The organism is Marinobacterium sp. xm-g-59 (assembly GCF_013283315.1).
In the GTDB taxonomy this organism is placed as follows: domain Bacteria; phylum Pseudomonadota; class Gammaproteobacteria; order Pseudomonadales; family Balneatricaceae; genus Marinobacterium_E.
The window spans coordinates 1-113,612 of sequence record NZ_WBYR01000004.1; the positions used below are offsets into that span (position 1 = coordinate 1).

The 113,612-nt window shown below is 48.6% G+C and carries 117 protein-coding genes, 4 tRNA genes and 1 other RNA gene (1 of these 122 running past the window's edge); 84 read left to right on the plus strand and 38 right to left on the minus strand.

Annotated features, from left to right (window positions below; translation table 11 throughout):
• Positions 1–192: 192 nt before the first annotated feature.
• The 4 genes from XMG59_RS05855 to XMG59_RS05870 all read right to left on the minus strand — a co-directional run bounded on the left by XMG59_RS05855 (position 193) and on the right by XMG59_RS05870 (position 2,262).
• Complete coding sequence (locus XMG59_RS05855; RefSeq protein ID WP_173498378.1) at positions 193–615, minus strand: DsrE family protein; 423 nt, start codon at positions 613–615, stop codon at positions 193–195.
• Positions 616–682: 67 nt separating this feature from the next.
• Positions 683–1,294, minus strand: coding sequence for an OmpA family protein (locus XMG59_RS05860; RefSeq protein ID WP_173498379.1), 612 nt, complete (start codon positions 1,292–1,294; stop codon positions 683–685).
• 108 nt (positions 1,295–1,402) lie between these two features.
• Entirely contained in the window at positions 1,403–1,702 is a 300-nt protein-coding gene (locus tag XMG59_RS05865; protein ID WP_173481402.1) for a YciI family protein, read from the minus strand.
• 8 nt (positions 1,703–1,710) lie between these two features.
• The gene (locus XMG59_RS05870) at positions 1,711–2,262 is read right to left on the minus strand and encodes a septation protein A (RefSeq protein WP_173481401.1); all 552 of its coding nucleotides are present in this window, start codon (positions 2,260–2,262) and stop codon (positions 1,711–1,713) included.
• A gap of 54 nt (positions 2,263–2,316) precedes the next feature.
• Here XMG59_RS05870 and XMG59_RS05875 point away from each other — a divergent pair, with 54 nt between their 5' ends.
• Positions 2,317–3,165, plus strand: a complete 849-nt coding sequence (locus XMG59_RS05875; protein ID WP_173498380.1) for a PHP domain-containing protein — start codon at positions 2,317–2,319, stop codon at positions 3,163–3,165.
• A 15-nt stretch (positions 3,166–3,180) separates the two neighbouring features.
• Positions 3,181–3,798 (plus strand): L-threonylcarbamoyladenylate synthase, encoded by a 618-nt coding sequence (locus tag XMG59_RS05880; RefSeq protein WP_173494822.1) that lies wholly within the window; start codon positions 3,181–3,183, stop codon positions 3,796–3,798.
• On the opposite strand, the gene XMG59_RS05885 is transcribed toward XMG59_RS05880, so the two are convergent.
• On the minus strand, positions 3,795–4,823 hold the full coding sequence (locus XMG59_RS05885; RefSeq protein ID WP_173494823.1) for a Gfo/Idh/MocA family oxidoreductase: 1,029 nt from the start codon (positions 4,821–4,823) through the stop codon (positions 3,795–3,797). The genes XMG59_RS05880 and XMG59_RS05885 overlap by 4 nt on opposite strands.
• Positions 4,824–4,927: 104 nt before the next feature.
• Here XMG59_RS05885 and rmuC point away from each other — a divergent pair, with 104 nt between their 5' ends.
• Positions 4,928–6,367, plus strand: coding sequence for a DNA recombination protein RmuC (gene rmuC, locus XMG59_RS05890; protein ID WP_254447071.1), 1,440 nt, complete (start codon positions 4,928–4,930; stop codon positions 6,365–6,367).
• Here the strand turns inward: rmuC and XMG59_RS05895 are convergent.
• Positions 6,349–7,227, minus strand: coding sequence for a LysR family transcriptional regulator (locus tag XMG59_RS05895; RefSeq protein ID WP_173484606.1), 879 nt, complete (start codon positions 7,225–7,227; stop codon positions 6,349–6,351). The two genes, rmuC and XMG59_RS05895, sit on opposite strands and share 19 nt — an antisense overlap.
• A 114-nt stretch (positions 7,228–7,341) precedes the next feature.
• Here XMG59_RS05895 and XMG59_RS05900 point away from each other — a divergent pair, with 114 nt between their 5' ends.
• The 6 genes from XMG59_RS05900 to XMG59_RS05925 all read left to right on the plus strand — a co-directional run bounded on the left by XMG59_RS05900 (position 7,342) and on the right by XMG59_RS05925 (position 9,284).
• Entirely contained in the window at positions 7,342–7,929 is a 588-nt protein-coding gene (locus XMG59_RS05900) for an FMN-dependent NADH-azoreductase (protein WP_173481395.1), read from the plus strand.
• Positions 7,930–7,962: 33 nt separating this feature from the next.
• The gene (locus tag XMG59_RS05905; RefSeq protein ID WP_173481394.1) at positions 7,963–8,805 is read left to right on the plus strand and encodes a pirin family protein; all 843 of its coding nucleotides are present in this window, start codon (positions 7,963–7,965) and stop codon (positions 8,803–8,805) included.
• A gap of 151 nt (positions 8,806–8,956) precedes the next feature.
• A tRNA-Glu gene (locus XMG59_RS05910) sits at positions 8,957–9,032 on the plus strand.
• Positions 9,033–9,035: 3 nt separating this feature from the next.
• Positions 9,036–9,111 (plus strand) — tRNA-Gly (locus XMG59_RS05915).
• A 16-nt stretch (positions 9,112–9,127) separates the two neighbouring features.
• A tRNA-Glu gene (locus tag XMG59_RS05920) sits at positions 9,128–9,203 on the plus strand.
• A 5-nt stretch (positions 9,204–9,208) separates the two neighbouring features.
• A tRNA-Gly gene (locus XMG59_RS05925) sits at positions 9,209–9,284 on the plus strand.
• 11 nt (positions 9,285–9,295) lie between these two features.
• Here the strand turns inward: XMG59_RS05925 and XMG59_RS05930 are convergent.
• On the minus strand, positions 9,296–9,709 hold the full coding sequence (locus XMG59_RS05930) for a PA2817 family protein (protein ID WP_173481393.1): 414 nt from the start codon (positions 9,707–9,709) through the stop codon (positions 9,296–9,298).
• Between the two features lie 82 nt (positions 9,710–9,791).
• Here XMG59_RS05930 and XMG59_RS05935 point away from each other — a divergent pair, with 82 nt between their 5' ends.
• From XMG59_RS05935 to XMG59_RS05960, 6 genes are read left to right on the plus strand one after another with little or no spacing between them, the layout of a single operon-like run.
• Positions 9,792–10,715: an ABC transporter ATP-binding protein gene (locus XMG59_RS05935; protein ID WP_173481392.1), complete on the plus strand. Its 924-nt coding sequence runs from the start codon at positions 9,792–9,794 to the stop codon at positions 10,713–10,715.
• Entirely contained in the window at positions 10,715–11,488 is a 774-nt protein-coding gene (locus tag XMG59_RS05940; protein ID WP_173483389.1) for an ABC transporter permease, read from the plus strand. The genes XMG59_RS05935 and XMG59_RS05940 overlap by 1 nt, the downstream gene beginning before the upstream one ends.
• Positions 11,488–12,312 (plus strand): NADPH-dependent 7-cyano-7-deazaguanine reductase QueF, encoded by an 825-nt coding sequence (queF, locus tag XMG59_RS05945; RefSeq protein ID WP_173498381.1) that lies wholly within the window; start codon positions 11,488–11,490, stop codon positions 12,310–12,312. Before XMG59_RS05940 ends, queF begins: the two co-directional genes overlap by 1 nt.
• Positions 12,313–12,323: 11 nt before the next feature.
• Positions 12,324–12,884, plus strand: a complete 561-nt coding sequence (locus XMG59_RS05950; RefSeq protein ID WP_173481389.1) for a nitroreductase family protein — start codon at positions 12,324–12,326, stop codon at positions 12,882–12,884.
• Positions 12,877–13,317: a YiiD C-terminal domain-containing protein gene (locus XMG59_RS05955; RefSeq protein WP_173481388.1), complete on the plus strand. Its 441-nt coding sequence runs from the start codon at positions 12,877–12,879 to the stop codon at positions 13,315–13,317. The genes XMG59_RS05950 and XMG59_RS05955 overlap by 8 nt, the downstream gene beginning before the upstream one ends.
• A gap of 9 nt (positions 13,318–13,326) precedes the next feature.
• Positions 13,327–15,534 (plus strand): heavy metal translocating P-type ATPase, encoded by a 2,208-nt coding sequence (locus XMG59_RS05960; RefSeq protein WP_173481387.1) that lies wholly within the window; start codon positions 13,327–13,329, stop codon positions 15,532–15,534.
• Here XMG59_RS05960 and XMG59_RS05965 read toward each other — a convergent pair.
• Positions 15,531–16,085, minus strand: a complete 555-nt coding sequence (locus tag XMG59_RS05965) for a peptidylprolyl isomerase (RefSeq protein ID WP_173481386.1) — start codon at positions 16,083–16,085, stop codon at positions 15,531–15,533. The two genes, XMG59_RS05960 and XMG59_RS05965, sit on opposite strands and share 4 nt — an antisense overlap.
• A 100-nt stretch (positions 16,086–16,185) precedes the next feature.
• Here XMG59_RS05965 and XMG59_RS05970 point away from each other — a divergent pair, with 100 nt between their 5' ends.
• Genes XMG59_RS05970 through XMG59_RS05980 form a run of 3 tightly spaced genes read left to right on the plus strand, consistent with a single transcriptional unit; the run spans position 16,186 to position 18,057 of the window.
• The gene (locus tag XMG59_RS05970) at positions 16,186–16,899 is read left to right on the plus strand and encodes a DUF6134 family protein (RefSeq protein ID WP_173481385.1); all 714 of its coding nucleotides are present in this window, start codon (positions 16,186–16,188) and stop codon (positions 16,897–16,899) included.
• A 1-nt stretch (position 16,900) separates the two neighbouring features.
• Complete coding sequence (locus XMG59_RS05975) at positions 16,901–17,635, plus strand: SDR family NAD(P)-dependent oxidoreductase (protein ID WP_173481384.1); 735 nt, start codon at positions 16,901–16,903, stop codon at positions 17,633–17,635.
• Positions 17,632–18,057 (plus strand): nuclear transport factor 2 family protein, encoded by a 426-nt coding sequence (locus tag XMG59_RS05980; protein WP_173481383.1) that lies wholly within the window; start codon positions 17,632–17,634, stop codon positions 18,055–18,057. Before XMG59_RS05975 ends, XMG59_RS05980 begins: the two co-directional genes overlap by 4 nt.
• Here the strand turns inward: XMG59_RS05980 and XMG59_RS05985 are convergent.
• Genes XMG59_RS05985 through XMG59_RS06005 form a run of 5 tightly spaced genes read right to left on the minus strand, consistent with a single transcriptional unit; the run spans position 18,029 to position 23,233 of the window.
• Positions 18,029–18,553, minus strand: a complete 525-nt coding sequence (locus XMG59_RS05985) for a DUF3833 domain-containing protein (protein ID WP_371743736.1) — start codon at positions 18,551–18,553, stop codon at positions 18,029–18,031. The two genes, XMG59_RS05980 and XMG59_RS05985, sit on opposite strands and share 29 nt — an antisense overlap.
• A gap of 23 nt (positions 18,554–18,576) precedes the next feature.
• The gene (locus tag XMG59_RS05990) at positions 18,577–19,887 is read right to left on the minus strand and encodes an MFS transporter (RefSeq protein WP_173498382.1); all 1,311 of its coding nucleotides are present in this window, start codon (positions 19,885–19,887) and stop codon (positions 18,577–18,579) included.
• On the minus strand, positions 19,859–21,094 hold the full coding sequence (locus XMG59_RS05995; RefSeq protein ID WP_173481381.1) for a cyclopropane-fatty-acyl-phospholipid synthase family protein: 1,236 nt from the start codon (positions 21,092–21,094) through the stop codon (positions 19,859–19,861). The genes XMG59_RS05990 and XMG59_RS05995 overlap by 29 nt, the downstream gene beginning before the upstream one ends.
• Positions 21,081–21,875 (minus strand): DUF1365 domain-containing protein, encoded by a 795-nt coding sequence (locus tag XMG59_RS06000; RefSeq protein WP_173481380.1) that lies wholly within the window; start codon positions 21,873–21,875, stop codon positions 21,081–21,083. The genes XMG59_RS05995 and XMG59_RS06000 overlap by 14 nt, the downstream gene beginning before the upstream one ends.
• Positions 21,875–23,233, minus strand: coding sequence for an NAD(P)/FAD-dependent oxidoreductase (locus XMG59_RS06005; RefSeq protein ID WP_173488732.1), 1,359 nt, complete (start codon positions 23,231–23,233; stop codon positions 21,875–21,877). The genes XMG59_RS06000 and XMG59_RS06005 overlap by 1 nt, the downstream gene beginning before the upstream one ends.
• Positions 23,234–23,395: 162 nt before the next feature.
• On the opposite strand from XMG59_RS06005, the gene XMG59_RS06010 reads away from it, so the two are divergent.
• From XMG59_RS06010 to XMG59_RS06030, 5 genes are read left to right on the plus strand one after another with little or no spacing between them, the layout of a single operon-like run.
• Positions 23,396–24,001, plus strand: a complete 606-nt coding sequence (locus XMG59_RS06010) for a sigma-70 family RNA polymerase sigma factor (RefSeq protein ID WP_173488731.1) — start codon at positions 23,396–23,398, stop codon at positions 23,999–24,001.
• Positions 23,998–24,648, plus strand: coding sequence for a ChrR family anti-sigma-E factor (locus tag XMG59_RS06015; protein WP_173488730.1), 651 nt, complete (start codon positions 23,998–24,000; stop codon positions 24,646–24,648). Before XMG59_RS06010 ends, XMG59_RS06015 begins: the two co-directional genes overlap by 4 nt.
• A 55-nt stretch (positions 24,649–24,703) precedes the next feature.
• Positions 24,704–26,089, plus strand: coding sequence for a deoxyribodipyrimidine photo-lyase (locus tag XMG59_RS06020; protein ID WP_173488729.1), 1,386 nt, complete (start codon positions 24,704–24,706; stop codon positions 26,087–26,089).
• A 41-nt stretch (positions 26,090–26,130) separates the two neighbouring features.
• A complete protein-coding gene (locus XMG59_RS06025; protein ID WP_173488728.1) occupies positions 26,131–27,450 on the plus strand; it encodes a deoxyguanosinetriphosphate triphosphohydrolase in 1,320 nt (439 codons plus the stop codon).
• Between the two features lies 1 nt (position 27,451).
• The gene (locus XMG59_RS06030; RefSeq protein WP_173481374.1) at positions 27,452–27,826 is read left to right on the plus strand and encodes a translation initiation factor Sui1; all 375 of its coding nucleotides are present in this window, start codon (positions 27,452–27,454) and stop codon (positions 27,824–27,826) included.
• Here XMG59_RS06030 and XMG59_RS06035 read toward each other — a convergent pair.
• From XMG59_RS06035 to XMG59_RS06045, 3 genes are all read right to left on the minus strand, one after another.
• Positions 27,823–28,782 carry a hypothetical protein gene (locus XMG59_RS06035; protein ID WP_173488727.1) on the minus strand — a complete coding sequence of 320 codons (960 nt, stop codon included), beginning with the start codon at positions 28,780–28,782 and terminating at the stop codon, positions 27,823–27,825. The two genes, XMG59_RS06030 and XMG59_RS06035, sit on opposite strands and share 4 nt — an antisense overlap.
• Before the next feature lie 110 nt (positions 28,783–28,892).
• Positions 28,893–29,543, minus strand: a complete 651-nt coding sequence (locus tag XMG59_RS06040) for an O-methyltransferase (protein ID WP_173481372.1) — start codon at positions 29,541–29,543, stop codon at positions 28,893–28,895.
• Positions 29,544–29,554: 11 nt separating this feature from the next.
• The gene (locus XMG59_RS06045) at positions 29,555–29,866 is read right to left on the minus strand and encodes a hypothetical protein (protein WP_173484612.1); all 312 of its coding nucleotides are present in this window, start codon (positions 29,864–29,866) and stop codon (positions 29,555–29,557) included.
• Positions 29,867–29,916: 50 nt separating this feature from the next.
• Between XMG59_RS06045 and XMG59_RS06050 the strand changes: the two genes are divergently transcribed.
• The 4 genes from XMG59_RS06050 to ftsZ all read left to right on the plus strand — a co-directional run bounded on the left by XMG59_RS06050 (position 29,917) and on the right by ftsZ (position 33,843).
• Entirely contained in the window at positions 29,917–30,273 is a 357-nt protein-coding gene (locus XMG59_RS06050; protein WP_173481370.1) for a hypothetical protein, read from the plus strand.
• A gap of 512 nt (positions 30,274–30,785) precedes the next feature.
• Complete coding sequence (locus XMG59_RS12290; RefSeq protein ID WP_173481369.1) at positions 30,786–31,247, plus strand: Lrp/AsnC family transcriptional regulator; 462 nt, start codon at positions 30,786–30,788, stop codon at positions 31,245–31,247.
• A gap of 47 nt (positions 31,248–31,294) precedes the next feature.
• Positions 31,295–32,572, plus strand: coding sequence for a cell division protein FtsA (gene ftsA, locus XMG59_RS06060; RefSeq protein ID WP_173481368.1), 1,278 nt, complete (start codon positions 31,295–31,297; stop codon positions 32,570–32,572).
• Positions 32,573–32,637: 65 nt separating this feature from the next.
• Positions 32,638–33,843 (plus strand): cell division protein FtsZ, encoded by a 1,206-nt coding sequence (gene ftsZ, locus XMG59_RS06065; protein WP_173481367.1) that lies wholly within the window; start codon positions 32,638–32,640, stop codon positions 33,841–33,843.
• Between the two features lie 35 nt (positions 33,844–33,878).
• On the opposite strand, the gene XMG59_RS06070 is transcribed toward ftsZ, so the two are convergent.
• Complete coding sequence (locus XMG59_RS06070) at positions 33,879–34,643, minus strand: TlyA family RNA methyltransferase (protein ID WP_173484613.1); 765 nt, start codon at positions 34,641–34,643, stop codon at positions 33,879–33,881.
• 109 nt (positions 34,644–34,752) lie between these two features.
• On the opposite strand from XMG59_RS06070, the gene XMG59_RS06075 reads away from it, so the two are divergent.
• Together XMG59_RS06075 and alr are read left to right on the plus strand one after the other, a co-directional pair.
• Complete coding sequence (locus XMG59_RS06075; protein ID WP_173481365.1) at positions 34,753–35,142, plus strand: RidA family protein; 390 nt, start codon at positions 34,753–34,755, stop codon at positions 35,140–35,142.
• A 2-nt stretch (positions 35,143–35,144) separates the two neighbouring features.
• A complete protein-coding gene (gene alr, locus XMG59_RS06080; protein WP_173498383.1) occupies positions 35,145–36,212 on the plus strand; it encodes an alanine racemase in 1,068 nt (355 codons plus the stop codon).
• Positions 36,213–36,335: 123 nt separating this feature from the next.
• Here the strand turns inward: alr and XMG59_RS06085 are convergent, their stop codons facing one another.
• Positions 36,336–36,878 carry a DUF2058 domain-containing protein gene (locus XMG59_RS06085; RefSeq protein ID WP_173481363.1) on the minus strand — a complete coding sequence of 181 codons (543 nt, stop codon included), beginning with the start codon at positions 36,876–36,878 and terminating at the stop codon, positions 36,336–36,338.
• 64 nt (positions 36,879–36,942) lie between these two features.
• Here XMG59_RS06085 and XMG59_RS06090 point away from each other — a divergent pair, with 64 nt between their 5' ends.
• The 10 genes from XMG59_RS06090 (at position 36,943) to XMG59_RS06135 (ending at position 44,877) form a co-directional block, all read left to right on the plus strand.
• Complete coding sequence (locus tag XMG59_RS06090; protein ID WP_173481362.1) at positions 36,943–37,557, plus strand: LysE family translocator; 615 nt, start codon at positions 36,943–36,945, stop codon at positions 37,555–37,557.
• Between the two features lie 71 nt (positions 37,558–37,628).
• An RNA gene (gene ffs, locus XMG59_RS06095) (signal recognition particle sRNA small type) lies at positions 37,629–37,725 on the plus strand.
• Positions 37,726–37,823: 98 nt separating this feature from the next.
• The gene (dnaX, locus tag XMG59_RS06100; RefSeq protein WP_173481361.1) at positions 37,824–39,836 is read left to right on the plus strand and encodes a DNA polymerase III subunit gamma/tau; all 2,013 of its coding nucleotides are present in this window, start codon (positions 37,824–37,826) and stop codon (positions 39,834–39,836) included.
• 10 nt (positions 39,837–39,846) lie between these two features.
• The gene (locus XMG59_RS06105; protein ID WP_173481360.1) at positions 39,847–40,173 is read left to right on the plus strand and encodes a YbaB/EbfC family nucleoid-associated protein; all 327 of its coding nucleotides are present in this window, start codon (positions 39,847–39,849) and stop codon (positions 40,171–40,173) included.
• A 2-nt stretch (positions 40,174–40,175) separates the two neighbouring features.
• Positions 40,176–40,778: a recombination mediator RecR gene (recR, locus tag XMG59_RS06110; RefSeq protein WP_173481359.1), complete on the plus strand. Its 603-nt coding sequence runs from the start codon at positions 40,176–40,178 to the stop codon at positions 40,776–40,778.
• On the plus strand, positions 40,726–41,961 hold the full coding sequence (rnd, locus tag XMG59_RS06115; protein ID WP_254442830.1) for a ribonuclease D: 1,236 nt from the start codon (positions 40,726–40,728) through the stop codon (positions 41,959–41,961). The genes recR and rnd overlap by 53 nt, the downstream gene beginning before the upstream one ends.
• Entirely contained in the window at positions 41,961–42,248 is a 288-nt protein-coding gene (locus XMG59_RS06120) for a YcgL domain-containing protein (RefSeq protein WP_173484617.1), read from the plus strand. Before rnd ends, XMG59_RS06120 begins: the two co-directional genes overlap by 1 nt.
• Positions 42,248–42,688, plus strand: a complete 441-nt coding sequence (locus tag XMG59_RS06125; protein WP_173498384.1) for a YcgN family cysteine cluster protein — start codon at positions 42,248–42,250, stop codon at positions 42,686–42,688. Before XMG59_RS06120 ends, XMG59_RS06125 begins: the two co-directional genes overlap by 1 nt.
• A 93-nt stretch (positions 42,689–42,781) precedes the next feature.
• The gene (locus tag XMG59_RS06130; protein WP_217362075.1) at positions 42,782–43,039 is read left to right on the plus strand and encodes a FeoA family protein; all 258 of its coding nucleotides are present in this window, start codon (positions 42,782–42,784) and stop codon (positions 43,037–43,039) included.
• Positions 43,039–44,877, plus strand: a complete 1,839-nt coding sequence (locus XMG59_RS06135; protein ID WP_173481356.1) for a ferrous iron transporter B — start codon at positions 43,039–43,041, stop codon at positions 44,875–44,877. Before XMG59_RS06130 ends, XMG59_RS06135 begins: the two co-directional genes overlap by 1 nt.
• Here the strand turns inward: XMG59_RS06135 and XMG59_RS06140 are convergent.
• Both XMG59_RS06140 and glpD read right to left on the minus strand, forming a co-directional pair.
• Entirely contained in the window at positions 44,855–45,652 is a 798-nt protein-coding gene (locus XMG59_RS06140; RefSeq protein WP_173481355.1) for a DeoR/GlpR family DNA-binding transcription regulator, read from the minus strand. The genes XMG59_RS06135 and XMG59_RS06140 overlap by 23 nt on opposite strands.
• Positions 45,653–45,719: 67 nt before the next feature.
• Positions 45,720–47,234 carry a glycerol-3-phosphate dehydrogenase gene (gene glpD, locus XMG59_RS06145; protein ID WP_173498385.1) on the minus strand — a complete coding sequence of 505 codons (1,515 nt, stop codon included), beginning with the start codon at positions 47,232–47,234 and terminating at the stop codon, positions 45,720–45,722.
• Positions 47,235–47,410: 176 nt separating this feature from the next.
• Between glpD and XMG59_RS06150 the strand changes: the two genes are divergently transcribed.
• Genes XMG59_RS06150 through glpK form a run of 7 tightly spaced genes read left to right on the plus strand, consistent with a single transcriptional unit; the run spans position 47,411 to position 54,820 of the window.
• Positions 47,411–49,144: an ABC transporter substrate-binding protein gene (locus XMG59_RS06150; RefSeq protein WP_173481353.1), complete on the plus strand. Its 1,734-nt coding sequence runs from the start codon at positions 47,411–47,413 to the stop codon at positions 49,142–49,144.
• 55 nt (positions 49,145–49,199) lie between these two features.
• Positions 49,200–50,264, plus strand: coding sequence for an ABC transporter ATP-binding protein (locus XMG59_RS06155; RefSeq protein WP_173481352.1), 1,065 nt, complete (start codon positions 49,200–49,202; stop codon positions 50,262–50,264).
• A 5-nt stretch (positions 50,265–50,269) separates the two neighbouring features.
• Positions 50,270–51,358 (plus strand): ABC transporter ATP-binding protein, encoded by a 1,089-nt coding sequence (locus XMG59_RS06160; RefSeq protein WP_173481351.1) that lies wholly within the window; start codon positions 50,270–50,272, stop codon positions 51,356–51,358.
• 2 nt (positions 51,359–51,360) lie between these two features.
• Entirely contained in the window at positions 51,361–52,221 is an 861-nt protein-coding gene (locus tag XMG59_RS06165; protein ID WP_173484623.1) for a carbohydrate ABC transporter permease, read from the plus strand.
• A 9-nt stretch (positions 52,222–52,230) separates the two neighbouring features.
• Complete coding sequence (locus XMG59_RS06170; protein WP_173484624.1) at positions 52,231–53,028, plus strand: carbohydrate ABC transporter permease; 798 nt, start codon at positions 52,231–52,233, stop codon at positions 53,026–53,028.
• Positions 53,028–53,306 carry a DUF2160 domain-containing protein gene (locus tag XMG59_RS06175; RefSeq protein ID WP_173481348.1) on the plus strand — a complete coding sequence of 93 codons (279 nt, stop codon included), beginning with the start codon at positions 53,028–53,030 and terminating at the stop codon, positions 53,304–53,306. The genes XMG59_RS06170 and XMG59_RS06175 overlap by 1 nt, the downstream gene beginning before the upstream one ends.
• Positions 53,306–54,820 carry a glycerol kinase GlpK gene (gene glpK, locus XMG59_RS06180; RefSeq protein WP_173481347.1) on the plus strand — a complete coding sequence of 505 codons (1,515 nt, stop codon included), beginning with the start codon at positions 53,306–53,308 and terminating at the stop codon, positions 54,818–54,820. Before XMG59_RS06175 ends, glpK begins: the two co-directional genes overlap by 1 nt.
• A gap of 68 nt (positions 54,821–54,888) precedes the next feature.
• Here the strand turns inward: glpK and XMG59_RS06185 are convergent, their stop codons facing one another.
• The 3 genes from XMG59_RS06185 to XMG59_RS06195 all read right to left on the minus strand — a co-directional run bounded on the left by XMG59_RS06185 (position 54,889) and on the right by XMG59_RS06195 (position 60,037).
• The gene (locus tag XMG59_RS06185; RefSeq protein WP_173498386.1) at positions 54,889–55,785 is read right to left on the minus strand and encodes an aldo/keto reductase family oxidoreductase; all 897 of its coding nucleotides are present in this window, start codon (positions 55,783–55,785) and stop codon (positions 54,889–54,891) included.
• Between the two features lie 128 nt (positions 55,786–55,913).
• Positions 55,914–57,587, minus strand: coding sequence for a 30S ribosomal protein S1 (gene rpsA / locus XMG59_RS06190; RefSeq protein ID WP_173481345.1), 1,674 nt, complete (start codon positions 57,585–57,587; stop codon positions 55,914–55,916).
• Positions 57,588–57,985: 398 nt separating this feature from the next.
• Positions 57,986–60,037: a carboxy terminal-processing peptidase gene (locus XMG59_RS06195; protein ID WP_173498387.1), complete on the minus strand. Its 2,052-nt coding sequence runs from the start codon at positions 60,035–60,037 to the stop codon at positions 57,986–57,988.
• Between the two features lie 109 nt (positions 60,038–60,146).
• On the opposite strand from XMG59_RS06195, the gene XMG59_RS06200 reads away from it, so the two are divergent.
• From XMG59_RS06200 to XMG59_RS06215, 4 genes are read left to right on the plus strand one after another with little or no spacing between them, the layout of a single operon-like run.
• Positions 60,147–60,683, plus strand: coding sequence for an FKBP-type peptidyl-prolyl cis-trans isomerase (locus tag XMG59_RS06200; RefSeq protein WP_371731459.1), 537 nt, complete (start codon positions 60,147–60,149; stop codon positions 60,681–60,683).
• Positions 60,683–61,963: a M18 family aminopeptidase gene (locus tag XMG59_RS06205; RefSeq protein WP_173498388.1), complete on the plus strand. Its 1,281-nt coding sequence runs from the start codon at positions 60,683–60,685 to the stop codon at positions 61,961–61,963. The genes XMG59_RS06200 and XMG59_RS06205 overlap by 1 nt, the downstream gene beginning before the upstream one ends.
• 12 nt (positions 61,964–61,975) lie before the next feature.
• Positions 61,976–62,386: a PaaI family thioesterase gene (locus XMG59_RS06210; RefSeq protein WP_173481342.1), complete on the plus strand. Its 411-nt coding sequence runs from the start codon at positions 61,976–61,978 to the stop codon at positions 62,384–62,386.
• A gap of 39 nt (positions 62,387–62,425) precedes the next feature.
• Entirely contained in the window at positions 62,426–64,597 is a 2,172-nt protein-coding gene (locus tag XMG59_RS06215; RefSeq protein ID WP_173498389.1) for an OsmC domain/YcaO domain-containing protein, read from the plus strand.
• Between the two features lie 8 nt (positions 64,598–64,605).
• Here the strand turns inward: XMG59_RS06215 and XMG59_RS06220 are convergent, their stop codons facing one another.
• The 4 genes from XMG59_RS06220 to XMG59_RS06235 all read right to left on the minus strand — a co-directional run bounded on the left by XMG59_RS06220 (position 64,606) and on the right by XMG59_RS06235 (position 68,447).
• Complete coding sequence (locus XMG59_RS06220; RefSeq protein ID WP_173498390.1) at positions 64,606–65,478, minus strand: MBL fold metallo-hydrolase; 873 nt, start codon at positions 65,476–65,478, stop codon at positions 64,606–64,608.
• 2 nt (positions 65,479–65,480) lie between these two features.
• On the minus strand, positions 65,481–66,467 hold the full coding sequence (locus tag XMG59_RS06225; RefSeq protein WP_173481339.1) for an aldo/keto reductase: 987 nt from the start codon (positions 66,465–66,467) through the stop codon (positions 65,481–65,483).
• A 140-nt stretch (positions 66,468–66,607) separates the two neighbouring features.
• Positions 66,608–67,108: a thiol peroxidase gene (tpx, locus tag XMG59_RS06230; RefSeq protein ID WP_173481338.1), complete on the minus strand. Its 501-nt coding sequence runs from the start codon at positions 67,106–67,108 to the stop codon at positions 66,608–66,610.
• Positions 67,109–67,265: 157 nt separating this feature from the next.
• Positions 67,266–68,447 carry an acetyl-CoA C-acyltransferase family protein gene (locus tag XMG59_RS06235; RefSeq protein WP_173481336.1) on the minus strand — a complete coding sequence of 394 codons (1,182 nt, stop codon included), beginning with the start codon at positions 68,445–68,447 and terminating at the stop codon, positions 67,266–67,268.
• 121 nt (positions 68,448–68,568) lie between these two features.
• On the opposite strand from XMG59_RS06235, the gene XMG59_RS06240 reads away from it, so the two are divergent.
• Positions 68,569–69,219 (plus strand): HAD family phosphatase, encoded by a 651-nt coding sequence (locus XMG59_RS06240; protein WP_173481335.1) that lies wholly within the window; start codon positions 68,569–68,571, stop codon positions 69,217–69,219.
• A gap of 42 nt (positions 69,220–69,261) precedes the next feature.
• Here the strand turns inward: XMG59_RS06240 and XMG59_RS06245 are convergent, their stop codons facing one another.
• Both XMG59_RS06245 and XMG59_RS06250 read right to left on the minus strand, forming a co-directional pair.
• Positions 69,262–70,719: an MFS transporter gene (locus tag XMG59_RS06245; RefSeq protein ID WP_173481334.1), complete on the minus strand. Its 1,458-nt coding sequence runs from the start codon at positions 70,717–70,719 to the stop codon at positions 69,262–69,264.
• A gap of 8 nt (positions 70,720–70,727) precedes the next feature.
• Positions 70,728–71,471, minus strand: a complete 744-nt coding sequence (locus XMG59_RS06250; protein WP_173498391.1) for a FadR/GntR family transcriptional regulator — start codon at positions 71,469–71,471, stop codon at positions 70,728–70,730.
• Between the two features lie 222 nt (positions 71,472–71,693).
• Here XMG59_RS06250 and XMG59_RS06255 point away from each other — a divergent pair, with 222 nt between their 5' ends.
• The 4 genes from XMG59_RS06255 to glcF are packed head-to-tail and all read left to right on the plus strand — an operon-like array spanning position 71,694 to position 75,941.
• A complete protein-coding gene (locus tag XMG59_RS06255) occupies positions 71,694–72,122 on the plus strand; it encodes a heme-binding protein (RefSeq protein WP_173481332.1) in 429 nt (142 codons plus the stop codon).
• Positions 72,123–72,152: 30 nt separating this feature from the next.
• Complete coding sequence (locus XMG59_RS06260; protein ID WP_173498392.1) at positions 72,153–73,664, plus strand: FAD-linked oxidase C-terminal domain-containing protein; 1,512 nt, start codon at positions 72,153–72,155, stop codon at positions 73,662–73,664.
• Positions 73,657–74,721, plus strand: a complete 1,065-nt coding sequence (gene glcE, locus XMG59_RS06265) for a glycolate oxidase subunit GlcE (protein WP_173481330.1) — start codon at positions 73,657–73,659, stop codon at positions 74,719–74,721. The genes XMG59_RS06260 and glcE overlap by 8 nt, the downstream gene beginning before the upstream one ends.
• An 11-nt stretch (positions 74,722–74,732) precedes the next feature.
• Positions 74,733–75,941, plus strand: a complete 1,209-nt coding sequence (gene glcF, locus XMG59_RS06270; RefSeq protein ID WP_173484634.1) for a glycolate oxidase subunit GlcF — start codon at positions 74,733–74,735, stop codon at positions 75,939–75,941.
• Positions 75,942–75,997: 56 nt separating this feature from the next.
• Here glcF and XMG59_RS06275 read toward each other — a convergent pair whose 3' ends face one another.
• Together XMG59_RS06275 and XMG59_RS06280 are read right to left on the minus strand one after the other, a co-directional pair.
• Positions 75,998–77,227 (minus strand): MFS transporter, encoded by a 1,230-nt coding sequence (locus XMG59_RS06275; RefSeq protein ID WP_173483086.1) that lies wholly within the window; start codon positions 77,225–77,227, stop codon positions 75,998–76,000.
• The gene (locus XMG59_RS06280; RefSeq protein WP_371739685.1) at positions 77,224–78,003 is read right to left on the minus strand and encodes a trimeric intracellular cation channel family protein; all 780 of its coding nucleotides are present in this window, start codon (positions 78,001–78,003) and stop codon (positions 77,224–77,226) included. The genes XMG59_RS06275 and XMG59_RS06280 overlap by 4 nt, the downstream gene beginning before the upstream one ends.
• A 34-nt stretch (positions 78,004–78,037) precedes the next feature.
• On the opposite strand from XMG59_RS06280, the gene XMG59_RS06285 reads away from it, so the two are divergent.
• The 3 genes from XMG59_RS06285 to XMG59_RS06295 are packed head-to-tail and all read left to right on the plus strand — an operon-like array spanning position 78,038 to position 81,173.
• Positions 78,038–79,450, plus strand: a complete 1,413-nt coding sequence (locus XMG59_RS06285; RefSeq protein WP_173484317.1) for a phosphomannomutase — start codon at positions 78,038–78,040, stop codon at positions 79,448–79,450.
• Positions 79,451–80,236: a 2-oxo-tetronate isomerase gene (gene otnI / locus XMG59_RS06290; protein ID WP_173498393.1), complete on the plus strand. Its 786-nt coding sequence runs from the start codon at positions 79,451–79,453 to the stop codon at positions 80,234–80,236.
• On the plus strand, positions 80,229–81,173 hold the full coding sequence (locus XMG59_RS06295) for a 2-hydroxyacid dehydrogenase (protein ID WP_173498394.1): 945 nt from the start codon (positions 80,229–80,231) through the stop codon (positions 81,171–81,173). The genes otnI and XMG59_RS06295 overlap by 8 nt, the downstream gene beginning before the upstream one ends.
• Here the strand turns inward: XMG59_RS06295 and XMG59_RS06300 are convergent.
• Positions 81,170–81,943, minus strand: a complete 774-nt coding sequence (locus XMG59_RS06300; protein ID WP_217362073.1) for a sulfite exporter TauE/SafE family protein — start codon at positions 81,941–81,943, stop codon at positions 81,170–81,172. The genes XMG59_RS06295 and XMG59_RS06300 overlap by 4 nt on opposite strands.
• Before the next feature lie 2 nt (positions 81,944–81,945).
• Positions 81,946–82,443: a disulfide bond formation protein B gene (locus XMG59_RS06305; protein ID WP_173488712.1), complete on the minus strand. Its 498-nt coding sequence runs from the start codon at positions 82,441–82,443 to the stop codon at positions 81,946–81,948.
• Between the two features lie 259 nt (positions 82,444–82,702).
• Here XMG59_RS06305 and XMG59_RS06310 point away from each other — a divergent pair, with 259 nt between their 5' ends.
• Positions 82,703–83,104: an H-NS family nucleoid-associated regulatory protein gene (locus tag XMG59_RS06310; protein ID WP_173483084.1), complete on the plus strand. Its 402-nt coding sequence runs from the start codon at positions 82,703–82,705 to the stop codon at positions 83,102–83,104.
• A gap of 75 nt (positions 83,105–83,179) precedes the next feature.
• Positions 83,180–84,073, plus strand: coding sequence for a 23S rRNA pseudouridine(2605) synthase RluB (rluB, locus tag XMG59_RS06315; protein WP_173481322.1), 894 nt, complete (start codon positions 83,180–83,182; stop codon positions 84,071–84,073).
• Positions 84,074–84,288: 215 nt separating this feature from the next.
• On the opposite strand, the gene XMG59_RS06320 is transcribed toward rluB, so the two are convergent.
• Genes XMG59_RS06320 through ubiG form a run of 3 tightly spaced genes read right to left on the minus strand, consistent with a single transcriptional unit; the run spans position 84,289 to position 86,437 of the window.
• The gene (locus tag XMG59_RS06320; RefSeq protein WP_173498395.1) at positions 84,289–85,056 is read right to left on the minus strand and encodes a YciK family oxidoreductase; all 768 of its coding nucleotides are present in this window, start codon (positions 85,054–85,056) and stop codon (positions 84,289–84,291) included.
• A gap of 11 nt (positions 85,057–85,067) precedes the next feature.
• Complete coding sequence (locus XMG59_RS06325; protein ID WP_173483083.1) at positions 85,068–85,724, minus strand: HAD family hydrolase; 657 nt, start codon at positions 85,722–85,724, stop codon at positions 85,068–85,070.
• Positions 85,721–86,437 carry a bifunctional 2-polyprenyl-6-hydroxyphenol methylase/3-demethylubiquinol 3-O-methyltransferase UbiG gene (gene ubiG / locus XMG59_RS06330; RefSeq protein ID WP_173481319.1) on the minus strand — a complete coding sequence of 239 codons (717 nt, stop codon included), beginning with the start codon at positions 86,435–86,437 and terminating at the stop codon, positions 85,721–85,723. The genes XMG59_RS06325 and ubiG overlap by 4 nt, the downstream gene beginning before the upstream one ends.
• 165 nt (positions 86,438–86,602) lie before the next feature.
• On the opposite strand from ubiG, the gene gyrA reads away from it, so the two are divergent.
• The 12 genes from gyrA (at position 86,603) to XMG59_RS06390 (ending at position 99,936) form a co-directional block, all read left to right on the plus strand.
• On the plus strand, positions 86,603–89,251 hold the full coding sequence (gyrA, locus tag XMG59_RS06335; RefSeq protein ID WP_173481318.1) for a DNA gyrase subunit A: 2,649 nt from the start codon (positions 86,603–86,605) through the stop codon (positions 89,249–89,251).
• Positions 89,252–89,274: 23 nt separating this feature from the next.
• Positions 89,275–90,354 carry a 3-phosphoserine/phosphohydroxythreonine transaminase gene (gene serC, locus XMG59_RS06340; RefSeq protein ID WP_173481317.1) on the plus strand — a complete coding sequence of 360 codons (1,080 nt, stop codon included), beginning with the start codon at positions 89,275–89,277 and terminating at the stop codon, positions 90,352–90,354.
• 2 nt (positions 90,355–90,356) lie between these two features.
• Entirely contained in the window at positions 90,357–91,127 is a 771-nt protein-coding gene (pheA, locus tag XMG59_RS06345) for a chorismate mutase (RefSeq protein ID WP_173498396.1), read from the plus strand.
• 11 nt (positions 91,128–91,138) lie between these two features.
• Entirely contained in the window at positions 91,139–92,239 is a 1,101-nt protein-coding gene (hisC, locus tag XMG59_RS06350) for a histidinol-phosphate transaminase (protein WP_173498397.1), read from the plus strand.
• Positions 92,239–94,449 carry a prephenate dehydrogenase/arogenate dehydrogenase family protein gene (locus XMG59_RS06355; protein WP_173483081.1) on the plus strand — a complete coding sequence of 737 codons (2,211 nt, stop codon included), beginning with the start codon at positions 92,239–92,241 and terminating at the stop codon, positions 94,447–94,449. Before hisC ends, XMG59_RS06355 begins: the two co-directional genes overlap by 1 nt.
• A 3-nt stretch (positions 94,450–94,452) precedes the next feature.
• On the plus strand, positions 94,453–95,154 hold the full coding sequence (gene cmk, locus XMG59_RS06360) for a (d)CMP kinase (protein ID WP_173481313.1): 702 nt from the start codon (positions 94,453–94,455) through the stop codon (positions 95,152–95,154).
• 25 nt (positions 95,155–95,179) lie between these two features.
• A complete protein-coding gene (gene rpsA, locus XMG59_RS06365) occupies positions 95,180–96,862 on the plus strand; it encodes a 30S ribosomal protein S1 (RefSeq protein WP_173483080.1) in 1,683 nt (560 codons plus the stop codon).
• 53 nt (positions 96,863–96,915) lie between these two features.
• Entirely contained in the window at positions 96,916–97,212 is a 297-nt protein-coding gene (locus XMG59_RS06370; protein WP_173481311.1) for an integration host factor subunit beta, read from the plus strand.
• A 2-nt stretch (positions 97,213–97,214) separates the two neighbouring features.
• Positions 97,215–97,520 carry a LapA family protein gene (locus XMG59_RS06375; RefSeq protein WP_173483079.1) on the plus strand — a complete coding sequence of 102 codons (306 nt, stop codon included), beginning with the start codon at positions 97,215–97,217 and terminating at the stop codon, positions 97,518–97,520.
• The gene (gene lapB, locus XMG59_RS06380) at positions 97,517–98,701 is read left to right on the plus strand and encodes a lipopolysaccharide assembly protein LapB (protein WP_173481309.1); all 1,185 of its coding nucleotides are present in this window, start codon (positions 97,517–97,519) and stop codon (positions 98,699–98,701) included. The genes XMG59_RS06375 and lapB overlap by 4 nt, the downstream gene beginning before the upstream one ends.
• Position 98,702: 1 nt before the next feature.
• On the plus strand, positions 98,703–99,431 hold the full coding sequence (gene pyrF / locus XMG59_RS06385; protein ID WP_173484328.1) for an orotidine-5'-phosphate decarboxylase: 729 nt from the start codon (positions 98,703–98,705) through the stop codon (positions 99,429–99,431).
• Between the two features lie 208 nt (positions 99,432–99,639).
• Positions 99,640–99,936, plus strand: coding sequence for a ComEA family DNA-binding protein (locus XMG59_RS06390; RefSeq protein ID WP_173481307.1), 297 nt, complete (start codon positions 99,640–99,642; stop codon positions 99,934–99,936).
• Between the two features lie 43 nt (positions 99,937–99,979).
• On the opposite strand, the gene XMG59_RS06395 is transcribed toward XMG59_RS06390, so the two are convergent.
• Positions 99,980–100,879 (minus strand): AEC family transporter, encoded by a 900-nt coding sequence (locus XMG59_RS06395; RefSeq protein ID WP_173483077.1) that lies wholly within the window; start codon positions 100,877–100,879, stop codon positions 99,980–99,982.
• Positions 100,880–101,216: 337 nt separating this feature from the next.
• Here XMG59_RS06395 and aceE point away from each other — a divergent pair, with 337 nt between their 5' ends.
• The 12 genes from aceE to XMG59_RS06455 all read left to right on the plus strand — a co-directional run bounded on the left by aceE (position 101,217) and on the right by XMG59_RS06455 (position 113,462).
• The gene (aceE, locus tag XMG59_RS06400) at positions 101,217–103,874 is read left to right on the plus strand and encodes a pyruvate dehydrogenase (acetyl-transferring), homodimeric type (protein WP_371731528.1); all 2,658 of its coding nucleotides are present in this window, start codon (positions 101,217–101,219) and stop codon (positions 103,872–103,874) included.
• Between the two features lie 39 nt (positions 103,875–103,913).
• Positions 103,914–105,866 (plus strand): dihydrolipoyllysine-residue acetyltransferase, encoded by a 1,953-nt coding sequence (gene aceF / locus XMG59_RS06405; protein ID WP_173483076.1) that lies wholly within the window; start codon positions 103,914–103,916, stop codon positions 105,864–105,866.
• A 135-nt stretch (positions 105,867–106,001) separates the two neighbouring features.
• Positions 106,002–106,352 (plus strand): CidA/LrgA family protein, encoded by a 351-nt coding sequence (locus XMG59_RS06410; RefSeq protein ID WP_173494846.1) that lies wholly within the window; start codon positions 106,002–106,004, stop codon positions 106,350–106,352.
• On the plus strand, positions 106,349–107,056 hold the full coding sequence (locus tag XMG59_RS06415) for an LrgB family protein (RefSeq protein ID WP_173494847.1): 708 nt from the start codon (positions 106,349–106,351) through the stop codon (positions 107,054–107,056). The genes XMG59_RS06410 and XMG59_RS06415 overlap by 4 nt, the downstream gene beginning before the upstream one ends.
• 70 nt (positions 107,057–107,126) lie before the next feature.
• Positions 107,127–108,236 (plus strand): cell division protein ZapE, encoded by a 1,110-nt coding sequence (zapE, locus tag XMG59_RS06420; protein WP_173481302.1) that lies wholly within the window; start codon positions 107,127–107,129, stop codon positions 108,234–108,236.
• Between the two features lie 294 nt (positions 108,237–108,530).
• Complete coding sequence (gene rplM / locus XMG59_RS06425) at positions 108,531–108,962, plus strand: 50S ribosomal protein L13 (RefSeq protein WP_173481301.1); 432 nt, start codon at positions 108,531–108,533, stop codon at positions 108,960–108,962.
• 13 nt (positions 108,963–108,975) lie between these two features.
• A complete protein-coding gene (rpsI, locus tag XMG59_RS06430) occupies positions 108,976–109,368 on the plus strand; it encodes a 30S ribosomal protein S9 (RefSeq protein WP_173481300.1) in 393 nt (130 codons plus the stop codon).
• 289 nt (positions 109,369–109,657) lie between these two features.
• Positions 109,658–110,254, plus strand: a complete 597-nt coding sequence (gene petA / locus XMG59_RS06435; protein ID WP_173481299.1) for a ubiquinol-cytochrome c reductase iron-sulfur subunit — start codon at positions 109,658–109,660, stop codon at positions 110,252–110,254.
• A complete protein-coding gene (locus tag XMG59_RS06440) occupies positions 110,254–111,510 on the plus strand; it encodes a cytochrome bc complex cytochrome b subunit (RefSeq protein ID WP_173481298.1) in 1,257 nt (418 codons plus the stop codon). The genes petA and XMG59_RS06440 overlap by 1 nt, the downstream gene beginning before the upstream one ends.
• Positions 111,510–112,283, plus strand: a complete 774-nt coding sequence (locus tag XMG59_RS06445; protein ID WP_173498398.1) for a cytochrome c1 — start codon at positions 111,510–111,512, stop codon at positions 112,281–112,283. Before XMG59_RS06440 ends, XMG59_RS06445 begins: the two co-directional genes overlap by 1 nt.
• Positions 112,284–112,376: 93 nt before the next feature.
• Complete coding sequence (gene sspA / locus XMG59_RS06450) at positions 112,377–113,009, plus strand: stringent starvation protein SspA (RefSeq protein WP_173481296.1); 633 nt, start codon at positions 112,377–112,379, stop codon at positions 113,007–113,009.
• A gap of 3 nt (positions 113,010–113,012) precedes the next feature.
• On the plus strand, positions 113,013–113,462 hold the full coding sequence (locus XMG59_RS06455) for a ClpXP protease specificity-enhancing factor (RefSeq protein ID WP_173481295.1): 450 nt from the start codon (positions 113,013–113,015) through the stop codon (positions 113,460–113,462).
• 56 nt (positions 113,463–113,518) lie between these two features.
• Here the strand turns inward: XMG59_RS06455 and XMG59_RS06460 are convergent, their stop codons facing one another.
• Positions 113,519–113,612: the 3' portion of a BON domain-containing protein gene (locus tag XMG59_RS06460; protein ID WP_173481294.1), read on the minus strand. 482 nt of this gene lie beyond the right edge of the window; 94 of the gene's 576 nt are visible here — the last part of the coding sequence; the start codon falls outside the window, past its right edge — the gene reads right to left on this strand; it ends in the stop codon at positions 113,519–113,521.

The following is a 113,612-nucleotide window of genomic DNA, read 5'->3' on the forward strand; positions in this document are numbered from 1 at the left end:
TTCAACTGCGTTAACAACCTGCAATTTAAAGCCCAATGTGTAATCGCGTTGGGTACGCTTGCGCCTTGGTGTTATTGCCTTTTCCATAATAGGTCCTCAATGTGTAAACCTATTTCAGGACGGGACACTGCTCATAAAAAAGCCGCTCATACTTGAAGCGGCTTTTTTGTATCTAAAGGCTTGTATTGGCATCTAGGGTCTAACGTAGATATAACCCTGTTGCTGCAGTCGGACGATTTCAGGGAGTCCGGCTTTGACAACGTCCTCTTCACTGACATCGTAAAGTGCGTCGTAGCCAATTTGGTATCCGGTCAGTGAGTTTCCACAAATGACAAACTCAGTGCCCATAAACTTCAGCGTATCGATGGCGCCCTGTTTAGCGGTATCGTCAACTGCCGACATAAAGTATTCGATCGCCTCTCCATGGATAACCGCTTTGATCTCGACACTGTCCTCACCCAATTCATTAATATGATTTGAGATGTTGCTGAAGGTGTGTCCAATGCGTGATTCATCCCCATAGTTGATGTGATACACCACCTTTTGCGGCTCATAGTCACTAGCCATTACTAGGGGGCTGGATAAAAGAGCAAACAGAGTGAAAGTCTTAAACATCTTCAGATACCTTAAATACAAAAAAGCCGGCTACGCGCCGGCTCTTGAAGCGTGTGTAACTCTTAGATTACATCTGCTTCTCAGTTTTTTCACCTGCTACTTCGATGTCGACACGGCGGTCTGGACGAAGACAGGCGATTAGTTGAGCGCCTTTGCCAGTACAGTTCGCTACCGGAGCTGTTTCACCTTTAGCATCCACTCGTAGTTTCCAATCTGTAACGCCAGCGCCTTTAAGCTCTGATGCAACAGCGGTAGCACGATCAAGAGAGAGCTTCTGGTTGTAAGCGTCTGAACCGATGCGGTCTGCGTAGCCTACTAGCTTAACGCTCTCAACGTATGAAAGTGATTTAATAAAATCAATTACACTACTAAGCGAGCCCACTTTGGTGCTGTTGAAGTCAAAGTAGACAGCAAATTTACGTTTAGCTTCGACTTCGACCATTTTTGGTTCTGCTGGTTTTGCCATCTCCTCTTCAACAGTCGGAGCTGCTGTGCCGCCACACTCAGCTGGCACAAAGTTAGCAGACCAGTTGGGAGTCTTAATACATTCACCAGCAGGTGTTTTAACAATGTAACCTTCGGTTTCATGAGTAACATAGCCTGGGAAGTCGCCATGAGCCATTGCTGAACCGCTAGCAATAGCTAGTAACATACTTGTAGCGAGTGCGATCTTTTTCATTATCTAATTCCTATCTTGTTCGACCTGTTGTTAAGTCTTAATGCCTATATTAACTGGGCGAGTCTTAACCCTAATTTAACTATAGACCAAGATTTGAAAAAATGTGATTTAAGGTAAAACTTTTTTGTACGGCTTTACTTTAACCTCTGCGTAGACATCAGCGGCGACGTAGGGATCCGCATCTGCCCAAGATTTTGCATCTTCCAGAGAGGCAAATTCAGCGATCACTAGGCTGCCTGTGAACCCTGCTTCACCCGGATCTTCAGAATCGATCGCAGGGTGGGGGCCTGCAACCAGAAGTCGACCTTCAGCACTTAATGCTTTAAGTCTCTCTAAGTGCTCAGGGCGAGCAGCCAATCGGCGATCCAGTGAATTAGGTTTATCTTCAGAGATAATAGCGTAGTACATAAACACCTCTATTTTTCGGTGGGTGCTTCAGGCTCTTTTGCATGTTTTGCAATATAGAGGCCCTGAAGAATGATGAAAAGGATGGTTAAACCGAGCATACCGAAGAGTTTGAAATCGACCCAGATCTCTTCACTGAAGTTGTAGGCAACGTAGAGATTGACAATGCCGACTGCAACAAAGAAAACGACCCAAGCAAGATTCAAACGTGACCATACCGCTTTGGGTAACTCCATGCTTGAGCCCATCAGACGCTCAACGACGGTCTTGTCACCAATGAACTGAGTGGCTAAAAAGCCTACCGCAAATAGCCAGTTAACGATGGTCGGCTTCCACTGGATGAACGCTTTGTCTTGAAAGGCGAGTGTTGCACCACCCAGTAGAACCACTAAGACCAGTGTCACAAGCTGCATTTTCTCGATCTTGCCTTGAACTTTCCAAGAGTAGAGCATCTGCAAAAGCGTTGCCGGTATTAGAACAGCGGTCGCCAACAAAATGTCATTGGTGAACTTATAGACCGCAAAAAAGACGATAACTGGAAGAAAATCGAGTAGTATCTTCATAAAGAACCTCTGAAAAATTTGCCACAGTATAAAAGCTCAAACGCAAAGTTAAAAATGATGATTCCAGCAATTGGTCAATTTGATCTTCATATGCACAGTAATGTTTCCGATGGCACCTTAAGTCCAACGGAGTTAGTGCAGCGCATCTCCAAAACCGATGTGAAGGTCATGGCATTGACGGATCACGATACCTTAGGTGGATTGGCTGAAGCGAAAGTGGAAGCAGATCGCCACGGCATCCAGTTTATAAACGGTGTTGAGTTGACCTGTGACTGGCGTGGTCGTGTTATTCATCTGGTGGGACTTGGCTTTGACTCTAGTTCCGACAAGTTTGAATCCTATATGGATCACTTGATTCAGCTCAGGTACCAGCGTGCAGAGAAGATTGCAGAGCGATTAGAGAAGCGTGGTGTTGCTCGAGGTCTGTTTGATCTCGCTAAAAAGTATGCAGGAGAGGGTCAAATTGGTCGCCCCCACTTTGCCCAGGCGCTATTAGAGCTGGGTAAAGTCGAGTCAATGCAAGAGGCCTTTGATAAATACTTAGGTCAAGGTTGTGCGGGCGATGTTAAAGCGGAATGGCCAGCCATCGAGCAGAGTATTGCTCTGATTAAAGAGGCCGGCGGTGTGGCGATTCTTGCTCACCCCACTAAGTACAAGATGACCTTTACTAAGCTTCGTGAACTGATGTCTGACATGCTTTCAGCGGGGGCTGATGGGTTAGAGGTGAGCTATCCTGGAGTGACACCGGGTCATCAGCATGAACTGATTAAGTTGGCTGATCGAGCAAATTGTTGGGTCTCTGCAGGCAGTGACTTCCACTCCCCCGATCAACGTTGGACGGCCTTAGGTCGTTATCCCCATTTTGATGCACAACGAGTCATCGTTGAGCAGTTATGTGCTTAACGGCACGGAGTTACTATGAGCCAGTTCTTCTCGATTCACCCCGATAACCCGCAAGCGAGACTGGTGTCGCAGGCCGTTGAGATTCTGAATAAGGGCGGAGTGATTATCTACCCGACGGATTCAGGTTATGCACTAGGCTGTCACCTTGGTGATAAGAACGCCATGGAGCGTATCCAGCGTATTCGCAGGCTCGATGATAAGCATAACTTCACGCTGGTCTGTCGTGACCTCTCAGAGATTGGAACCTACGCAAAGTTAGGTAACAGTATGTTCCGCTTTATTAAGTCACATACTCCTGGTGCTTATACCTTCATTCTCAACGCGACGACGGAAGTTCCTAGACGCTTAATGCACCCTAAGCGCCGTACCATAGGGATTCGCATACCGGATAATAAAATTGCCATGGCCATCGCAGAAACTTTGGGTGAACCTATCATGAGTACGACTCTGATCATGCCTGATGAAGAGATGCCCCTGACCGATCCTTATGACATTCGCGACTTGCTAGAGCATGCGGTTGATCTCGTTATTGATGGCGGCTACTGTGGTATGGATCCAACGACGGTGCTAAACCTGACAAATGACGAAGTTGTTATTGTGCGTGAAGGTGCAGGACCTACCGATACATTCTAAATGAGCTCGATACTCTTCTGTTCCTGTGAGGATAGAAATCCCGCTTCAATAATGGCGATTTGATCGACAACAGATTCCAAAGGTACGGGGTTGTCTGCAACACCCTCTATAAAGCCTTTAACCTGCTCAAAAAACTGGGCGTAATTGCCTAGCTCTGTTGTGACCCTCTCATCGCCTTGTTCGTTATGCAGTCTGCCAAAGTTAGCAAACTCCTCTGCGGCCCAACTTGGCGTAGAGAATGCTTTGCCGTTAATGAGTTGAGCCTCTTGGGGATCCATAGCATATTTCACAAATCGACCTTGGGTTCCCTGAACATCGAATCTTAGAGGGCGGCCAAAGCAGAAGGGTGAGCTGTGCAGTTTAACGACTGTGTTTGAGTAGTGAAGCAGTACATCAAAATAGTCATCAACAGAAGCTCCCTCCCTTAACGTCCTGATATCCGCGGTGACGGCTGAGGGTTTACCAAAGAGTTGCAAGGCTTGGTCAACAAGGTGAGGCCCAAGATCAAACCAGATGCCCGCTCCCTCACCGGGAAGTTCGCGCCAGCGAGTTTTAGGGATTGGCCTGGCACGATCAAAGTGCGACTCAAAACGTCTGATTTCACCCAATCGACCTGACCTAAGTAGCTTTTTAAGGGTGAGAAAGTCACCATCCCAGCGTCTGTTTTGAAAGATGCTGACCGAGCCCGATGATTCCTTCTCTAAACGAATTAACTCGTTCAACTGTGAACTCGATGTGCAGGCGGGCTTGTCGAGGATAACCCGCTTTCCGGCTTTAAGCAGAGCCTGAGTGATCTCAAAATGGGAATCGTTTGGAGTGGTGACAATGTAGAGTTCCGCACTGCTCGATTCGAGCATCTCTTGATAGTGGCGATAGGCGATCATCTCAGGCCAGTACTGTTTGGCCTCGGTTGCATTAGATCCGCTAGCTGCAATCAGTTCATAGCCATCAAGTGTTCTTAAAAAAGGCTCGTGAAAGGTTTTAGCTGCAAATCCATAGCCAATGATGGCGGTTTTTATCGTCATTAAATGCTCTATTTCTTAACTCGGGGCTTGGGTCCACTTATTGAAACAGGTTAATCTGTGTCCTTAATTTGAACAAGCTGTTTGATCGGTTTTAGGAGTGGGTTTTGGAGTTGTTAGTCGCGTTAGGTTTCAGTGTTGTTGTCATAGTTGTGGGTTATCTATGGCACCGCTCATCCCTTGCCCATAGACTTTCAGAGGTGGCTCAACAGCAAGTGCAGCTTGAATCTAAGTTGGCGGTGGTCGAGTCTCAACTGACCTCTAAAGAGTCCCTGATTGCAGAAAAGGAGTCCCGTCTATCTGAGTTAAAAGGCGAGTTGGAGGTTGAGAGGCAGCAGTCGGCTCAGTTACGAAACCAGCTAATGCAGTTGGGTGAAGAGAAAGCGCGTCGTGACACTGAACTTGAGCAGAAAGAGGTGCATTTCGCTCAGCAGATCAAACAGCTGGAAGAGAGTCGTACCCTTTTAAAAAGGGAGTTCGAAGCGCTGGCGCAAGAGATTCTTGAAGCGAAAGGGAAAAGCTTTCAGGAGCAGAGCCAGCAGCGTTTGGACGCTCTGTTAAAACCGATGACGTCTGAGATGAAAGGGTTCAAAGAGCGCATCGAGAAGATACACCAGTTTGATAACGAGCAGCGCTCCAAGCTGACGACGGAACTGCAGCAGCTAAAAGATCTCAATGCGAAAATTACTACGGAAGCTGAGCGACTCAGTTCCGCGCTTCAGGGTCAGAAGAAGATGCAGGGTAACTGGGGTGAGCTGATGCTCGAAAATGTCCTCGATTCCAGTGGATTGCGCCGAGGTAAAGACTACAAGCGTGAAGTGAGCATCAATACTGAAGAGGGGAGACAGCGCCCTGATGTTGTGGTCTATCTTCCACAGAACAAGCATTTGATTATTGATGCCAAAACCTCACTATCTGCTTACACACGCTACGTAAATGCGGAAGATCCCCATGAGCGGGCTCAGGCGCTCAAAGAGCATGCTGAAGCGATGCAAGCTCGCATTAAAGAGCTATCCGACAAAAGCTATTTCAAGCTCAATGGGCTCAACTCACCAGAGGTGGTTGTGATGTTTGTGCCGATTGAATCGGCCTATGTTGAAGCGCTCAAATACAATGAGACGCTATTCCAAGAGGCGATTGAAAAGCAGGTACTGGTGGCAACACCAACGACGCTATTAACGGCTTTGAATATTGTGCGTCAGCTGTGGCGCTTTGAAGATCAATCAAAACACAGTGCTCAGCTGGCCGACCGTGCAGAAAAAGTCTATAGCAAACTCAGCTCTTTCCTTATGAGTATGCAAGATGTTGGACGTAAGCTCGACAGTGCGCGCACCAGTTACGATAAAGCCTTGGGTCAGCTCTACTCAGGTAAGGGGAACCTCATCAAACAGGCGGCTGAGTTTAAAGAGTTGGGTGTCTCTGTTCAAAAAGAGCTACCGGCTGATTTGGTTGAAAAAGCTTCGCTTGAATTAGATGCTCCCTATACAGAAAGCACATCAGACGTATCTGACCCAGCAAGGATCGAGTCTCAACAAAACTCTGACTGAGCCTCGGTGATCAGCTGTGCTAACGCTTTTACTCCTGGAGTAGATGTCTCGCCATGCGTCAGTATTAGGTGGAGCTCCGCAAAGCGCTCGTTGCCTTCTGCTAAATTGAGGGGTTTTAACGCTCCGCTGGCGAGGTGGTTTGCAATCAGCGCTTCGGCGTACCAGGCGAACCCCATACCCTTAATAGCAGCCTCAATAGAGAGATCGGGCGAATCGAGCGTCCAACGCTGATTGGCCCCGAGCCACCCCGCATCAATATTACGAACGCCTGTGTCTCTCACGACGAGTTGTCGGTGCTCTTGAAGCATTTCGAGGGTAATGGGTGTCTCAATTTGATGCAGTGGGTGAGAGGGGGCAGCGGCCGCTACAAACCTAAATCGTCCTAAACTCTGACCGACAAAGCCTGGTGGCACTCGACCACCGATGACGATATCGGCATTCCTCTCAAGCAGGGCTTGCTCAGAACCGCTAAGAACTGAGCGTTGATAGTCAATCTTGGTCTGCGGTTGCAGTGTTGAAAAACGTTCTAGCGCTTCGAGAATGATACTGTTCGGGTAAATTGCCTCAATACGAAGCTTGATACGAGCCTCTGCGCCCAATGCAAACTGACTGGCGAGAGTCTCAATGCGGGTTGCTCGTGCGATCAGCTCACGGGCATGAACCACTAGCTGTTCACCCTCTGTGGTCAAGACCGCACGCCGACCTTGAGTGGTGGAAAGTTGTACGCCGGTACTCTGCTCAATCTGTTTGATGGCATAACTAAGCGTTGATTGACTTTTATTGATCGCTTCGGCCGCTTTCGCAAAGCTTTCGTTATCAGCCACGGCAATAAGAGCCTGCCACTGTTCTAAAGATATCACTCAATACCCATCTAAATTATCGATTGAATTAAACTAATTTTTGCTATTTATCATCGAAATTATAGATGAGATTATGATTTCAACAAATAAGTTATTGATTAAGAGGATATTGAAATGGCAACTCTACTTCATATTAAAACATCTCTATTTGGCGACAATGGTCAGTCAGCGCAACTGGCGAAAAGCTTTGTTGATAAATGGCTGGATGAAAACAGTGATGGCGTGGTCATCGAGCGTGATCTAGCTAGTGATCCTGTACCTCATTTGGATGCTTACCGAGTAACAGCATTGAATAGTCCGGCTGAAGAGCGTGACGCTGAACAGAGTGCTATCGTTGAGTTTGCTGACGCACTGCTTGCTGAAGTTAAATCGGCTGATACGATTGTTATCGGTTTGCCAATGTACAATTTCAATATTCCAAGTCAGCTTAAATCCTGGTTTGATCACCTGGCTCGTGCTGGGGTGACGTTCCATTACACAGAACAAGGCCCAGTAGGTCTAATCGAAGATAAACCCGTATACCTAGTTGCAACTCGTGGTGGTCTTTACGCAGAGCAGGGTCAGGATTTCCAGGTTGATTTTGTAAAACAGTTCCTAGGCTTTATTGGGCTTAAAGATACTCGTCTTGTTTTGGCTGAAGGGCTCGCGATGGATACGCATCGAGATCAGTCACTAGAACAGGCTCGAGCAGCGTTTGTGTAAACGGCTGAAACGACAATAAAAAGGAGAATCGTTATGAACCGAGTGATTAAGCGTCGAGTGCCCGGCGTCGACAGTATGGATGGTGCTGGGGTTCGGATTCGTCGCAGTGTAGGCAAAAGCCAATTCGCACGCATCGATCCATTTCTGATGTTGGATTGCTTCTCGTCAGACGATCCTGATGACTACATTGCCGGTTTTCCTGCCCATCCGCACCGTGGTTTTGAGACAGTCACCTACATGCTCGATGGCTTAATGAAACATCGTGACCATATGGGTAATGAGGGGATCCTGCGTCCAGGGAGTGTGCAGTGGATGACAGCGGGGCGCGGTGTGATTCATGAAGAGATGCCTCAGCAAGAGAACGGCTTAATGCGCGGATTCCAGTTATGGGTCAATCTACCTGCAAGCGAGAAGATGAAGCCGGCGGCTTATCAAAATATTGAACCCGAGGAGATCACCGAGATTCAACTACCTAATGCCTTCATTCGATTGGTGGCGGGTTCGTTTGAGTTTGATGGCCAGCACTACACAGGGCCAGTGTCAGGGATCAGTCGTCAGCCCATTTTTATGGAGGTTCGTTTATCACCGAATGCCGAGCTTGAACTGCCTGTCGCTGAGAACCTGTCAGGTTTTGTCTATCTATTCGAAGGGACGGGTTATCTTGCTGATGATAAGCTAGAGATCCATGAGGCAGCCGAGTTGTCCGACGGTGATGCGATTCAACTGACAGCGGGTGCAGAGGGGGCGAGACTGATGTTGATTGCGGGTGAAGCGATCGGTGAGCCAATTGCACAGTATGGTCCGTTTGTCATGAATACAACGGATGAGATAGAGCAGGCGATTGCCGATTATCGTGCCAACCGTTTGACAGGTTAGAGGTTTTAACGGGGAGGGTGCCTAGAATTTAATCAGTTGACTCAAATATTCGAGGAAAATTGTAATTTTTTCGAAATGAGGGGTTGACGGCTAATAGGGTGCTCCGTATTATTTGCGCCTCCTCACAGAGGAACGCAATACATTAAGTGTTGTCCCATTCGTCTAGTGGCCTAGGACACCGCCCTTTCACGGCGGTAACAGGGGTTCGAACCCCCTATGGGACGCCATCCGCGGGAATAGCTCAGTTGGTAGAGCGCAACCTTGCCAAGGTTGAGGTCGCGAGTTCGAGCCTCGTTTCCCGCTCCAATGTATTGTCTACGACGTCCCATTCGTCTAGTGGCCTAGGACACCGCCCTTTCACGGCGGTAACAGGGGTTCGAACCCCCTATGGGACGCCATTTTTGCGGGAATAGCTCAGTTGGTAGAGCGCAACCTTGCCAAGGTTGAGGTCGCGAGTTCGAGCCTCGTTTCCCGCTCCAATCTCCTCTTCTTAATGTCTCTTATCGTCTAACGGCGTAATCATCATATTTCGTAGCTGAAGATAGTCGATTGTTGCATCTTGTGACTCTTGCTCGAATCGTGCTTCGTCGAGTGCTTGGTACTGTGCAATCTCCTCATCGCCCAGATAGTGAATACAATCACCGCCAAATAGCCAGAGTAAATCGCGAGATAGCAGGGGTAGGTGTTGTGGGAATGCTCCCACGATTCGCGTCATTAGGGTCTGGCCCAGTTCAAACGCGTCCGCTGAGTGCTCTTCGTAGGCAGCGATTGTCTGTTCAAACAGCGCAAGCAGCTCATCGGACTCCGTTGTTAAGGTTTCGTCACTGTTGAAAGGTGGCTGCTTTATAAGGTTGTTATAGCCAAGCTTCAGTAGATTTAGATGAAATTGATGAAAATCGGTCAACGGATAGTCCCTGTTTGTCTGTATAATTTGCGTTTAACTATGAATACGTTACTGAGTTAATTTTCTCAAAGGTTAGCACTGAATGGAACTTGCTCTTCAAATTCGTGGGTTGGAAAAAACCTACGGGAATGGCTTTAAAGCGCTTAAAGGGATCGATCTGGATGTAAAGCAGGGCGATTTTTTCGCTCTGCTAGGTCCCAATGGGGCGGGTAAATCGACCACATTGGGTATCGTCACATCCTTGGTCAATAAAACGGATGGTAGTGTGTCAGTCTTTGGCCACAATATTGATTCTGACCTGACCCAAGCAAAGCTCTGCATGGGCATTGTCCCTCAGGAGTTTAACTTCAACTTCTTTGAGAAAGTTGAAGACATCGTTGTGACTCAAGCGGGTTACTACGGGATCCCCTCCTCTATTGCCAAAGAGCGTGCAGAGCACTACCTAAAAGCCTTGGGTTTATGGGATAAACGTGACAATCGAGCACGCCAACTCTCAGGTGGTATGAAACGTCGTCTGATGATTGCTCGTGCGTTGGTTCATAACCCTAAATTGCTGATTCTGGATGAGCCGACTGCAGGCGTGGATATTGAGCTACGTCGATCGATGTGGGAGTTTCTTACCAAGATCAACGAAGAGGGCACGACGATCATCCTGACGACTCACTACCTTGAAGAGGCTGAGTCACTCTGTCGCAATATCGCGATCATCGATCAGGGTGAAATTATTCAAAATAGTTCAATGAAATCGTTGTTGGCTAAACTGAATAACGAGACCTTTATTCTAGATCTTGATCGAGATCTTAAGAGTCTCCCCGATCTCGATGGCTTGGAAGCGCGTTTAGTCGATGAGCATACCCTGGAAGTCGATCTGCCTAAGGGGCATGGTCTCAACAGCGTATTCGCGCAGTTAACAGCGCAAAACATCGCCGTGCTTAGTATGCGTAATAAAGCCAACCGTCTTGAAGAGTTGTTTGTCGAACTGGTTGAACACAAGGGGGCTAAATAATGAACGGAAATCTTCTTTGGGTTGCCTTCTCAACAATCGTAGTGAAAGAGGTTCGACGCTTTACTCGAATTTGGGTTCAGACACTGATTCCGCCTGCGATCACCATGACGCTCTACTTTATTATCTTCGGGAATCTGGTTGGCTCTCGGATCGGTGAGATGGATGGATTCGACTACATGCAGTTCATCGTGCCGGGTCTGATTATGATGTCGGTGATTACCAACTCTTACGGAAACGTCGTCTCGTCATTTTTCGGTACTAAATTTCAACGTCACATTGAAGAGCTGCTCGTCGCACCGGTGCCTAACTGGGTGATTTTGGCCGGTTACGTCATCGGTGGTGTTGCTCGTGGTTTAGCCGTTGGATTCATCGTCACTCTATTGTCGCTGTTCTTCACTGATCTGACGTTAGCGCACCCCTTTGTAACGCTCAGCATTCTGTTTTTGACTGCTGTCGTCTTCTCATTGGGTGGCTTCATCAATGCGATCTACGCGAATTCGTTCGATGATATTGCGGTGGTGCCAACCTTTATTCTGACGCCTCTAACCTATTTAGGTGGCGTGTTTTACTCAATCTCACTGTTGCCTGAGTTTTGGCAGGGGGTCTCTCAGCTCAACCCCATTCTCTACATGGTGAATACATTCCGTTATGGAATCTTGGGCGTTAGTGATATTGACGTCACCTTTGCGTTTGGCATGATCATTCTGTTTATTGCAGTGTTAGGTGGCTTTGCGCTGCACCTTCTAAACACAGGTAAGGGGATTCGAAGCTAATGAACGAACCAGAAAAGGTCCTCCACTCACCCCTAGGTAAAGAGACGGTCTACGCCAATCAGTACGATCCCTCACTGCTTTACCCCATAGAGCGAGATATCAATTGGCAAGCGCGCGGCGTTGATCGCTCCACCTTGCCCTTTTTTGGGGAAGATATCTGGAACAGTTATGAGATCAGTTGGTTGAACGCTAAGGGCAAACCGATTGTTGCACTGGCTCAGTTTCATATCCCAGCAACGTCGACGCATATCGTCGAGTCTAAGTCATTTAAGCTCTACCTAAACTCCTACAATCTGAGTCGCTTTGACTCTGCTGATGAGGTGGCTGCTCAGATGGCTAAAGATCTATCAGACGCGGCGGGCGGTCAGGTTCGGGTGACGTTGACCTCTCCTCAAGATGCGGTGCAGATTGAATCCTTTGACGGTCGTTGCATTGATGATCTTGATATCACGGTGGCTCACTACGAACCAGCTCCTGAGCTACTATCAAGTCAAGGTGAAAACGTCACCGAGACACTGATTTCTCACCTGCTTAAATCCAACTGTCCAGTGACAGGTCAGCCCGATTGGGCGAGCGTTCAAATCAGTTATCGTGGACCGAAAATAGATGAGGAGGGTCTGCTAGGCTATCTGATCTCCTACCGTGAACACGGCGATTTCCATGAGCAGTGTGTAGAGACGATCTTTATGGATATTTTAGAGCGTTGTCAGCCCGAAGAGTTGACGGTTTATGCGCGTTACGTGCGCCGAGGCGGTCTGGATATCAACCCTTACCGTAGTACGCTCGATACTTTGCCAAAAAATCCACGATTAAGCCGACAATAAGGAGCCCTGTGATGGATGCGATTGAACTGTTAACCCAGCGTACCTCTTGTGGCATGTTGGAAGCGCCTGCGCCTACAGCAAAGCAGCTGGAGCTGATGTTTCAGGCCGCATCGCGAGCGCCCGATCACGGTCTGCTTCGACCTTACCGCTTCCTAACCATTCAAGGATCTGCGCTTGATCGTTTAGGCCAGCTCTACCTTGATGCATCCTTAGTTAAGAATCCTGATATTGAAGAGGCGCAACGAAATCGCCTACTGAATATGCCTCTTCGAGCACCGATGATCGTGGTCGCGATTGCGGTGATACAACAGCACCCTAAAGTGCCTGAGATTGAGCAGGTAATGACAGCCGCCTGTGCCGCGCAAGCTGTGGTTCAGGCAGCTTACGCACAAGGTGTCGGAGCTATGTGGCGTTCGGGTGATCTGATGTTTGATGCGAATGTGCAGAAGGGATTGGGTCTTAATGACAATGAAGAGATCGTCGGCTTCATCTATTTAGGTCAACCAATGCGAGATCGCCAAGCTCCAGAAATGGATCAGTCCCTATATGTTGCGGAGTGGACGGGTGAGTGATCAGGCGTTTCTTAGTTGGCTGCATCAGGCCATTCCATTAACGGCTGCTATGCAGATTGATGAGATCGATTACACTGGCAATCAACTTCAACTTAGTGCACCGCTAGAACCGAATCTGAACGATAAGGGAACGGGCTTTGCGGGTTCCATAGCCTCCATCGCGACACTGAGCGGTTGGTGTCTGCTGACCTTATGGCTCAGAGAGCGTGGCATTGATGCCGATGTTATGATTGCCAAAAGCGAACAGCGCTATTTAGCCCCTGTCACCGATCGCCTGAAAGCGGTTGCGACACTGCCAGATGACGCTGTCGTTGAGCAGTTCTGGCAGCGTTTTCAAGAGAAACAGCGTGCGCGGCTACCAATCAGCGTCGCCGTGGGTAATGAGCAGACAGTGTTTGAACTGCAGGGTGATTACGCCGCTATACAGCGATAGGAGTGTGTCATGACGATCCATCAATATGCTTTGTCAAAAGTCAGTTGTGCCGGCTGTGTTCGATCAATCGAAAAGGCCTTGAATGCTTCTGATGATATCTCTGATTTTGCGATCAACTTCGCCGATCGAACAGCTACTGTTGAGTCGAATCTTCCAACCACTGAGGTTGAACAACTGATCATCAATGCTGGCTACGGTGCCGCTCTTATAGAGAATGAAGAGGATCTTGCGGCTCGTGATCAACAGAATCAACAAGAGCTAAAACAGACCTTCACTCATGCCTGGGTTGCGATTGGCCTGGGTGCATTTTTGATGGTTCAGATGTTGGCAGGCCTCATGCCGCCGGTGGAGAGTTCAGAGGGTCTGGTGAATGGCCTAATCACGGCTACACTCTCCGCGATGGTGATGTTCCACTCAGGTGGCCATATTTTCCGAGGGGCGCTTCAGAGTTTTAAACGTCTCGATTTTAATATGGATACACTGATTGCCTTGGGCACCGGGGTAGCCTGGCTCTATTCAGCACTTCTGCTGATGTTCATTCAATGGATTCCAGAGTCGATCCCCACGCAAGCCAGACACCTCTACTTTGAAGCCTCAGTTATGATTATTGGCTTCATCCTGCTGGGTCAAGCCTTAGAGGCTAAGGGGCGAAATCAGACCGCAGAAGCCTTGCGTCACCTAATGAATTTACAACCGAAAACAGCGCTAAAAGTGATTGAAGGTGAAGCCAAAGAGGTCTCTATTCAACTCCTGCTGCCTGGTGATCTGGTCCGAGTCCTACCAGGACAGACGATACCGGTTGATGCCCTAGTGGTTGAAGGCAGTAGCTATGTTGACGAATCGATGCTGACCGGTGAGTCTGTTCCAGTTCAACGTCAGTTAGATGACCAAGTGACCGGAGGCACGCTCAATGGTGAGGGCGTTTTACTGGTTCGTGTGACCGAAGTAGGGCAGAAGACTCGCCTCGCTCAAATCCTATCGTCTGTCAGAGAGGCACAAAACAGCAAACCTGCACTGGGTAAGTTGGCGGATAAAATAGCCTCTATCTTTGTACCCGTCGTCATTCTTATTGCACTGCTTGTGTTTGCACTCTGGTGGTTTGTTGGTCCAGAACCGACTTGGTCTTATGCCACTCTAGCCAGCATGACCGTATTAATTGTGGCCTGCCCTTGTGCGTTGGGTCTGGCGACCCCAATGGCAGTGATGGTGGGTGTGGGTCGTGCTGCTAAAATGGGTGTGCTTATTCGAGAGGGCGATGCCCTGCAGCGATCACAAGACCTGACCTGTGTCGTCATGGATAAGACCGGCACATTGACTCAAGGCAAACCCTCACTGACTCATCAGCATGCTGCACCTGAGTATGCAGCAATCGCCAAAACGCTTGCTTCACACTCTGAGCATCCACTCTCTAAAGCCTTAAGTCATTCACTCGAGGGAGGCGCTTGCGAGGTTGATCAATTCAGATCGATCTCTGGTTCTGGTGTGGAAGCGGTCATTGACGATGAAACCTATCGTTTGGGTAGCGGGCAATGGATGGAAACCTTTGATATCGATTCATCCGATTTTGTCTGTGATGCAGAAGCGTGGAGTGAAGAGGGCGCCTCATTGGTCTGGTTGTTTAATAGCAGCCGAGTCTTAGCCCTGTTTGCTTTGAATGATGCCCTTCGTGATGATAGTCAATCTGCCGTCGAGCGTTTCAAAGTGATGGGTCTTCGATTAGTACTACTGTCGGGCGATCACTCAGTGGCGGCTGAAGCGATCGCCAAACAAGCAGGCATTAGTGAAGTCATTGCCGGTGTTCAGCCTGAGCAAAAACTGCAGACAATCGCCCAACTTCAGGCCGAGGGTGAGGTGGTTGCTATGGTTGGGGATGGTATTAATGACGCCCCAGCGCTGGCGCAAGCGGATGTTGGTTATGCAATGGGTGGTGGTACTGATGTGGCGTTAGCTTCTGCTGATGTAGCACTGATGCAGAACTCTTTGCATGCGGTAGCGGATGCGATTCAGTTGTCGCGATTAACGGTCAACAATATCAAACAGAATTTGTTCGGCGCATTTTTCTACAATGTCGCGGCGATTCCTGTTGCTGCGGGTATTCTATATCCCGTGTTTGGTCTTTTACTCAATCCGATGATCGCCGGCGCAGCGATGGCACTGTCGTCAGTGACGGTCGTTGCCAATGCGCGCAGGCTGAACCAAGTGAACCTATCGCGCTAATCGATACGTTCTAGGCTCAAAATTGTGATCGGCTCTCTTGGTACATTCCGGTAGTAACTGACATTGCCGGTTTGTACCGCGGAAATCTTATCGACGACCTCCATCCCTTCTATGACTTTGCCGAACACCGCATATCCAGGGCGATTGGTTCGTCCATCAAGACCTAAGTTATCAACTGTGTTGATATAGAACTGCGCTGTGGCGCTATCAGGTGCTTGGGTTCGGGCCATGGCAATGGAACCTCGAACATTGCTCAGCCCATTCATCGACTCATTCTTAATCGGGCTGCCCGTGTTTCTCTCACGCATCTCGGCATCCATACCACCGCCTTGAATCATGAAGCCTGGAATGACTCGGTGAAAAACCAAACCCTCATAATGATCTTTGTCGACATAGTTCAGAAAGTTTTCGGTAGAGATGGGGGCTTTCTCATCGTTGAGTTCAAATTTGATCTCTCCCATGCTGGTCTGCATCACTACCTTAGGACCAGCAAAAGCCAGCGGAGCGGTTAGAACAAGTGAAGCGATGAACAGATTGTTCTTGAAACGCATCGATTATCTCCAAGTCGTTTTATACTAATTCTTTAGTCTAAGACTACCCAATTTCTTGCCGGCTGAGAACCACTTTTCTCTCGGTGTCGTAATCCAGACTATGATGTTAATAATTAGACAGTCTGTTTTTGTGATGGGGCTTTTTTTAGCGCCTATCCTGAATGCCTCTCAATTGGTTGGTCAGGCCAAGCTCTACCCAGAAGTCATCACTTACGATGTCTATCGCAAAGGTGAGCCGGTCGGTCATTACACACTTCGTTTCAGTGATGTCACCCACGATCGTGTCGCCGCTGAGATCGAGATGGAGTTAACGGCGAAAGTCTTTGGCTTTTTCAACTATGAGTACCGATATCAGGCTAATGAGGTTTGGCAAAATGATCGACTCATGCAGCTCAACGTGAAAACGGTTAGCAACAAAAAAGAGTCATCGGTCACGGCCGTCCAAAAATCCGATGTTTTAGAGACAGTGGATAAAAAAGGGCGAGTGCATGCCTACCCAGCGGAGTTAATGACGACCCATCACTGGTATCGGCAGATTCTTGATCAGCGGCAGGTATTAAATAGTATCACCGGTAATATGGATGAGATTTCACCAGAGTCTGTGGGCTCTGCGCTCTTAGATGCCCGAGGTGAAACCGTACAATTGGATGGCTATCGCCTTGGCGGTGATCTGGATAGAACGGTCAGTTGGTACGATCGCGATGGGCGATGGCGAGCACTTGAGTTTAAAGCCAAGGATGGGTCTGATATTCAGGTGATATGGAACGGAGGTCAGCTGATTAAAGAGACCTCTCTGGCTCAGAATAGGGAGTAGCGTGGCTAGTCGAATTTGGATAATTGGAGGCAGTACCGGAATTGGCGCTGCGCTCGCTAAGGCTTACCTGGATGAGGGCTATCAAGTCCTAATCAGTGCTCGAAACGAAGAGCGCTTAATAACCTTTGCCGAGTCTATCGGCTGCCAATATATGCCTCTGGATGTGACAGATCGCGATTCCTGTATTAACGCTTGGGCCGAGATTTGCCAAGAGTGCATGCCCGATAAAGTCATCATCAGCTCGGGTACGCACCAAGAGATGCCAGCCACTGAATTTAATGCAGATAACTGTGAATCGCTAATGCAGGTGAACTATTTCGGGGCGGTCTACCTGCTGGAGGCGATACTTCCTACCTATCTTAAATCAGGTGGGCAAATTGGTGTCATCTCCTCTCTAGCAGGCTACCGAGGACTCCCTTATGCATCATCCTACGGTGCTTCTAAAGCTGCGCTGATCAATTTGTGCGAGTCCCTGAGAGTTGAGCTAGAGGATTCAAAGGTCGATATACGGTTGATCAATCCGGGCTTTGTTAAGACACCTCTCACAGACAAGAATCAATTTCAAATGCCCGCGTTGATATCGCCTGAGCAAGCCGCTGCGGAGATTGTGAAAGGGCTGAAAGGGCGTAGTTTTGAGATCCGCTTTCCTAAACTCTTTGCTGCTACACTTGCCTTGTTGCGGCACTTGCCCTACAAACTCTATTTCCCTCTGGTAAAACGAGTCACTAAACGATGAATCAAACATCGGTAAAACAATACGTTGAGCTTTTTGAGAACTTAACACCGGACAGTGTCACTCAGTTTGAATCACTGGTGACTCCAGATGTTCGATTCGCCGATCCGTTTAATGACGTTCGTGGCTTTTCGAAGATGTGTGAAATTCTGACCGATATGTTTGAACGCTCAGAGGATCCATCATTTACCGTCTTTGAATGGTGTGAACAGCCAGAGGCGGCTTATGTTCGGTGGGAGTTCCGTGCAAAGTTGCCTGTATTGGGGGTGTTTACAACAGAGGGGGTCAGTCGTCTCTCTATTAATGAGAGCGGATTGATTACTGAACATTTAGACTATTGGGATAGTGCACCCTTGTACATGAAACTACCCCTTCTAGGACGAATTCTGCGCTCGATCAAAGCGAAAATGGCGCTTCCTTCATAGCATCACCGCGCATAAAGCTTAGGGTGACGGTACCAATCGTGAACCCCCACTTTTTGACATAGGCTCTGTTGATCAGTACTCCGCCTTGTTGCAGCAACATCCAATCATCGAAGGTGACACGCCAGCTGCCATCGCCCACTTTTAAATCGATGTCATACTGCCAGTTCAATGCATTGCCCTGGCTGGTTCCGGTTGCTGAACCAATAACGTCATCTGCGCGGCCTTCATAACGACCTGGGTTGGATGATGTGATCTCCCAAATGCGCTGGTCGCGCTCGCCATCATCATAGAGAAACTGTTCATCTAAGGTGAGCGTTTGGCCATCCCAGTTACCATCAATCTCAACTTGAAATTGACGTCTGATGGTGCCAAAACGATCTTCGAAGATACCCCAAGCATAGACCTTGCCATTGAAGTACTCCTCAATCTTCAATGCTGGCTGCGATTGACTGATTTGATCGATCTGCATCTGTGAACACCCACTCAACATAACCATCAGTAAAACTGCTATCGCTTTTTTCAACGGATGGTCTCCAAACGCTTTTTAATTCTCTTATGTGTGTTGGCGCTCAACCTAAAGTCGCGAACCACTAACACGGCTATGACTTTAAATACGCTGGGGATAAGAGCGTAGATCAATGCGAGCGCTAAGGGTGTTTGACCCACCAGTTCAAGCAGACCAAAGGCGAGGGTGGCTGAAAGTGCCAGTGCCAGTTTTGTGATCATGTTCCACAGTGCAAAGAGCAAATTCGTTTGTGATTGTCCAAATCGCCAGTGATGATAATCGGCGACGTCAGCCTGAATCGCATGGGGTATCGCCAGATCAGCTCCCAGCATCGCACCTGTTAATAGACAGATAGGAACGAACAACCAAGCAGTGTCACTACCCAGCAGGCTGGCGGGTACAAATACGACGGCACTGATAAACATGCCGGCTCGCCATAGATCTATTCGGTCTAGGGTTCGCGTCAGCTTAATCCATACTGGGATTGAGATGATACAAGCGAGAAAGTAGATCGCAATGTAGAGTGTTCGGTCACTCTCTGGCAATAACAGAACCATTGTGATGTAGAGCGGAAACAGCGTCGCAGGAACGCCATTCGCTAAACCATTAAAAAACCAAGAGATTGCTAGTCTCTTGGCTAAGCGATTTCGTTGAATCGGCCGCCATTTGGAGGCTGGATCTGTTTGAGAATCCTCTTTTCTAGTTAAGGGTTTTAAACGAACCTTAGCCATCAATAGTGTCAGTGTGATGGCCCCCAGTAGCAGTGCAATCCAAACAACGGCTCTGAGTGCTTCGGTGCTTGAGTAACCAAGATAGACCATCAGTGCAGGTATGAGCGCGGAGAGCAGAAGGCCTATCAACCCCAAAAACTCCCTAAACGAAGCGATCGTTATGCGCTCTTGTGCATCGCTGCTTAGACGTACTAGCCAGCTTAGGTAGGGGATTTGAATCAGCGTCCAGCCAAAAAAGAGACCGATTAATCCCAGACTCAGCGAGATGGCAGTATAGGATTCAGCTGGGTAAATCAGCAGCAGTGCAGACGGGATACAAATCAACCCACCTGCGATGATGACCGATCTTTGAGTTGTGTCTGATAGTCGGTCGTTCAACCTCCCTATAAAGGGATCTACGAGGAGGTCTGACACTCTTGCAAAAAACAGAATCAGTGCAATCAGACCAAGCGATAAGCCCCAGTGTTCGTGGTACCAAGTGGGTAGGTTGATATAGAGCGCTAGAGTTGGAAGTGAGAGCGGAAGAGCCGGAAGGGCATAAAATCCTATCTGGCTCTTCGATAGCTTAGTGCTGTACTTTGTAGAGTCCGACATCAATCGAACCCTCTCTAAACCCACCCTCACAGTAAGCTAGATAGTAAACCCACATGCGTCTAAAGCGCTCATCGAACGCTTCGGTCGCCTTGATGCTTGGCCAAGCGTTTAAGAAGTTTCGGCGCCAAATCTCTAGGGTCTTGGCATAATCCAAACCAAACAACTTCTGTTCACAGAGTTTTAGATCCGCTAACAAGATTTCTCCCTCTAGCGCGGTAGGGCTTGGCAGCATGCCGCCAGGGAAAATGTAGCGCTGAATGAAGTCGGCAGAGCTGCGGTACTGTTCAAAACGATCATCGGCAATGCTAATAATCTGCAGGACCGCGCTTCCCCCTTTTTTAAGACGCTTTTTGAGTGTCTCGAAGTAGGTTGGCCAGTGCTCTTCGCCGACCGCTTCAAACATCTCTATTGAGACAATGTGATCGTATTCACCTTGGATGTCACGGTAATCGATAAGCTGTAGGTCCGCCTGATTGTTTAAACCTAAGCGACTCATTCGATCTTTGGCAAATGCGAGCTGCTCTTTTGATAGAGTGATTCCTGTTACCTTGGCGCCAAACTCTTTGGTCGCTACCTCAGCAAAACCACCCCAGCCACATCCGATCTCAAGCACATGCTCACCGGCCTTAAGATCTAACATCTGGCAAATGGTTCGGTACTTGTTGAGTTGTGCCTCTTCCAGTGTCTCATCACTCTCAAACAGAGCTGAGGAGTAGGTGAAGCTTGGGTCTAACCACTGAGCATAGAAGTCGTTGCCTAGGTCGTAGTGGTAAGCAATATTTTTGCGGCTGCCCTTTTTCGTATTCGCACGGCCTAAGTGGCTTAAACGATTGAATAAACGCAGAAGGGGGTGGCCCTTTAGGATGTCATTCACTAAGTTTTCGTTGGCTAGAGCCCAGCGAATAACGCTGACCTCATCGGGTGTTTGCCACTCGCCATCCATAAAGCTCTCTGCAAAGCCGATAGATCCACCTCGGACAAGACGACGCAAGGATTTAAAGCTATTAATCTTAATGATGGCGTGATGTTCATTATCTGTCTGCTGGCCAAAGTCATGAATCATGCCGTTGGGTAGCTCAAGAGTCAGTCGCCCTTTAATCTGTCCATCGAGTGTTTTGTGCAACAGATTCAATGCGCGACGGTTGAACCAACCGAGAGACGACAGCTGCTGGTTGGAAAGGGTCGTAGTGTATTCAGAAGGACGCATCAGAAACCCTCGTTTTATTATCGATTAAAACCACTTGATGAGTCGTACCTTTGACTCGTTTTTGAAGTGGTACGCGTTTAAGCCAGAGTTGGAGCGCTTCCCAATGAATGCCAGCAATCACTTTGAAGGTCATCAAAGGGTATTTAAACAGGACTTTTAGCAGTGTTCTGTTCGTCAGCTCAGTTCGTTTACCAGTAAAGGTGGCGTGCAGAAGGGACCCTTCTGAGTCGGACTGTCGAATGCAGACAGAGACTCGCTGATGGGGTGCCAGCATGCGAAACTGATAGGGCGCCTTCATAGGCATAAATGGAGAGACGTAAAAGCTCTTTTCACTGCTTTGACGAATCTGATCACTCTTACTGTTGGTTGGGATCAGGTAGCTGTGTCGTTCACCGAAGGTGTTGTTTACTTCGTAAAGAATGACACCAAGGTTGCCGTCACAGTCGTAACAGTAGAAGACACTGAGTGGATTAAAGACGTACCCAAACATTCTGGGGTAGCAGAGTAATTTGATACTGTGACCATACTCAGACAGCTCGTATTGCAGCAGCTGCTCTCTCACCTGTTCAGCGAGGTCTCGGTCGCTCCCTTCGCCATGATCACGGTTTTTAAAGCTAAATAGATTCCAACGCTCTTTTGAGAACAGAGTCAGATTAGCGTCGAGGCTATCTAGCTCATCAAGGTCAATCAACATTGAGGCAACTGAGTAGATGAAACGGTGACGCTTAGGCTTGAAGCGGTGATGCATCACCTTGCCTTCATAGAGCGCGGAGCTAAACATTAGGCTGCGCTCTCGGATGTTTGCGTTGTTCTAACGGGCTCTTGAACATGAATACGTCCATTGGGGTTGTCGACGGTCCAAGGTCGCAAAGCGCCTCCGAGCTGTTCCGCAACTGCGAGGCCTGATTGGATACCATCTTCGTGGAAACCATAGCCCATCCAAGCACCGCAGAACCAACTGCGTTGTTGACCTTGAATGGCCCAAATCTCCTTCTGTGCCTCAATGGAACGTTGATCAAACGCAGGGTGGTCGTATAGGAAACTGCCAAGAATCTTATCGGCTTTAGGTTCTTCGATAGGATTGAGTGTGACAAACACATCTTGTTTGGTTTGCAGAGGCTGCAGTGCGTTCATCCAATAGGTCACTGCAAGCTCACCTTCGCCTTGATCGCTTGAGGCCAGATAGTTCCAAGCTGACCAAGCACCTTTACGGACTGGCATCTGGTTAGTGTCAGTGTGTAACAGCGCACGATTGCGTTGGTAAGGAAAGGCGCTCAGAAGTCGCTGCTCTTCCGGTGTTGCGTCAGACAGCATCTCAAGGGTCTGATCAGCATGACATGCAAATACCACCTGGTCGAAGCGACGCTTCTGTCCGTGGTGATCGATCAGAGTAACTCCGTCAGCATCGCGTTCGACACGGTGTACGCGAGCATTCAAGATGACGCCATCACCCAGTTGCTCAGCGATTTTATTAACGTATTGGCGACTACCACCTATCACTGTACGCCACTGTGGGCGGTCCTTCACTTGAACGAGACCATGGTTCATGCAGAAACGCATAAAGGTCTCTGCAGGGTAGTCCAGCATCTTATCCATGGGCGTTGACCAGATTGCAGCGCTCATGGGCAGAAGGTGCTCATTAATGAAGGTTTGACTGTAACCCTCGCGCTCCAAAAGCTGTCCAAGCGTTAATTCGGCCAGACTAGGGTCGTTATGGAGTCGATCAGAATCTTTGTAAAAAGCTAAGATCTCACGAAGTAGACCCCAATGTTTAAAAGAGAGGAGGTTGCGGCGCTGTGTAAAAAAGCCGCCCAAGCCAGAGCCACTATACTCCACTTTGCCTTTCTCTAGTGAGACGCCGAAGGTCATATTGGTATCGGTAGTGTCTACTTCGAGATATTTGAAGAACTCGACCAGATTGGGATAGTTAACGGGGTTGAATACAATAAACCCTGTATCCACCGGAACGTTGCCTTCGGGAGTGTCGATCTCAACGGTATTTGAGTGGCCGCCAAGGCGATCATCTTTTTCAAAAAGTGAAACGTTATGGCGTTTACTTAAAAGCCAGGCGGCGGATAATCCGGAGATACCAGAACCGATAACTGCGATATTCAATGGTTTTAAAGGCCTTACATTCATTATTGAGTCCATGCAAAAACAAGCTTGAATTTCGTTACGAACAGTCTACCTTGATAGATCAAAAGATGTCGGTTATTTTCAAAAAAGTGGCCAACGGTCAATTTTTACTATTTACTGTTCAAAATGTGATCCATTTATAAACCCTCTAACGTAGTGAAAGCGATGACTGATAACAGATCCGAGGAAACTGATGTGACTGCAGCAGTGGCAATAGCGGAGCAAAAAAAGAAGAAGGAGCGGGATGCATGGTCAGACCTGCTCGCGTCGCTTTCTGAAACCCGCAGTAAAGCGGATTTCAGCCGCTTATACGAACATTTTGCACCCAGAGTGAAAGCGTACATTATCCGTTTTGGAATGCCGGTAGCGGCAGCCGAAGAGCTGACACAGGAATCGATGCTGGCCGTATGGCGTAAAGCGCACCTGTACACGCGCAGTAAAGCCAGTGCCAGTACCTGGATTTTCACATTGGCAAGAAACCAATGCATCGATCGCCTTCGCAGAGAGAAAGCGGTTGAATACGAGTTACCTGAAGAAGAGATCGATCCCGATCAACGTCATTACGGCGAGCATGCCGTTCTCGAAGAGAGAATGAGCGGAGCGATCGCCAAGTTGCCTGAAGCTCAGGCACAGGTTCTCTACCTCTCATATTATGAGGGTAAGAGTCATTCAGAAATTTCCGAGCAGTTAGGTATACCGCTCGGCAGCGTTAAATCGAGATTGAGATTGGCATTCAGCAAACTCAAAGCTCATTGGGGAGAAGAAGAGTGAAAATAAGTCATCATCTTGACGATGCTACCCTTATGGCACGTGCCGCCGGCGCGCTGTCTGATGGTATGACACTGTTGGTTGATAGTCATCTTCACTGGTGCAAGACCTGTCAAACTAAAGCTTGGGAAGCAGAGTGTATCGGCGGTGAGTTACTTGCTGACATCCAACCGCAAGCGATGAGCGAAGGCTCTTTAGACTCCATTTTGGGTATGCTCGATGGTAGCGAAGAGGTGGTTGCTGAACGAGCTGTTAAATTCAAAGGCAGTGCAGAAGTTCCAGAACCTCTGGCGCAAATTGTCGGATCTGACCTGGATGCCATTGAGTGGAAGCGTCTTGGCCCGGGTGTGCAACATTACGATTTTAATTTCCCTGGAGAGGGAGCGTGTCGTCTTCTTAGAATTCAGCCTGGCGTCTCTGTGCCGCACCATACCCACAAGGGTAATGAGCTGACGATGATCCTTCGTGGCTCGTACAGTGACGATGTGGGGCGTTTCTGTCAGGGCGATGTCGCAGATCTTGATGAAGAGATCAAACACCAGCCGATCGTTGATACCGGTTCTGAGTGCATCTGTCTGATCGCAACTGAAGCGCCACTTAAATTTACAGGTATTATGGGTCGTCTGGCTCAGCCATTCATTGGTCTGTAATCACTATTGAAATAAGAAGACCGGTTTTAAAGCCGGTCTTTTTTTTGGGGAAAACATGAATATCGTCTGGTTTCGCAATGACCTTAGAGTAGCCGCAAACCCAGCATTGGAAGCTGCGCAACGTAATGGATTGGCCACGGTGGCCCTTGTCTGTCTGACTCATGAGAGCTGGTCGGAACATAACGAATCGCCTCAACGTATGGGGCTATGGCGAGATCGGTTACTGCAGGTTAAAGGCGAGCTTGAATCTCTCAATGTGCCCTTAAAAGTGATTCAGGCAGGGCACTTTGATCACTGTGCCAGTGCCATTAGAAACCTGGCAACAGAGTTGTCAGCAACTCACTTTTTCTTCAATCACGAGTATCCACTAAATGAGCAGTTGCGCGATGATGCAGTCGTTGCAGCCCTTCAACCTGATGTGAGCTGTCAGGGTTTTCATGGTGAGGTGATCATTCCACCCGGAGAGGTTAAAACTCAAACGGGTACAGACTTTAAAGTCTATACCCCATTCTCTCGTGCATGGCGGGCAGCGTTACCTCGATTTGACTACTCAATTAAAGCGATGAACACCCCTTTCCCAGAGACCGCACTTCACTCTGATGACATCCCAGACGATCTTGGCTGGCGCCCACTGTCCTATGATAAAGAGTTGTGGCCCGTTGAGACCGAAGCGATCCGTGAACGTGTCTACGAGTTTGTCCGTGAACGGGAGTTGGATTACAAAGAGCATCGTGACTTTCCAGCAATCAACGGGACCTCCCAGTTATCGCCTTACTTGACCATTGGTGCTGTGTCACCACTACAGTTGATGCATGTTCAAAGACAGGAGCGTGAGAACGATGGCTGGTTAGAGAGCAGTTGGCTCAATGAGATCATCTGGCGTGAGTTCTATCGTCACCTGACGGTTGCGTTTCCAGAGCTGTCTAAACTTGAGCCGTTTAGACCAGAAACTGAGCAGAAGATTCAGTGGTTGGATCGTGAGCCGCTGTGGCAGGCTTGGTGTCAGGGTGAGACAGGGTTTCCGATTGTCGATGCAGCGATGAAACAGCTGTTAACAACAGGTTGGATGCACAATCGACTGCGTATGGTCGTGGCCAGCTTTTTAACTAAATTAATTGGCATCGATTGGCGCCGCGGTGAGAAGTTCTTTATGGAGCATCTGATTGATGCTGATTTCCCATCCAACAACGGTGGTTGGCAGTGGTCTGCTTCAGTGGGTGCTGATGCCGCTCCCTATTTTCGAATCTTCAACCCGACTGCGCAAAGCGAGAAGTTCGATGCCAAAGGTGAATTTCTTGTGAAGTGGTTGCCAGAGCTGGCCGCGCTACCGCCTAAAGAGCGTCATAAGCCGGGGGCAGGGCAGGCGTTTGGTCGTCCCGCGCCGATCATTGATTACTCTCTTGAGCGAAAACGCGCGTTGGACGCTTATAAAGAGGGCTAGGATCTGGCACACTTCCTTCCAAGTTTTTTGGGAGAGTGTAAATGGATTGGGAAAGGCTGCTAACGCGCAAACGTTATGGTCACGACGAAGTAGAATCGGCGGAGCAGGGTCGAAGCCACTTCCACAAAGATCATGACCGAATCATCTTTAGTAGTGCTTTCCGTCGCTTGGGTCGTAAGACGCAAGTGCACCCTATGTCCCTCAACGATCACATCCATACTCGTCTGACTCACTCCATTGAGGTAGGCAGTCTTGGGCGTAGTCTGGGCATTCGTGCCGGCGAGTTGATTGCTGATCAGCTGCCAAAGGGCATATCGCCTGATGACTTGGGGATGATTGTTCAGTCGGCCTGTCTGGCTCACGATATTGGTAACCCCCCTTTTGGTCATGCTGGCGAGTACGCCATTCGTGATTGGTTCCGTCAGCGTCAAGAGGATCAGCGTTTCTCGCAGCTCTCTGAAGACGAGTTTTTAGATCTAAAAACCTTTGAAGGTAATGCGCAGGGGCTCAGGGTCGTCACCAAGATCGAGAACCATCTCTTTGATGGTGGTCTGCGCTTAACCTACCCAACTCTAGGAACACTATTGAAATACCCTTGGACAGCTCGTCACGGTGGTAAGAAGGGTAAGTTCAGCTGTTATCAAGCGGAACTTCCTTTAGTAGCATCACTGGCCAAAGATCTTGGTCTGCCTCAGCTTGAAGAGGATCGCTGGGCGCGTCACCCTCTGAACTTCCTAATGGAGGCGGCGGATGATATCTGTTACGCCATATTGGATCTTGAAGATGCTATTGAGTTGAACCTGCTTAGTTTCGATGAGGTTAAACCTATCTTGTCAACGCTCTGCGGCGACCTGGAGTTTGATGATGAGATCTTCGCGACCCAGGCCTCTGCACGACGTAAGATTTCGGCACTTCGTGGTCGAGCGATGGAGAACATGGTCGACTCAGCGGTGCAGGTGTTTGCCGATCAGCTGCCAGAGATCTTGTCAGGTCAATATCAGGGTGAGCTTCTCAGTGATGGCGATCCCATGGTTAGAGATGGGTTGGCTGCAGCGAAACGTATCGCCCAAGAGCGGGTCTTTCCAGACAATCGAAAAGCAGAGCTAGAGGTGGGTGCCTATACTATTCTAGGTGTGTTGGTTGAGGCTTTTATCGAGGCGGTCTGGGAGCAGCACCAAAAGCAGGGAGAAGATCTCTGTTATCGCAGTGAAAAGATTATCGGTCTGATGGGGATTCATGCCCCCTCTTCGGGTGAGTCGCTCTATCAAGGCTACATGCGTGCCTTGGACTTTATTAGCGGTATGACCGACTCCTATGCAAGCTACCTTGCTCGACAGATCGGTGGAGGAATAAAGGTTTAATATGGCATCACTTCAAGATCAGCTTAGTCGACTCGTCTACAGCACGGAAAAAGGTAACCTCTGTCCTGATTGTGGCGAAGCGTTAACCGCTTGTATCTGTTCAGAGCAGGCAGAGCAGACGCGCATTGCCGCAATGGATGGGGTAGTTCGCATTCGTCGTGAAACCTCTGGGCGAAAAGGCAAAGCCGTCACTACCATTTCCGGTGTGCCAAGAGTTGAGTCTGAATTAAAGACGCTTCTGAAAAAGTTGAAGCAGGGGTGTGGTTCAGGCGGTGCTGTCAAAGAGGGAATTATTGAGATTCAAGGTGATCACCGCGACAAACTTAAAACCCTCTTAGAGAAAGAGGGTTTTACCGTTAAGTTAGCGGGCGGTTAGAGGCCGATTGCTCGCTCCGAGAGTGCCAGTTCCATTCGGGCGCGCAGCAAAGAGTAAAGCTGTATTGCCGCATCAATCTCCTCTTTGCGGTTCGTAAGACTCTCGATATTTAAGCCCAGCGGTAGATCCAATTCGGCGCAAGATTCCAAAATCATCTGCAAGTTGGTGTAACAGATCTTAATAGACTCTTTAAGTGGCTGATCGGCATCCAAAATTCGGTAGCTGGTCGCCTCTGGTACCGAAATACCCAACCACTTCATAAACTCAAGGGTCTTCTCACTGCCACAAGGTGTGAAAGTCAAAATGATTCGTGCCGGCTCCATATCGAGCTGTTTGCAGCGACGAGCATAGGAGGTCAGCATGTCGATGGTCGCTTGTGCGTTATAAACCGCTTGCGAGATGAAGAAGTGACAGCCCTCTTTCTGCTTGGTCACCATGCGCTCGTGTTCATCGCCTTTTTTCTGATGGCGCTCTGCGATACAGACACCGCCAAGGGCAATTGTTTTATGAGACTCTTCCAGTGATTGGTAGGCATCATTCAAACTGAACTTGTAGTCACCTTCCGAGGAGGGGGCGCCAACCAGGACGATATTGTTCTGGTGGTAGGTCTCAGTCGTCTCTTCTACCCACTCTTCAAACTCTTGTCGACTACCTTGAGCAACACTGTTGTAGGTGATGGTTCCGCAGCCGCTCTTTTCGTGAAGCAATTTAGCGTAGTGGCGCGGGTCACGTGTTTGAGCAAAGGGGAATGGGCGAGGTGTGTCGATGCGAGTGCTCTCGTCCTGAATGTCATAAACGATAATGCCATCGAACGCGATATGGTCGAGTCGTTCCAGCAGCTTGTCAGCAATGCCTGACATCACTTCATCTTCGGTGCCCATTTTGGGTGGGGTAGTACCGATGACATAAACCCCTTGGTCCGTACCGATTAATTTGTCCTGAAGTGAGCAGCTCATCTCTATTCCAATTGCTTCTTTTAAGTGTGGCTTAGTATAAACGTGAGTGGATTTCATGAAAATTGCATATCCCATGAAATTTTTTTCTTAAGATATGCATGACGTTCAATTTAGAGCTTTCGAACGACGTTGACACCGTCGCGCAGAGTCAGAAAGACGTTTTCCACCTCGGGGTCCTCTGCAATCAGTCGGTTTGTTTCAACTAACACATCATCGATATCGGATTCTGGTTGAATGACCTTGCCAGACCAGAGCACGTTATCAAGTACGATTAAGCCACCTGGGCGAGTCAGCTCTTTAACCTTTAAGTAGTAGTTTAGGTAGTTGCGTTTGTCGGCATCGATAAAGGTGAAATCCAATGGGCCATCAAGTTGATCTGCAAGAGTTTCAAGGGTGTCGATGGCAGGACCAAAGATCACGTCAATCTTTTTGCCGTGTTCGCTTCGCTCATAAAAGGTTTTTGCGAAGTCGATCGCGCGTGGGTTGGTTTCACAGCAGATAAGCTTGCCATTATCCGGCATGCCTTCCGCAATGGATAGCGCTGAATAGCCTGTGAACATACCAATTTCAAGGGCGCGTTTCGGCTGAGCAATCGCAGAGAGCATCTTAAGTGTTCGGCCGACCAGGCGGCCAGATAGCTTTTGTGGCCATCCCATATTTTGGTTGGTTTGGTCGATCAACTCCTGCAGGAGTTCGGGCTCTGCTGAAGTAGAGATAAAGGCATAGTCTTCGACCTGTTCGTCGACGAGAAAGTCAGGCATGGGATACTCAGTTATTGATTAAGGGTGGAGATGATGGCGCTGCCCCACATGGTGACGCTCTTTCCATCTTCGGTCCAAAGGTATTGGCAAAGTTTAATATCAGACTCAATGCAGCTTTGCTGGCTGATTGCGACACCGGTAGGTAGGGTTTGGCAGCCCTGTTCTGGCTCCTTGCCCACTCCATACAGACGTGCGCTCAACAGCGAGCGATAGAGAGACTCGGTTTCGCACACCCAGTGCTTTCCTTCATCGCTAAGAGCGTTGGCGGTTGGAGTGAGTGCAAGTGCAGCGAGCGATCCTAAAATTATTTGTCTAACTTTCATTTTAATCTCTGTGCAGGTCCGTACAATATCGCTAAAAGGAGATTATAACTATGAACGAATCGCTATACATCTTTCTGTTAACCGGCGTCTTCTCAATGTCGGCTGCGCTGAGTGTAGGTGCCATCAACAAAATGCCAGAATCTGATCGTCCTGCATGGTTTGCGGTGAAGCAGAATATGGTCATGATGGTGGTGCTCGGTAATCTTGCTGCGCTAACGCTGGTGGGTTCTCTGGCCTATGGATTTCAGACCTTGCACTGGTCGATTCCATTGAGCTCAATGTTCATCACCTTCCCGATCGTGCATCAGTTATTGGTGGTCAAATTGATCGGTGCTACCAAGGCACTATTCTTAACAGTTCCTGCTACCTTGGCCTCTATTGCGGTGCTCTATATCTACTGGCCCTAATCGTTAATTTGTCCTACCTAAAAACGCAGCCTCGGCTGCGTTTTTTGTTTTTAGTTCTTATGACGCAAAAATGTTGCGATGTTATGTGTAAATCTAATGTAAACCTAAGAGAGTGTTTTTTGCCGTTTATCAATAATATATTTTGATTTTGTGCTTACAATCTAATTTTAATGCAAATATTTTGCATAAATTAAAAATTATTGGCGTTTTATTTGTGTGTTAGTATTGTTTTTTCATATCTATAATTTGCATTAGTTTCGTTAATTTTTTGTAAATATAATTAAGTTACTGTCTATTTCTCAATAATGACGCAAAATTTGTGCGTAAATTAGAAAATATTGTTATTTATATGATTTATATGGGTTGCATTGGTAGTTTTTGCAAAAATTTCTCATTAAATTAAAGATAAACGCAAATATTTTGCGTTAAGTGTTGGAATGCTTGGTTGGGTTGTGTATATTTTGAGCAATGGACGATTTAATCGTCATCACTGGCTTTAGGATTTGTAATCTGTGGATGCAAAAGATTGGGAGATAATTCGTGCGCTCCAGCAAGATGGACGTCGCACCACGAATGAGATCGCGGATAGCGTTCGTCTCTCAGGCTCGGCCGTGTCTCGCCGTATCGCACGTCTAGAAAAAGACGGCATCATTTCTGGTTACACCGCACTCGTAGATCCCGATAAGGTTGGTTATACCGCCACCGTCATGGTTGAAATTACGCTCGATAGCCAGTCTGATGCGGCTCAATCAGAGTTTGAGCGTGCGGTTGCTAAGGTCCCGAGTGTCAGATCCTGTTACCTAATGAGCGGCGATGCGGATTATCTATTAAAGGTAGCAGCAAGAGATTTGCGTGACTTTGAACGGTTGCGCCGAAAGGTTTTGAGTGATTTACCGCATGTTTCACGTATGCAGACGTCGTTTGCTTTACGCGAAATCGTCAATCACTTGGAGTACGCGCCGGAGAGCGCATAAAAATGGTTAAACGTAATGAAAATTGGGTGTGAATCGTGGATTCAAAAATGATTGTAGCTCTTGATATCGGTACCTCTAAGGTCGTCTGTATGGTGGCCGAGATCGGTACGGACGGTGATATTGAGGTCGTGGGCGTCGGCTCTCACCCATCACGCGGTTTAAAACGCGGTGTGGTCGTTAACATCGAATCTACTGTGCAGTCGATCCAGCGAGCGGTTGAAGCGGCTGAGTTGATGGCGGGAGTCAAAATTCACTCAGTCAGTGTGGGCGTCTCTGGTAGCCATATTGCGAGTCAAAACTCACACGGTATTGTTGCTCTGCAGAGTAAAGAGGTGACTCAATCAGACGTAGAGCGTGTCATTGAGGCTGCTCAAGCGGTCGCGATTCCGGCGGATCAGCGCATTCTGCACATCCTTCCGCAAGAGTATTTGATTGATAACCAAGAGGGCATCAAAGAGCCGCTTGGCATGTCCGGTGTGCGTTTGGAAGCTAAGGTTCATCTGATTACCGGTGCGACTAACGCCATTCAGAATATTGAGAAGTGTGTTCGCCGCTGTGGTCTTGAGATCGATGCCGTAGTTCTTGAGCAGTTGGCATCGGGTTACGCGGTGTTGACTGATGATGAGAAGGATCTGGGTGTCTGCATGGTTGATATCGGCGGTGGTACCACCGATATCGCGATCTTTACTCAAGGTTCAATTCGTCACACAGCTGTGATTCCTGTTGCGGGCGATCAAGTCAGCAATGATATTGCCATGGCATTGCGCACCCCAATGCAGCATGCCGATCAGATCAAAATGAAGTACGCCTGTGCATTGGCGCAGTTAGCGCGTGCTGATGAGACGATCAAAGTTCCAAGCGTCGGTGATCGTCCTGCGCGAGATCTATCACGCCAAGCTCTGGCTGAAGTGGTGGAGCCGCGTTATGAAGAGCTGTTTACCCTAGTTCAGCAAGAGCTTCGCCGCAGTGGGTTTGAAGATCTAGCGGCAGCCGGCATCGTCCTGACCGGCGGTACTTCGAAGATGGAAGGCGCGGTTGAGCTCGCTGAAGAGATATTCCACATGCCTGTTCGTTTGGCTAAGCCAACGGGTGTAGGCGGTGTTGATGATCTGTTGAGTAACCCTATCTACGCAACGGCGATTGGTCTGTTGCTCTACTCGGCGGATAACGACCTTGATCAGCATGTGGATGCCGAAACAATGACCGATTTTGGTTTGATGCCGGACGATATTGCTGAGCATCAGCCTGAGAAAAAACGAGTTAAAAAAGAGCCATCAGAAGGGTGGGTCTCTAAAACAAAATCTTGGTTAAAAGGTAACTTTTAATCAGAGCTTAGTTGGCAGTAACCGGCAAAGATCGGGCCTGCCTTACATAAAACCTGGAGGAAGATATGTTTGAGTTAGTAGAAGATACAAACGAGAACGCAGTAATCAAAGTTGTCGGTGTCGGTGGTGGTGGCGGTAACGCAGTCAACCACATGGTCGCGTCGGATGTAGAGGGTGTAGATTTTATCTGTGCCAATACCGATGCTCAGGCACTTGGAAAAATGGCCGCTAGTACAGCCCTTCATATCGGTGGTGATATGACGAAAGGCTTGGGTGCGGGCGCTAACCCGGATGTTGGTCGTCAGGCAGCGGTCTCTGACCGTGAACAGATTGCCGACTCTCTGCGTGGTGCCGACATGGTCTTCATCACTGCTGGCATGGGTGGTGGTACCGGTACGGGTGCTGCACCGATCGTTGCCGAAGTGGCTAAAGAGATGGGAATTCTGACGGTGGCGGTCGTCACTAAACCCTTCCCATTTGAAGGCAAAAAACGCATGAAGATTGCGGAAGAGGGTATTCGTGAGCTGCAGGAGCAGGTCGACTCTCTGATTATTATCCCTAACGAGAAACTGCTTCCTGTGCTAGGTAAAAACACCAGCTTGATCAAAGCCTTTGGTGAAGCCAACGATGTACTTAAGGGCGCCGTTCAAGGCATTGCTGACCTCATTATCCGTCCGGGCATGATCAACGTCGACTTTGCAGACGTTCGCACGGTGATGTCTGAAATGGGCATGGCCATGATGGGTACCGGTCATTCGCGTGGTGATGAGCGTGCAGCAGAAGCGACGGAAGCGGCGATTAAGAGTCCACTGCTTGAAGATGTTGATCTGAAAGGCGCAAGTGGCATTTTGGTGAACATCACAGCGGGTATGGACCTTAGCCTGGGTGAGTTCGCTGAAGTGGGTGAAATTGTTGAAGAGTACGCGTCAGACAATGCGACCATTGTGGTCGGTACCGTTATCGATCCAGATATGAGTGAAGAGCTCAAAGTCACGGTAGTAGCGACTGGTTTAGCTCAGGCTCAACAGGCGGGTGCCCGTGTTGTAAACAGTGATGTGACAACCGGTGGCCCAACGCAAGTAGAGGTGAAAACGGCGCCACCTACAGCCTCTGATTTCAGCCAGCTTGAGTTGCCAACAGTAATCCGTAATCGTCAGGCTCAACAAGCCGAGCAGGCGGTTGAGATGGAAGAGCCAGTACAACAGAAAACCGGTACTGATGATATGGAGTTCTTGGATATCCCAGCCTTCCTGCGTCGTCAGGCCGATTAATTAAGTTTTAAACCGTCCAGGTTTCCCGCTCCCCATTATTGGGTGAGCGGGTCTTTTACTGCGACGAGCAGAAACTCGTGATTCCCATCACCCCCTTTAATAGGGCTGTCGATGTAGGTCACTACTCTCATCTCTAACTCGGACATCAGCGTTTTAAAACGCTCCTCCAGCTCTTTATAGAGATCCGTCGATTTGACGATTCCCCCCTTGCCTATGTGCTCCTTTCCTAACTCAAACTGAGGTTTCACCAGTGTGACTAGGTAGCTCCCTCTGTCCAGTAGTTGGCAAAGTCCCGGCAAAATAAGGGTTTGCGAAATGAATGAGACATCCATAACGGCTAGATCAAACTGTCCAGTGGGGCTGTGTGCTTTTAGCTCAGGCTTGAGTTCACGCGCGTTATAGCCTTCAAGGCAGGTCACCTTTGGGTTGGATCTCAGCTTCTGTGCCAGCTGGTCATGTCCCACTTCAATACCTAGTACAGAGGCGGCACCCTGTTGAACGAGGTAATCGGTAAAGCCACCGGTTGATTGTCCAACATCGATGGCATGAACATCGTTAAGATCAATTTGGCAGATCTCAACGGCGCCTTTCAGTTTCAGTGCACCACGCGAAACGTACTGGTCGACTTCAGACAGAGTCACCTGAAACTCAGTCGACTCGGGAAGCTTGATGCCGGGTTTGCTTAAGATGCGCCAGGCTTTATCAAGGTAGCTAACGCGCCCCTCTTTAATGGTACGTTGTGCTTGCGTGCGACTATCACACAGACCTTTATCCAGCAGTAGTTGATCAGCGCGTTTCATCTTGGCTCCCAAATTAGTTGGCTAATAGTAAACAAAGTTCTACTACTTGTCAGAACCAGGATCTCTGCGATAATGGCCTGAGTTTAATATTCTTGATCAGGAGCGCTTCATGTCTAATCGCAGCACCATCTCTACACCCAATGCACCGGCTGCCATTGGTACCTATTCACAAGCTGTCAAAGTGGGTAACACGGTCTACATCTCAGGTCAGATTCCTTTGATTCCAGAATCGATGGAGCTGGTGACTGAAAGCTTCGAAGCGCAGGCCGTTCAGGTGTTTGAAAATTTAAAAGCGATTGCTGAAGCGGCAGGTGGCTCGCTCAACGAAGCAGTGAAATTGACTATTCTTTTGAGTGATATGTCGCACTTTGCCAAGGTCAATGAGGTGATGGCGCGTTACTTCGACGAGCCCTATCCAGCGCGTGCTGCGTTTGCTGTGAAAGAGTTGCCTAAGTCAGTCGATATCGAGATCGATGCCATCATGGTGACAGCCGACTAATCATGCCTCGTCCTCTTGTTGCTGAGATCGATTTAGCTGCCCTCAAACATAATTTGGCACTGGCCAAGCAGCAAAATCTGCAGGCCAAAACTCTGGCCGTGGTTAAAGCGAATGCTTATGGTCATGGCGCTGTTAAGGTGGCGCTAGCCTTAGAGTCTGATGCCGATGCCTTTGGTGTTGCCTCTATCGAGGAAGCGCTAGAGCTGCGTGAGGGTGGCCTTAAAGCGCCTGTTCTGCTGCTTGAAGGTTGCTTTTCAGAGGAGGAGTTAGCCTCTTGTGAGCGTCAAAACTTTTGGGTGGTCTGTCACAGTGACTATCAAATTGAGTGGCTAATTCGCTATCTGTCGACGACCGATTGGCGACCACAGATCTGGTTAAAAGTGGACTCTGGTATGCATCGCCTCGGTTTTGATGCAGATGCCGTAGCGGGTGTAATGGAGCAGTTCTCCTCTATAGAGGGACTGCCTATACCGGTTATGATGAGTCACTTTGCCTGCGCCGATCAGCCTGCCCATCCTCGTAATGAGGTTGCACAGTCGCGGTTTAATCCAGTCAAAACTAACCTCAGTAGTTTTGCTAACTCTGCCGGAATTTTTACCCAAGCAACGCCTGCTGATAGTTGGCAGAGGCTAGGCATTGGGCTTTATGGTGGAACGCCGAGTGAGCTGGGTTTGCAAGGTTTGCAGCCTGCTATGACGCTGAAAACAGCCATTATTGCGTTGCGCGATATTTCACCGGGTGAGTCGGTGGGTTACGGTGCAACCTATACCGCGGAATCACCTCGTAAAATTGCGACGATCGCCATTGGGTATGCCGATGGCTATCCGCGCCAAGCGAAGCAAGGTACACCTGTGTTGGTTAATGGTGTTGAAGCACCGATCGTCGGTCGTGTCTCAATGGATATGATTACCGTTGATGTGACCGATTTGCCGTCAGTGTCGGTAGGTGATGAGGTGATCATGTTCAATGAACAGTTACTTGCGGATAGGGTCGCTAAATGCTGCGATACCATCGACTACACGCTGTTTGCGGGGCTAACAGCGCGTGTTCCTAGGCGGTATTCTGAGTGAGTCTCTGGAAAACGCTGTCAGAGCGGGTGACAGGCTGAAGGCCAGTCACCATGACTCCGTAATACGTTACGTGCACCGGTGACTGGCTTTAGCCTGTCATCCGCCTTCTATTTACGCTCCAACCTACCACATCAAATCATCAGGAATCGCGTAATCCGCATAAGGATCATCCTCATCACTCACCTGTTGATCGCTAGACAGAGGAATGATTCGTTCAGGACGACGCTGTTCTATTCGTTCTGCCACAACGGCCGGTACTAAAGCATAACCTTCACCGAGTTTAGCGACCCGTATCTGGGCGCGAGTAAGCGGCTGAAACATCGATTCATCGATGTAGATGTGCTTGATGGTCTTGCCATCAGCGAACTGGTAACGAGTCTCTGCGCGCTCTGATATCGTAATTTGATGATGTTCAATCAGCTGCTTCACTTGAGCATCGATCGCTCTCTCGGCCTGTTCGGCATCACGTGCCTCATTCAAGGCGCGATCTTGTGCCGCTTTCTGCTCGCGTTTGGCTTGGATATCCGCTTGCTGTTTGGCTTTTTCTGCAGCGACCTCATCAGGAGACTGCTTTTTCTTTTTGCGCTTCTCAATCGTCGCCTTTTTTGCCTGTTGTTTGTTAGCAAGGCCCGCTTTTAACAATTGGTCTTGAAGTGATCCCGCCATGACACCTGTTTCCATAAGTTCTAGAATGCGCGGAGTTTAACATAGCTTTTTCATTGAGGTATTTGTGAATTTAGTTGAGTGGTTAACCCTATTAGCGGTCTGTACTTTGGGGGCAGTTTCACCCGGTCCCAGCCTTTTGGTTGTTGTAAACCAGGCGTTAAATGGATCCCGTGTTCATGGTCTATTAACTGCAATCTCGCACGGTTTAATGGTCGGTGGTTGGGCTCTATTGACGGTCGTAGGGTTAAGTCAGCTGCTGGCTCGTTTGCCTTGGATAGAGGTGGGTTTAACCGTCATCGCCGCCCTTTATCTACTGAACATGGCACGCGGCGCTTGGCAGGGTGGATCGATGAAGATTGCGCCTGAAGAGCGCGCGCGAACCAGTTATTGGCAGGCGATTCGTGATGGGGCCGTTATTGCGACCTTCAATCCTAAGTTGATGCTCTTTTTTATTGCGATTTTTGCCCCTTTTGTCGGCTCTGAATCAACCTTTGAAACGCAGACGCTGCTGGTCGTAACGCCCTGGGTTACTGATACCCTCTGGTACATCATCGTTTCGCTACTGCTAAGTACACGCAAAAGCTTGGCGCTACTGGAAAAGCACGAGCAGCGAATCAATCGAGGCATGGCGGTGGCATTGACGCTTCTGGCGGGTGTGATGCTGTCAGGTCTGCTTTAACTTCATTTGCAATAGCCTAGCGGGGTGCTTATACTTCGCGCTCCTCATTCGAGGTGTTTTTGTGGTGGCTCCATTGGTCCTCCCGCAATGATAAACCGTGAACCTGGTCAGGCCCGGAAGGGAGCAGCCACAGCGGTCGACTCATGTGCCGGGATGTGGCTGGTGGGGCCATCTCCATTTCTGGTAAAAATTCCCGCTGTTTGACTCTCCCTCACCAACGATAAATGTTAGTATCGGGTTAAAATTTTCCGACCACTGAGGATAGGATGAGTTATCAGGTTTTAGCCCGTAAATGGCGTCCCCGTCGTTTCGTTGAAACGGTAGGGCAGGAGCACGTTCTAAAAGCGCTTGTGAATGCGCTCGACGAGAACCGGTTGCACCACGCCTATCTGTTTACCGGCACGCGAGGTGTGGGTAAAACCTCCATTGCACGTCTGTTTGCTAAAGCGCTGAACTGCCAAGAGGGCGTCAGCTCGGAGCCATGTGGTCGTTGTAGCTCCTGTATCGAAATTGCTGAAGGTCGATTTGTTGATCTTATCGAGGTCGATGCGGCTTCACGTACCAAAGTGGAAGATACCCGTGAGCTGTTAGAGAACGTGCAATACGCACCAACTCAAGGTCGCTACAAAGTCTACCTAATAGACGAGGTACACATGTTGTCGACCTCGTCATTCAATGCCTTGTTGAAGACGTTGGAAGAGCCACCACCGCACGTTAAATTCCTACTGGCGACAACCGATCCACAGAAACTGCCAGTGACCATTTTGAGTCGTTGTCTTCAGTTCAACCTGAAGAACATGGCGCCAGAGAAGATCGTCTCTCACCTTCAGTTTGTACTGGGCGAAGAGTCCATCCCCTTTGATGACGCTTCACTCTGGCTGATTGCGCGTTCTGCGGATGGGTCTATGCGTGATGCGCTGTCGTTGACCGATCAGGCCATTGCGTTTGGCTCTGGTGCGCTGCGTGAAGGTGATGTGCGTGCTATGTTGGGTACCATTGATCATCGCTTGGTGTTTGATCTACTGGATGCGATTGTGGCCGGTGACGGTAAAGCAACGATCGATCGAGTAGCAGCCATGGCTGAGTTTTCGCCCGATTTTGCTGGTGTATTAGCTGAGATGATCTCGATTCTGCATCGAGTAGCCTTGGCTCAAGTGGTGCCTGCTGCGATCGATAATAGCTTAGGGGATCAGGCTCAGATTCAAGCGCTTGCTGGCAAGGTGCGTGCAGAAGAGATACAGCTCTACTACCAAATCGCATTAACAGGCCGTCGTGATCTGCCGATGTCACCGAACCCTCGTGAAGCATTAGAGATGTGCTTGTTACGTATGTTGGCCTTCCGTCCTGTCGATCAGCGTCCTATCGATGCGCCACCCGTTAAGCCGTCTGAGATCTCTAGGCCTGTTGAAAATGAGCCTGCTGTCAGTGAGCCGGAACCACAGCCAGCGATCGAAACGCCAGTTGTTGAAAAGCCGCTAGAGACTCAAGCGACGCTAGCGCAGCCAGAGTCTGCTCCAGTGAATGATCCCCCGCCATGGGAGGATATTCCCGCTGAGGCCTATGCAGATCAGGAGCCAACGGCAAAAAAGTTTGAAGCGGACTCGATGGAGGCCGTATCGGCTCCGTTGGAGTCCGCTAGGGTTGAGCCATCTGAACCATTTAAGCCAGCTGAGCCCATGGATAAACTCATGGATGAGCCGGCTATTGACCCTGTTGAATCTAACGACAGTGCGATTGATCTGTTTGGCGAAGAGACGCCACTAGCCACTTACGATAAGCCGGATGAGCAACCAGTAGTTGAAGAGGTTAAGCCAGTAGAGGCAGTTGAGCCGGTTGAGCAGAAAGAACAGGCTAAAAAAACGCTAGAAAAATCAATTACGCTCTCCAATTTTGCGCTTGAAGATTGGGTGCATTTGATTGCCCAACTGGATCTAACCGGTATGACCGAGAGCTTGGCTAAGGCGATGTCCCTTGAGACACTTCAGGGGAACCGTATGGTGTTGCACTATACGGCTGAGCAGGAAGCGCTCTTCAATGATCAGCACAAACAACGTATTGCTGATGCGATTACCGCCTTTTTCCAAGAGCCGATGTCGGTTGATTTTCAGCTGGCTGAACAGACTCGTGAAACGCCGGTGAACTACCGTATTCGCCGTGCTGAAGAGCGACGCATAGCGGCGGTAAGGCATTTGAAACAAGATCCCAATGTGGAACGATTAATTGAGATGTTCGATGGACAGTTAGATGAACTCTCCGTTGAGCCTTTAGAGATAGAGTGAGGTCATAGTTATGATGAAAGGTGGAATGGGCAACCTAATGAAGCAGGCCCAAAAGATGCAAGAGGACATGCAGAAAGCGCAAGAGGAGATCGCTCGCGCTGAAGTGACGGGTGAAGCGGGTGCAGGTCTTGTCAGCATCGTTATGAACGGTCGTCACGACGTAAAACGTGTCAGCATCGATGACTCTTTGATGGAAGAGGATAAAGAGATTCTAGAAGATCTTATCGCTGCAGCGGTTAATGATGCGGTGCGTAAGGTTGAAACCACCAGCCAAGAGCAGATGTCGAAAATCACCCAAGGTATGGGTATGCCACCTGGCTTTAAGATGCCGTTTTAATTATGTCGTTAACCCCTAAGCTAGAATCGCTAATCAGCGCACTGCGTCGCCTACCGGGAGTGGGCCCTAAGACGGCTCAGCGTATGGCGTTGCACCTGTTAGAGCGTGATCGCGATGCTGCCATCCAGATCAGTGGTGCGCTGGCTGATGCTGCTCAGAATATTGGTGAGTGTGAACAATGCCACTCGCTCTCTGAGCAGGCCGTCTGCGATATCTGCAGTAATGCAGCGCGTGATCGTAAAACCTTGTGTGTTTTGGAATCACCGATTGATCTGATGGCGATCGAGCAGACGGGGGGCTACGCAGGCCTCTATTTTGTATTGGGCGGGCACCTGTCGCCGATCGATGGAGTAGGGCCGGAAGATTTGAAAATCGATCAGCTTTTGGATCGAGTCTACCAGGGCGAGATTAACGAACTGGTGTTGGCCACCAATCCAACGGTAGAGGGTGAAGCGACCGCTCACTACATTGCCGAACAGCTTCGCGATGTTGATGTCAGTATCAGTCGTATTGCTCACGGGGTGCCTGTAGGTGGCGAGCTTGAGTACGTAGATGGCGGTACTCTGGCGCATGCGCTGGCCGGTCGCCGCCAGATGGAGCGATAAGTTGATAGATTTTAGCGGTTACGACTTTGCCAAGCTGAGACAAGCGGCCAAAAACCCAATCTGGATCGATACCGAAGAGCAGTTGGCTCACTACTGTCAGCAGTGGTTAGAGGTGCCGTTGATTACCTTGGATACTGAGTTCATTCGTACCTCCACCTTCTACGCAAAGCCAGGCCTGATTCAAGTCGCTGATCAGCACAGTGTTTATCTGATTGATCCACTGCCTATAAAACGCTGGCGCCCATTCAGAGAGCTGCTAGAAGCGCCTCAGGTCTTAAAGGTTCTGCACGCTTGTGGAGAAGATGTTGAGTTGTTTAAACATCGCTATAAAGCGGCACCCTCACCGATGTTTGATACCCAAGTCGCGGCCGCTTTTTGTGGTTGGGGTTTCAGTATGGGACTTCAGCGTCTTGTTAAACATGCGCTGGATATCGATCTGGATAAGGGTGAAACCAAGTCCGACTGGCTACAACGCCCGCTAACTGATAATCAGACACTCTATGCGGCACTGGATGTCTGCTACCTAGCCGAAATCGTTCAGATGCAGTTTAAAGAGCTTGAGAAGTTGGGGCGCACCGAGTGGGTCAAAGAGGAGTGCGAAGAGCTAGTTGCCAGTGTCATTGCTAACGAAGCGAATATTGATGACTACTATCGACGTTTCTCACAGCTCTGGAATATTCCGACGCGTAAGTTAGCGGCTCTGCGAGACCTGACCATTTGGCGTGAACGCACCAGCCGTTTGAGGGATAAAGCCCGCAATCGCATCTTGTCTAACCATCAGATTATCGATGTGATTCAGCAGTGGCCCAATAAGCGCGACGATTTGAGAAAAATTGAAGGGTTGCGTTCAGGCAACGTCTGGGATTTTGGTAACGATATTATTCGCTGCCTGAAAAATGCCGATAAGTCAGCCCAAGATAACCCGCCAGAGCCGATTGAGCAGCCGCTGAAGTTCAAGTTTCATGCTCACCTTAAAGCCTTGCGTGCAGTTGGTGCCAAAGCGGCGGAGCAACACAATGTGGCGCCGGAGCTGATGCTGAGAAAACGAGATATTGAAGCGTTGATTCGCACAGGTGTTGAGACGGGTCATTATGAATTGCCAGATAGCCTATGTGGATGGCGTAAACCTTTGATTGGTCAGGCTCTGCTTGATCAGCTAGCAGAATTAAACGAGTCAAACTGATGTTAATTTGTTCTATTTATAAAAGCTCAAAAAAAGATGAGATGTATCTCTACGTTGATAAGCGTGAAGGCTTAGAGCGTGTTCCGGATGCCCTTATCGAGATCTTTGGTACTCCTGTTCACTCTATGGATATGCCATTAACTGCCGAACGTAAATTGGCGCGCGCCGATACCGCAAAAGTGCTTGAAAGCATCCGTGACCAAGGTTTTTACCTGCAGATGCCGCCTCCTAAAGAGGACTATATGCTCGATATCCACATGGATCGTCCAGAGACAGGCGTCCGCTAATGTCAGAGGTGTTTTGGCGCAGTAAATCACTGGAACAGATGACCCACGACGAGTGGGAGTCTCTCTGTGACGGCTGTGCCCTCTGTTGTCTGCACAAACTAGAGGATGAGGATACAGAAGAGGTCTACTACACCACCGTCGTCTGTCAACTTCTGAATACCGATAACTGCCAGTGCACGGATTATCCTAACCGATCCACTCGCCAGCCCAGTTGTGTCAAATTGCATCCAAAAGATGTCGAAGAGTTCCACTGGCTTCCGCAAAGTTGTGCCTACCGCCTGATCTATGAGGGGCATGAGCTTCCACAATGGCATCCGTTGGTCAGCGGTGATCAGCGCAGTGTCATCGAAGCTAACGCTTCTGTCTTGAGCTACTACGAAGTCAAAGATAACGAAATCACAGAAGATGAGTTCATCGATTACGTGATTGAGCCTGAATAATCTTCTTTTGCATGATCAATAAATCCTTAAATTTTGGTTTAAATGATTATGATTCTCATTTAGAATTGTTAGATAGGTTTAAGGATATTCATTGTGTCTCAAATTCAATGTGCCAATCTCTGGCAGATGAAACGGGGTATTCAAAGTGTTATTGAAGGGTTTACCCCCGCTTTGGATGCTGCTGTGAAAGCGCGTTTGGAGGAGCTGGGGTTCCATCAAGGCGCTCGCGTTTTATGTACTCAAGCACCTCGTTTGGGCGCTCCTAAATTGTATAAAGTGGGTAACGCAGTCTACTCACTTGAAAAGACAATCGCAGAGTGTGTGATTGCACATCCGGTCACGTCTGAATAATGAAACAACTACTACTGGTCGGAAGCCCCAACTCGGGAAAATCGATGCTGTTCAATCGTCTTACCGGTATGAATCAGCGTGTGGCAAACTTTCCTGGAATTACAGTCGATACCTCAACAGGGCCAGCGGTCGGTCGATCAGACTTATTAGTAGTCGATTTTCCTGGCGCTTACTCTTTAACCCCTCTTTCGGGCGAAGAGCAAGTTGCTGTAGATGCCTTCTATAAATTGTTGGACGTTCCTGTCGGTCACATAGAAGCCGTTGTCTGTGTTGTCGATGCGACCCGCATGGAAAAAGGTCTGGTATTTGCGTTGCAGGTTAGGGAGGCCTGTCGACGTGCTGGTCATCCAGTGATGATTGTGACCAATATGCATGATGTTCTTGAGCGTCATAATCAGAGCGTTGATGCTGAAGGGCTGTCGCAACGCTTGGATATGCCGGTCATTCCGATCTCTGCAAAGAGCGGTGTAGGCGTCGATCAAATCATTACACGCTCAGGGCAGGGGATAGAGGTTCCAAAGAGCGAGCTAAAAGAGGATCTGATTGCGTTTGACGCATCTGTGTTCCGAAATCTAGCGGAATCGTTGGCGAATGAGTTTGGTCCCAAAGGGGACTACCTGCTTCTGGTTCATAACCGAGCGGATCAATTCTTCCTCAGTACCCTGACGGGTGGTCTGAGTTTTCTGTTGATCATGTTTTTACTCTTCCAAGCGATATTCAGTTGGGCCGCTCCTTTGATGGATGGCGTAGAGTCACTGATTGGACTCACGGCAGACTCTGTGTTGCCTCTGATACCAAGCGGTATGCTGCATGACTTTGTTAAAGATGCTCTATTTGGCGGGCTGGGTGCTTTTTTGGTGTTTGTACCTCAGATTTTTATTCTGACGTTGATCGTCGGTTTTATGGAAGATTCAGGGTACCTTGCTAGGGCCGCTGTCATCTGTCACAGACCGCTTCGCGCTTTTGGTCTAACTGGTAAAAGTTTTGTCCCAATGTTATCGGGTGTCGCCTGTGCTATCCCAGGCATCTATGCAGCACGAACCATAGAGTCACCAAGACGTCGCTGGTTAACCTACTTTGCCATTCCGCTTATGCCTTGTTCGGCTCGACTACCTGTCTATGGGCTTCTTATTGTCGCGTTTATTCCCAATGAGTCACTTCTAGGTGGTGCAGTAGGGTTGCAAGGTCTGGCCATGTTGGCGATCTATCTATTCGGAATCGTTATGGCCCTTTTGGTCGTGTCGTTACTCTCTAGAGTAAAGGTAGGTAAGGGGAGTGATCTCCCTTTTGTACTCGAGATGCCTCCCTATCGTCTACCCGGTGCAAAAACTTTAGGCCAGTTGGCGTGGTCACGCAGTGGTGATTTTGTGAAACGTGCAGGCCCCGTGATCTTCTGGGTCAGTGTGGTGGTCTGGGTGTTAGGCTACTTCCCTAATCAGGGGGCAAATTTGGGTGAATCCTGGTTGGGGGCTATTGGTAAATTCATAGCGCCTATCTTTGAACCCATCGGCCTGGATTGGAAGTACGGTGTTGCCATTATCGCGTCGTTCCTAGCGCGTGAGGTCTTTGTCGGCACACTGGGTACACTCTATGGTATTGAAGGTGCCGAGGAGGAGTTTACATCCTTGGCTCAACAGATTCAGGATTCTGGCATCTCTTTGGCTTCTGGAGTCGCTCTGTTTGTCTTCTTCGCCATTGCTGCGCAGTGTGTCTCAACTCTAGCAACGTTGCGCAGGGAGAGCGGTAGCTGGTCGCTGCCGGCCGGTCTGTTTGTGGGGTATGGTGTTTTGGCTTACAGCTTGGCTTTTGTGGCTTTTACTCTGATAGTTGGCGATTAGAGACTGGATTGTTTCCTGGACAGTGAATGACTACATCATTTTGAATTAAAAGATTGGCGAACTGATCATCGGGGCAGTCATTCGTAAACAGTCTTGATATGTCCTTAATGTGCCCTAGTTTCACCATGGGTGTTCTGCCAAATTTGGAGTTATCGCTACAAAGGAGTACCTCTGAGGCATTTGCTATAATGGCTTGTGACACTCTGACCTCCCTGAGGTCGTAATCAAGCAGGGTGCCATCTGGTTGAATACCGCTGATGCCTATGATTGCGTACTCCATCTGAAAGGTGTTTATGAGGTCTGTCGCTGGAGAGCCGACAATGCCACCATCACTGTTTCGAACTTCGCCACCTGCAACAATGACTGTGAAGTCACTCTTAGAGGATAAGGTAACAGCGACATTCAAGTTGTTGGTCACTACGGTCAGATTTTGTTTGCTCAACAGGGCTTCGGCGACTGCCTCTGTTGTGGTGCCGATATTGATAAATAGGGATGCGCCATCGGGGATATAATCAGCAACGAGTTTTGCAATAGTTTGTTTAGCGTCCGAATTAACACTTTTACGAGTTTTATAAGAGCTGTTTGTTGTGCTGTTTTCAACCGCACCAACACCACCATGATAACGTTTTACGCACCCCTCCGTTTCCAATTGAGTGACATCACGTCTTATAGTTTGGGGCGTCACTTCAAGTGATGAAGTGAGTTCATCTATAGTCACAAAACCACTTTCAGCGATCTTATCGAGTATGAATTCAAACCTGCGATGTTGGCGCATCTAACATTCCGTAATTAACTTTTTTATTATCATAGTCATATATCAGACTTATAGCTATTGGGCTTTTTTACACTCCATCTGCTGCAAGGTAAGCATTAAGTTTGGCTTTGTTCTCTGTATCGATTCTTAAGCCAAGCTTCGTTCTTCGCCAAAGGATATCTTCAACAGTTTTTGCCCATTCATTATCCTGTAACCAGTTAACCTCTAATTCATAAAGGTTATAGCCAAAATGCTGCCCCAGCTCTTCAATATTTGTTGTCTTACCAAGTATATTGAAAGTGTCTGTTCCATAGGTTCTTAGCATTCGTTTTGCCCAACGGTTGTCTAGGAATGGGTATTTCATCTGAATCTTACTAAGCAGATTGTCACTATCTGTTAGTTCATAGTCTCCACCAGGAAGAGGGATACCCGCTGTCCATGCTCTACCCATTTCGGGGTGAAATTTTTCAATCTCTCTCAAAGCGGACTCGGCCAGTTTTCGATAAGTGGTAATCTTTCCACCAAACACATTGAGCGCTGCTGCTCGACCGTTGACAGAATCTACCTTTAGAACATAGTCCCTAGTTGCCTCAGTGGCTGAGGAGGCATTGTCATCGTAAAGGGGGCGAACGCCAGAATAAGTCCAGACAACATCAGAATCTTTCAGTGGTTTCTCAAAGTACTCAGAGGCAGCTTTCAAAAGATATTCTTGTTCTTCTGGAGTACAGTAAGCTTTTTCGGCTGGACCTTCGTGATCCACATCAGTTGTGCCAATTAAAGTGAAGTCATCTTCATAGGGGATAGCAAAAATGATCCGGTTATCACTCTGTTGGAATATATAGGCGCGATCGTGATCATAAAGTTTCTTCACAACGATATGACTTCCGCGAACTAGCCTGACGCCATGTTTTGAGTTCAGGTGAAGACTGTTATTAAGGACATCTGCTACCCAAGGACCAGCGCAGTTGATAACCGTTTTCGCCTGAACTTTCATTTCTTCATTGGTGATTAAATCTCTGACGGTTACCCGCCATAAACCATCCACTCTTTCTGCGGACTCAACACGTGTCCTAGTGTGAATTTTGGCGCCACGATCCTCTGCGTCTCTTGCATTGAGGACTACTAGACGAGCGTCATCAACCCAGCAATCGGAATACTCAAACCCTTTCTTAAGTGACTTTTTAAGAGGGATACCTGTTTTGTCTTCTGCAAAATTAAGAGTTCTAGTGGCAGGTAAAATTTTTCTGCCCCCTAGATGATCATAGATAAACAGTCCTACTCTTAATAGCCAACTTGGACGAAGCCCTTTGTGGTGCGGTAAAACGAAGCGAAGTGGCCAGCTTATGTGCGGCATGGCTTTTAGTAAACGCTCTCTTTCGATAAGTGCCTCGCGAACCAGTCTGAACTCATAATATTCAAGGTAGCGTAATCCGCCATGAAACAACTTAGTTGAGCCTGAGGAGGTTGCTTGAGCAAGATCACCCATCTCGAAAAGAGAGACAGTTAATCCTCTACCAGCTGCATCACGTGCTATGCCACAACCGTTTATGCCACCACCTATAATAACCAGGTCTTTTACATCATTATGTTGTATTTCGTTCATTTGTGTTGTTTTTCTTCGTTCGTTTATATTCGTATTAGGTGAAAGCTAACAAAAAGAAAATTTAAGTCAATAAAAATTTTCTCTTGACTTCGTTTGCTTTCGTTTGCGAGTATCGACTCTAACGAATGATTTCTAGATCACTTCGTTGATAAAAATAATGAAGATGGAGAAAGACCATGAAGAAAAAGCTAGCCTTGGCTGTCGCGTTTGCTTCGGCAACAATCACAAGCGCTGCTTATGCAGACATCAACGCTGCTAAGAAGTGGGTTGATAGTGAGTTTCAACCCTCCGCACTCACTAAAGAGCAACAAATCGAAGAGATGCAGTGGTTCATTAATGCTGCGAAACCATTCGCTGGAATGGAAATCAATGTGCTCTCAGAAACTATCCCTACACATACCTACGAGTCTACGGTTCTCGCAAAAGCCTTTGAAGAGATTACGGGTATTAAGGTAAATCACCAATTACTGGGTGAAGGGGAGGTTGTTCAGGCCGTTCAGACTCAAATGCAGACTAAGCGCAATCTTTACGATGCCTATGTGAACGACTCAGATTTAATTGGTACTCACTCTCGTCTTCAGTTAGCTCATAGCTTGACTGATTTCATGAACGGTCCCGCCAAAGACATCACTAACCCTAATCTTGATCTAGACGATTTCATGGGTCTTGAGTTTACGACTGGTGCAGATGGCGAAGTATACCAACTGCCAAGTCAGCAGTTTGTTAACCTTTACTGGTTCCGTAAAGACTGGTTTGACCGCGAAGATCTCCAAAAACAGTTCAAAGATATCTATGGCTATGATCTAGGTGTGCCTGTTAACTGGTCCGCTTATGAGGACATTGCTGAGTTCTTCTCCGTTCACGTCAAAGAGATCGATGGAACTCCAATCTACGGCCATATGGATTACGGTAAACGTGCCCCCGACCTTGGTTGGCGTATGACGGATGCCTGGTTATCTATGGCAGGTGCAGGTTCTGCTGGTCAACCAAACGGGCGTCCTATTGATGAATGGGGTATCCGTATGGAAGAGGGTAGTTGTAATCCAGCTGGTGCTAGTGTTTCTCGTGGTGGTGCCGCAAACGGTCCAGCTGCAGTTTACGCTATTCGTAAGTGGGATGAATGGCTACGTAAATATGCTCCTCCAGGTGCCGCATCTTATGACTTCTACCAATCACTTCCTGCACTGAGCCAAGGTAATGTTGCTCAACAGATTTTCTGGTACAGCGCGTTTACGGCTGACATGGTTAAATCTCAAGCCGAGGGCAATAATACGGTTGATGCTGAAGGAACACCATTGTGGCGTATGGCTCCAAGCCCCCATGGCCCATACTGGCAAGAAGGTCAGAAGGTCGGTTACCAAGATGTTGGTTCTTGGACCATCCTAAAATCGACACCTGAAGATCGTGCTAAAGCGGCTTGGTTGTACGCTCAGTTTGTGACTTCAAAAACAGTTGATGTGAAAAAGTCTCACGTAGGTCTTACCTTCATTCGTGACTCTTCTATTAATCACGAATCATTCACAGAGCGAGCTCCAAAACTGGGTGGTCTAGTTGAGTTCTATCGTTCGCCAGATCGTAATATGTGGTCTCCAACCGGTGTCAACGTTCCTGACTATCCTAAGCTTGCTCAAATTTGGTGGCAGCAGATTGGTGACGTGAACTCAGGCGCATTCACACCTCAAGAAGCTATGGATCGTCTAGCTCAAGAGATGGACATCACCATGGCTCGCATGGAGCGTGCAGACAAAGGTGCAAACGTTTACGGCGGTTGTGGTCCTCGTCTGAACGAAGAGAAGGATCCATCTTACTGGTTGGGTCGTGAAGGTGGTCCTAAGGCTAAACTTGCTAATGAGAAGCCTCAGGGTCAAACCGTTAATTATGATGAGCTAGTGAAAAGCTGGACTAACTAACGGTTAAAACGGGGGGGCCGTAGGCCCTCTCGATTTCTTTCCCAGAGATATTTCCATGAATTTAGAATTAAAAGATGTTGCAAAGCGCGTCGGCGCCGAAATGCATATACACGAGACAAATCTCGTTCTTGAACCTGGTGAGTTTAATGTTTTACTTGGTGCGACAAATGCCGGTAAAACAACCCTGATGAAACTGATGGCAGGACTGGATTCGCCAACAGCTGGTTCGGTTTTGTACGGCGGTGTAGATGTTACGAAAACACCACCTCAGAAGAGAAGCATCAGTTTTGTGCATCAGTTCTTCATTAATTATCCCCATTTAAGTGTAAGAGATAACATTATTTCGCCACTTAAATTATCAAAAATGTCTGATGCGGAGATTAATAAACGACTGGAAGCTACCGTTGATCTGCTTCGTTTAGGACCTATGTTAGATCGAAAGCCACATGAGCTTTCAGGTGGCCAACAGCAACGTTGTGCGTTGGCTAGAGCCCTTATTAAAGACTCTACAGCTGTATTTCTTGATGAACCACTTGCGAACTTAGATTATAAGTTGCGCGAAGAGTTGCGTGCAGAGTTGCCCAGTATTTTTGCTGATCGTGGTTCAATTGTTGTTTACGCAACTTCTGAACCTGCTGAAGCTTTGATGTTAGGTGGTCATACCGCCGCTCTTAATGAAGGTCATATTGCGCAGTTTGGTGCCACCTCTGATGTTTATCGTACGCCAGTCAATCTGACTGCTGCAGAAGTATTTTCCGATCCTCCTTTAAATACAATCAGTGTTAAAAAGTATGATGGTTGCATTCATTTGAGTGAAACTTTGAGTTGGCCAGCAGAGGGCCCCGCTCAACATATGCCTGATGGAAACTATACACTGGGTGTTCGTCCTCATTTTGTTAAGCCGACTGGACATGGAGATAGTGCAATTGAGTTAAACGGTCGTATTCAGGTAACTGAGCTATCCGGTTCAGAAAGCGTCGCTCATTTTTCCATGGGGGGTGGCACTTGGGTCTCGCAAGCGAATGGACTGCACCCATTTAAGGTGGGAGAACACCACCATTTTTATCTTGATAGCAGTAAATGCTTCTACTTTGATTCCCACGGACAAGCGGTTAGGTAGTAACAATGGCTAAAATAAAACTCGATAATATAAGACACTCCTACTACCCCAATCCATCGTCTGATGATGATTTTGCCTTGAAACGGGTTCACTTTGATTGGGATGATGGCGGTGCCTACGCGCTGCTGGGCCCCTCTGGGTGTGGTAAAACGACCTTGCTAAATATCATTTCGGGTCTTTTAGAACCAAGCCACGGCAAGTTGCTTTTTGATGATAATGAAGTTACGAGCCTCTCTCCATCGGAGCGTAATATTGCTCAAGTGTTTCAGTTTCCCGTGATCTACGACACGATGACGGTTTACGATAACCTGGCTTTTCCATTGAGAAATCGTGGGGTCGATGAAGCTAGGATTGATGTAAAAGTCAGAGAGATCTCATCCATGTTGGAGATCGATGATCTTTTACAAACTAAAGCGGCAGGGCTTTCCCCAGATAACAAGCAAAAAATCTCCCTAGGTCGAGGTCTGGTGCGAGAGGATGTTAACGTGATCATGTTTGATGAACCGTTGACCGTTATTGATCCACATTTGAAGTGGAAGCTTCGCTCGAAGCTGAAAGAGCTGCACCAGAAGGTCAAAACAACAATGATCTATGTGACGCATGATCAGACAGAGGCGCTCACATTTGCGGATCAGGTTGTAGTGATGAACTTCGGTCAGGTACTGCAGGTTGGCACTCCAGATGCGCTTTTTGAAAGACCTGAACATACCTTTGTTGGTCATTTTATTGGTTCGCCAGGTATGAATGTATTGCCTGTTGAAATAGTTGACGGTCAAGTATCCCTTGGTGGCCACTTCCTTGAAGTAAGCAGTCCTATTGTTGAAGCTGAAGGTAAATCTTTAGAGATAGGTGTGCGTCCCGAGTTTGTGCGAATCGCCGAGCAAGGCATACCAGCAACGGTAGTCAATGTTATGGATGTTGGGCGTCATAAGGTCTTACAAACGTTAGTAGGCTCACAAAAGGTCTTCGCAGTTTTAAATGAGGATCAGCCTGTTCCTGAAGGGAGCACTTACCTTACTTTCGATAAGCCGCAAACTCGTCTTTACAAAGATGGGTGGTTGGTAGATCTAACCTATGAGTACGAGGTTTTATAACAATGAAAACCGAAAACCCTAGAGCTTGGCTCCTCGTTTTACCTGTTATTTTATTGGTGGCTTTTAACGCACTAATACCACTGATGACAGTAGTGAATTACTCCGTTCAAGAGACGTTTGGTAATAATGTCTTTTTTTGGCAGGGCGTAGATTGGTTTGAACAGGTTCTGCATTCAGAACGCTTCCATGATGCCTTGGGGAGGCAGTTCCTCTTCACAGGTATTATTCTCGCGGTGGAAATTCCTCTCGGTGTTGCAATAGCCTTGGCGATGCCTAGAAAGGGAATATGGGTTCCTATTTGCTTGATCTTAATGTCGCTGCCACTTCTTATTCCATGGAATGTTGTTGGCGCAATGTGGAACATATTTACTCTTCCAGATATTGGTCTAATGGGCTACGGATTAAACTGGCTTGGTATTGATTACAACATGACACAGAGCCCATTGGCTGCTTGGGTCACGCTAATAGTTATGGATGTTTGGCATTGGACTTCGTTGGTTGTACTGCTCTCTTATGCAGGTCTTGTCTCAATTCCCGATGCTTACTATCAAGCAGCTGAGATTGATGGGGCCTCCAAATGGTCTGTGTTCAGATACATTCAATTGCCCAAGATGAAGCAGGTTTTGATGATTGCGATACTGTTACGGTTTATGGATAGCTTCATGATCTATACAGAACCCTTTGTATTGACCGGTGGAGGCCCTGGTAATTCCACAACTCTGTTGTCTATCGACCTAGTTAAAGTAGCGCTTGGTCAGTTTGACTTAGGACCAGCAGCGGCTATGTCACTCATATACTTCGCGATCACTCTACTGGTGAGTTGGGTGTTCTACACAATAATGAATAAAGATGTGAAGGAATAAGGGGGCGATATGAAACTAAAAAGCTTAGCGCCGATTTTGTACATAATCTTTTTGATGCTTCCTATCTATTGGTTGCTTTCAATGAGTTTTAAAACAACTAATGAGATTTTGAGTGGTTTCTCTTTTTTTCCACAAGAGTGGACGCTTGAAAACTACGCTGTCATCTTTAATGATCCGACATGGTATTGGGGTTACATAAACTCTACTACCTACGTGCTGATCAATACGGTTATCTCTTTGTGTGTAGCCCTTCCGGCGGCATACGCATTCAGTCGCTACCGTTTTATGGGTGATAAGCATCTATTCTTTTGGTTGCTGACTAACCGAATGGCACCGCCGGCAGTATTTGCCTTGCCATTCTTTCAGTTGTACTCAGCCGTTGGTTTATTTGATACTCATATTGCTGTGGCTTTAGCCCACTGTCTTTTCAATATCCCGCTTGCTGTGTGGATCTTGGAGGGTTTCATGAAAAGTATCCCTAAAGAGCTAGATGAAACTGCTTATGTTGATGGATACTCTTTCCCGCGATTCTTTGTGACAATTTTCATGCCAAATATCAAAGCAGGTATTGGAGTAGCAGCCTTCTTCTGTTTCATGTTTTCTTGGGTCGAACTGTTGTTAGCAAAAACGTTAACCTCTATCGATGCTAAGCCGATCGCAGCAACAATGACCAAAACTGCATCGAGTGCTGGATATGAGCTAGGTCTGTTGGCGGCAGCTGGGTGTTTGACCATTATCCCAGGGGCGATTGTGGTCTACTTCGTTAGAAATCATATAGCGAAAGGTTTCGCTATGGGGAGGGTGTAATGTTTAGTTGGATGGCTTGGACGTTACCAACGGCTCTGGTATTTGTTTTTATCTTCTCTTGCATTGGTGTTCTGGCATTCCTAGAAGTGAAATATCCTGGGGGAGCTGAGCGCACAGGTGTATTTGGCATTACAACCACCCGAGGTGACCGTCTGTTTATCTCGATCTTGGGTACAGTGTTTATTATGCTTGGTTGGTTGGGATTGATGGGTACACCTTTGTGGGGTGGTTTAACTCTATCAATAATATGGGCTGTATTCGTTTTTAGGAAAGTCTAGTGGAAAATTACGTTCTCTCAATAGACCAAGGAACCACATCCTCAAGAGCAATTTTATTTAATAAAGATCTTAAAATTGTTTCTACTGGTCAGCAGGAATTTACTCAGTATTTCCCTAAATCAGGGTGGGTAGAGCATGATCCTGAAGAGATATGGTCCACGACTGCCGGAGTGTGTCGTCAAGCCATTGAGATGGGTGGTATAGATAGCTCCAGTATAAGAGCGATTGGCATAACAAATCAGCGTGAAACAGTCGTTGTTTGGAATAAACAGACAGGCAAAGCAATCTATAACGCGATTGTTTGGCAAGATAGAAGAACGGGTGATTTTTGCAACGAGTTGAAGTCAAAAGGCTATGAGCAGACTTTTATAGAGAAAACAGGGCTATTACTTGATCCCTATTTTTCTGGCACAAAACTCGCTTGGATATTGGATAATGTTGAGGGTGCTCGCGCCTCGGCGGAATCCGGTGAATTGTTGTTTGGTACAGTGGATTGTTATCTCATTTGGCGGCTAACGGGTGGTGTAGTTCATGCCACTGACGCTACTAATGCGTCCAGAACATTGATCTACAATATCCATCAAGGCATTTGGGATGAAGAGCTATTGTCTCTTCTAAATATACCTTCATGCATGCTGCCAGAGGTTAAAAACTGTGCAGATGATTTTGGTAAAACGCGCGAAGATCTGTTTGGTGGAAACGCCATTCCGATTTGTGGCGTTGCGGGTGATCAACAAGCTGCAGCGATAGGCCAAGCGTGTTTTAAACCAGGTATGCTTAAATCTACCTATGGCACCGGATGTTTTGCTCTCCTTAATACAGGGGAGCATTGTGTTAAGTCCGAACACCGTCTTCTCAGTACTATTGCTTATCAGCTTGATGGAAAGCCAACCTATGCTCTAGAGGGCTCTATATTCATTGCTGGTGCAGTCGTCCAGTGGTTGCGCGATGGTTTGAAGATCATTCGCGATGCTAAAGATACTGAAGCACTTGCAAGCGAGGCTAAGCCAGAGAATCGTGTCTATCTTGTTCCTGCTTTTACGGGGCTTGGAGCACCGTATTGGGATACGGAGTGTCGTGGCGCCATTTTTGGTCTTACTCGTGATACTGGCTTTGCTGATCTGGCTAGAGCCGCGCTTCGATCGGTTGCCTACCAAACTCGCGACCTATCCGACGCCATGCGATCAGACTGGCTAAGTTCTGGTGGAACAAATGTTGAGTCAGTTTTGCGAATCGACGGGGGGATGGTTGCTAACGACTGGATGGCTCAATCCCTTTCGGATATTTTGCAAGCTCCTGTCGATCGACCCGAAATTATTGAGACAACGGCGTTAGGTGCCGCTTGGCTGGCAGGTATGCATGTTGGTTTTTATCCTGACCAAGAGGGTTTTGCAAAAACCTGGGCACTGAATCACCATTTTGAGCCGCTTATGACCGTTGATGATGCCAATGAGCGTTATGCTGGTTGGCGTGACTCGGTTGCAAGACTTCTCATCAAACCTGATAACTTCTGATGTTCCTTTAAAGACACAAGCTCTTTTTAGCCAATTAGTCTTGCCGGTGTATCTAACGCCGGTTTTTTTTATGGCACTTCAGATCCTTTTGCTGCGGTCAGAAGCTCAAACCAGGTCTCTCGATCAAGCTCAACATGATTGACCTGATGCAGCGCCTTTATTCGATCTAGATTGTTTGTGCCAACAACAGGAAGAATATTGGCAGGGTGCACTCTTAACCAGGCCAGTGCGATATGTTCACGCTGGCACTGTTGGCTCTGCTCGATTCTGTTTAGTAAGCCCTCAAGCTCTGAATTTAGTGGTTGGTTAAACAGTTGGCCGCCAGCCAGTGGTGACCAGGCCATCGGCAGTAGCTGATCGAGTTGCATCGCTTCCAGCGTTCCATCCCAGAGTGAACTCTGTTCAAAGAGATTGATCTCAATTTGATTGGTGATCAGTCGATTCGTCATTTTCGACTGCAGTAGTTTCCACTGCCACACTGAAAAGTTAGAGACCCCTACGGTTCTGACCAAGCCTTCTTTAATGAGATCGTCCAGTGCCTCTCCGGTCTCTTCGGCATCCATCAAAGGATCGGGTCTATGAATTAAGAGGGTGTCTAGGTAGTCAGTCTGTAAGTTTTTCAGACTCTGTTTGACCTGCTGAAATAGATATTCACGGGAGGTGTCGTAATACTTAACTCGTCGATCTGGGTAGTGATCAGAGATCAGAGCGATATCACATTTGCTAATCAGCTCCATCTGGCCTCTTAGGGATGGATTGGCTTTCAGCACGTCGCCAAAGAGTTGCTCACACTGATAGTCACCATAGATATCTGCATGGTCAAAGGTCGTTATTCCCTGATCCAAACAGGCTTGGATTTTGGCTTCGGTACTTGAAGTGGTTGGCTTGGACTCTACGAGTCTCCAGACACCATAAGCCAGTTCGCTAAATGTTAGATCGGAATGAAGAGTTTTGATTCGTTTCAATCTAGAGCCCCGATTTTTAGATTTTTTACCAGTCTAAAGATTGTCAATTTGAGGTTCAATATAGCAATCAAATAGCCAAAAAAAAGAGCGCCGAAGCGCTCTTTCTCAGTGTGTCGGTAATCTTAGGATTACTGACCCATCTGCTGCTTGATAAGGTCACCGATAGTCGTTGGACCAGCAGTTTCAACTTCAGCGTTCTGTACGGCTTTAAGAGCAGCTTTCTCTTCAGCTTGATCTTTCGCACGGATAGAGAAGGTGATAACGCGGTTGCGACGATCAACACCTACAATCTTACCTTCAACGCTGTCGCCAACGTTTAGAGCAGTTGTAGCGTCTTCGATGCGCTCTGCAGCGATGTCAGATGCTTTAAGAACAGCTTCGATACCTTCAGCAAGTTCAACAGTAGCAGCACGTGGCTCAACTGCTGTAACAGTACCAGTAACGATTGCGCCTTTCTCGTGGCCCGCTAGGAACTCAGAGAATGGATCGCTTTCTAGCTGTTTAACGCCAAGAGAGATACGCTCTTTCTCTGCGTCAATAGACAGGATAACTGCTTCAACTTCGTCGCCTTTCTTGTAGTCGCGAAGTGCAGCTTCAGCATCAGCTTCCCAAGTGATGTCTGACATGTGTACTAGGCCGTCTAGATCGTTGTCTAGACCAACGAAGATACCGAAGTCAGTGATCGTCTTGATTGTGCCAGATACTTTATCGCCAGCAGCGTACTGCTCAGAGAATGCAGCCCATGGGTTAGTTGTACACTGTTTGATACCCAATGAGATACGACGACGCTCTTCATCAACGTCTAGAACCATAACTTCTACAGCATCACCAACCTGAACGATTTTAGATGGGTGGATGTTTTTGTTAGTCCAAGACATTTCAGAAACGTGTACTAGACCTTCTACGCCATCTTCTAGAGATGCGAAACAGCCGTAATCAGTTAGGTTAGTAACCTTACCTGATACACGAGTACCTGCTGGGTAACGGTTCTTGATCGCTTCCCATGGATCTTCAGATAGCTGCTTAAGACCTAGAGAGATACGACCGCTCTCTTTGTCGAATTTGATGATCTTAACGTCGATCTCATCACCTGGAGTTAGCATTTCGCTTGGGTGAGAGATACGTTTCCACGCCATGTCAGTGATGTGTAGAAGACCGTCAACGCCGCCAAGGTCGATGAACGCACCGTAGTTAGTAAGGTTCTTAACGTAACCTTTAACTGCTTGGCCTTCTTCAAGATCAGCAAGGATCTCATCACGCTGTGCGCTGTTAGCTTCTTGAAGAACTGCGCGGCGAGAAACAACAACGTTGTTACGCTTCTGATCAAGTTTGATCAGTTTGAATTCAAGTTCTTTGCCTTCTAGGTGATCAACGTCACGTACTGGGCGAACGTCTACCAATGAACCTGGTAGGAAGCCTTGGATGTTGTTGACGTTTACAGTGAAACCACCTTTAACTTTGCCAGAGATGTAACCTTTTACGATCTCTTCCGCTTCAAACTTAGTCTGAAGAACTTCCCATGCTTCTGCACGTTTCGCTTTCTCGCGAGAAAGTTTAGTTTCACCGAAACCATCTTCTACAGCTTCTAGTGCAACTTTAACGTCATCACCAATGTTGATTTCAAGTTCGTTCGCATCGTTAAGGAACTGAGAGCGTGGAATAACCGCTTCAGACTTAAGACCAGCGTTAACAGTTACCCAATCAGCATCGATATCAACAACAGTACCAGTTACTAGGGTACCTGGAGTCATCGCAAGTTCTTGGAGGGATTCTTCAAACAGTTCAGCAAAGCTTTCGCTCATGAAAGTGTCCTATTTTGGGTGCCAGGGGATGGCACACTAGCCTATGACATCAGCTTCATAGGGTCGGTTCATCGTCATCTCCGATGACTTGCTAAGCTGATGGATGCAAGCTGACGGAGTTATAAAGAGGGCGAAATTATACAGGAGTGTTAGCGGTGTGCAAAGCGGAATTGGTGTTTTTTTGAGCAGTGGACAGCGGTTGGGAATAGTCTCGAGAAGAAGGGGAAAGAATTACAAATCGCTAGTGCGGTTTGATCGCGGTTTGTCGCTGCGCTCCAATTCGCTCCTACAGTCGAGCTACGTAGATAATTTTTTCCGAAGTCCTACTGTAGGAGCGAATTGCCCGAAGGGCAAGCCGCGAAAGATTCGCTTAGCGAATCGTATCTCACATTCCGCTATCAACCCGCCAAACGAGACTGATCCTCTTGAAAGAACATCTCGATCATATCGATGCTCAGCTCACTGGCTTCGCGAAGCACGGCTTCACTGTCGGGATCAGTGATCTCTTCACCGGGTGCTGTCTCTGTCAGTAGCTCATCAAGCGTCTTAATAGGTTGTTCACCCTTTGCCATGCGACGCTGATTCTCTAGATCGATTTGAGCCTGCTCCATCTGATCGCGTTGGGCTTTTAACTGCTCTTCATTGAGCGGCAGCCACTGCATCGATTTCTGCTCATTGATCAAGGCGATGGTGTCACGCATGTGCTGAAAATCAGGATCAGTTTGCGTTCTTTGAGTATGGCGGTTTTGCAGCTCAGGAACCCAACGATCGAGTGATGAGTAGCTGCCGTAACGAACAGGCCTTACTTTGTCCCAAGGTAGGGCAAAGTCGAGAGCGCTTTCACCGATTTCGCTCTGATCAAACATCGATGGAAACTCGATATCCGGAGCTACCCCTTGGTGCTGAGTACTCTCACCAGAGATACGATAGAACTTCGCGGTTGTGAATTTTAGCTGCCCATGACGCAGTGGTTGAAGAGTCTGCACAGTCCCTTTACCGAATGTGCGACTGCCAACGACCAGCCCTCGGCGGTAATCTTGTATGGCACCGGCGAAGATCTCCGAAGCCGATGCACTGAGTCGATCAATCACAACGGTCAAGGGTCCAGTCCAAGTGGTCTCTGGGTTGTAGTCGCCCAGCACATCGACCCGACCTTCAAGATCACGAATCTGCACGGTTGGACCACGGCTAATAAATAGACCCACCAGTTCATTGGCCTCTCGCAGTGAGCCACCTCCGTTTTCGCGTAGATCAACAACCAGAGCATCAACGCCCTGTTGCTTGAGGTCTTCAATCAGTACCGCTACATCACGAGTCGTGCTGCGGTAATCCTTGTCCCCTTTTCTAAGGGCAGCAAAATCGATGTAGAAGGTTGGGATGTCGATGATGCCAACTTTATAGATGTTGCCGTCACGCTCAACCTCCATGATCCGAGACTTGGCCGCTTGCTCTTCAAGCTTTACACGCTGTCGCTCTAATTTGACGATCTTGCGTGTGCTCTTGTCAGCCGAAGTGGATGGGATGATCTCTAAGCGTACGATGGATCCTTTAGGTCCACGGATCCTGTCAACGACATCATCCAAGCGCATACCCACCACATCTTCGATCTCACCATCCATGTCTTGTCCGACACCCACGATCAGGTCGGCAGGTTTCAGCTGGCCGCTCTTATCGGCCGGGCCCGCCGGTACAAGACTAACGATCTTGGTGAATTCATCTTCGCTCTGCAGGACAGCGCCGATCCCTTCAAGTGATAGACTCATGTTGATCTCAAAGTTCTCTGAGGTCGCGGGTGAAAAATAGGCGGTATGCGGGTCGTAAAGACGTGCCAAGGCATTAGCATATGATTGAAAAATATCTTCGCTATTGGTCTGCAGTGCACGATTAAGTTGCGATTCGTAACGTTTGATCAGTGTCTCTTTAGCTTCAGAAACACTCTTGTCAGAAAGTTTTAGATTTAACACGGCGCTTTTAAGACGCAGTGACCAGTATTGATCCTGTTCGCCTTTCGATTGAAACCAAGGTTTCTCTTCACGACTGATCGGAAGTCTGTCGTCTAGAGTGAAATCAAATGTTTGGTCCGATTTTAGAGCGTCGATCATCTGCTCTGTGCGCTCCTGAAAACGGGTCAAAAAGCGTTCGTAGGCGGCAAATGCAAAGGTTAGATTGCCGGAGCGCATGTCGTCGTCCAGAGTGCGCTTGAAGTGAGCTAAAGCGTCGATATCGCTCTGCAGTAGGTAGCTTCTTGTTGGGTCGATAGTTTCAAAGAAGTTGTTGAAGAGCTTCTCAGAGAGTTCATCGTCGACGGCCTGTTCACGGTAGTGGTGAGATTCCAATCCCGCGACCAGCGACTGAATGGCATTCGAGTGGACGGCTTCAGGCTTAAGAGAGGCCTGTGCTCCTGTCGCTATCGATAATGATAAAACCAAAAAGAGCTGTAAAGCTCGCATCCCAACACTCCAAAATCGCAATAAAAGTAAAAATCTAATAGAGAGCAGTTTAGGCCAGCTCTCCTCATGATGTAAAATAACTTTCTTTTACTACGCGGGAGTGGTTGCGGTGGTTTTGCGAATTGCGGGTTTAGCGATTTTTTCTTTGATGTTGGCCGGTTGTGATAGCGCCTCTGACCGTGACGAGATCGAAGATAAAGAGGCGTTTCGAAAAGAGCTAATAGAGAAGGCACTGAATGACGATACTCGCAAAGCAGGGGAGGCTTTCCTAGCTGAAAATCGTCAAAAGCCGGGTGTGATTGTTCGTAAGTCGGGACTGCAGTACCGTGTCATTTCCGAAGGACAGGGCAAGCAGCCAGAGTACGACAGTGTTGTACTGGTTGAATATGAAGGTCGCCGTGTCGATGGCGGTGTCTTCGATAAGACCGAAGCCGGAAAGCCGATCAAATTCCCGCTCAATCAGGTGATTAAAGGTTGGCGAGAAGGCTTGGGGTTAATGAAAGAGGGGGCTCAGTATGAGCTCTACATTCCTGCTGACTTGGCCTACGGCGCGCGCAGTCCCAGTCGTGAAATTCCACCCAATTCAGCTTTGATATTTGATGTTAGGTTAATAGAAGTACTCGAGAAGGGTGCGGAGAAACAGTAATGGAACAAGAGCGTTTTAACCAAGATCTACTGACCTTTTTAGCAGATAGTCCAACCCCTTTTCATGCCACGCAGCAGATGGCAGATCGCTTAAGTCATGCTGGCTTCAAAGAGCTGTTGGAACACGAAGCCTGGAATCCTGTCACTGGCGAGAGTTACTTTATTCGTCGTAACGGTTCATCGATCATCGCTTGGCGTCATACCGGCAACTTTGATGCAGGATTTAGAATGGTGGGCGCTCATACCGACTCACCCTGTCTTCGCGTCAAGCCGACGCCAGAGCTATACCGACAAAACTATCTGCAGCTTGGCGTTGAAGTCTATGGCGGAGCGCTGTTGAACCCCTGGTTTGATCGCGACTTGTCATTGGCTGGTCGAGTGACCTATCGCCAAACCGATGGCTCTTTAGACAGCTCGCTAATCGATTTTAAAGAGGCGATCGCGACGATTCCAAGTCTTGCGATTCACCTAGACCGCGAGGCCAATAAAGATCGAACGGTTAACCCACAACTTCACCTCCCTGTACTGCTAGGCCAGGCGGAACAGAAGCATGATTTCAGAGCCTTATTGAAATCTAAATTGCTTGAACAGGGGGTGACAGAGGTCCAGGAGGTTCTAGATTACGAACTCTCTTTCTACGATGTTCAAACGCCTGCAATGGTGGGATTGAACAGAGAGTTTATCGCCTCAGCTCGCTTGGATAATCTGTTGAGCTGTTTCATCGGTTTGCAGTCTCTACTCGACAGTGATGGTCAGCAGGCCGCTGTTTTGGTCTGTACCGACCACGAAGAGGTAGGCAGTGCGAGTGCCTGTGGTGCTCAAGGCCCAATGTTGGCCCAGTGGCTAGAGCGACTCTTGCCGAACAACGAAGAGCGTAACCGTGTGATTAGCCACTCCATGATGATCTCCGCCGATAATGCCCACGGTGTGCACCCCAACTATGCCGATAAACATGACGAGAATCATGGTCCGCTGATTAATGCAGGACCGGTCATCAAAATTAACTCTAATCAGCGCTACGCCACCAACAGTGAAACCAGTGCAACCTTCCGCGCCATTGCGCAGGATGTAAATGTGCCAGTACAGAGCTTTGTGGTTCGATCTGATATGGGGTGTGGTAGCACGATTGGTCCGATTACCGCATCGGAAGTCGGTATTCGTACTGTGGATATCGGCTGCCCGCAATTTGGTATGCACTCAATTCGTGAGTTATGCGGCAGTCAGGATGCACACTCACTCTATCTGATTCTGCAAAACTACTACGATAAAGCCAGAGTGTAAGAGGGTTTAGACGTGTTACAAACGGTTCAAGAGCTGAATGATTTTTTAACAAACCACTTTCCGCAAGGTGAAGGCTTTGGTGCCGTTGAAGAGGCGGGAGATGGTTGGGTATTGATGCGATTAACGGTTGAAGATAGTCATTTGCGTCCAGGTGGTACGGTCTCAGGTCCAACCATGATGGGGATGGCGGATGTGGCCATCTGGTCTGCGTTGCAAACTAAGATTGGCCCATCGCCGATGACCGTGACCGGTAACCTAAACATCAACTTCTTAAGTAAGCCTAAGCCCGTTGATATGTTGGCACGTGCACGTGTACTTCGCGTTGGTCGAAGAAACGGGGTTGGTGAGTGTTACATCTACTCGGGTGATGAAGATTCGATGGTGGCGCACGTTACAGCAACCTATTCGATACCGGCAAAGTAAGGCCTTTAAAACAGACTCAACGACAAGGATTGGTCGATCATGGAAATTAAAGTTAACTACCTCGATAACTTACGCCTAGAAGCGAAGTTTGACGACTTCACCGTGATCGCCGATCAGCCCGTTCGCTACAAAGGCGATGGCTCAGCTCCCGGTCCATTTGACTACTTTTTGGCTTCATCAGCGCTGTGTGCTGCCTATTTCGTAAAGGTCTACTGCGAAGCGCGAGGCATCTCTACCGATAATATCCGTCTTGCTCAGAACAACATTGTCGATCCTGAGAATCGTTACAAACAGATCTTCAAAATCAGTGTTGAGTTGCCAGAAGATCTCAGTGATAAAGATCGCACCGGTATCCTTCGCTCCATTGAACGTTGTACCGTGAAAAAAGTCGTGCAAGAGGGTCCTGAGTTCCAGATAGAGGTCGTCGACAGTCTTGATGAGGATGCCCAAGCTCTACTAGCGATTGCTACCGACAGTGAAACCTTCATTGAAGGTAAAGACGCGCCACTTGAACAGACCATCGTAAAGATGACACAGATTCTTGCTGATCTGGGGATGAAAATAGAGGTAGCCTCCTGGCGCAACATTGTCCCCAATGTCTGGTCGCTGCACATTCGTGATGCGGCCTCTCCTATGTGTTTTACCAACGGTAAAGGGGCCACAAAAGAGGCAGCACTGGCCTCTGCATTGGGTGAGTTTTTAGAGCGTCTCTCCTGTAACTTTTTCTACAACGATCAGTATTTTGGCCAAGAGTTGGCTGAAGCAGAGTTTGTCCACCGCCCAGATGAATGCTGGTTTGAACTGACGGAAGAGGATGATATCCCAGAGGGGTTATTGGATGAGTACACTCTTGAGATCTACGACCCTGATCAGGATTTAAGTGGCTCTAACTTAATCGATACCAACTCTGGTAATGAGGATAGGGGGATCTGCGCTCTACCATTCCAGCGTCGATCGGATGGTGAAACGATCTACTTCCCATCGAACCTGATTGAAAACCTCTTTTTGAGTAACGGTATGAGTGCCGGCAATACCCTTGAAGAGGCTCAGGTTCAGTGTCTTTCTGAGATCTTTGAACGTGCGGTTAAACGTCAGATTCTTGAGCAGGAGATTGCGCTTCCCGATGTGCCCTCGCTGGTGCTTGAACGCTGGCCGGGTATTGTGGAGGGCATCAAGGCGCTAGAAGAGCAGGGCTTTCCTGTTTTGGTTAAAGATGCCTCGTTGGGCGGTCAGTTCCCAGTCGCCTGTGTCACGCTAATGAACCCTAAAACGGGCGGTGTGTTTGCCTCGTTCGGTGCCCACCCCAGTCTGCATGTCGCTATTGAAAGAAGCCTGACTGAATTGCTGCAGGGCCGCAGCTTTGAAGGGTTAAACGACCTGCCACCACCGACCTTTAACTCACATGAGCTGACTGAACCGAATAACTTTGTTGAGCACTTCATCGACTCCAGTGGTGTTGTGAGCTGGCGCTTCTTCAGTGACGCCTTTGATTACGAATTTGTGGATTGGGATTTCTCAGGTACCAACAGAGAGGAGGCTGACAGGCTGTTTGGTATTCTGGAGTCGATGGGTAAAGAGTCCTATCAAGCGAACTATGATGACCTGGGTGTACCGGCGGTTCGAATACTGGTTCCAGATTACTCTGAGGTCTATCCCGTTGAAGATCTGATTTGGGATAACACCAATAAATCACTGGAGTTTCGCGAGGCGATTCTCTGTCTGCACGAGTTGTGTGATGAAGACCTAGAGGAGTTGCTGGTTCGTCTAGAAGAGAGCGAGCTGGATAACTACACTGATATCCGCACGTTGATCGGCATTGAGTTTGATGAGAACAGCGTCTGGGGGCAGCTCACCATTCTTGAACTAAAACTGCTGATTCACCTAGCACTGGGTCAGTTACCTCAGGCTAAAGAGTTGGTTGAGGCCTTCTTGCAGTACAACGATAACACCCTAGATCGCGCGCTGTTCTATCGTGCAATGGATGCTGTCATTGAGGTGGAGTTAGATTCAGATATGGCCCTTGAGCACTATCTCAACAACTTTACCCGCATGTTTGGTAAAGATCGGATTGAGGCTGTGGTTGGCTCGGTGAATGGAACAATTCGTTTCTATGGTCTCGAGCCAGTCGGTATGGAATTGACTGGATTAGAGCGCCATCAACGACTGATACAGAGCTATCAGAAACTGCATCAATGGCGTGCCTCTAAATAGTTAGGCCCTCAGTTACTGAGAGCGCTAACCTGTTTACTGGTCTGTTCAACCGAGTACTTGCCTTTAGCACCCTTGGTCACACGGCCTATCGCTACAAAAGGGTCGTGTACAAAGAGTAAACGTCCACCCCGACTTTCAAGCCCTTCAAGCAGTTGTCGTTTCTCATCAATCAACTGCTCTGGGAAACGGTCATAGCCCATGGTGATGGGGAGATGAACCCAGGCGCTGCCGGGAATAAGATCCCCAGGGTAAACGACCGGTCCCTCTGGCATCTCGACTTCTGGCAGTATTTGGCCGGGTGTATGCCCTGAGCTCTCATGCAGTGTCCAGCCATCTCCCAGTGTTGCTGACTGTTGGCCCTCAGGAATGATCTCTAATCGACCTGACTCCTCCAGCAGTTTGATCAACATAGGTATGTAAGAGGCGCGATCACGAGCATGAGGGTCGTTTGCGCGCTGCCATTGGACTTCACCGACTAAGTATTTCGCATTTGGGAAGAGCAGGTAAGGATCCTCACCCTCTTGCCACTCAGACAGTAGCCCGCCTGCGTGGTCAAAATGGAGGTGGGTCAATAGAACAATGTCGATCTCTTCGTGGGAGACACCTGCAGCCTGAAGATTTTTGATCAGGCAGTGCTCTTGCTCTTGAATACCGTAGCGATCTTTCATCTCAGGGCTGAAGAATGCGCCAACGCCAGTCTCAACCAAGATGTTACGTTTTGGGCTGCTCTCCTGAACCAGCATGGCGCGGCAGGCTAAGGGAATACGGTTAAGCTCATCAGGCTCTATCCAGCGTTGCCATAACGCGCGAGGCGCATTACCAAACATTGAACCGCCATCCAGCTTCTGTGTATTCCCCTCTATCGAGGTAATGCTACGCATGATTAAGCAAACTCTTCGGTGTCGATCTCAGTTTGTTGACCGGCACTATAGCGCTCACCGGCCACGGTATCGCGGTTAATGAGTTGTTCTAACTCATTAACAATGTCGCTACTCAGTGTGACATCGGCTGCGCCTAGGTTGTCACGCATGTGCTCGACAAAGCGAGTGCCTGGAATCGAAACAATCGAGGGATCCTTTGCACGGATCCAGGCCAGCGCTAATTGCGCTGGGGTACAGCCAGCACGCTCAGCAATGGCAACATAGTCACTCAGTAGCGCTCTGTTCTGTTCAAAGTTCTCTGGGTAGAAGCGTGGCATGGCACGGCGAATGTCTTTTTCAGCCAGTTCGTCCAAGTTGTCGATTGTGAGACTTAAAAAGCCACGTGCCAGTGGGCTGAAGGCGACGAAGGTAACGTCTAGTTCACGGCAGGCGTCGAGAACCGCGATCTCTGGGTTGCGAGTCCAAAGTGAATACTCAGTTTGGATAGCGGCAACGGGGCACTCTTTATGGGCGGCTCGCAAGGTGTCAGCTGACATTTCTGAAAGACCGTAGCTCGCAATTTTACCCTCTTTGATAAGGTCAGCCATGGCGCCTGCACTCTCTTCAATTGGAACGTCAAAGTCACGACGGTGCAGGTAGTAGAGGTCGATTTGATCTGTTTGAAGGCGTTTTAAGCTGGCTTCACACTGTGCTTTGATGGTTTCAGGGCGGCCGTCTAGTGCTTTACCTTTTTCAGGGTCGATGTAGAGAACACATTTTGATGCCAAAAAGATCTCATCGCGGACCGACTTGAGCGCTTCGCCAACAACTTTCTCATTTTTGCCGCCACCGTATAAGGTCGCCGTATCAAAATGGCGGTAGCCCATCTCAAAGGCTTCACGAAACCCTTTGATCGCCTCGTCATCTGATACCGGGGTGTTGTAGGCGTGTGACATGTTCATACAACCCAAACCGATTGGGTTATTGCGTAGCATCTCAAGTTTGCTCATGAAAAATCCTTAAAAATGAGTCAATTTGTACAGAAGATTAACAAGTTAGTGCGGACGAGTGAACTCGAAAAGGGGAATTAGGTATTCGAAAAAAGAAAAACGATTCGGTGCCAGAATGGACTCTGGCACCGTTATTGAGGTTAGGCTGTTGCAGCGTTTAGAGCGGCATCGTAGTTAGGCTGTTGCGCAATCTCTGGAACCAGTTCTGAATGCAGTACTTTGCCATCACGAATCACCACAATGGCTCTAGCCAGAAGCCCACGCATACCTGAATCGATGATTTCGACGCCAAAGCTTTTACCAAACTCTGGGTTACGGAAGGTGGATGCATTACTGACCCTCTCTAGACCTTCGGCACCACAGAAACGTGCTTGTGCAAACGGTAGGTCTGCTGAGACATTAATCACCTCAACGCCATCATGACTCGCCAACTGCTCATTGAACGTGCGGACTGAGGTGGCACAGGTTGGAGTATCGATGCTCGGGAAGATGTTCAATACAACCGTTTTGCCTGCAAGATCAGATAGAGAGAACTCAGACAGGTCGGCTGCCGTGAGTGTAAAATCTGGACAGTCGCTCCCAGCAGCAGGAACATCTCCATAGGTATGTAAAATATCTCCGCGTCGCGTAATTTGAACCATGTTATTACCTCATTATATAGAGTGATTTAGTTATAGGTATACTCATTACGCTAGCGGCAGACACTTGGATTTAATTACTCAGAAGCAGTGATCGCCTCGATTGAAAATTGCCCCAAAAAAAACCGGCTACTGCCGGTTTTTTTTAATGTTCCAACGATTAGATTCGTTCGAAGATGACAGCGATACCCTGACCACCACCGATACACATGGTTACTAGCGCGTATTTGCCACCAGTACGTTGCAGCTCGTGAATCGCCTTAGTCGCGATGAAAGCACCGGAACAGCCAACAGGGTGGCCTAATGCAATAGCGCCACCGTTCGGATTGGTTTTGTCTGCAGGAAGACCTAGACCTTTAGAGACTGCAATCGCTTGAGCGGCAAAGGCTTCGTTAGATTCGATCACATCCATATCATCAATGGTTAGGCCGGCACTCTCTAGTGCGGCTTTTGATGATGGGATAGGGCCTTCACCCATGATGTGGTTAGGTACACCGGCAACCGCGTAAGAGACGATCTTAGCGATAGGTGTCTCACCGTTTGCTTTAGCGGTTTCAGCATCTGCAAGCACAAGGAAGGCTGCACCGTCATTGATGCCTGAAGCATTACCTGCTGTAACAGTACCGTCTTTCTTAAATGCAGGACGCATGCCGCTCAGTTTTTCTGCGGTCGTACCTGGTTTAGGGTGTTCGTCCGTATCAAACACAGTTTCGCCTTTGCGAGACTTCAGTGTGATTGGAACGATCTGATCTTTGAATCGACCTTCATTAATCGCTACTTCAGCACGACGTTGTGACTCTGCCGCGAACGCATCTTGCTCTTCACGAGAGATGTTCCATTTTTCCGCCAAGTTTTCAGCCGTGATCCCCATGTGACCAGCGCCAAATGGATCGGTCAGAACGGACACCATCGCGTCAATCATGCCAGTATCACCCATGCGAGCACCGGTACGCATAGCAGGTGCCATGTAAGTACCGCGTGACATCACCTCGACACCACCGCCAACAGCATAGTCGCATTGACCTAGCTCGATCTGTTGAGCACTGGATACCACCGCTTGAAGGCCTGAAGCACATAGGCGGTTAACAGCCATCGCAACTGAGTTCATAGGTAGACCTGCCTGGATAGAGGCAACACGTGCAACGTAGGGGTAGCGTGATTCTGTTGGAATACAGTTACCAACCGTCACGTAGTGGATCTTCTCGGGATCCGCTTTAGAACGTGCAACCGCCTCTTTCATAACAGTGCCCGCTAGCTCTGCTGGCTCCATAGAACTTAGGCTGCCACCAAAAGCACCGATTGGTGAACGCATTGCGCTTAGAACAACTACTTCACGTGTCATCTGCATATCTCCTTATGCACAATTAATTTTGGTATTCCGACAATATATAGGGTTATCGCTACAAATACATGACCAAGTCGACTAATTGATAGTTATAATCAAGAAAAAATTTGAGGTGTTTATGTTTGTTCTTTTCGATATGGATGGCGTGTTGGTCGATTCCGAACCGCAGTGGAAGCTTGTGGAACAGGAGGTGTTGGCTAAGTTTGGTATCCATATGGAGATCGAAGAGCTCAAAAAACACGCCGGCGCAACGACCTTTGATTTCATGACCAAGATGAACCGTCTCTACCCAGAGAAAGGCCTAGTGGTTGAAGAGATGGTTGACCAAGTCATTTCGGAGATGGAAAAACGGTTGGTGACACTGCCGTTGATGAAAGGGGTAATGGCATTCATCGACCAGCTTCAAGCCGATGCCGTTCCAATGGCGATTGCCTCCAGTTCGGCGATTAGATTGATTGAAGCGGTGATTAAGACTCATAACTTACCGATTACTGTCTATGCCTCAGGCTCAGAGATTGGACTATCTAAACCTCACCCCGAGGTGTTCCTACAAGCCGCGAAACGGATCGGTGCTGATCCTTGGCAAGTGCTCATCATCGAAGACTCTGTCAATGGAACGATTGCCGGTAAAGCAGCTTCGATGTCGGTGGCTGTTGTGCCGGAGAGTTTCCCACCAAGATCTGAATTGTCGATTGCGAATCATGCCTTTGAATCGATGACCGATCTGCATGATTATTATCGTCAAGGTGGGTTTAGCTACCTAGGCTAATTTTAGGGAGCCTACGAATAGGTCCATGACATCTCAGGCTCCCTAGGGTTTCTGTGAAGAGGCTTCCTCTGCCTGTGCTTGAATAGCCTCTTCATGGATATCGAAACTGTGCTCAGACTTCTGTTCCGCCAAGCCCTCTAATGGCTCCAGAGTTTCATCGGTCAGTGAGTCGCTCTCAACTATAGAGTAAACGGGCTGATCCGTTTCATTAACCCCTTGTACCGCCTCAACCACTTCGTCTGGGAATAGCTCTTCAATCGCAGTGTCGGGTAGATCCTCGGTACGAGGGTCAAACTCTGCAATGACCTGTGTTTCTGGCATCGCAGGGATAAACTGCTCCTGCTCTTCGATCGGTACGGGTGGTTTTTGTACCTGTCTGAATAGTGTAAACACGACCAGCATCAGCAGAATAACCACGAATCCCAAGAACAACGAACCGGGTGCAAAAGAGCCCAGTAGCATTGAGCCTAACAGTGGCCCTGCAATACTGCCAAGGCCATAGCTCAGCATCAGTGTCGAGGAGGCGGCAACACGCTCCTCACTGCGAATCAAGTCGTTGGTAATCGCTACCGCTATTGAGTAGATCGCCGCAATCATCGCCATGAACAGTGAGGTCGAAAGAATCAGCAGCACAAACTGATCAGAACCAAACAGTGATGCTCCCAGAGCTGCTAGAGCTGCGACGAGGGCGGTTGCCGTTAACACTTTGCTTCGTGTGACGCGGTCACAAAGCCAACCAATGGGCCAAGCGAACAGCATCGCGCTCATAACCGATATCGACATCAAGGTAGCAATTTGATCCGTTGCAATGTCGCTCAATGTGGCATAGAGCGGAACCAGTGCGTAGAACGAACCGATCAACAGCCCGCCACAAAATGCTGAAAAAAGCCCCAGCGCCGATTTACGCCAGAGTCGCTGCAGTGACATGAACTCTGCAGTCTCTAGGGGCGGTGATTGAAGGCGTGACGCAGAGAGAGGGATGACGGCTGCGATCAGTAGAAGCCCCGCAATGATGAAGGCTGTGGATATTTGCAGGCCAGAGGAGTGGCCGAGAATGACCTGCCCTGATGCTGCCGCTGAATAGGCTGCAATGGTGTACAGAGAGAATAGGGTAGCGCGGTTGTTGTCGCTAGCCACGGCGCTAAACCAACTCTCTATCGCAATGAATAGACCAGCAACGCTGAACCCGCCGATAATCCTGAGTAGACTCCAAACCCAAAAATCCTCAGCGAAGGGGTAGAGCAGAGCGGCCATCGCGGCAAGACTGGCCAGTGTCGAGAATGCCCGAATGTGTCCCACTCTGATCAGCAGCCGTTGAGCAAAGATTGAGCCAATCACAAACCCGATAGAGTAGAAGGTCATGATCCAACCAATCTCGGTTGGCGGTGTATTCGCCATACCCAAACGAACGCCAATCAGCGACATCAAATAGGCATTGCCAGACGCTACAAGCATCAGGCTCATAAATAGAGCCAGAAGAGAGATGAATATTAAGCGCATATTGGGAGTTACTTGCCAGAGGTGGAGCTTTGAAAATCGTTTAGCCGCTTCATTTCGACATCAAACAGCACTTTTAAGGCCTCTCGCACATGTCGAACGTGGTCCATGGCAGCCGATCGAGCCCAGGCCGATTGTCCTGTGGTCACTGCCTGGTAGATTTCGCTGTGGTGTTTATCGACCACCTGCTTAAAGCCCCCTTTCTGGTTGAAGTTTCTAACAGCCTCTTGAATGCTAATCAGCGTCAGATCCTTCAAACTTGACAAGGTGTGTATCAATACCGAGTTGTGGGATGCCTCGATCACGCGTCTATGAAACTCATGGTCCAAGTTGGCATCCCAATCGGGGGCTACCGACTCCATCTTCTTGAACGCCTCACGAATGCGATACTGATCGCGAGCGGTCGCTCGTTGTGCGGCTAGAAAGCAAGCTTGCCCCTCCAGCTGTTCACGGACCTCAAGAATTTCCAGTACAGCCTTGGGATCCTGACCAAACAGATTGATCAGAGCGGACTTGTTTTCTGAACTGGTGACCGCGCAGGAGACAAATGATCCTCTACCGTGGTGCGTTTCAATGATCCCTTTACCCGAGAGTGTATGCAGTGCCTCTCGAACAATGGTACGCGACACACCTAGACGTGCAGAGAGGGATCGTTCAGACGGGATCTTGCTCTCCGGTCCTAACTCACCATCAGCAATCAATTTTTGCAGATATTGAGTGACTTCATTAACAGCGCTGCTTGCAGATTGGCTCATCTATTTCGCATCTCGGTATGGATTGGTCAGACCAGTTTTCCACGCCATCAATTGAAACGCAAGCCCCATCTGGGTTTGAATGCATAAACGTTTCATCGAGTGAGTGACCATCAAATCAGTGGTTTGATTTCAAGTGGTCATACCAGTAGACAGCTGCGTAAGTTTTTGTGACAGCATCGCTCTATTGGTCTGTCTACTACTCCAATTTAAGAGGTTGAACTTATGCTCGAACTGAAACGCTTAGATATTGAAGATGCTCGTCTGTTAATCGAAGGGGCTCGAAACCGAGCTAATGAGATTGGTGTACCTATGTGTATCGCGATAACAGATGAGTCAGGGAATTTGATCGCTTTTGAACGTATGGATGGCGGTAAAACCACCAGTGTAACCATCGCTCAAGACAAAGCCTACACCGCAGCGGCTGCTCGCAAAGCGACGCACGAGTACAACGCTGCATGTACACCCGGCTCGTTGGTGTTTGGTATTCACACCTCGATGGGTGGACGTCTGTGTGTTGTGGGCGGCGGTTATCCCGTGGAGTCAAATGGACAAGTAGTTGGTGGCATCGGATTGAGTTCTGGTACACCAATGCAGGATATGGAGTGTGCTCAAGCTGGTATAGAGTACTGGCAACAGCAGACTCAACAATAAAAAGTACCCAGAGTGGGGTCGGAGATCAGTATGCAGAGTGCAGTGGCTAGCCCGGATCGTGTTGCTAAGCGTCAACGCATTGCTCAGCGATTTAATGAGTTCATTGATTCGCACTACGTCATCAGTGACAGCGAAACGTTAAAGCCTTATGAGTGTGACGGCCTTTCAGCCTATTGCGAAGAGGCGTTGATCGTTGTTTTGCCATCAACGGTAGAGCAGGCACAGAAGGTTCTTAAAATTTGTCACGAAGAGAACATCCCTGTGGTAGCTCGTGGTGCAGGTACCGGTTTGTGTGCCGGTGCTATGCCTCATGGTGATGGCGTGGTCTTATCGATGGCGAAGTTCAATAAGATCCTCGAGATCGATACTGACGCTAGAGCGGCTCGCGTTCAACCGGGTGTTCGCAACCTAGCGATTAGTGAAGCGGCAGGTGATTACAATCTCTATTACGGTCCAGACCCTTCGTCGCAAATAGCCTGCACCATTGGCGGTAACGTGGCTGAAAACTCAGGGGGTGTCCACTGCCTTAAATACGGTTTGACCGTGCATAACCTGTTAAGTGTTCAGTTCCTGACGATGGAAGGTGAGCTGCTAACCATCGGCTCAGAAGGTCTTGATAGCTGTGGTATGGATCTGATGGCGCTGTTCACAGGATCCGAAGGGCTATTGGGTGTGGTCACCGAAGTGCGAGTGAAGCTGCTGCCAAAACCTGAGCGTGCTCAGGTAGTGGTTGCAGGATTCGACTCGGTACCCAAAGCGGGTGATGCCGTCGGTGAGATCATTGCTAAGGGTATCATTCCTGGCGGTCTTGAGATGATGGATGGCTTTGCCATTAAAGCGGCTGAAGATTTTGCCAAAGCGGGCTACCCCGTCGATGCTCAGGCTCTATTGCTATGTGAGGTCGATGGCACCGATGAAGAGGTGGCGGAGCATATTGAAGCGGTTGAAACGCTGTTTCGTGAACTGGGAGCCACCTCGGTTCGCACATCTCAAAGTGAAGAGGAGCGTGCACGTCTATGGGCTGGGCGTAAATCAGCCTTCCCAGCCGTTGGACGTATTTCACCAGACTACTACTGCATGGACGGGACGATTCCGCGTGGTCAGCTAACGCATGTGCTGCTCGAGATGCAGAAAATGTCAGAGCACTTCGGTCTGCGTGTGGCCAACGTTTTCCATGCCGGCGATGGCAACTTGCACCCACTGATTCTCTTTGATGCGAACGTACCGGGTGAGCTGGAGCGCACCGAAGAGTTCGGTGGCAAAATTCTTGAACTCTGTGTTGAGGTGGGCGGCTGTATCACGGGCGAGCACGGCGTAGGCTATGAAAAACTCCGTCAAATGCCGGCTCAGTTCAGTGATTCAGAGATCGAGCAGTTCCACAAAGTGAAGCGTGCCTTTGATGCCAAAGAGCTTCTTAATCCCGGTAAAGGTATACCGACCTTGAGAAGTTGTCAGGAGTACCGTTCGTTGGATCTTGATCTAACGCCCAATGCTCAGGTTAGCGCCAATAGCAATACTGATGCAGGAGAGTTCCGTGTCTGATTTAACCAATGAATTGATTAGCCAAGTCCGTGATGCGGTTGAGGCTAAAGAGACGCTGGCTATTTCAGCGGGTGGCAGTAAAGCCTTTATGGGACGTCAGATCGAGACGGATCGTACCATCGATGTCAGTGGTCACACAGGCATTGTTAGCTACCAACCGGTTGAGCTCGTTATGACCGCACGTGCCGGTACCAGACTTGCAGAGATTGAGTCTGCACTATCTGAACACAATCAGATGCTGGCCTGTGAGCCGCCACGTTTCGGTGGCAAAGCAACCTTAGGTGGTACATTGGCCGCTAACGTCTCAGGTCCGGGGCGCCCTTGGTACGGATCCATTCGTGATCATGTATTAGGCGTCAGGTTGATCAATGGCGAAGCGGAACAGCTGCGGTTTGGTGGTCAGGTGATGAAGAATGTCGCCGGTTACGATCTTTCGCGTCTGCAAGCGGGTGCGATGGGTGGATTAGGCCTAATGACCGAGATCTCTCTAAAAGTACTGCCTAAACCAGCGACTACCCGCACTTTGAAGTTCGCAATGGATCAAGCCGAAGCGATACAGCGCATGAACTCCATGTCAGGTCAGCCAAAGCCGATTACAGCGGCTTATTGGCACAACGGAGAATTGTTTGTTCGTCTGGCAGGTGCAGCCTCAGCAGTTGATGCGACTGCAAAAATTTGGGGTGGTGATGAACTGGCTCCAGAGGTTGCCTTGGCTCTTTGGGCGGATCTGCAAGATCAGAAACCAGCCCTATTCAATGCGGAAAAAGTCTGGCGCTTCTCCGTTAAGGGCAGTGCGGATGTCCTACCCATCGAAGGGGATTCATTAATCAACTGGGGTGGCGCTGAGCGCTGGTATGCCGGTGATCACAGTTTCGATCGTATGGTGGAGCTAGCAGAGAGTGCTGGTGGACAGGTTTCACTCTACCGCGGAGGTGATCGTACTGACGAGGTACTTCATCCGGTTAATCCATCAATTCAGGCTCTGCAACAACGCATTAAAGCGTCTGTCGATCCGCAGGGGGTATTCAATCCCGGCCGTGCGTTTGGTTGGTTGTAGGAGTCAGTGCAATGAAAACGAATATAGTTCAAACCTTCCTAGCGACGCCCGAAGGACAAGAGGCGGAAGAGATTCTGCGTAGCTGCGTTCACTGTGGTTTCTGTACAGCAACGTGCCCAACCTACCAAGAGTTGAATGATGAACGAGACGGCCCGCGTGGTCGAATCTATCTGATCAAACAGCTGTTGGAGACCGATGAGGTGACCGAAAAAACTCGGACACACCTAGATCGCTGTCTGACCTGTCGTTCATGTGAGACGACCTGTCCATCGGGCGTTCAATATGGACGTCTAGTTGATATAGGTCGTGGCATTGTTGAGAAGAAATTGGATCGCCCTGTTACGGAAAAAGTGGTTCGCTGGGGATTGAAACAGGTTCTGCCTCACGCTAACCGCTTTGGTCCGCTACTAAAAGTAGGTCAGGTGTTTAAACCGATTCTACCTGGCGCTCTGGGTAAGAAGGTCCCGCCTAAACGTAAAGCCTCTCCTTGGCCAGCCAAACGTCATGCTCGAGTTATGATGGCTCTTGCCGGTTGTGCTCAACCCAGTGCTGCACCCAATACCAATGCGGCAACGGCTCGGGTACTGGATAAGCTAGGAATCACTCTGGTTGAAGCACCACAAGCTGGATGCTGTGGAGCGGTGAATTACCACCTGTCGGCACACGAAGCGGGTCTTAATGAGATGCGCAAGAACATTGACGCCTGGTGGCCAGCGATTGAAGGGGGTTGTGAAGCCATTGTGATGACCGCGTCTGGTTGCGGTGCCATGGTTCAGGAGTACGGGCATCTATTAAGAGATGACCCAGACTACGCGGAGAAGGCCAAGCGTGTGAGTGAGCTGACAAAAGATATCAGTGAGGTGCTGCTGGCTGAAGATCTGTCACCACTTGCTCCCAATACTGATGGTGAAAAGATCGCGTTCCACTGTCCTTGTACCTTGCAGCACGCTATGAAACAGAGCGGCTCCGTAGAAAAAGTACTCGAGAAAGTGGGCTTTGATCTGGCCAAGACCAAGGATAAGCATCTCTGTTGTGGTTCCGCGGGCACCTACTCGATTCTTCAGCCGAAGATCAGTCAAAAGCTGCTAGCCAATAAGGTTGAGGCACTGACAGGGGATAAACCGACACAGATCGCTACCGCGAACATTGGGTGTCAGTTACACATTGAGACAGCTTCGCCGGTACCGGTTAATCACTGGATTGAACTGTTGGATCGATAAGATCGCAGTCACTATTAAAGGGGCCTTGTTAGGCCCCTATTTATTTGTCACTGCTTCTATTTTTCAGTTTCGGATTCGGGTGTGACGAGATGATCTCGGTTCCAAAGAGTGGGGTAGAGCGGAATCCAAAGTGCTACCAGCGCGAGGGTGCCAAAGCCACCAAATAGAATGGAGGGGACCGCACCAATCCAGGCGGCAAGTGCACCTGATTCAAATTCACCCAGTTGATTGGAGGTTGCAATAAAGAGTGAGTTAACCGCGCTGACCCGTCCGCGCATCTCATCGGGTGTTTCAACCTGAACCAGTGTTGAGCGAATCACAACACTGATCATATCGGCGGCGCCAAGAACAAACAGAGCGGTCAGCGATACCCACATCACTTCAGAGAAACCGAAGACCAGAGTGCCCAAGCCAAAGACCCAGACGGCCGCATAGAGCCAACGCCCGGAGTGTCGTTGAATCGGGTATTTTGCAAGCAAGAACGACATCGCAACGGCCCCCGCCGCTGGTGCGCTTCTTAACAGGCCTAAACCGACTGAATCGGTCTGTAATATATCGTGCGCAATCATCGGTAGAAGAGCAGTAACGCTGCCGATTAGAACCGCCAGCGTATCGAGCATTAACGATCCCCATACCGGTTTGTTGCGCCAGACGTGGACAAAGCCCTCAAACAACTCTTTGCGACGCTGCTCGCTTCGGTCCCGTTTGATGGCTGTATCTTTCATGCCAAACAGCGTCACAATCGATATTAAGACGAACAGCATGCTAGTGGCATAGAGTGTGCCGGCTCCAAAAATATAGATGACGCCACCTAAAGCCGGACCAATAATTGTAATGGTCTCACGAGCTGAAGCGGTCAGTGTCATCGCTTGGGTCAGAAGCTGGCGCGGCACCAGATTCGGCACCATCGCTTGCCCCGCAGGCATGCTGAAGGTTCTAGAGACGCCCAGCATGAAACAGGCTATGTAGATGATCCCTTCTGTAATGGTCTCAGTGAAACTGGTTAAGGAGAGCGCACCAATGGTGATTAACAGCAGCACCCGACTCCAAATCATCACCTTATGACGATCGTATCGATCGGCCATGTCGCCTGCGTGCAGCGTAAACAGAATCTGAGGTACATAACGCGCCAGACCAACCCAGCCAAGCGCCATAGCGCTTTCGGTCATCAGGTAGACCTGCCAGCCCAAGCCGATCAGCATCATCTGAATCGCCATGCCGGAGGTGAGTTGGCTGGTGAGGAACCGAACAAATAATCCCTGTTTTAATAGCCTGGTGTCACTCACTGGTCTGAATCCTTAGAGGGGTTTCTGGCCTCTTCATGACTCTCTAATCTATGGCCTGCATCAATAAATTTTGGCAGACGCAAATTGCCAAATATGGCGGCCAGTCGGGTTAGAAAAATGACTAACATTGCCAAGTAGGAGAGGAGTATCGGGTCGACGTAACCTTCGCCTAATACAAATACCATCGCACCGAGTATGGTGCAGGTGGCATAGAGTTCGCCGTCGCCACCGCCAAGAATCATCGGGTCTTCATTGGTTAGCACATCACGGATAAGGCCGCCTGCAACGGCTGTGATACAGGCCATCATGACGACCAGTAGGGGCGATAGATCAGCCATCTGGGCCTTTTGCGCACCGATGATTGCAAAAAGTGAGATACCGGCGGCATCGAATATCAGCAACAGTCGGCGCGGGTAGCGAAGATAACGCGCTAAGATAAAGGTCACGAGACCCGCAATCAGTGCCGTTGATATATACCAGGTCTCTTCAAGCCAAAAGATGGGGCCGTTGTTGATGGTTAGGTCACGAATAGTCCCTCCACCTACCGCAGTGACGACGGCTAATACCATGACGCCAAAGATGTCGATGCGCTTACCGGTGGCGGCTAAGGCACCGGTGATAGCAAATACAACCGTCCCTAGAAACTCGGCAGCGAGTAGTGGCTGACTAAACAACAAAAGCCTCCCTTTGCTCTCTATGGATGCAAGCTTATCTGTGCGACAATCGGACTCATATTTATATGGGTCAGTGTTGGTATGAATTGTGCATTCTTTCACTCAAATCATCCATGAGTAAAGGATCTATTTGATTATGAAAATTTCTGAAGCGGGCGTTAAGTTTGGTACCAGTGGCGTTCGAGGCTTGGTCAGTGAGCTAACCAATGAGGTCGCGTACGCCTTTGCTGCTGCGTTTTGGCAAGCGGCAGGTCAAGGGAGTCGTGTTGTTATAGGTCATGACCTGCGTCCCTCCAGCCCGCAAATTACCCGAGCCTGTATGGCGGCCATGAGGGACTTAGGTGTCGAGGTGATTTATGTCGGTGCATTGGCAACACCAGCCGTCGCCTACTACGCGTCTAAGATGCATGCGCCTGCGATTGTGGTGACTGGCAGCCATATCCCGTTCGATCGGAACGGCATTAAGTTTTACAGCGTCGAGGGTGAGATCAATAAGGCACATGAAGAGTCGATCTCATCGGCCGAGGTCGTGCTGCCTCAAATTATTGAGTGTCCAGAACTGCCTGCGATTGATGCTGGTGCTAAGTCGGCTTACCTATCACGCTATGTTGACTGTTTCGGTCAAGATCTTTGTTCTGGCTTGAGGGTCGCTATCTATCAGCACTCAAGTGTTGCTCGTGATCTGTTAAGTGAACTGTTCGAGGCGATGGGGGCAGAGGTGATTGCCCTTGGTCGGACAGAACAGTTTGTGCCGATCGATACTGAAGCGGTGCGTGCAGAGGATATTGAACAGGCTAAGCGTTGGGCGTCTGAGGTTGGATTTGATCTTTTGGTCTCTACCGATGGTGATGCGGACCGTCCTCTCATCGCCGATGAGACAGGGACCTTTTTCCGCGGTGATATTCTGGGTGTCCTCACAGCAAAGGCGGTCGGTGCAGAAGCGGTTGTGACTCCCGTCAGCAGTAATACGGCACTGGAATTAAGCGGTTGGTTTGATCAAACGCTGCGTACACGAATAGGCTCACCCTATGTGATTGCAGGAATGGAGTCGGTTGCAGAGGGTGTTGTTGCCGGTTTTGAAGCGAACGGTGGATTTTTGTTAGGTAGCGATGTTGGACTGAATGGGTCAACGCTTTCAACGTTGGCGACGCGTGATGCTGTTCTGCCAATGCTGGCGGTCATCTACCTCGCCAAACAGAATCAGCTTAAGGCCAGTCAACTGTCGGCCGAGCTGCCAGAGCGATACACCGCATCGGATCGCATTCCAGGGATAGCGACCGAGTGGAGCCAATCGATGTTACAGCGTCTGAATGAGGGACAGCTGCAGTTTGAATCGCTAATGCCTTGGTCTTTGGGTGGTATTCGATCAGTCGATCAGACCGATGGTTATCGTGTCGACTTTGATACTGATACGATTGTCCATCTTCGTCCCTCTGGTAATGCTCCAGAGCTGCGCTGTTATGTCGAGATGAACAGTGAACAGGATGCGACAGAACTCTGTCGTCGGGTACTTAACAAGGTCGAGCAACTGTTTAAGAGTGAAGTATAGATGTTAAATTTTGCTGCTAACCTATCGTTTCTATTTTCAGACCTTCCCTTTTTAGAGCGTTTCGTTGCGGCAAAAAAAGCCGGTTTTGATTCGGTCGAGTATCTTTTCCCGTACGACTATCCTGCGGAACAGATTAAAGACCTTTTAAATGAGTCTGGTTTGGAGCAAGCGCTGTTCAATGCCTCTGCCGGTGATTGGGGTGCGGGTGAACGTGGGCTAGCGGCGCTGGTCGGTCGCGAATCTGAGTTTAAAGCCTCGATTGAACAGGCGGCCTCTTATGCCGAGGTGTTGGACAATCGACGTCTGCACATCATGTCCGGGCTAGCCGATTTTTCCGATCCAAAGGCATTTGAAACCTATCTGAATAATTTAACCTGGGCGGCCGATCAACTGAACTTATCAGGTATCAATGTGTTAATTGAGCCGATTAACAGTCGTGATATGCCAGGCTACTTTTTAACGACACCTGAGCAAGCAGCAGAGGTTATTGAGTTGGCCAATCGCACAAATTTAAAAATGCAGTTTGACCTCTACCATGCTCAGATTATGTGCGGGGATCTTATTACCCGTTTAGAGCGATACTGGCCTCTGATTGATCATATGCAGATCGCATCCGTGCCCGATCGCAATGAACCATCCAGCGGCGAAATCAACTACTCCTACCTCTTTAACTGGCTCGATCAAAAAGGGTATCAAGGATTCATTGGTTGCGAATATCGACCTAAAACAACGACTTTAGAGGGTTTGGGTTGGTTGTCTGACTACAAAAGGTCATCTAATGGATAAAACCAAGGCGCTTCTTGTTGCCGGCATTAGTGCTGAGCTAAAAGGTATGTTGGCGGAGGTGGTTGAACTGGTTCCGCTAAATAAGCAGGGTGATGCGAATCAGTTTTTAGCGGATCAGGGTGCCGATTTTGAATTGGTGGTCACCAGTGCCGGCAAAGGCTGTGCAAACGCATTGATGGAGCAGCTGCCCAATCTTAAAGTGATCTTTAACTGGGGCGTTGGCTACGACAAAGTGGATGTCGAGTTTGCGACTTCGCGAAGCGTTCAAGTGACCAACACACCCGACGTGCTTAACGAGTGTGTGGCGGATATGGCGATTGGAATGCTGATCTCACAAGCGCGCTGTATGGGTGAGGCTGAACGATTTGTTCGTCGCGGTGAATGGCTTAGCAACCCAACACCACCGATGGGGCAAAAAGTCAGCGGTAAGCGCCTGGGTATTGTCGGATTAGGACGCATTGGATTGGAGACTGCTAAGAGAGCCGAGGCGTTTTCAATGCAGATTCGCTATCACAATCGTCATCCACGGGAGGATGTCGACTACGCTTATGAAGCGTCGATTGTTGAGCTGGCAAAATGGTCCGACTACTTGCTTCTGCTCTGTCCAAGTACGCCAGAGACCTATCAGATGATCGATCGAGAGGTGTTACAGGCCTTGGGACCACAAAGTTCGCTGATCAATATCGCCCGCGGTGCGGTGGTGGATCAAAAGGCACTGGTTGATCTTCTGCTGTCCGGTGAGTTGGGTGGTGCGGCGTTGGATGTCTTTGAGAGAGAGCCAGAGGTGCCAGAGGCGCTAATGGATCTGCCTAATGTGTTGCTATTGCCACACGTTGGTAGTGCCACGTTTGAAACCCGAACGGCAATGGCCCAGTTGGTTGTCGATAATGTAAAAGCCTATATCGAATCAGGAAGCCTGGTTACTCCCGTCAATTAGTCCAGTAGGTAAATGCTGGTAAAGAACCAGAGGGTGATGGCTGTGCTGGCAAAAATGATGGCCAGTCTAACCCAGCTGTTTGGAATCCTCTTGGAGATGATGCCTGCTGCATAGCCCCCAATTAGTGTGCCAACCAGTAGTATCAATGTTTCGTTCCAGCTAATCAGATCATTGATTAAGAACAGCACAATGGCACAACCTGAAATGGTCGATGAGTAGAGCAGTTTAAGTGCATTCATCTCATTAACAGAGCGATAGCCTGCTAAGCTGCAGTAACTCAGCAGTAATATCCCCAGTCCTGCATTAAAGAATCCACCGTAGATTGATACGCCAATAAAAAGCAGGGTAAATAACCCGTTTTGTGCTTTATCGATATGGCGATGTTTTTGGCTCCACTTTTGTAATGTCTTATTAAACTGTCCGCCAAAAATAAACAGCAGAGTCGCGAAGAGTAGTAGCCAAGGCACGGCTTTTTCAAATTCGCTGTTAGAGGTTTGTGTTAACAGGTAGGCACCTATTATTCCGCCGATCGCAGAGATAAAAGAGAAGATCAGAAGTTTTTTAGGTGAATCTTTTATCTCTTGTCGAAGCGCATAGGTGCCCGAAAGATAGCCAGCTGTTGCAGCAAAGGTGTTGCTGGCATTGGCGATGACAGGGGGAACCCCAACAGCAATCAGAGCGGGGAATGTGATAAAACTTCCACCGCCAGCAAGAGAGTTTACGATGCCACCTAAAATACCTGCAGCGGCAAGAAATAGAATCTCTTCCAAACTTATTGACTCTTTAGCTGATTGATTAAATGCCAAATTGATAAGGCTAAAGATACCGCTGCAGTGACAATAAGCACCTCTGCCATAGTGATCCCTTTAATGATCTCTGGCGTGTAGCCACATAGCTCCCAAGGTTCAAATATTGCCGGAAGCCAAAGGTGAAGGGGAAACCAGTTTGGGAAAGGGTCGCTCAATGTGCAGCTGCTCTCAAACCAGTAGCGCTCGATCCCTAAAACTTGGTAGCTCTGGTAAAGCAGAAAAGCCATCAGTGGAACAAGTAAAAAAGCGAGCAGCGTCTGTATAGAACGCGCTGAGAAGATCTTCCCGGATACTGCCAAGAGAAGGGCGCCAAAGAGTGTGGCACGAATCTGTACGCAGAGAGCACAGGGACCGTAGTCGAGTAGGTATTGAAAAACTAAAGCCCCAGCCTCGAGGCCTAACGCGAGTAGAAGGGTGTAGCTCCAGATGAGCGGTTTTGGCGATTCTCTAAACTTAAACATGGCTTCTTTGAATGGTTATTTTCTAGGTGATTCTAATCATCTTTTTATTCGCTGTCGCTATTAAAAATTAGAACTTTGTAAATTTATTTAAATGGATTTATTCGTGGTTTAATTTAATTGTTTGGTTTAGGTTTTTTAAATATTTTTATTTATTTAAATTTTTATATTGAGAAAACTATTTATTTTTATATATTATGTTGGCGTTAAATTAAAACTGTGCATCCCCTTTGCCAACTATTAATAGTATTAGGAATTTTTGATGAGCGATTTTATTAAAACTCTTTTGCGCAAAAACTCTCTTCGTAAACAGTGCCAATCGGTTGGTGCAGATGAGATCGAAAAAGTGATTGCCGATCTAACGGATATTCTTGAAGAGCGTCGCGCTGAGGAAGCTGCTTTACTAGAGCAGAACCGTGCAAAGCTGGAGGCGATTGAAGCGATTCGCCAGAAGATGCGTGAAGCGGGTATTGCGCTCGATGAGCTAACTGGTATCACTGAATCGGCGCCTAAATCTCGTAAAGAGGTGAAAGCTAAGTACCAGATTACCGATGCAAGTGGTCAAACCCATGCCTGGACAGGTCGCGGTCGCACTCCAACTGTATTCGCAGAGTACATGGCTTCTCGTGGTATCACAAAAGATCAACTGCCAACCATAGATTGATATATAATCGCCCTATGAGTGAAGGCCCTTCCTCGGAAGGGTCTTTTTGTTTCTATGTTTTGAGGTTGCGTCCGCATGTCTGATGAAAAACTGCAAAAAGTGTTGGCGCGCTCCGGTGTAGGCTCACGTCGTGAGATGGAGCGTTGGATCGAAGAGGGTCGAGTCGAAGTAAACGGCAAATTGGCGACTCTTGGTGATCGTGTTTCTGCTGAAGACCAGATTAAGGTCGATGGCAAATCTATTGAACTGAACAGTGCGGGTAGCCAAACGGCTCGAGTTCTTATCTACAATAAACCCATTGGTGAAGTCTGCACTCGCCATGATCCTGAAGGCAGGCCAACTGTCTTTGATAATCTGCCGAAGCTTAAATCTGAGCGTTGGGTTGCGATCGGTCGTCTCGATATCAATACATCGGGTCTTTTGGTTTTTACTACCGATGGTGAAATTGCTAACAAGATGATGCACCCATCGAGCAACATTGACCGCGAATACGCGGTTCGAGTTCTAGGTGATGTCAGTGATGCTGTACTCAAGCGTTTAACCGACGGTGTTCTGCTTGAAGATGGCATGGCTAAGTTTACCGACGTTCGTTACTTCAATGGTGAAGGTGCCAATAAATGGTTCCACTGTTGTGTGATGGAGGGTCGTAACCGTGAAGTTCGTCGTCTTTGGGAGTCTCAAGAGCTGCAAGTTAACCGCCTAAAGCGTGTCCGTTTCGGGCCGGTATTCCTGCCCAGTGACGTTAAGGTAGGCACTTGGCGAGAGCTTGGTCAGAAAGAGGTCGACATTCTAACGGATGAGCTGCTGCTAGAGCGTCGCAAAGTGCCTTCGATCAATCCCGAAGATCTTGATCGTAAAGAGCGCGAATACAAACGCCAGAAAATACGTCAAACCACCGATCACAACCGTGATTCAGCCCGACAGGACCGCCGCAAGCGTAAGGTTCGTGTGGTGGGCAAGCGAGGGTGACAATTGAGGGGGCTGTCCTTCGGTCTGATCCCTCTCTCTAGCTGATAGTGACGGGCCTTCAGCCTGTCATCTGCTTTATCGGTGTTTTCCAGATAGGCATTAAAATCTAACTGCGGATGACAGGCTGAAGGCCAGTCATCTCTACTAAGATCGCGGCCTTTTTAAGACCGCTCCAACGTTGGTAATGGCCAGCCTTTAGGCTGGGTATTCGCTCTCTAGCTAAAATCCGCAGCAGACATTGCACCTTGTGCATCTATATTCTGTCCGTTGACTCCTTTGCTATCAGGTCCCATTAGGAATAGATACGCAGGTTGGATATCGTCGGGTGTTGCAATGGTGCTTGGGTCCTCTGCAGGGTATGCGTAGGCACGCATTGCAGTGGCGGTACCGCCTGGATTGATGGCGTTGATGCGGATGCTTGGGTCATTCTCTAGCTCGTCAGCTAAGGTCTCCATCAGTCCCAGTGTGGCGAATTTAGAGACGCAGTAGGCACCCCAGTAGGCACGGCCCTTGGTCGCAACCCCCGAAGTGACAAAAATGACTGAGGCGTCTTCGGATTGTCTAAGCAGTGGCATTAGGGTCTGTGTCAGGATGAACGGTGCGTTGACGTTCACGCGCATTACCTGTTCCCAGATGATCGGGTCGTAGTTCTCAATCGAAGTTCTTAGACCAAGGATGCCTGCGTTGTGCAGGATGCCATCTAGCTTGCCAAAGGTCTCATCCAGCAAGTTAGCCAGCTCAATGTAGTCGGGTTCGCTTGCCTTGTCGAAGTCGATCGGCACGATGGCAGGCTGTTTGCAGCCTAGCGCTTCAATTTCATCGTAGACAGCTTCAAGCTTCTCTTCGGTGCGGCCCGCTAGTATGACAGTCGCGCCCGCTTTGGCGTAGGCGATAGCTGAAGCTTTACCTATTCCATCACCGGCACCAGTGACCAGAATAGTGCGTCCTTCAAGAAGTTGCTCGGGAGCGTCGTAGGTAAACATGCTTAGACCTTTTAAATAAATTGTTCACTAAGAAATGAGAGAAGGTTCTCGGACTGATGAAGTGCATGAGTTGCTTGCCACTCCCTATAATCCTCGCCTTGCGCTAAGTAACCGAAGGTGCAGGCTACCGTTGGTGTGCCTGCCGCTTTTCCAGCGACAATGTCGCGAATATGGTCGCCAAAGTAGAGTGAGTGCTCTGCTGTTGCATCAATCGTTTTAAGCGCTTTGATAATCCCTTCTGGATCGGGTTTTGATTGACTAACGTCCTCTGGGCAGATGCAGACACTGCAGCGATCAGTGAGTTGCAGTTGCTCAAGCACGATATCCGTCAAATCTCTAGGTTTGTTCGTCACAATGCCCCAGGGAATCTGCTGCTCTTCAAGCCAGCTCAACGCTTCGTTAAAGCCGGGAAACAGACCGCCACTCTCGACGGGGTTACTTCTATACAGAGAGAGAAACTCATTGTGAAGTGCTGTCTCATTGGCAATGAACTGCTCTGGGAAAGCGGCCTTAAGCATCGGCTTTCCGCCGTTCGAGGCATTGTCCCTAATTAGCTGAAAATCGGGCTCCGCGAAGCCGTGGTTCTGTGCCTGCTGACAAATGACGCGATAAAAGTCCGGGGCTGTATCCAGCAGTGTGCCGTCTAGATCAAAGAGTGCAGATCTCATAGTGGTTTGGTCGCGGCAACCAGATAGTTCACGCTGACATCATTAGCATTCAGTGCGTAGACTTTGGTCAGTGGGTTGTAGGTCATACCGCATAGGTCATCCACCTCCAGTCCAGCAGCACGCATGTGGTTGGCCAGTTCAGCCGGGCGGATGAACTTGTTGAAGTCGTGTGTGCCGTTGGGAACCAGTTTAAGCAGACGCTCTGCACCCAAAATGGCAAACAGGTAGGCTTTCGGGTTGCGATTTAAAGTCGAGAAAAAAACGCGTCCACCTGGTTTGGTTAGGGCTGCACAGGCTTTTACGACCGAAGCTGGGTCTGGAACGTGTTCTAGCATCTCCATGCAGGTGACGACATCAAAGCGCTCTGGGTTCTGTTCAGCGAACTCTTCCGCTGTTGTGCGGGTGTAATCGACTTTAACGCCAGACTCTAGGCCGTGCAGTTTGGCGATTTTTAGTGGCGCTTCACCCATATCAATGCCGCTAACTGAGGCGCCGCGGTGCGCCATCGCTTCCGATAAAATGCCACCGCCACAGCCGACATCTAATACCTCTTTGCCGGCCAGATCAGCATGACGATCAATGAAGCCAACTCGCAGTGGGTTGATATCGTGAAGGGGTTTGAATTCACTCTCTTTATCCCACCAGCGTGATGCAAGCTCTTCGAATTTAGAGATCTCTTGTGGGTCGATATTCAGGTTTGTTTGATCGGTCATTTAGGCTACCAAAGTGGCAATTCATTAACGGTTAATGGCGCTAGTTTATCACCCCTTTGAATAAGGCCCAAAAGCTGATTTGATTCAATTGTTTGTGTTATGATGTGGACTTTATTTTTGCACCGGGTGGCGGTGCGAACAGAAGACTAAAAGGAACGCCAGATAATGGGTGACCTAACCAAAGAAGTTCTTCCGGTAAATATCGAAGACGAACTGAAGCAGTCCTACCTAGATTACGCAATGAGCGTGATCGTCGGCCGTGCACTACCTGATGCGCGTGACGGCCTAAAACCGGTTCACCGTCGTGTGCTGTTTGCGATGAATGAGCTGGGTAATGATTGGAATAAACCCTACAAAAAATCCGCTCGTGTGGTTGGTGATGTAATCGGTAAATACCACCCTCACGGCGACAGTGCGGTTTACGATACGATCGTTCGTATGGCGCAAGACTTCTCTATGCGCTACATGCTGGTAGACGGTCAGGGTAACTTTGGTTCGGTGGACGGTGACTCTGCTGCGGCAATGCGTTACACCGAAATTCGAATGAAGAAGATCTCTCACGAGCTTCTTTCGGATCTGGATAAAGAGACGGTCGATTACGTCGATAACTACGACGGTACCGAAAAGATTCCAGCGGTCCTTCCGACTCGTGTGCCTAACCTGTTGGTCAATGGTTCAGCGGGTATTGCGGTAGGTATGGCGACGAACATTCCGCCCCACAACTTAGGTGAGGTGGTTCGAGGCTGTTTGGCACTGATCGAGAACCCGGATATTACTATCGATGAACTGCTTGAGTTTATCCCAGGTCCAGACTTCCCGACGGGCGGTATTATCAATGGCCGTGCAGGTATTTTGCAGGCCTACCGAACAGGTCGTGGCCGTATCTATGTTCGTGCAAAACACCACGTTGAGGAGCACCCGAAAAACGGTCGTCCTATGCTGGTTATCACCGAGATTCCTTACCAGCTCAACAAAGCGCGCTTGATCGAAAAGATCGCTGAGCTGGTCAAAGAGAAAAAGATCGAAGGTATCAGCGAACTTCGCGATGAGTCAGACAAAGATGGTATGCGTATCGTTATTGAGTTGCGTCGTGGTGAAGTGCCTGATGTCATCATCAATAACCTATTTGCGCAGACACAGCTGCAGAGCGTGTTTGGTATTAACATGGTGGCGTTGGTTGATGGTCAACCGCGTCTATTGGATCTGAAAACGGCGCTTGAGTGTTTCGTTCGTCACCGTCGCGAAGTTGTCACACGTCGTACGGTTTACCTACTGCGTAAAGCGCGAGAGCGTGGCCACATCTTGGAAGGTTTGGCGATCGCACTGGCAAACATTGATCCTGTCATTGAACTGATTAAGAAATCCCCAACCCCTGCGGAGGCAAAAGAGGCGCTGATTGCGACCGCTTGGGCGCCTGGTCAGGTGTTGGATATGCTAGAGCGTGCAGGTGAAGATGCCTGTCGTCCAGAAGGTTTGGAAGCTCAGTTCGGCCTGCGTGACAACAGCTACTACCTATCGCCAGCTCAAGCGCAAGCGATTCTCGAATTGCGACTACACCGTCTAACCGGTCTAGAGCACGAAAAGCTGATTGAAGAGTACCGCGATCTTATCGAGCGTATTGCAGAGCTTTTAGAGATTCTTGGCTCACACGTTCGTTTGATGGAAGTGATTACTGAAGAGTTGAACGAGCTGGTTGCAGAGTACGCAGATGAGCGTCGCACTGAGATCACTGCGTCTATGCAGGATCTAACCATTGCTGATCTGATCACCGAAGAGGAGATGGTTGTGACTATCTCGCACGGTGGTTATGCGAAGACACAGCCGCTTGAGGCCTACCAAGCACAACGTCGCGGCGGTAAAGGTAAGTCTGCGACAGCAATGAAAGATGAAGATTTTGTCGAGCATCTGCTGGTGACTAACAGTCACGATACGATCCTGTGTTTCACCAACTTCGGTAAGGTCTACTGGCTGCGCGTGTTTGAGATCCCTCAGGCAAGCCGTACCGCTCGTGGTCGACCTATGGTCAATATTCTGCCGTTGGCAGAGGGTGAGCGCATCAGCACGATTCTTCCTGTTAAAGAGTTTGATGATGAGCGTTGCGTATTCATGGCGACAGCCAATGGTACCGTGAAGAAGACCCGTCTATCGGCCTTCTCTCGCCCACGCAGTACAGGTCTGATTGCATTGGATATCGTTGAAGGTGACCGCCTAATCGGTGCATCACTGACAAACGGTAGCGACGATGTGATGCTGGTGACCTCTGCGGGTAAAGCGATTCGCTTCAATGAAACAGATGTTCGTGAGATGGGTCGTACCGCTCGCGGTGTGCGTGGCGTTAAGTTGGATGATGTCGCTAAAGTGATCTCATTGATGGTGCCTAAGGAGGGTGGTCAGGTGCTGACTGCTTCTGAGAAAGGCTATGGTAAGAAGACAGCGATCACAGAGTTCCCAATTCGTGGTCGTGGCGGTATGGGTGTCATTGCTATGCAGTGCACCGATCGTAACGGTGCGTTGGCCGGTGCTGTCCAGGTATTTGATGGCGATGACATCATGCTGATCAGTGATCTTGGCACCATGGTTCGTACCCGTACTTCTGAGATCTCCTCACTCGGTCGAAATACCCAGGGTGTCCGACTCATTCGCGTAGCGGATGATGAGACTCTGATCGGTATCGCTCGAATCGAAGAGCCGGAAGAGGATGAAGATGCGACTGATGCAGCTGGAGAGGGTAACTCAACAGAAACTAATGCATCAGAAGAGAGTCAAGTTGCACAAGAGGAGTCTGATGATTCCGACGGCAGCGAAGAAGAGTAATTGAGGCTCGGAACCCCTATTAAATGAATCGTCTATTTAATTTCAGCGCTGGCCCTGCAGCGCTGCCAACGGAAGTACTAGAAATCGCCCAATCTGAAATGTTGGATTGGCATGGCAAAGGCCTCTCTATTATGGAGATGAGCCACCGTAGCGCTGAGTTTGTTAGCGTTGCTGAAGGGGCTGAACAGGATTTGCGTGATCTGATGAACATCAGTGACGACTACGCTGTCATGTTCCTTCAAGGGGGCGCGACCAGTCAGTTTGGTATGGTGCCGATGAATCTGTCACAAGGTGGCAAGGTCTCGTACATCAACACGGGTGTTTGGTCGAAAAAAGCGATCAAAGAGGCAAAGCGTTTTGCAGATGTCTCTATCGCTGCCTCAACTGAGTCATCAAACTTTTGTGAAGCGCCGCTGCAGTCTGATCTCTCTATTGATTCGACGGCTAACTACCTTCACTACACCACCAATGAAACCATTGGCGGCGTTCAGTTTGATTACATTCCAGACGCGGGTGACGTGCCGCTTGTGGCTGATATGTCTTCGGACATACTCTCTGCGCCTGTTGATGTCTCACGCTTTGGTTTGATCTATGCGGGTGCTCAGAAGAATATCGGACCTGCCGGCTTAACGGTTGTGATCGCGCGTAAAGATCTATTAGGCAATCCCTTAAGTACAGCGCCGACTATGTACGACTATGCGGTTCACGCTGCTGAAGGGTCGATGCACAATACGCCGCCGACACTGGCCTGGTATCTGTCAGGTTTAGTATTTCAGTGGATTAAGCGCCAGGGTGGTTTGTCTGCAATGGCGGAATTGAATCATCGCAAAGCGTCTAAACTCTATGCTGCGATTGATGCAAGTGACTTTTTTGCCAACCCAGTTGCTGTGCGAAACCGTTCGATCATGAACGTTCCGTTCACACTGGCGGATTCTGCTCTGGATAAAGCCTTCCTGGCCGAATCTGAAGAGGCAGGGTTGTTGAATCTTAAGGGGCATCGTTCTGTCGGTGGTATGCGTGCAAGCATCTACAATGCTGTGCCCGAAGCAGCGGTTGATGCACTGATCGATTTTATGGCTGATTTCGAAAAGCGCCGAGGCTAACAATGGATCAGCAGAATCTCTACCAGGGGCTGACTCAAGATGAGGCGCTGACACAGGTGCGTGATGAGATCGATCAGATTGATCAAGAGATTCATGCTCTGTTGAACAAGCGTGCTGAGTGTGCCCAAAGAGTGGCTGATATTAAGCATAACTTTGGTGCGAATTCGCCGGTTTTTTATCGACCTGAGCGAGAAGCGCAGGTGCTTCGTAAAGCGATGCAGCGCAATCAGGGACCACTTCCTGATCAGGAGATTGCACGTCTGTTCAGGGAGGTGATGTCGGTCTGTCTGGCGCATGAGCACCGTATGAATGTTGGGTTTGTTTCAACCTCTGAATTAGATACTGAGCAAGCTGCTCTGAAACAATTTGGTCACTCGGTTGAGCCTATTGCATTCGCTAGTGCATCGGAAACCTTGCTGAGCTTAGCGCAGGGAGCGTTGCACTACGCGGTTCTTTCAGTAAATAGATTGCCTGAGGTCTTGTCGTTATTGGTGACTCATCAGTTAAACGTTGTTGGTGAGTTAACTCTCCATGGTGATGAGGCCTTTTTAGTGTTAGGGCATCAAGAGGTTTCGGCATCGGGCGATGATAAAACAGCATTGATTGTTGAGAGTGCCGAATCAGTGGTTACTGATTCGAAGCGAAATATCACCGATGGATCCCTAACCTACATGGAGCTTGATGGCGCTAGGTCGATTGAACAGCTTCAGTCTTTGTTGGGGCCAGAACTTAACTTTCACTACCTGGGTCTTTTTCCCAAAGCGGTTTTTTAGGAACTAAAATCGTGTCTGTAGATCAAAAAACTTTAGCAGTATCGGGTGTTCAACAGTTAACACCTTACCAACCAGGGAAGCCCATCGAAGAGCTTGAGCGTGAGCTGGGGATTACTGAGTCGATCAAACTGGCCAGTAATGAAAACCCTTTGGGCCCAAGCTCTATCGCACTTAAAGCAGCTATTGATAGTCTACAAGATGCAACGCTCTACCCTGATGCGTCGGGAACAGAGCTAAAACGCACCTTGAAGGCTCATTATGGGCTAGCAGAGGATCGTTTAACCCTGGGTAATGGATCCAATGATCTACTAGAGCTGATCGCTAGGGTGTTTGTTTGTCCTGACGATGAGGTGATCTACTCAGAATACGCTTTCATTGTCTATCCGCTGGTGACTCAGGCCTGCTGTGCCGTGTCCGTAGTTACCCCAGCCAAAGAGTATGGTCACGATCTAGACGCTATGGCTAATGCCATTACTGACAAGACGCGTCTTATCTTCTTAGCCAACCCCAATAACCCAACCGGCACGGTCTTCTCTGAAGACCAGTTTCGCGCGTTCATGGCTCGTGTGTCTGAGCAGGTTATAGTGGTTTTGGATGAGGCTTACACCGAATATTTAATGGCCGAAAGTATGCCGAACGGACTGTTGCTGGCTGATGAGTTCGATAATTTAATCGTAACTCGAACCTTTTCCAAAGCCTGGGGCTTAGCAGGGCTTCGTTGTGGTTTTGCTTATGCTTCAGTCGCCGTTACCGATCTGTTAAACCGTGTTCGTCAGCCATTTAATGTCAGTATTGCGGCATTGGCAGCAGCTCAAGCGGTTCTTTCGGATTCTGAATACCTGAAGAGAAGCCAAGAGGTAAATCAGCAGGGCCTTAAACAGATGTCCGAAGGGCTCGCTGAATTGGGTGTCAGCTATGTTCCTAGTCAGGGCAACTTTGTCTTGATCGATTTGCAGCAGCCTGCCATGCCGATCTACCAATCCATGTTATTGGAGGGTGTCATTACGCGCCCAGTTGGCAATTACGGACTCCCTAATCATCTTCGGGTCAGTATCGGTCTTGAGCACGAAAACGCTCGCTTCTTGAAAGCCCTAGCTGAGGCGCTTGCTTAATGTCGTTTAAAGCTGAGCGCCTATTAGTCATTGGACTGGGTCTGATCGGCGGCTCTTTTGCGCGTGCTGCAAAAGAGTTGGTTAGCGTTCAGCATGTGATCGGTTTCGATCTCAATCAAGAGGAGTGCGACCTAGCGTTGGCTCTCAATGTGGTTGATAGCATCGCAACGGATCTTGAATCAGCGGTAAAACAGTCTGATCTCATTCTATTGGCCGTTCCAGTCAAAGCGATAGAGAAGGTGATGCTGCAGATCGCTCCTTGGCTAAAGCCTGAGGCGATCTTAACCGACGTTGGCAGTACAAAGCTGAATATTCTTGAAGCGGCTAAAGCTATTTGGCCTGAGGGTCTGCCAACAGGATTTATACCTGGCCACCCGATAGCGGGCGCAGAGAAAAGTGGTGTATCGGCATCGCAAACGGATCTTTTCAATCATAAAAAAGTGATCTTAACGCCTCCTGAGGGAGCCTCTAGCGAAGCGACGCTAACTCTGGCCCGAGTCTGGCAGGCAATTGGTGCTGAAGTGGTTCAAATGGAGCCTAAGCGTCATGATCAGGTCTTAGCGGCGACCAGCCATTTACCTCATCTCTTAGCTTTTTCACTCGCAGATACCTTAGCAGCAGAAGCTGAGAGTACCGATATCTTTCGTTATGCGGCCGGTGGCTTTAGAGACTTTACCCGAATTGCAGCCAGTGATCCGACCATGTGGCATGACGTCTGTTTCGCCAACCGTGAGCAGTTGCTAGAGCAGATAGATCGCTTTATGACGGGTGTGCAAGATCTAAGAGCTGCTGTTGATCAGGGTGACAGTCTACGCTTATTGGGCATTTTTACCCGTGCTAAAGCCTCCCGTGAACATTTCTCTTTGGTATTAGAGCGTGCTGGCTATGCTGAGCTCAGAGGTGATGCCATTGATACGCTGGTCTCATCTCCCACGGCTAAGTTGAGCGGTGAGTTACGAGTGCCCGGCGATCGTTCAATCTCGCAACGCGCCATTATGTTGGCAGCGATTGCCGAGGGTGTCTCCGAGATCGAGGGGTTAATTGAGAGTGAAGATACTCTAGCAACGATTCAGATCTTCCGTGATTTGGGCGTGGTTATCGAAGGTCCACACCAAGGTAGAGTAAGAGTGTTTGGTGTGGGTCTAAATGGACTGCAAGCGCCGTCAGCGCCTCTCTATTTTGGTAGCTCAATGACCTCGTTAAGAATGTTGTTAGGTCTACTCTCTGCTCAAGACTTCGATGTGAGGTTAACGGGCAGTGAGCAGTTATCCAAGATCTCGCTGCAAGAGATTATCGATCCACTGACACAGATGGGTGCCTCCATCGACAGTAATACAGGCTCGCTGCCAATCACTATTAAGGGTGGTCAGCGCTTTAAATCGATTACTTATGCGCCAAGCCATGCCAGTGCTCAGATTAAAGGTGCATTATTGTTGGCGGCCATCAGTGCGGGTGTTGAATTAGAGGTTTATGAGCCGAATACGACGCGTGATCACACTGAACGTCTCCTAGATGCCTTTGGTGTTCAATTGGTGAGAGAGGGACGTCGACTGTTTATCGAGTCGGGCGTTTCGCTAAAAGCCTGTTCGGTTCAGGTACCAGCGGATCTGAGTTTCGCCTTCGCCTTCGCGGTGGGTGCTCTTTTACAACAAGAGTCGAGTCTGGTTATTGAAAATGTCAGTGCGAATCCCACTCGACTTCACTCTTTGCGTCTACTTGAACGCATGGGTGCGCACATTGCGCTGAATAACAATCGTCATGCGGGCGGTGAGCCGGTCGCTGATTTAGAGGTAAAAGCCTCGTTGTTATCAGGTATCGAGTGCCTCTCATCTGAGTTGGCCTCGGTTGGGGATGATCTCCCTCTACTGCTGTTAGCGATGGCGTCTGCTCAGAGTGATTCGACTATATTAGGTATCGATCGAATTCCAGAACGACAGAGAGCCCTATTCAAGACGACAGTGGATGAGTTAAGTAAAGCGGGTGCCGACATCAGTATGTCACAGACTGATGTCACTATTTCGCCGGTTTCAGATTGGCGTCCCTGTGAGTTGGAAGCTGCAGAGCACCCAGCACTTGCACTCGCTCTACTGATGTTAAGTTTACGTTTTGATCGTTCCATCCGAATTAACGGATGTCGAGCAATCAGTACCGCCTTTCCTGAACTGATTGATCAGGCGCGAAGGGTCGGTATTAAATTGATTGAGGAGTAGTGGATGGATCCACTCAATAATGAAAATTCATGCCCTATCATTACCGTTGATGGGCCAAGTGGTTCAGGTAAAGGTACGATCTGTCGATTGCTGTCGCAGGAGCTTGGTTGGAGCTTGTTGGATAGCGGGGCTTTGTATCGCCTGACGGCTTTGGCTGCGAACCATCATGGTGTTGATCTTAGTGATGTAGAGGCACTGCAGGTGTTGGCTGAGCATCTCGATGTGCGCTTTGTTGCCTCTGAACAGGGCGATGAGGTGACTATTTTACTTGAAGGTGAAGAGGTCACTCATGCTATTCGTGCGGAGCAGATAGGTAACGATGCCTCTAAAGTGGCCGCTATTACTGAAGTGCGCTCTGCACTGTTGAAACGTCAACGCGATTTTGCTCAATCCCCCGGCTTGGTGGCCGATGGACGTGATATGGGAACCGTTGTATTTCCTCAGGCACCGTTGAAGATCTACTTGGATGCCTCCGCAGAGGTTCGCGCGGATCGTCGTTATAAGCAGTTGATAGATAAGGGGCTGAGTGCTAGCCTTGAAACTATATTAGAAGATATTCGTGCGCGAGATGATCGTGACATGAACCGTTCGGTTGCGCCACTTCGCCCAGCCGATGATGCCGTGATTCTCGATAGTACATCTATGTCTATCGATGAAGTTATGAAAACTGTGCTAGAACAAGCACGCCACAAAGGGTTGCGTTAGCACTCCGTAAACTGAGGCTTAGACCATGAGCGAAAGCTTTGCAGATCTGTTTGAAGAGAGTCTTGAACAGGTCAATATGACACCAGGTTCCATCATTACTGGAACCGTAGTAGGTATTGAAAATGACTTTGTTGTTGTAACAGCGGGTCTTAAGTCAGATGGGGTTATTCCCATCGATCAGTTTAAAAACGCTGCAGGTGAGCTTGAAGTCGCTGTTGGTGATGAAGTGCAAGTGGCGCTTGAATCCCTAGAAGATGGCTTCGGTGAAACCAAACTTTCGCGTGAACGTGCCAAGCGTGCAGAAGCATGGGCTGTTCTTGCAAAAGCGTATGAAGCTGGCGAGACGGTTACTGGTCGCATCAGTGGTCGTGTCCGTGGCGGCCTAACGGTTATGGTTAACGGCATCAACGCCTTCCTACCGGGTTCTTTGGTGGATACTCGCCCACTGCGCGATACCAGCCATCTTGATGATCAAGATCTAGAGCTTAAAATTGTTAAACTCGATGAGAAGAGCAACAACATTGTTGTGTCACGCCGTGCGATTCTAGAAGAGGCCAACAGCGAAGAGCGCGAGAAGCTGCTTGAGCAGATGGAAGAGGGCGCAACGCTTAAAGGTATTGTTAAGAACCTTACTGATTACGGCGCGTTCATTGACCTTGGCGGTATCGATGGTCTTCTTCACATTACCGATATCTCTTGGAAACGTATCAAACACCCAAGTGAAATGCTTAATGTTGGTGATGAGATCGACGTTAAGGTTCTTCGCTACGATCAAGAGCGTAAGCGCGTATCCCTAGGTATGAAGCAGTTGGCTGCAGATCCTTGGACTACGGCTATCGAAAACTATACTGTGGGTCAGCGCGTTACTGCTAAGGTGACTAAGCTTGCTGACTATGGCTGTTTTGCACAGATCGGTGAGGGCGTGGAGGGTCTAGTTCACGTCTCAGAGATGGATTGGACTAACCGCAATATCCACCCATCTAAAGTTGTTCAGGTTGGCGATGAGGTTGAAGTTCAGATTCTCGATATCGACCAACAGCGCCGCCGTATCTCTCTAGGTATTAAACAGTGCCGCGAAAATCCTTGGAATGCCTTTGCATCGTCAACGAATAAGGGTGACAAAGTTTCTGGTACTGTCCGCTCAATCACTGACTTCGGTATCTTCATCGGCTTAGATGGTGGTGTAGACGGTCTAGTTCACTTATCTGACATCTCTTGGGATGAGTCTGGCGAAGAGGCCGTTAAACGTTTCAATAAAGGCGATACGGTTGAAGCGGTTATCCAGCAAGTGGATGCAGAGCGTGAACGTATCTCTCTGAGCATTAAAGCACTTGCCTCTGATCCATTTAGCAGCTTTGCTGAAGCGAACGGTAAGGGCTCTAAAGTTACCGGTACGGTTGTAGCAGTGGATGCTCGTCAAGCTGAAATTGAAGTGGCTGAAGGTCTAAACGCTATTTTGAAAGTGGCTGAGTTTGCCCGTGAACGAACTGAAGATCTATCTGCAGAGCTCTCTGTGGGTGATAGTGTTGAAGCGATTGTGATCAATGTTGATCGTCGTAATCGTTCTATCTTCTTGTCAGTTAAAGCGATTGAAGCCAAAGAGCAGCAAGAAGCACTTAAAGCGGTTCAGTCTGCTCCAAAAGATATGGATGTAGGCGCAACGACCATTGGTGATCTCATCAAAGAGCAGATGGGTAAGAAAGAGTGATAGAAAACAGGGTGAGCTTATTACCCTGTTTTCAGTATCGATAGGAAGTGGGTATGACTAAGTCTGAGCTGATCGAACGCCTAATAGACAAACATCCGGAACTCTCTGTGAAAGATGTCGAGTTGGCAGTGAAAATCATGTTAACTCAAATGGCTGATACCTTAGCCGATGGCGAGCGTATTGAGATTCGCGGATTCGGAAGCTTCTCACTTCACTATCGTGCCCCCCGCGTCGGTCGCAACCCAAAAACGGGTGAATCCGTTTCTCTGCCGGCCAAGCATGTACCACACTTTAAGCCTGGCAAAGAGCTGCGCGAGCAAGTGAATGCAAGCTTGAAAGATGAGTATTAAGTTTGAGAGCGATTAAACTTCTTATCACGTCAGCGATTGCTCTGTTGGTTCTTTTAACGGGCATTGTTCTCACCATTCATAATACAACACCCGTCGTCATTGATTTGGTCTGGGTGAAGCTACCCGAAGCAAGCCTATCGATCTGGTTGATCATCTCAATGGTTGTCGGCCTGTTAGTCGGTATTCTATTGACCAGTGCACGAGTGCTGACACTGCGTGCTAAATTGCTCAATTCGGCTCGTAAGTTGCGTAATGCTGAGCAACAGATTGAGACGTTGAATCGTGAGGTTCAACGAGGCGCAGAATGAGTGCCAACTCCCCCTACCTAATTTTTCTCTTTCTACTGATTGCCGTTGCCATAGGTTGGTACCTGGGTAATCGACGCCTGAAAAGAAAAGATCGTCGCAATCAAGCACTACCACCAGCCTATCTGTCAGGTCTTGATCACCTCATTGATAACCGAACGGAAGAGGCGATCGAATCGTTCATTCATGCCCTTGAGGTTAACTCTGACAATTTGCCGGCACACATTGCGTTGGCCAAGCTGCTGAGGCGTAAAGGCGATATCGATCGTGCCGTTCAAATTCATGAGCGCATGTTAAAGCGTAAAGATCTCTCAGTTTATGATCGTCAGCGTGTGAAATTGGCCTTAGCACGAGACTTTTTTGCTCTAGGCTTGCTAGATCGTGCAGAAGACGCTGCTGCACCTCTAGCCAAACAGACCGACTATCCAGAATTAAGATATCGCGCCATCGTTCTGCTAATCCGTCTCTATGAGCAAGAGGGTGAGTGGCATCGGGCGCTGCAAAGTGCTGATATTTTGCCAAAGAAAAACCGTATAGAGCTTGTTAATGAGCTCTCACACTATCACTGTGAGCTTGCCCAAAATCACATCTCTAATGGTGAATTAGACCCTGCACTTAAAGAGTTAGAGTTTGCGTTGTCTACCGATGCAAAGTGTGTTCGAGCCAATCTCATCTCAGCTCGAGTATTCATGTTGAAGTCGCAATGGCGTTCGGCGATTAGAGCCTTGCAAAGCATTGCCGATCAAGACCCACTGTTTATACCAGAAACACTCAATCCACTCAGGCGATGTTTTGACGCTTTAGGTGATGAGCTTGGTTTGAGCCAGTATCTAAATGACTTAATGAAGCAGTACCCCTCAACCAGCGTGATGCTTGCCTTGGCTGAGTTGAAAAGAGATAGGGAAGGGGTTTTTGCTGCGGGCCTATTTATCACTGAGGCGTTGAAGAGTCGCCCATCAGTAAAAGGTTTTAACCGCCTAATTGATATGCATATTGAGCATGGCTCATCCAGTGCACGAGAGAGTCTGTTGAATTTGCGGTCGTTGACGCAGCAGCTCGAGATGTCAAAACCGGTCTACCGCTGTGGTCATTGTGGTTATGCAGCACGCAGTTTAGTTTGGCAGTGTCCAAGTTGTAAGCGATGGGGTAGTATCCGCCCAATCCAAGGTTTAGAAGGTGAATAGAGTGTCCATTGAAGATAACAAACGCGTTATTGTTGCCCTAGATTATCCAGAAGCTGATAGCGCCATTGCGATGGCTAAGCAGTTAGATCCTGAGGTCTCTCGTGTCAAAGTGGGTAAGGAGCTATTTACTCGTTGTGGGCCTGATGTGGTTGAACGTCTGCACGCTTTCGGTTTTGAAGTCTTCTTGGATCTTAAGTTTCATGACATCCCCAATACCGTTGCAAAAGCCTGTGGTGTTGCAGCCGAGCTGGGGGTCTGGATGGTTAATGTCCATGCCAGTGGCGGCCGTCGAATGATGGAAGCGGCTCGTGAAGAGGTTGAGAAGCGTAGCCAGGGGCCGCAACGTACCTCCTTGATTGCGGTGACCGTGCTAACGAGTATGGAGCGCAGCGATCTGGCCGAGATGGGTTTGGATATCGATCCCATTGATCAGGTTAAGCGCTTAGCCACATTGACAGAGAGTTCAGGACTTGATGGCGTGGTCTGTTCAGCACAAGAGGCGGCTGCAATCAGAGCTCAAGCCTCCGATCAGTTCCAGCTTGTGACTCCAGGTATTCGCCCAGCGGGTTCTGTAGTCGGTGATCAGCGTCGCATCATGACACCTGCTGAAGCAATCGCTGCAGGTAGCACCTATTTGGTGGTTGGGCGTCCAATAACCGGTTCAGAAGATCCTAAAGCCGCGGCCATTGCGGTGCAGTCAGAAGTAGATTTGGCTTTAGGTTCAAGGTAAACACTTTGAGGTGTCTGGCCTTTAGCCTGACACCTCTTTCAAATGACACTCATTACTGGATAACCGCTGTTAAAGTGGTGTCAGGCTGAAGCCAGACACCTTACTGCGAAAAAATATAAATATTTTTTGGTGTTTTTTGATCCATGGTCTAGTGTGAATAGTGAGAGTAAGGATTGCTCTCATTTCAAATAAGACATGGAGGTTCACTATGAACATCAAATCTCTCTCTACACGAGTTCTAGCACCACTCTTCTTTACACTGTTTTCATCGACTGCGATGGCAGGTTATCCGGTTAACATTAATTCAGCAGATGCCGTTGAGCTGGCGGATGCTTTGGATGGGATTGGCCAATCTAAAGCTGAAGCGATTGTTGCTTACCGTGATGCGAATGGTCCGTTTAACTCTGTTGAAGCGCTCACAGCAGTTCGTGGAATAGGTGTCGCCACCGTTGAGAAAAATGTGGAATACATTCTTCTTGAACCGGCTAAACCTATGAGTGAATAACGAATAGTGCTTAGGAGGCTCCAGAGGGGCCTCCTAAACCTGATTAAAGTACGAAGAAGAGTGTGAGAGGAATGAATGCCAGGCTGGCTAAATTTCCGATCAGTACAATAGAAGCAACCGTCTCAGGTTGCTGGTTGTAGCGCTCAGCAAACATATAGTTCAGAACCGCCGGTGGCAGTACGCTAAATAACACAATGTAGGCGGTGAACTCTTTAGAGAGACCCATAATCCAAGCAAAGGGTATCGCGAATACTAGGCTGCTTAATGGTGAAAAGATGGCTCCATAGACACCGATCTTCCACTGGCTTAGATCGACACTGATCATCCTTACCCCTAATGCAAACAGCATCAATGGAATCGATATCTGGCCCAACATATCGATGGGTGTAGCCAGCCATGTAGGCAATGGCAATTTGAATAGCGCCCAAGCTAATCCAGCAAAGGTTGATAAGATAATCGGATTCTTAAAAAGCCCTGTGAGTTTGGCGTTCTCATCAACAATATGAATGCCCAGACTGAAGTGCAACAGGTTGCTCACTAAGAACATCACCACAAAAGCGGCAAGGCCGGCATCCCCAAAAGCCAGAAGTGCTAGAGGCAGACCTAGGTTGCCACAGTTGTTGAACATCATTGGCGGAACAAAGGTTTTAGAAGAGATGCCCAGAAGCTTCGCAACCGGTTTCATCACTATTCCTGCACCTAGCACCATGACGATCGACCCTAACGCTAGATCTAAGTGTGCGTACAGATCAAAACTCTTTCCAGCCATAACACTGAATATAAGCGCCGGCAAAAAGATATCCATGTTGATGCGGTTTGCGACTTGTAAGTCGGGATTTGCCTTTCTTGCGTAAAGGTAGCCAGCAGTGACTATGGCAATGATTGGAAATACGGTTGAGAAGACCCGCTCAAGCAGTAATAAAAGATCGGCGCTGGTTGTCATTGAGAGTCCTGACATCAAAAAAATAAGTATGGCAAAGGATACTCCAAATAGACTCAATTTTTCATATAACAAAACGTTACTATTGAATTAAATTGGTTATTTATTTCGCTTATGCGTAAAAACTTTCAATTATCCGTAGCAAAAAGAGGGTGTTGTCGTAATAGTGCTACACTTGTCGCTAAAATCTGAAATATCTCTGGACTAAAGTCGAGTGCCTGTGTAGTGTTTTTACATAAATCAAAGCTAGACGCAGATTGACTGCGCTTCAAACGATCAACCAGGTACCTTTTTTACAAGGTCCAAGCGTCAACGGAAATGGCGCAAAAGGGAGAGTACTGTGAACGAAATCATTGAAGATATCGACCCAATTGAAACGGATGAGTGGCTTCAGGCATTAGAGTCAGTTGCGCAACATGAAGGCAGCGATCGAGCGTCTTACCTTCTTAGAAAATTGGGTGCCAAAGCGGCTGAGTTAGGTGTTGAAAACTGTTCAGAGTTGAGCACACCCTATAAAAACACTATAGCGCCACAGAACGAAGCGCCTCTTCCTGGTGATCTATTTATGGAGCGCCGCATCCGTTCCTTCATCCGCTGGAACGCGATGGCGATGGTGATGCGAGCGAATGACAACGATGAGGGACTTGGCGGTCACATCTCTTCATTTTCATCTTCAGCAACACTTTATGATATCGGTTTTAACCACTTCTTCCGTGGTAACGAAGGCGAGCAAGATGCTGATATGGTCTTCTTCCAAGGCCACATCTCACCAGGCATCTATGCACGTGCTTACCTTGAAGGCCGTCTGACTGAAGAGCAGTTAGACAACTTCCGTCGTGAAGTTGATGGTAATGGTCTATCGTCTTACCCACACCCTTGGTTGATGCCTGATTTCTGGCAGTTCCCAACCGTCTCTATGGGTCTAGGTCCAATCCAAGCCATTTACCAGGCACACGTGATGCGTTACATGTCTGCACGTGATTTGGTTAAACGTGGTGATCGTAAAGTTTGGGCATTCCTAGGTGATGGTGAGTGTGATGAACCAGAATCCTTGGGTGCTATCTCACTGGCTGGTCGCGAGCAGTTAGAGAACCTTATCTTCGTTGTTAACTGTAACTTGCAGCGTTTGGATGGTCCGGTTCGTGGTAACGGTAAGATCGTTCAAGAGCTAGAGAGTGTCTTCCGCGGTGCGGGTTGGAACGTCATCAAGTGTCTATGGGGTCGTCACTGGGATCCGCTGTTTGAACGCGATAAGACGGGTCTACTGCAGAAGCGTATGGACGAAGTGGTCGACGGCGAACTTCAGAACATGAAGGCGAACGGCGGTGCTTACACACGCGAGCACTTCTTTGGTAAATACCCTGAGCTTCTTGAGCTGGTTAAGGATATGTCTGATGACGATATCATGAACCTTAACCGTGGCGGTCATGACCCATACAAAGTGTACGCTGCCTACAAGGCTGCGGTTGAGCACAAAGGTCAGCCAACGGTTATCTTGGCTCAAACTGTAAAAGGTTACGGTACTGGTAAATCGGGTGAAGCGAAAAACGATACTCACTCGATGAAGAAAGTGGCACTGGATGATCTTAAAGATTTCCGTGATCGCTTTAATATTCCAGTTGAAGATGATCAGCTAAAAGAGCTGCCATACTACCGCCCAAGTCCAGATTCACCTGAGATGAAGTACATGTTGGGTGCGCGTAAGAAACTTGGTGGTTTCTACCCAATTCGTCGTACTGAGTTTGAACAGCTTGAAGTGCCTGCTCTGGATACCTTCGCAGGTCAGCTTAAATCGAGTGGCGAACGTTCGCTATCAACACAGATGGCATTTAACCGTGTGCTAAGTTCTATCGTTAAAGATAAGAATCTTGGTGAGCGAGTCGTGCCGATCGTCCCTGATGAAGCACGTACCTTTGGTATGGAAGGTATGTTCCGTCAGTTGGGCATCTACACCTCTGAAGGTCAGAAGTACGTACCGCATGACCATGACCAGATCATGTTCTACAAAGAGAGCAAGTCAGGTCAGATCCTTGAAGAGGGTATCAACGAGTCGGGTGCATTCTCTGCATGGCTGGCTTGTGCAACAGCTTACTCGAATAGTAACTGTACGCTGATTCCGTTCTACATCTTCTACTCAATGTTCGGTTTCCAACGTGTTATGGATCTAACTTGGGCGGCGGGTGACTCACAAGCGCGCGGTTTCTTGATTGGTGCAACCTCAGGTCGTACGACGTTAAATGGTGAAGGTTTGCAACACCAGGACGGTCATTCACACCTGATGGCGCAGATGATTCCAAACTGTATCTCTTACGACCCAACTTACGGCTATGAAGTTGCGGTGATTGTGCAAGACGGCATGCGTCGTTTGTATCAAGAGCAAGAGAATAAGTTCTACTACATCACTACCCTTAATGAGAACTACCAGCATCCTGAGATGCCTGTCGGAGCTGAAGAGGGGATTGTTAAGGGTATCTACCTGCTTGAAGAGGGTAAGAAAGCTGATCTTCGTGTTCAGCTGTTCGGTTGTGGTTCAATCCTTCGTGAAGTGCGCGAAGGTGCCACCATCCTTCGTGAGGAGTTTGGTGTTGAGGCCGATGTCTGGAGCACAACATCGATCAACGAACTGACTCGCGATGCGATGGAAGTGAATCGCTGGAACATGCTTCACCCAGAAGAGCAACCACGTGAGTCCTTCCTAGAGCAATCTTTGAAAGGTCACGAGGGTCCTGTTATCGCTTCTACAGATTACATGCGTATGTATGCTGATCAGCTGCGTGAGTACATTCCACGTCGCTACAAAGTACTGGGTACTGATGGTTTCGGTCGTTCAGATACACGCAGCAAACTGCGTAGCTTCTTCGAAGTTAACCGTTACTACGTCGCTGTAGCAGCGCTTAAAGCACTTCAGGAAGAGGGCAAAATCGAAGCTTCAGTTGTCGCTAGCGCGATTCAGAAGTTCAACATCAACCCGGATAAACCAGCACCTTGGACGGTTTAAGTCGATTGAGAACTTTGAAGAATTCGTAAGGAGATAACTGTGAGTACTATTACTGTAAACATTCCAGATCTCAGCGGCGCAACTGACGTTGATGTGATTGAAGTACTTGTGGCTGCTGGGGATGTGGTCGCTGAGGGCGATAGCCTGATTACACTAGAGACCGATAAAGCCTCTATGGAAGTGCCTTCACCGCAAGCAGGTAAGATTGTGTCGATGGCAATTTCAGAAGGCGACACAGTCAATGAGGGCGATCTGTTAATGGAAATTGAGATTGCCTCTTCTGAGTCTGCACCGGCTGAAGCAGCCGTTGCTGAGCCAGAATCGATTGAGCCAGTCTCTGCGCCTGTAGAGTCGGCTGCTCCAGTGGCGGCTGCGTCGACTATCGAACAGGTTCTAATTCCAGACCTGAGCGGTGCATCTGATGTGGATGTAATCGAGGTGTTGGTCGCTGTCGGTGATGCGGTGTCTGAAGGTGATAGCCTAATCACTTTAGAGACAGACAAGGCTTCTATGGAAGTTCCCTCTCCAGCATCGGGTGTCGTTAAAGCGCTAACGATTGCCGAGGGTGACAAGGTCAATGAAGGCGATCTACTGATCGAGCTTGAAGTAGCCGGTGCAGCTGCGCCAGTATCAGCACCTGTTGAAGCTTCACCTGCTGCGGCACCTGCTGAAGTGTCAGCGCCTGTTGCAGCGGCACCGACAGGCGGCGTTGAGTCTGTATTAATCCCAGATCTAAGTGGTGCATCGGATGTCGATGTGATCGAGGTGTTGGTCAAAGAGGGTGATAGTGTCGCTGAAGGCGATAGCCTGATTACGCTTGAGACCGACAAAGCGTCAATGGAAGTTCCGTCACCAGCGGCTGGTGTCATTAAATCGATGAAGATCAGCGAAGGCGATAAAGTTAACGAAGGTGATCTTCTATTAGAGCTTGAGGTGGTAGGCACTGCTCCTGCAGCAGCTCCTGTTTCTGCACCTGCACCAGCGGCTTCAGCGCCTGCTCCAGCGCAGTCAGCAGCACCTGAGAAACCAGCTCCAGTTGCATCAACAACGGATTTAGTGGATCTAGAGAAGCGTAATCGCTCAGTTCATGCTGGTCCTGCCGTTCGCGCCATTGCGCGTGAGTATGGTGTGGATCTCTCCAAAGTAACGGGTTCTGGCCGCAAGGGTCGTATTGTTAAGCAGGATGTTCAAGCCTACGTTAAAGGTGCGCTACAGAAGTTGGATTCAGCTCCTGCTACCGCGGTGACTGGTGGAAGTGGTATACCTGCAATTCCTGCGGTAGATCACAGTAAGTTTGGTGAGATCGAGAAAGTTAAGCTAAGCAAGATCGATAAGATCACCCGTGACAATATGTCTCGCTGCTGGTTGAACATCCCTCATGTGACTCAGTTTGATGATGCTGACATTACCGAACTTGAAGCTTTCCGTAAGGAGATGAAGGATGAAGCGGCTAAGCAGGGTGTGAAACTGACACCACTTCCTTTCTTGATCAAAGCGGCTGCGATTGCACTAACGCGTCATCAGAAGTTTAACGCTTCTCTGGATGCGGATGGTGAGCACATTGTCTACAAGAAGTTTGTAAACATTGGTATTGCGGTTGATACCCCTAACGGTCTGATGGTTCCTGTTATCAAGGATGCAGACAAGAAGAGTATCTACGAGCTCTCTAATGAAGCGATTGAGCTGGCGGGTAAAGCGAAGGATCGTAAGCTCAAGCCAAATGAGATGCAGGGAGCGTGTTTCACAATCTCTAGTCTTGGTGGTATCGGCGGTACAGGTTTCACCCCTATCGTGAATGCGCCTGAAGTGGCTATCCTGGGTGTCTCTAAAGCGGATATCAAGCCGCGTTGGAATGGTAAGGAGTTTGAGCCTCGCTTGATGCTGCCACTCTGCCTGTCGTATGACCACCGTGCGATCAACGGCGGCGATGCGGGTCGATTCCTAACAGATCTTAACGGATTGCTAAGCGATATTCGTCGTTTGGTTTTGTAAGTTAAGAGAACTCACTTATAAAAGCCCTGCACTGCAGGGTTTTTTTGTTTCAAACTCTCTATTTTTTACAAAGTAAAATGTATTTTGTTATTCGGAATTAGCGATCGTGATACGCTTTAAATTTGGAGGTGCATTATGATTCAAGGGTTTTTAATACTGCTGGCATTTCAGCTGTTGGGTGAGTCGCTGGTTGTTGTATTGGGGTTGCCGCTACCGGGTCCTGTCATCGGTTTGGTTCTGCTGTTGTTTGGTCTGTTAGGGCTCGGCCGTATTCCAGATTCACTTAAAATCACCAGCGATGGATTGCTATCGAATTTAGCGCTTCTGTTCATACCTGCTGGTGTGGGATTGGTGCTGCACTTTGATCTACTGGCCAGCGAGTGGTGGATCATTCTATTGGCTCTATTGATATCGACCATTCTGGCGACAATTTTGACGGCGGCTCTGTTTCAGTGGTTAATGAAGCGGGTAGGGGGTGAGAAGTGATTATAGGAACCGACTTTTGGGTCTACTTTGCTGCCCGACCTCTGATATGGATTGTGTTGACCTTGGCTGTGTTTACCTTGGCGAATTTGCTCTATCAACGTGCAGATCGTTCGCCCATCTTACATCCTGTCTTGATCAGCATGGTTGTCCTGATTCTTATGTTGTTGGTGACCGGAACACCTTATGAGACCTATTTCTCAGGTGCTCAGTTTATTCACTTCCTACTCGGGCCTGCGACGGTGGCGCTGGCAGTACCGATGTTCCAATATTTTGATGAGATTCGTAGGCTCTGGTTGCCGATATTAGTCTCCAGTGCAGTGGGTGCACTGGTGGCCTCACTCTCTGCAGTTGGTGTGGCTTGGCTATTTGATGCTCGAGCTGAAACCTTGATGTCAGTAGCACCGAAGTCAGTTACATCGCCTATCGCTTTGGGTATTGCGGAGAAGATTGGAGGGTTACCCTCCTTGGCCGCTGCTTTGGTGTTAGTGACCGGGGTGATGGGTAGTATTTTGGTGCCGATCATTCTTAAGCGAATGCGAGTTGAGGATCAGGCTGTTCGAGGCTTCGTATTGGGTTTGACCTCCCATGGTTTTGGCACGGCCGTAGCGTTGGAGGTGGGTGCAGTAGCCGGTGCTTTTGCTGGCTTGGCGATGGGATTGACCGGTCTATTAACAGCCTTCCTACTACCAATTGTTATCGGCTGAATTTGAAATAGAGAGGCAACAGCAGTAAAGTTCGCGCCGAGATTGAAGGATTAATAGGTCATTATTGCCAATGAGTACTCCACTAGAGCGCTACAAAAAGGATTTGCAGCGCGACGACTTTTCATACGACGCCACTCAAGAGATGGCCGTTGAACACTTGCAGCGACTTCATGATCAGCTAATTGAAGCTGAGAATGCGCCGGCTCCAGGACTTCTGGGTCGTCTTAAGCAAAAAGTGGTGAAAGAGAAGGTGGAGCCGATTAAAGGTCTCTATTTCTGGGGTGGTGTGGGTCGTGGTAAGACCTACTTGATGGATACCTTCTATGACACGCTGCCCTTCGAGAGAAAGATGCGTACGCACTTTCACCGTTTCATGCAGCGAGTCCATGCTGAGCTGAAAGCTTTAGATGGCACTAAAAACCCTTTGGTTACCATCGCTGAGAAGTACTCGAGAGAGACGCGGATTATCTGTTTTGATGAGTTTTTCGTCTCTGATATCACCGACGCGATGATCCTGGGTAGCTTGCTTGAAGAGCTATTTGCCCGCGGCGTCTCTCTTGTAGCGACCTCCAACATCGTGCCTGATGGTCTCTATGAGAATGGTCTGCAACGTGCGCGCTTTATGCCAGCCATTGCGCTGCTTAATCAGTACACCGAGGTCGTGAACGTCGACAGTGGCATCGATTACCGTTTAAGAACACTTGAGCAAGCTGAACTCTACCACTGGCCACTGGATGATGGTGCTGATGAGTCGCTTGAGAAGAGCTTTAATGGTTTGGCACCAGATCTTGAAGAGTTAGAAGAGAACCTGTCGATTGAGATCAACAACCGCATGTTAACGGCTCGTAAAGCTTGTGAGGATGTGATCTGGTTTGACTTCAGTGCGCTGTGTGAAGGGGCGCGCTCACAAAACGACTACATTGAGTTGGCGAAACTCTACCATGCTGTACTCCTAAGTAATGTTCCACAGCTTGGGCGTACCAATGATGATGCAGCGCGTCGCTTTATCAACCTAGTCGATGAGTTTTATGACAGCGGTGTGAAGTTGATTATCTCAGCCGAAAAGCCCATTCATGAGATCTACACAGAGGGTCGATTGGAGTTTGAGATCGAACGAACCAAATCTCGACTGCTTGAGATGCAGTCGCATGAGTACCTGGCGAGAGAGCATAGAGCGTAAGTTGAAAGCGGGTGACAGGCTGAAGCCAGTCACCGAATGTGCTATCTACAACCTGTCCGTGTCTGGCTTCAGCCTGACACGACCCTATCGGCGGTTTTCCAGAGCTTAAAGCAACGCTTCCAACCACCTAAAAAAAATTCAATTTACACTGGTTTTATAAGCATAAATTCCTGTATAATCCGCGCTCCGCGTAATTGCGGAATGGAAGGTTGTGATTACCACACAACGAATAATTATAAGGTAAGTCGGGATCTATCCTCGATTTTGATTCGAGACTTATAGTAGGAAAATACAATGTCATACACTGTTAGCGCTAAGCCAGCCGAAGTAAAACGCGACTGGTACGTTGTTGACGCAGAAGGTAAAACCCTTGGTCGTCTAGCAACTGAAATCGCTCGCCGCCTACGCGGTAAGCATAAAGCGGAATACACTCCGCACGTTGATACTGGCGATTACATCGTCGTTGTTAACGCTGAAAAAGTACACGTTACTGGTAACAAACGTAACGACAAAATGTACTACCGTCACTCTGGTTTCCCGGGTGGTCTTAAAGAAGCAAACTTCAATAAGATGATCCAGACTTTCCCTGAGCGTACGATTGAACTTGCTGTTAAAGGCATGCTGCCAAAAGGCCCTCTAGGTCGTGCGATGTACAGCAAGCTGAAAGTATATGCAGGTACGGAACATCCGCACACTGCTCAGCAGCCTAAAGAATTGAACATCTAAGGGAAAACGAACAATGGCAACTACTCAGTACTACGGCACTGGCCGTCGCAAAACTTCCACTGCCCGCGTTTTCCTACGTCCAGGCACTGGTTCTGTTTCTATCAACAACCGTACTCTTGAGCAGTACTTCGGTCGTGAAACTGCACGTATGATCGTGATGCAGCCACTTCAACTGACTGAAACTGCTGAGAAATTCGACGTATACGTAACGGTTACTGGCGGTGGCGGTTTCGGCCAAGCTGGTGCTATCCGTCACGGTATCACTCGCGCTCTTATGGAGTACGATGAGACTCTACGTCCTACACTTCGTCAAGCTGGTTTCGTTACTCGTGACGCTCGTGAAGTTGAACGTAAGAAAGTGGGTCTACGTAAAGCACGTAAGAAACCACAGTTCTCAAAACGTTAATTCGTTTTCGGCTCTACAGCCACAAAAAAACCCAAGCAATCGCTTGGGTTTTTTTTCGTTATAACCTTATGATTATTTAGTCTCTCTAAACACCCCTGAATACGACTATTGGCGGGCCTTTCCTTAACCTGTCACCTTGAAAAAATAGGGTCTTTTCTTTACCATTTCGCGCCAGATAGAGGTCTCAATCCGATAGTTCGAGATCTCATGTTAAACGGATTTTATCTTTCGTTTCGCTCCGTCTATTTGAGGTGATCCCTCGATTAGACCAATTAAGGGAGAGTAGTTGATGAGCAATGACGGCGTAAATAAAGGCCGGCGTCGACTTCTAATTGGTGCTACATCTGCAGCGGGTGCAGTGGGCGCAATTGGAGTAGCCGTACCTTTCGTCGCTTCCTGGAATCCAAGTGCCAAGGCGAAAGCCGCTGGTGCACCTGTTAAGGCGGATATCAGCAAGCTAGAGCCAGGTCAGCAGATGATTGTTGAGTGGCGTGGTAAGCCTGTATGGGTTGTACGACGCACTGAAGAAGCATTGGCGAACCTAGAAAAACTGAACGGCCAGTTGGCTGATCCAAGTTCAGAGAAACCTCAGCAGCCAGAATACATTCCAGGAACCTCTGCTCGCTCTTTGCGCCCAGAGATCATGGTAATGGTTGGTATCTGTACACACTTGGGCTGTTCACCAACTTACCGCCCTGAAGTGGCTCCAGATGATATGGGTCCTGAGTGGTTGGGCGGTTTCTTCTGTCCATGTCACGGTTCTCGTTTTGACCTGTCTGGTCGTGTTTATGCGGGCGTTCCTGCACCGACTAACCTGGTCATTCCTCCTCACTCTTACCTTGATGACAACACGCTTGTTATCGGTGTCGATACGGAGACTGCATAATGGCTGGTTCACGCAATAAGGGTAATCCAGGCTTCATGGGCTGGATCGATGATCGTTTCCCAGCGACAGCACTTTGGGATGATCACCTAGCAAAATACTACGCACCAAAAAACTTTAACTTTTGGTACTTCTTTGGCTCTCTTGCTCTATTGGTTCTAGTAAACCAGATCCTAACGGGTATCTGGCTAACGATGAGCTACAACCCAAGCGCTGAAGGTGCGTTTGCTTCTGTTGAATACATCATGCGTGATGTTGAATACGGTTGGTTGCTGCGCTACCTGCACTCTACCGGTGCATCGGCCTTCTTCGTGGTTGTCTATCTGCATATGTTCCGTGGCATGATGTACGGCTCTTACCGTAAGCCTCGTGAGCTTGTGTGGCTGTTTGGTATGACCATCTACCTAGCGCTTATGGCTGAAGCGTTCATGGGTTACCTACTACCTTGGGGACAGATGTCTTACTGGGGTGCACAGGTAATTGTATCGCTGTTCGGTGCTATCCCTGTTGTGGGTGCTGATCTGCAGCAGTGGATTCGTGGTGACTTCTTGATCTCAGGTATCACTCTGAACCGCTTCTTCGCGCTTCACGTTATTGCACTGCCAATCGTCATTCTAGCGCTTGTAGTACTTCACATCATCGCACTACACGAAGTGGGCTCTAACAACCCAGACGGTGTAGAGATCAAAGAGAAGAAAGATGAGAATGGTGTACCTCTAGACGGTATCCCTTTCCACCCTTACTACACAGTTAAAGACATTGTCGGCGTTGTCGTCTTCCTGTTTGTTTTCTGTACGGTTGTATTCTTCTTCCCTGAGGGGGGCGGTTACTTCCTAGAGAAGCCAAACTTTGAGCCTGCGAACCCGCTGAAAACGCCTGAGCATATTGCACCGGTTTGGTACTTCACACCTTTCTATGCAATCCTGCGTGCGATTACTTTCCCACTGTTTGGCTTGGATGCTAAGTTCTGGGGTGTCGTTGCAATGGGTGCTGCAATTGCGATCCTGTTCGTACTGCCTTGGCTTGATCGCAGTCCAGTTAAGTCGATCCGCTACAAAGGCTGGTTGTCTAAAATCTGGTTGCTCGTATTTGCGATCTGTTTTGTCATTCTGGGTGTTTTAGGTGCGATTCCAGCAACGCCAGAGCGTACTCTGCTTGCTCAAATCTGTACTGCTCTGTACTTTGCATTCTTTATCCTAATGCCATGGTACACACGCATGGAAAGCACTAAACCAGTACCAGAGAGGGTGACAGGCTAATGAAAAAGTTTCTACTTACTCTAGCAGTGGCCCTTATCCCATCAGTAGCTTTGGCTGCTGGTGGTGCAAAAATGCCACTGGAACATATTGAACTGGATCGTACCAACGAAGCCTCTTTGCAGCGTGGTATGGCGACGTTTGTTAACAATTGTTTAGGTTGTCACTCAGCGCAGTATCAACGATACGAGCGTTCAGCGACGGATCTAAACATCCCTGCGAATCTGGTTGAAGAGCATCTGATTTTTGGTGATCAAAAGATCGGTGAACAGATGACAATTGCCATGAAACCAGCTGATTCAGCAACATTTTTCGGCAATCCACCACCAGATCTAACGCTAGAGACACGTCTGCGTGGTCCAGATTGGGTATACACCTACCTCAAAAGCTTTTACAAAGATGAGTCGCGCCCATGGGGTGTGAACAATGCGTTGTTTAAAGATGTGGGTATGCCTAATGTCTTGGAGCATTTGCAGGGTACAGTGACTAATCGCTGTTCAGATGAAGAGTTGGTTCAGCGTGGGCTTAAATCTGACATAGACCCGCTTACAGGGGTCTCTTTGCCTGGCTGTCTAACGGTCGATAATGGCACTGGTTCACTTGAGCCTGCTGAGTTCGATAAGGTGATCTACGACCTTGTTAACTACATGGCTTACATGGCGGAACCGTCTAAAGCCGATTCGCACCGTATCGGTACGAACGTATTGATCTTCTTGTTCTTCTTCTTCTTTATCGCGTTTGCATTGAAGAAAGAGTACTGGAAAGACATACACTAAACGTTCGATTTCTGTTAAATTATAAAATCTACGTATTCCATCGGGGTGCGTAGATTTTTTGTTTCTAATATCTGTTAATTTTTGGAGTAGTAGATGGGCGTGGTAGCTAAACGTTCTTCAATGACCTTTTTCTCTGATGGAGCTGATCATTACAGCCATCGAGTTCGCATTGTTCTGGCGGAAAAAGGTGTAGCGGTTGATATTGTTGACTGCCAAGATGATGAGTTGCCAGAAGATGTTGCTGCTCTTAACCCATACAACAGCCTACCAACACTGCTTGATCGCGAATTGGTTCTGTTTGAATCGAATGTGATGATGGAGTACCTGGATGAGCGTTTTCCACACCCTCCATTGTTGCCAGTATATCCTGTAGCTCGTGCAGAGAGCCGTCTCTACATCTACCGTATTCAACGCGACTGGTGTAGCTACGCTGATACCATTCTTAACAAGAAGGGTAGCGAAGAAGAGATCGATGCTGCACGCAAAGAGCTGCGTGACAGCCTAGTTGCAATCTCACCGATCTTCCAAGAGAAGCCGTACTTCATGAGTGAAGAGTTTAGTTTGGTCGATTGTGTTATTGCTCCCATTCTATGGCGTCTGCCTGCGATGGGTATTGAGCTTCCAGAAGCTCAGTGTAAGCCGCTGATCGCTTACATGGATCGTCTATTTGATCGTGAATCTTTCCAAGAGTCACTATCAGAAGCAGAGCGCGAGATTCGCGAGTAATCCGTGTCTGAACTAACCCCCTCGCGTGGTTACCTACTAAGAGCCCTCAATGAGTGGCTCTTAGATATGGATCTAACGCCCCACATTGCTGTTGATGCTCTGGTGCCAGGCACCGATGTTCCTCAAGAATTTGTCAAAGATGGGCAGATCACGCTCAATATAGCGCCCGGCGCTGTGCGTGATCTCTACATGGACAATGAGGCGCTCAGCTTCAACGCTCGCTTCTCAGGAACGCCTCGACAAGTCTATGTACCGATGGCGGCGCTGATCGCTATTTTTGCCCGCGAGAACGGTGTCGGTATGGGGTTTGGTATGGAACCAGGTGCCGAAGCACTTAATCTTGTGCTAGAAAAGGCGCATGCTGAGCCTAATGGCACTGAAACAGCGACGCCAGAAGCCTCAGCTGCTAAACCTGATGCTGCCAAAAGGCCCGGCTTGCGTGTCGTTAAATAGGCGCTGAGATAATAAAAAGGGAGCACTTAGCTCCCTTTTTTGTGCCTGTTAGCTGCTTATGGCAGTGGTACGTACTCAAATACTTTAACAATGCGCTGCACACCGGGTACTTCACGCACAATCGCTACGGCTTGATCGGCTTCGCGCTGA

Coding starts and splice junctions, on each gene's coding strand:
- XMG59_RS05855 (WP_173498378.1), bottom strand. CDS start 615: ATGTTTAAGACTTTCACTCTGTTTGCTCTTTTATCCAGCCCCCTAGTA.
- XMG59_RS05860 (WP_173498379.1), bottom strand. CDS start 1,294: ATGAAAAAGATCGCACTCGCTACAAGTATGTTACTAGCTATTGCTAGC.
- XMG59_RS05865 (WP_173481402.1), bottom strand. CDS start 1,702: ATGTACTACGCTATTATCTCTGAAGATAAACCTAATTCACTGGATCGC.
- XMG59_RS05870 (WP_173481401.1), bottom strand. CDS start 2,262: ATGAAGATACTACTCGATTTTCTTCCAGTTATCGTCTTTTTTGCGGTC.
- XMG59_RS05875 (WP_173498380.1), top strand. CDS start 2,317: ATGATGATTCCAGCAATTGGTCAATTTGATCTTCATATGCACAGTAAT.
- XMG59_RS05880 (WP_173494822.1), top strand. CDS start 3,181: ATGAGCCAGTTCTTCTCGATTCACCCCGATAACCCGCAAGCGAGACTG.
- XMG59_RS05885 (WP_173494823.1), bottom strand. CDS start 4,823: ATGACGATAAAAACCGCCATCATTGGCTATGGATTTGCAGCTAAAACC.
- XMG59_RS05900 (WP_173481395.1), top strand. CDS start 7,342: ATGGCAACTCTACTTCATATTAAAACATCTCTATTTGGCGACAATGGT.
- XMG59_RS05905 (WP_173481394.1), top strand. CDS start 7,963: ATGAACCGAGTGATTAAGCGTCGAGTGCCCGGCGTCGACAGTATGGAT.
- XMG59_RS05935 (WP_173481392.1), top strand. CDS start 9,792: ATGGAACTTGCTCTTCAAATTCGTGGGTTGGAAAAAACCTACGGGAAT.
- XMG59_RS05940 (WP_173483389.1), top strand. CDS start 10,715: ATGAACGGAAATCTTCTTTGGGTTGCCTTCTCAACAATCGTAGTGAAA.
- queF (WP_173498381.1), top strand. CDS start 11,488: ATGAACGAACCAGAAAAGGTCCTCCACTCACCCCTAGGTAAAGAGACG.
- XMG59_RS05950 (WP_173481389.1), top strand. CDS start 12,324: ATGGATGCGATTGAACTGTTAACCCAGCGTACCTCTTGTGGCATGTTG.
- XMG59_RS05960 (WP_173481387.1), top strand. CDS start 13,327: ATGACGATCCATCAATATGCTTTGTCAAAAGTCAGTTGTGCCGGCTGT.
- XMG59_RS05965 (WP_173481386.1), bottom strand. CDS start 16,085: ATGCGTTTCAAGAACAATCTGTTCATCGCTTCACTTGTTCTAACCGCT.
- XMG59_RS05970 (WP_173481385.1), top strand. CDS start 16,186: ATGATGTTAATAATTAGACAGTCTGTTTTTGTGATGGGGCTTTTTTTA.
- XMG59_RS05980 (WP_173481383.1), top strand. CDS start 17,632: ATGAATCAAACATCGGTAAAACAATACGTTGAGCTTTTTGAGAACTTA.
- XMG59_RS05985 (WP_371743736.1), bottom strand. CDS start 18,553: ATGGTTATGTTGAGTGGGTGTTCACAGATGCAGATCGATCAAATCAGT.
- XMG59_RS05990 (WP_173498382.1), bottom strand. CDS start 19,887: ATGTCGGACTCTACAAAGTACAGCACTAAGCTATCGAAGAGCCAGATA.
- XMG59_RS05995 (WP_173481381.1), bottom strand. CDS start 21,094: ATGCGTCCTTCTGAATACACTACGACCCTTTCCAACCAGCAGCTGTCG.
- XMG59_RS06000 (WP_173481380.1), bottom strand. CDS start 21,875: ATGTTTAGCTCCGCGCTCTATGAAGGCAAGGTGATGCATCACCGCTTC.
- XMG59_RS06005 (WP_173488732.1), bottom strand. CDS start 23,233: ATGAATGTAAGGCCTTTAAAACCATTGAATATCGCAGTTATCGGTTCT.
- XMG59_RS06010 (WP_173488731.1), top strand. CDS start 23,396: ATGACTGATAACAGATCCGAGGAAACTGATGTGACTGCAGCAGTGGCA.
- XMG59_RS06020 (WP_173488729.1), top strand. CDS start 24,704: ATGAATATCGTCTGGTTTCGCAATGACCTTAGAGTAGCCGCAAACCCA.
- XMG59_RS06025 (WP_173488728.1), top strand. CDS start 26,131: ATGGATTGGGAAAGGCTGCTAACGCGCAAACGTTATGGTCACGACGAA.
- XMG59_RS06030 (WP_173481374.1), top strand. CDS start 27,452: ATGGCATCACTTCAAGATCAGCTTAGTCGACTCGTCTACAGCACGGAA.
- XMG59_RS06035 (WP_173488727.1), bottom strand. CDS start 28,782: ATGAGCTGCTCACTTCAGGACAAATTAATCGGTACGGACCAAGGGGTT.
- XMG59_RS06040 (WP_173481372.1), bottom strand. CDS start 29,543: ATGCCTGACTTTCTCGTCGACGAACAGGTCGAAGACTATGCCTTTATC.
- XMG59_RS06045 (WP_173484612.1), bottom strand. CDS start 29,866: ATGAAAGTTAGACAAATAATTTTAGGATCGCTCGCTGCACTTGCACTC.
- XMG59_RS06050 (WP_173481370.1), top strand. CDS start 29,917: ATGAACGAATCGCTATACATCTTTCTGTTAACCGGCGTCTTCTCAATG.
- ftsA (WP_173481368.1), top strand. CDS start 31,295: ATGATTGTAGCTCTTGATATCGGTACCTCTAAGGTCGTCTGTATGGTG.
- ftsZ (WP_173481367.1), top strand. CDS start 32,638: ATGTTTGAGTTAGTAGAAGATACAAACGAGAACGCAGTAATCAAAGTT.
- XMG59_RS06070 (WP_173484613.1), bottom strand. CDS start 34,643: ATGAAACGCGCTGATCAACTACTGCTGGATAAAGGTCTGTGTGATAGT.
- XMG59_RS06075 (WP_173481365.1), top strand. CDS start 34,753: ATGTCTAATCGCAGCACCATCTCTACACCCAATGCACCGGCTGCCATT.
- alr (WP_173498383.1), top strand. CDS start 35,145: ATGCCTCGTCCTCTTGTTGCTGAGATCGATTTAGCTGCCCTCAAACAT.
- XMG59_RS06085 (WP_173481363.1), bottom strand. CDS start 36,878: ATGGCGGGATCACTTCAAGACCAATTGTTAAAAGCGGGCCTTGCTAAC.
- dnaX (WP_173481361.1), top strand. CDS start 37,824: ATGAGTTATCAGGTTTTAGCCCGTAAATGGCGTCCCCGTCGTTTCGTT.
- XMG59_RS06105 (WP_173481360.1), top strand. CDS start 39,847: ATGATGAAAGGTGGAATGGGCAACCTAATGAAGCAGGCCCAAAAGATG.
- recR (WP_173481359.1), top strand. CDS start 40,176: ATGTCGTTAACCCCTAAGCTAGAATCGCTAATCAGCGCACTGCGTCGC.
- rnd (WP_254442830.1), top strand. CDS start 40,726: ATGGCGGTACTCTGGCGCATGCGCTGGCCGGTCGCCGCCAGATGGAGC.
- XMG59_RS06120 (WP_173484617.1), top strand. CDS start 41,961: ATGTTAATTTGTTCTATTTATAAAAGCTCAAAAAAAGATGAGATGTAT.
- XMG59_RS06125 (WP_173498384.1), top strand. CDS start 42,248: ATGTCAGAGGTGTTTTGGCGCAGTAAATCACTGGAACAGATGACCCAC.
- XMG59_RS06135 (WP_173481356.1), top strand. CDS start 43,039: ATGAAACAACTACTACTGGTCGGAAGCCCCAACTCGGGAAAATCGATG.
- XMG59_RS06140 (WP_173481355.1), bottom strand. CDS start 45,652: ATGCGCCAACATCGCAGGTTTGAATTCATACTCGATAAGATCGCTGAA.
- glpD (WP_173498385.1), bottom strand. CDS start 47,234: ATGAACGAAATACAACATAATGATGTAAAAGACCTGGTTATTATAGGT.
- XMG59_RS06150 (WP_173481353.1), top strand. CDS start 47,411: ATGAAGAAAAAGCTAGCCTTGGCTGTCGCGTTTGCTTCGGCAACAATC.
- XMG59_RS06155 (WP_173481352.1), top strand. CDS start 49,200: ATGAATTTAGAATTAAAAGATGTTGCAAAGCGCGTCGGCGCCGAAATG.
- XMG59_RS06160 (WP_173481351.1), top strand. CDS start 50,270: ATGGCTAAAATAAAACTCGATAATATAAGACACTCCTACTACCCCAAT.
- XMG59_RS06165 (WP_173484623.1), top strand. CDS start 51,361: ATGAAAACCGAAAACCCTAGAGCTTGGCTCCTCGTTTTACCTGTTATT.
- XMG59_RS06170 (WP_173484624.1), top strand. CDS start 52,231: ATGAAACTAAAAAGCTTAGCGCCGATTTTGTACATAATCTTTTTGATG.
- XMG59_RS06175 (WP_173481348.1), top strand. CDS start 53,028: ATGTTTAGTTGGATGGCTTGGACGTTACCAACGGCTCTGGTATTTGTT.
- rpsA (WP_173481345.1), bottom strand. CDS start 57,587: ATGAGCGAAAGCTTTGCTGAACTGTTTGAAGAATCCCTCCAAGAACTT.
- XMG59_RS06195 (WP_173498387.1), bottom strand. CDS start 60,037: ATGCGAGCTTTACAGCTCTTTTTGGTTTTATCATTATCGATAGCGACA.
- XMG59_RS06205 (WP_173498388.1), top strand. CDS start 60,683: ATGGAACAAGAGCGTTTTAACCAAGATCTACTGACCTTTTTAGCAGAT.
- XMG59_RS06215 (WP_173498389.1), top strand. CDS start 62,426: ATGGAAATTAAAGTTAACTACCTCGATAACTTACGCCTAGAAGCGAAG.
- XMG59_RS06220 (WP_173498390.1), bottom strand. CDS start 65,478: ATGCGTAGCATTACCTCGATAGAGGGGAATACACAGAAGCTGGATGGC.
- XMG59_RS06225 (WP_173481339.1), bottom strand. CDS start 66,467: ATGAGCAAACTTGAGATGCTACGCAATAACCCAATCGGTTTGGGTTGT.
- tpx (WP_173481338.1), bottom strand. CDS start 67,108: ATGGTTCAAATTACGCGACGCGGAGATATTTTACATACCTATGGAGAT.
- XMG59_RS06235 (WP_173481336.1), bottom strand. CDS start 68,447: ATGACACGTGAAGTAGTTGTTCTAAGCGCAATGCGTTCACCAATCGGT.
- XMG59_RS06240 (WP_173481335.1), top strand. CDS start 68,569: ATGTTTGTTCTTTTCGATATGGATGGCGTGTTGGTCGATTCCGAACCG.
- XMG59_RS06245 (WP_173481334.1), bottom strand. CDS start 70,719: ATGCGCTTAATATTCATCTCTCTTCTGGCTCTATTTATGAGCCTGATG.
- XMG59_RS06250 (WP_173498391.1), bottom strand. CDS start 71,471: ATGAGCCAATCTGCAAGCAGCGCTGTTAATGAAGTCACTCAATATCTG.
- XMG59_RS06255 (WP_173481332.1), top strand. CDS start 71,694: ATGCTCGAACTGAAACGCTTAGATATTGAAGATGCTCGTCTGTTAATC.
- XMG59_RS06260 (WP_173498392.1), top strand. CDS start 72,153: ATGCAGAGTGCAGTGGCTAGCCCGGATCGTGTTGCTAAGCGTCAACGC.
- glcF (WP_173484634.1), top strand. CDS start 74,733: ATGAAAACGAATATAGTTCAAACCTTCCTAGCGACGCCCGAAGGACAA.
- XMG59_RS06285 (WP_173484317.1), top strand. CDS start 78,038: ATGAAAATTTCTGAAGCGGGCGTTAAGTTTGGTACCAGTGGCGTTCGA.
- otnI (WP_173498393.1), top strand. CDS start 79,451: ATGTTAAATTTTGCTGCTAACCTATCGTTTCTATTTTCAGACCTTCCC.
- XMG59_RS06295 (WP_173498394.1), top strand. CDS start 80,229: ATGGATAAAACCAAGGCGCTTCTTGTTGCCGGCATTAGTGCTGAGCTA.
- XMG59_RS06305 (WP_173488712.1), bottom strand. CDS start 82,443: ATGTTTAAGTTTAGAGAATCGCCAAAACCGCTCATCTGGAGCTACACC.
- XMG59_RS06310 (WP_173483084.1), top strand. CDS start 82,703: ATGAGCGATTTTATTAAAACTCTTTTGCGCAAAAACTCTCTTCGTAAA.
- rluB (WP_173481322.1), top strand. CDS start 83,180: ATGTCTGATGAAAAACTGCAAAAAGTGTTGGCGCGCTCCGGTGTAGGC.
- XMG59_RS06320 (WP_173498395.1), bottom strand. CDS start 85,056: ATGTTTACCTACGACGCTCCCGAGCAACTTCTTGAAGGACGCACTATT.
- XMG59_RS06325 (WP_173483083.1), bottom strand. CDS start 85,724: ATGAGATCTGCACTCTTTGATCTAGACGGCACACTGCTGGATACAGCC.
- ubiG (WP_173481319.1), bottom strand. CDS start 86,437: ATGACCGATCAAACAAACCTGAATATCGACCCACAAGAGATCTCTAAA.
- gyrA (WP_173481318.1), top strand. CDS start 86,603: ATGGGTGACCTAACCAAAGAAGTTCTTCCGGTAAATATCGAAGACGAA.
- serC (WP_173481317.1), top strand. CDS start 89,275: ATGAATCGTCTATTTAATTTCAGCGCTGGCCCTGCAGCGCTGCCAACG.
- pheA (WP_173498396.1), top strand. CDS start 90,357: ATGGATCAGCAGAATCTCTACCAGGGGCTGACTCAAGATGAGGCGCTG.
- XMG59_RS06355 (WP_173483081.1), top strand. CDS start 92,239: ATGTCGTTTAAAGCTGAGCGCCTATTAGTCATTGGACTGGGTCTGATC.
- cmk (WP_173481313.1), top strand. CDS start 94,453: ATGGATCCACTCAATAATGAAAATTCATGCCCTATCATTACCGTTGAT.
- rpsA (WP_173483080.1), top strand. CDS start 95,180: ATGAGCGAAAGCTTTGCAGATCTGTTTGAAGAGAGTCTTGAACAGGTC.
- XMG59_RS06370 (WP_173481311.1), top strand. CDS start 96,916: ATGACTAAGTCTGAGCTGATCGAACGCCTAATAGACAAACATCCGGAA.
- lapB (WP_173481309.1), top strand. CDS start 97,517: ATGAGTGCCAACTCCCCCTACCTAATTTTTCTCTTTCTACTGATTGCC.
- XMG59_RS06390 (WP_173481307.1), top strand. CDS start 99,640: ATGAACATCAAATCTCTCTCTACACGAGTTCTAGCACCACTCTTCTTT.
- XMG59_RS06395 (WP_173483077.1), bottom strand. CDS start 100,879: ATGACAACCAGCGCCGATCTTTTATTACTGCTTGAGCGGGTCTTCTCA.
- XMG59_RS06410 (WP_173494846.1), top strand. CDS start 106,002: ATGATTCAAGGGTTTTTAATACTGCTGGCATTTCAGCTGTTGGGTGAG.
- zapE (WP_173481302.1), top strand. CDS start 107,127: ATGAGTACTCCACTAGAGCGCTACAAAAAGGATTTGCAGCGCGACGAC.
- rplM (WP_173481301.1), top strand. CDS start 108,531: ATGTCATACACTGTTAGCGCTAAGCCAGCCGAAGTAAAACGCGACTGG.
- rpsI (WP_173481300.1), top strand. CDS start 108,976: ATGGCAACTACTCAGTACTACGGCACTGGCCGTCGCAAAACTTCCACT.
- petA (WP_173481299.1), top strand. CDS start 109,658: ATGAGCAATGACGGCGTAAATAAAGGCCGGCGTCGACTTCTAATTGGT.
- XMG59_RS06440 (WP_173481298.1), top strand. CDS start 110,254: ATGGCTGGTTCACGCAATAAGGGTAATCCAGGCTTCATGGGCTGGATC.
- XMG59_RS06445 (WP_173498398.1), top strand. CDS start 111,510: ATGAAAAAGTTTCTACTTACTCTAGCAGTGGCCCTTATCCCATCAGTA.
- sspA (WP_173481296.1), top strand. CDS start 112,377: ATGGGCGTGGTAGCTAAACGTTCTTCAATGACCTTTTTCTCTGATGGA.